This is a genomic window from Alteromonas sp. IB21, assembly GCF_016405965.1.
Lineage (GTDB): Bacteria > Pseudomonadota > Gammaproteobacteria > Enterobacterales > Alteromonadaceae > Alteromonas.
Window position 1 is genome coordinate 1 of the sequence record NZ_JAEFCD010000021.1, and the last position, 83989, is coordinate 83989.

Genomic DNA, 83989 nt, shown 5'->3' on the forward strand with positions numbered 1-83989 from the left:
ATTGTACCCACGTTTACGTGGGGTTTCGTACGTTCAAACTTTTCTTTTGCCATTTTTCTCGTTTCCTAAGTTAAAAGTCCGACCCACCAATAGACCGGACCGAACCTTCATTTAGATTAAGTTCTAGATTCAATAATAGCCTGCGCCACATTGTTCGGCGCCTCAGAATAATTGAAGAACTCCATTGAGTATGAAGCACGACCTTGTGTTTGTGAACGCAAATCAGTTGCGTAGCCAAACATTTCTGAAAGCGGCACTTTTGCACGTATTATTTTAACACCTGCTACGCCATCTTCCATACCTTCGATCATACCGCGGCGACGATTAATATCGCCAACTACATCACCCATCCAGTCTTCTGGAGTAGTTACTTCAACTTTCATCGTGGGTTCAAGCAACACCGGATTTGCTTCTGCGGCGCCTTTTTTGAAACCCATAGAGCCGGCGATCTTAAACGCCATTTCAGAAGAGTCAACATCGTGGTATGAACCGTCGAACAACGTTACCTTTACATCAAGTACCGGAAACCCTGCTAGAACACCACTTCGCATCTGCTCCTGAATTCCTTTATCGACCGCTGGGATGAACTCTTTTGGTACCACACCACCGACGATTTCGTTTACAAATTCGTAGCCTGAACCTTCTTCCTGAGGCTCAATACGTAGCCACACATGACCGAATTGGCCACGGCCGCCTGACTGACGAACAAACTTCCCTTCCACTTCAACAGATTTACGAAGGGTTTCGCGATAGGCAACCTGAGGGTTACCTACGTTACATTCAACTTTGAATTCACGCTTCATGCGGTCGACAATGATGTCAAGGTGAAGTTCACCCATACCTGAGATAATTGTCTGACCTGTCTCGTCGTCAGTCTTAACTTTAAACGACGGGTCCTCTGCTGCAAGCTTACTTAGGGCCATGCCCATTTTCTCTTGGTCAGCTTGCGACTTAGGCTCAACCGCAATTGAAATTACCGGCTCTGGGAAATCCATACGTTCAAGCGTGATAACATGATTAGGATCGCAAAGGGTATCACCGGTCGTTACATCTTTTAGGCCAATTGCCGCAGCGATGTCACCTGCGCGAACTTCTTTTAGCTCTTCACGGTCTTTTGCGTGCATCTGCACGATACGACCAAAGCGCTCACGTTTACCTTTAACCGGGTTATATACGGTATCACCGGTGTTAACAACACCTGAGTAGCAACGGAAGAAAGTTAGCGTGCCCACAAATGGGTCAGTCGCAATTTTAAATGCTAGTGCTGAAAACGGTTCGTCGTCGCTTGCATGACGCTCAGCTTCCGTCTCGTCTTTATCGTCAAGTACACCCGTAATGGCCTTAACTTCCGTTGGAGAGGGAAGATAATGAACAACAGCGTCTAATACCGCCTGAACACCTTTGTTTTTGAAGGCACTGCCACAAGTGGCAAGAACAATTTCGTTGTTCAGCGTACGCTTTCGAAGACCGAAACGAATTTCTTCCTCAGAAAGCTCTTCGCCTTCCAAGTATTTGTTCATTAGCTCATCAGATGCCTCTGCAGCCGCTTCGATCATCTCTGTGCGGTACTGTTCAGCGGTATCTAAATATTCAGCTGGAATATCTTCATAGGTAAATGTCATACCCATGTCTTCTTCATTCCAGTTGATGGCTTTCATCTTCACTAGGTCAATGACGCCATGGAAATTCTCTTCAGCGCCCATGTTGATCTGAATCGGAACACAGTTTGCGCCTAAACGCTTGTGGATTTGACCCACAACACGTTCAAAATCAGCGCCAGCCCGGTCCATCTTGTTAACGAACACAAGGCGTGGCACTTGATATTTGTCAGCCTGTCGCCAGACTGTCTCTGATTGAGGCTCTACCCCAGAAGACCCACAGAAAACAACAACTGCACCGTCTAGTACACGCAATGAACGCTCTACTTCGATAGTAAAGTCAACGTGTCCAGGGGTGTCGATGATGTTGATCCTGTGTTGATCGAACTGTTGCTCCATACCAGACCAGAAACAAGTGGTCGCAGCAGACGTGATAGTAATACCACGCTCCTGTTCTTGCTCCATCCAGTCCATAGTAGCAGCACCATCGTGCACTTCACCGATTTTGTGAGACAGTCCTGTATAAAACAGAACACGCTCTGTGGTCGTGGTTTTACCCGCGTCCACATGCGCCACGATACCAATGTTACGGTAACGCTCAATCGAGGTCTTACGAGGCATATATCTCTCTCAGTTATATTACGTTTATTACCAACGGTAATGAGCAAACGCTTTGTTTGCTTCGGCCATACGGTGTACGTCTTCACGTTTCTTAACCGCTGAACCTTTGTTGTCTGCTGCGTCTAACATCTCAGCCGCTAGGCGTTGTGCCATAGACTTTTCGCCACGTTTACGTGCAGCTTCTACCATCCAACGCATACCTAGCGCGTTACGACGAACTGGACGTACTTCAACTGGAACCTGATAAGTCGAACCACCAACACGACGAGACTTAACCTCTACTGTTGGGCGGATGTTATCAAGCGCTTCCTCGAAGATATCTAGGTGTGCTTTGCCGGTTTTTTCAGCAACAATATCAAGCGCACCGTAAACGATTCTTTCAGCGACTGACTTTTTGCCGTCGAGCATTACGACATTCATGAATTTCGCAAGCAGTTGTGAACCAAATTTTGGTTCTGGTAGGATTTTACGTTGACCTACGACTCTTCTTCTTGGCATCTTCTATTCTCCGTATGAATTCAGGGAAAACCCAAAACTCTTAAACTTCAGTTTGGCCTTACTAACGGAGAACCGTTATGACTTAGGCTTCTTCGCGCCGTACTTAGAACGGGCTTGTTTACGATCGTTTACACCTGCGCAGTCAAGGGTACCGCGAACTGTGTGATAACGAACACCTGGTAGATCTTTAACACGACCACCACGGATAAGTACTACACTGTGCTCTTGTAGGTTGTGACCTTCACCACCGATGTAAGAAGAAACTTCAAAACCGTTAGTTAGACGTACACGACATACTTTACGTAGTGCAGAGTTTGGTTTCTTAGGCGTAGTAGTATATACACGAGTACATACACCACGTCTTTGTGGACAAGCTTGTAGAGCAGCTACGTTGCTTTTTTCAACGGGCTTTCTACGCGGCTTGCGCACTAACTGGTTAACTGTTGCCATTAACTAGCTCCTGATTAAAAACTACGAAAACCCAATCACTATGATTGGGTCCATATTAATGCGATTAATTGTTTAATCGCTCTACTTTGTGAACATTGTGCTCGTCAATATTCACTGAGCGCTGATACAAAAACCGCGACCGTTTATCGAGCCGTTTAAGGCTATCCAAAATCGGGTCGCGGAATATTAAAGATCATCGCCCTGACTGTCAAGGTGTACAAAGGTTAAGCAGTTAATTTATCTGCAATCTGTCAGCCTGACATGCCAATATGTTAGGAGTACGTTAACGCACTCCTATGATCTTGCCTTATTCGGCAGTATCTTCGTCTGCACCAGCATTAAGCGCTTCAGTCAATGCCTGTTCTGCTTCAGCAGCAGAAACTGACATTTCTTCGATTTGCTCTTTGCGGCGCAGTGCGCGGCGTTCGTGGTAAGCGAAACCTGTACCCGCTGGAATTAATCGACCAACGATTACGTTTTCTTTCAGACCGCGTAGGTCATCTTCTTTACCTTGAACAGCTGCTTCAGTAAGAACACGTGTTGTTTCTTGGAACGACGCTGCTGAAATAAACGATTCGGTAGACAATGATGCTTTGGTAATACCAAGCAACTGTGTTTCGTATTGAGCAGGGATCTTACCTTGCTTCTCGATTTCACGGTTTGCTACTTTAACGTTTGATACTTCAACCTGTTCACCTTCAAGGAACTGTGTATCTCCTGGGTGCGTGATAACGCACTTGCGTAGCATCTGACGGATAACTACTTCAATGTGCTTATCGTTAATTTTTACACCCTGTAAGCGGTATACTTCTTGAACTTCGTTCACGATGTAGTTCGCTACTGCTGAAATGCCACGAAGACGTAGAATATCGTGTGGAGACTCTGGACCGTCAGCGATAACTTCACCGCGTTCCACTTTCTCACCTTCAAACACGTTAAGCTGACGCCACTTAGGAATCATCTCTTCGTATGCATCACCCTCAGCAGGCGTAATAACTAAACGCTTCTTACCTTTGGTCTCTTTACCGAAGCCGATAGTACCTGAGATTTCTGCAAGAATTGCAGGCTCTTTAGGCTTACGAGCTTCGAATAAATCAGCAACTCGTGGTAGACCACCGGTGATGTCACGTGTCTTCGAGCTTTCCTGAGGAATACGCGCTAGCACGTCACCTTCGTTAGCCACTTTGCCTTCTTTCGCTTCGATGGTTGTGAAGCTTGGAAGACGAATTTCTTGAAGACCGAATTCATCGCTTTCAAGAATTAACTTAGGCTCTTTAGAGTTTACTTTCGCAAGGTCTTTAACAACGATACGGGTTAGACCAGTAAGCTCGTCTTGCTGCATTTCGGTATTAGAGTCATCAATGTCTGCGAAGCTAATCTTAGCTGCACGTTCAGTGATGATTGGGTGACTATGCGGATCCCAGTTAGCAACAACGTCACCAGCTGCAATAGTTGCACCGTCATCCACGCTAAGAACAGCACCGTAAGGTACTTTGTAGCGCTCTTTCTCACGGCCTTGATCGTCAATAACAGTAAGTTCTGTTGAACGAGAAACGATAACCACTTTACCGTCAGAGTTACGTACGAATTTCGCGTTATGTAGCTTAAGGCTACCCGCTGTCTTAACCTGTACGCTGTTTTCAGCAGATGCTCTTGATGCTGCACCACCGATGTGGAAGGTACGCATGGTAAGCTGTGTACCTGGCTCACCGATTGACTGTGCTGCGATAACACCAACCGATTCACCGCTACCCACCATATGACCACGTGCAAGGTCACGTCCGTAACACTTCGCACATACGCCAAAGTCGTTATCACATGTGATAACCGAGCGTACTTGAATTTGGTCAACTGAGTTAGCTTCAAGCATATCCACTAATGCTTCGTCTAGTAGAACGTTACGCTCTACAAGTACTTCATTAGTACCTGGCTTAAGTACGTCTTCTGCTACAACACGACCTAGTACACGTTCGCGTAGCGGCTCAACAACATCACCACCTTCGATTAGCGGTGTCATTGTTACCCCTTCAAAGGTGCCACAGTCGTCGTTAGTGATAACCAAATCTTGTGCAACGTCTACTAGACGACGGGTTAGGTAACCCGAGTTAGCAGTCTTAAGTGCAGTATCCGCAAGACCTTTACGCGCACCGTGCGTTGAAATGAAGTACTGTAGTACGTTCAGACCTTCACGGAAGTTCGCCGTAATTGGCGTTTCGATGATTGAGCCATCTGGCTTAGCCATCAGACCACGCATACCTGCAAGCTGTCTAATCTGAGCGGCACTACCACGAGCACCGGAGTCAGCCATCATATAAACCGAGTTAAATGATGTTTGCTCTTCTTCTTCGCCATCGCGGTTAATTACGATGTCAGTCTTCAGGTTATCCATCATGGCCTTAGCAACTTTTTCGTTGGCATTTGACCAGATATCGATAACTTTGTTGTAACGCTCACCCGCGGTAACAAGACCGTTTTGGAACTGTTCCTGAATTTCGATAACTTCTGCTTCCGCCGCGTCGATAATTTCTTTCTTCGCTTCTGGAATAACCATATCGTCGATACCAACAGACGCACCCGCGATCATCGCGTAGTGGAAACCGGTATACATAATTTGGTCAGCGGCAATTACTGTGTCTTTCAGACCAAGTGTACGGTAACAAGCATTCAATAGTCTTGAAATTTGCTTCTTGCCCATCGCTTGGTTAATGATTTCAAACGGCAGACCCTTAGGAAGGATCAACGAGAAAATCGCACGACCAACCGTGGTGTCAGTTAGCGTTACTTTTTCAGTTTTGTTGCCATCTTCATCAATGTCATATTCAGTAATACGTACTTTAACGCGAGAGTGAAGCTCAGCATTACCTGTGCGGTATGCCTTTTCTGCTTCATTCGGGCTGGTAAATACCATGCCTTCGCCTAAGCCGTTTACTTTGTCACGCGTTAGGTAGTAAAGACCTAATACAACGTCCTGTGAAGGTACGATGATTGGCTCACCATTCGCAGGTGACAGAATGTTGTTCGTTGACATCATTAGCGCACGCGCTTCTAGCTGTGCTTCGATTGTCAACGGAACGTGTACCGCCATTTGGTCACCATCGAAGTCGGCGTTGTACGCCGCACACACTAGCGGGTGAAGCTGAATCGCTTTACCTTCGATTAGTGTTGGTTCGAATGCTTGGATACCCAAACGGTGAAGTGTAGGTGCACGGTTAAGTAGTACCGGGTGTTCGCGGATAACGTCGTCTAGTACGTCCCAAACCTCTGGTGCTTCGCGCTCTACAAGCTTCTTAGCTGCTTTAATTGTTGTCGCAAGACCACGTGCTTCAAGCTTACCGTAGATAAACGGCTTAAATAGCTCAAGTGCCATCTTCTTAGGAAGACCACACTGGTGAAGACGTAGCGTAGGACCAACGGTAATTACAGAACGGCCTGAGTAGTCAACACGCTTACCAAGAAGGTTTTGACGGAAACGACCTTGCTTACCTTTGATCATGTCTGCAAGCGACTTAAGTGGACGCTTGTTAGAACCGGTAATCGCACGACCACGACGTCCGTTATCTAGAAGCGCATCAACAGACTCTTGAAGCATACGCTTTTCGTTGCGTACGATAATGTCTGGAGCAGCTAGGTCTAGAAGACGCTTAAGACGGTTGTTACGGTTAATTACACGACGGTATAGGTCGTTTAGGTCAGACGTTGCAAAACGGCCGCCGTCTAGTGGTACTAGTGGACGTAAGTCTGGTGGAAGTACCGGAAGTACTGTCATGATCATCCACTCTGGCTTGTTACCAGATTGTTGGAATGATTCAAGCAACTTAAGACGCTTAGTAATTTTCTTACGCTTGGTCTCAGAGTTGATTGAAGGCAGCTCTTCACGCATAGCCGCAACGTCTGCGTCTACGTCAAGTGCTTTTAGAAGGTCGAATATCGCTTCAGCACCCATCTTCGCATCGAACTCATCACCGTGCTCTTCAAGTGCATCCAAATACTCTTCTTCGTTAAGAAGTTGGCTGCGCTCAAGCGTCGTCATACCTGGCTCTGTAACCACATATGATTCGAAATAAAGTACGCGTTCAATATCACGAAGCGTCATATCAAGCATTAAGCCGATACGAGACGGAAGTGATTTAAGGAACCAGATGTGTGCAACCGGGCTTGCTAGCTCGATGTGACCCATACGCTCACGACGTACTTTAGTCAGTGTAACTTCAACGCCACACTTCTCACAGATAACACCGCGATGCTTAAGGCGCTTATACTTACCGCAAAGACACTCATAGTCTTTAACCGGACCAAAGATACGCGCACAGAACAGACCGTCACGCTCAGGCTTGAACGTACGGTAGTTAATTGTTTCAGGCTTTTTAACTTCACCGAATGACCATGAACGGATCATGTCAGGTGAAGACAGACCGATTCGAATATTATCGAATTCTTCGGTCTTGTTTTGTTGCTTTAGAAACTTTAATAAGTCTTTCACATTACTCTCCCAGCGGAGTCAGTCTCTAGAACCCGGCGCGAGCGCCGGGCCATCTCATAACATTACGTGGCAATCGCCGTATTACTTTTCTTCAAGCTCGATGTTGATACCCAACGAGCGAATTTCTTTAAGTAGTACGTTGAATGACTCTGGCATGCCAGGTTCCATTCTATGGTCGCCATCGACGATGTTCTTGTACATCTTGGTACGGCCGTTAACGTCATCTGACTTAACAGTAAGCATTTCCTGAAGGGTATATGCTGCACCGTATGCTTCAAGTGCCCACACTTCCATCTCACCGAAGCGCTGACCACCAAACTGTGCTTTACCACCAAGAGGCTGCTGTGTAACAAGGCTGTAAGAACCCGTAGAACGCGCGTGCATCTTGTCGTCTACTAAGTGGTTCAGTTTCAGCATGTACATGTAACCAACCGTTACTGGACGCTCAAATTCGCGACCTGTACGACCGTCAAACAAAGTAATCTGACCGCTTTCTGGAATATCAGCAAGCTTCAGCATTTCTTTGATTTCAGATTCACGAGCACCATCGAATACAGGTGTTGCTACTGGCACACCCTTGCGAAGGTTTTCCGCCAAGCGACGAACTTCATGATCTGTGAAGCTATCGATGTCGACTTCCTGATGATTCTCACCAAGCTCGTACACCTTCTTCAAGAAATCACGTAGTTCAGCCAGTTCACGCTGCTCTTTAATCATGCGGTCAATCTTTACACCAAGACCGTGCGCAGCCATACCCAAGTGGGTTTCTAGGATCTGACCGATGTTCATACGAGACGGTACACCTAGCGGGTTTAGAACGATATCTACCGGCGTACCGTCAGCATCGTATGGCATGTCTTCTACAGGCTGGATTGTCGAGATAACACCTTTGTTACCGTGACGTCCCGCCATTTTATCACCCGGCTGGATGTGACGTTTAACTGCAAGGTAAACCTTAACAATCTTAAGTACGCCAGGGGCTAGGTCATCACCTTGCGTAATCTTACGACGCTTAGTTTCAAACTTCTTATCGAAGTCTGCTTTTATCTCAGCGTGTTGATCGGCAATTTGGTCTAGCTCTAGCTGTGCATCTTCGCTGTTAAGTGCAATTTCAAACCACTTTTCACGCGGTAGGCTATCAAGCTTAGCTTGGTCAACGCCAGCGCGTAATAATGCAGTCTGTGCACGGCTAAAGATACCGTCTGCAAGAATTTCGAACTCGTCGGTAAGGTCTTTCTTAACCTGACGTAGCTGCATATCTTCAATTTCGAGCGCACGCTTGTCTTTCTCTACACCATCACGGGTAAATACTTGAACATCGATAACGGTACCGTGGACAGAGTTAGGTACACGTAGCGACGTATCTTTAACGTCAGACGCTTTCTCACCGAAGATTGCACGTAGTAGTTTTTCTTCTGGCGTAAGCTGAGTTTCACCCTTAGGTGTTACTTTACCTACTAAGATGTCACCACCTTTCACTTCCGCACCGATATAAACAACACCTGATTCATCAAGTTTGCTTAGTGCAGATTCACCCACGTTCGGGATATCAGAAGAAATCTCTTCTGGCCCAAGCTTAGTATCACGGGCGATACAGCTAAGCTCTTGAATGTGGATAGTCGTGAAGCGGTCTTCTTGTGCTACACGCTCAGAAATAAGGATTGAATCCTCAAAGTTGTAACCATTCCAAGGCATGAACGCGATACGCATGTTCTGACCAAGTGCAAGGTCACCTAGGTCTGTTGAAGGACCATCAGCTAGCACGTCACCTGCAACAATCGGGTCGCCAACATTACATGTAGGCTTCTGATTGATACATGTGTTCTGGTTAGAGCGTGTGTACTTAGTCAGGTTGTAGATATCGATACCTGCTTCACCTGGAAGCATTTCATCTTCATCTACTTTAATAACGATACGGCTGGCATCTACGTAATCAACCACACCACCGCGTTTTGCAACTACAGTAACACCTGAGTCAACCGCGATAGTTTTTTCCATACCGGTACCAACTAGCGGCTTATCAGCACGTAGCGTTGGTACTGCCTGACGTTGCATGTTCGCACCCATAAGTGCACGGTTTGCGTCATCGTGCTCTAGGAATGGAATAATGCTCGCCGCAATTGAAACGATTTGCTGTGGCGAAACGTCCATGTACTTGATGTCTTCTGTAGGCATCAAAGTAGTTTCACCACGATAACGACATGGGATCAAGTCGTCTATCAATTCACCAGCTTCAGTTAACGCGATGTTAGCCTGAGCGATTGCGAATTGACCTTCTTCAATTGCAGATAAATAATCGATTTCATCTGTTACCACACCGTCAACAATGCGACGGAATGGAGTTTCTAAGAAACCAAAGTCATTGGTGCGCGCAAAGCTCGCCAATGAGTTAATTAGACCGATGTTCGGGCCTTCCGGCGTTTCGATAGGACATAGACGACCGTAGTGCGTCGGGTGTACGTCTCGAACTTCAAAGCCTGCACGTTCACGTGTAAGACCACCCGGGCCTAACGCAGAAATACGACGCTTGTGCGTTACTTCTGATAGCGGGTTGTTTTGGTCCATGAACTGAGAAAGCTGAGATGAACCGAAGAACTCTTTAACCGCTGCCGAGATAGGCTTAGCGTTAATGAGATCTTGAGGCATCACATTGTCTAGGTCGCCTAGGCTTAGGCGCTCTTTAACTGCACGCTCTACACGCACAAGACCAACGCGGAACTGGTTCTCTGCCATTTCACCGACTGAACGGATACGACGGTTACCAAGGTGATCGATATCATCCACCTCGTCTTTACCGTCACGGATCATTATTAACTGCTTCATAACAGCAATAATGTCTTCTTTATCTAATGTACCCGAACCGATAAGTTCTTCACGACCTAAACGGCGGTTGAACTTCATACGACCAACAGAAGACAGGTCATAACGTTCTTCAGAGAAGAACAAGTTATCGAACAAGGTTTCTGCTGCGTCTTTTGTCGGTGGCTCACCAGGACGCATCATGCGATAGATTTCAACTAGCGCTTCTAGGCGGTTAGTTGAAGAATCGATGCGCAATGTGTCTGAAATGTATGAACCGTGGTCTAGTTCGTTGATGTAAAGTGTTTCGAACTCTTTGATGCCAGCTTGGCTAAGTGCCGCTAGATTTTCTAACGTTAGTTCATCGTTAGCACTTACGATAACTTCGCCAGTTTCTTCATTTACATAAGTAGCAGCAAACACGCGGCCAATTAGGTATTCTGCAGGAACTTCAAGTTCTGATAGACCCGCTTTCTCAAGCGCACGAGTATGACGTGCAGAGATACGGCGACCTGATTCAACGACCACATTCCCTTCGCCGTCAATGATATCGAATTGGGCCGTTTCACCACGTAGGCGATCTGGAACCACTTCCATCATCAGCTTGTCTTTGCTGATACGCACATTAACCTTCTCGAAGAAAGTGTCTAGAATCTCTTCAGAAGACATTTCAAGCGCGCGTAAAATAATCGTTGCTGGCAACTTACGGCGACGGTCAATACGTACAAACAAGTTATCTTTCGGGTCAAACTCGAAGTCTAACCACGAACCACGGTAAGGAATTACACGCGCATTATAAAGCACTTTACCTGACGAGTGGGTTTTGCCTTTGTCGTGATCAAAGAATACACCAGGTGAACGGTGCAGCTGTGACACGATAACACGCTCTGTACCATTGATTACGAACGTACCGTTCTCAGTCATCAATGGGATCTCGCCCATGTACACTTCTTGTTCTTTAATATCTTTTACGGTACCTGGGGCAGCGTCTTTATCGAACAACACTAACCGTAGTTTTACTCTTAACGGAGCAGAGAAAGTTACGCCACGAATTTGACATTCTTTAACGTCGAAAACTGGCTCTCCCAAGCGGTAGCTTACATACTGAAGCTCTGAACTACCTGAGTAGCTTTTAATTGGAAAAACGGAACGAAATGCTGCTTCCAAACCGTATTGAGCATCTGCGTCGATCTCAATAAACTTTTTGAAAGAATCAAGCTGAATTGAAAGAAGGTATGGAATTTCCAATACCTGTGGGCGTTTGCCAAAATCCTTACGGATACGTTTCTTTTCGCTATAAGAGTAAACCATGGGTTCCTCAGCCTGCTGATTTATGACCCAACCTGCTGCAAAATGCTTTAAAACGCGTGCTATGGGCTAAAAGCTGCGTTTCAAATGGCGCACTAAGCAACAAACTTCCACAACCCTTTTTCGGGCAGATACACCAGCATACAACAAAATTTAACCAATTATTAGTTAACTTGTTGGATTTTTATGCTTTTTATGGGTATGTCCGATTGGCGCTTTTACGTAATGTAGTCAGGGTTAGAATCTACACACTATACAGCGCAAAAAGGCTGGTGGTTCAAAAAACCACCAGCCTTGCCGTCTCAGGCAATAATCTGACTAGGTCAGATTACTTGATTTCTACTTCTGCACCAGCTTCTTCAAGCTCTTTCTTAAGTGCTTCAGCTTCATCTTTGCTTACGCCTTCTTTGATAGCTTTAGGAGCAGATTCAACTACTTCTTTAGCTTCTTTAAGACCTAGGCCAGTCGCGCCGCGAACTGCTTTGATAACTGCAACTTTGTTAGCGCCGAATGAAGTCATTACAACGTCGAACTCAGTCTTTTCTTCAGCCGCTGCTGCTTCACCAGCTACAGCAGGACCAGCAACAGCAACAGCTGCAGCAGATACGTTGAATTTTTCTTCAGCCGCTTCGATAAGTTCAACCAGTTCCATTACTGGCATTTCAGCGATTGCGTTTAAGATATCTTCTTTAGTTAGAGCCATGTTCTCTAAACTCCTGGGTATAAAATGTTAAAAAAATCAATATGCCAAAAACGCCAATTACTTGGTGTCTTTGACCGCCGCCAATACGCGCACAAACTTGCCAGGAACTTCGTTGATTGTTTGAACGAATTTCCCAACTGGTGCTTTGAAGGTTGCAAGTAGTCTCGCAAGCGCTTCGTCGCGGGTAGGTAGTGCTGCAACTGCGTCCAATTTCTCTGGACCAAGAAGACCGCTACCAATTGAAAGTGCAGTAACTTTAAGCTTATCGTTAGTCTTACCGAAGTCTTTGAAAAGACGTGCCGCACCACCTGGTGCGTCGATAGAGAAACCATAGATAAGCGGACCAGTTAAGGCGCTGTCTAAGTCTGCAAATTGACTGTCGGCTAGAGCACGTTTTGCAAGAGTATTACGTACAACCTTTAGGTACACGCCTTGCTCACGAGCTTTAACACGTAGGTCAGTCAGTTCACTAACTTCCATCCCACGGTATTCAGCAACGGCTACGGATAGAGCGCGAGACGCAACATCAGAAATTTCTGCTACGATCTCTTTTTTTGCTGCTAAACCTAGTGCCACTGAGTTCACCTCTTTGTATCTGACTTTGTTTGTAGTTACCTACTCCCGCCATCAGGGTTCACAGATTGATACCAACCCTCATGGTTGATACCGCTCTACGGTGTTTGTTACCCCAGAGAGTCTGAGTCAAACCACCGTCTGCGCAGGTTGTTGTATTAAGCAGTGTGTTGATTGTGAAAGTTCTCTTACCTCTTTCACCACACCGCACCTGCGGTCTTGGACGGGAGCTGCTTATTAGCACTGCTAATTTACACAGCTCCAACCCATAACCTTTAAGAGATTTCGATGAGCCTCAGCTCAGCGAAATTAAAGACCTACAGAAGCCTTATCAAGAGCAACACCAGCACCCATTGTAGTGCTTAGGCTGATCTTCTTGATATAAGTACCTTTAGCAGAAGAAGGCTTAGCTTTCTTCAGTGCTTCAAGTAGCGCTTCAAGGTTTTCTTGAATTTGGTTCGCTTCGAACGCAATCTTACCGATGCTAGCATGGATGATACCGTTCTTATCGTTACGGTAGCGTACCTGTCCAGCTTTCGCGTTCTTAACTGCCGTTGCAACGTCAGGCGTTACTGTGCCAGTTTTAGGGTTAGGCATAAGGCCACGTGGACCTAGAATTTGACCTAGCTGACCAACAACACGCATCGCGTCTGGGCTAGCTACTACTACGTCAAAGTTCATTTCGCCTTTCTTAACAAGCTCAGCTAGGTCGTCCATACCAACGATGTCCGCACCCGCTTCTTTAGCAGCTTCAGCATTTGCACCTTGAGTGAATACTGCAACGCGAACGTCTTTACCAGTACCGTTAGGTAGTACAGTTGCACCACGAACGTTTTGGTCAGATTTCTTCGCGTCGATACCAAGGTTAACAGATACGTCAACGCTTTCTGCGAACTTAGCTGTTGCTAGTTCTTTAAGAAGCGCTACTGCTTCGTTGATGTCGTACTCTTTGCTCGAATCTACTTTTTCGCGGATCAAGCGAGCGCGTTTAGTTAATTTAGCCATTCGATTAGTCCTCTACGTTCAAGCCCATTGAGCGAGCAGAACCCGCGATAGTACGTACCGCTGCATCTAAGTCAGCCGCAGTAAGGTCTGGCTCTTTAGTTTTAGCAATCTCTTCCAACTGAGCGCGAGTAACAGTACCCACTTTTTCAGTGTTAGGACGGCCAGAACCGCTCTTGATGCCAGCTGCTTTCTTAAGCAGGTAAGACGCAGGAGGAGTCTTTGTTTCGAACGTGAAAGAGCGATCTTCGTATACAGTAATTTCTACTGGTACCGGAGCGCCTTTCTCAAGACTTTCTGTTTTCGCGTTGAAAGCCTTACAGAATTCCATGATGTTCACACCGTGCTGACCTAGTGCAGGACCAACCGGTGGACTTGGGTTAGCAGCGCCAGCTGCAACCTGAAGCTTAATAATACCGCTTACTTTTTTAGCCATTTTACATGCTCTCTTGTTTGGGTCTAACGCCTCGCAAATACAGAGATTATTTGCTCAATCGGCTTCCCGTTTCCGTTTAAAAGGGCGCGCATTATATAAGGTGACTAATTACTATGCAAGAGCTATTTAGAATAAAAAACCATCGAAAGGTCAGTATTTTTTCTTTTTGGAATAGGTCAAAGTTTTTAACGCGTTAACACGCAAACATATAGACGAAACATCAAATTTGGAGAAATATAAATGGAGTTAATCACGCAAGAAGAACTGAGCCAAGTTTCAGGTGGTGATGGCTGGGACGTTGCCTCCGGAGGCTTAACTGGTGGCGGCATTGGAGCGACTGGCGTTGGCTTTGCGGTAGCAGTCGGATTTACTGTGACCTTTCCTGTTGCTGTAGGCGCAATTGCTACAGGCGCTGCCCTAGGAGCTGCATGGGAGTATTTTACTGATGATGAATAATCCGTTAGTACTCACCGAAGAGCAAATCGACACTGTCTCTGGAGGCAATATTTCACAAGCCGCTTTTGAAGGAGGTTTGGAAGGCGCTGCTACAGGTGCAGGTATAGGTGCTGCACTTGGTGCTTATGCTGGCCCTTTCGGTGCACTTTTAGGCGGCCTTATCGGAACTGGTGTCGGTACTATTGTTGGAGCAGCCGATGCAATATCAGATTACAATGAAACGTTGGATGAGTAAGTGAAATTAACACCGTTAGCAAGGCTTTACATGGCATGTGCCATGTTGGGCCTTTTTTCTTTTAGTGCGTTTATTGCAAATAACCACCTATTACTTTTATTCCATCAAGTTTGCATTGGAATTATTTTTTGGGTTCTTTTGCTTAGGCCCAAGCTTAAAACTAGCAAACTCGACACGAAAAAAATTAAGCAGGTAGTAGTATCCACTTTTGCATTTATCACAACACTCACTATTGGAGGGGTCGTAAATCAGAGCTATAAATGGCTCGTGGTTATAGCCGCTGTCGGAGTTTCAATCTGGCTTTATACCCTTCTTGAAAAGAATCGAATAAGTTATAATGAGTAGTCGCAGTGACAGCATTTTTAATATGGTTTTTTGGGACAGGGTTAGTTAACTACGCGCTAAAAAAGTTTTGCAGAGTAGGTTTTTGGGCGTCGTGTGCTGATACCAAGAGATTTGCACAATGTTATGGCCACATTTTGCAGTATTTATTTGTTTTTACCTCGATGCTGCTAGCCATGTTGTTCGTAATTTAACGTTCAAATGAACGTACATTGCCAATCGTGCTCCTGAGTTCCAGATATAAAAAAAGACGGTCAAACCGTCTTTTTTCGAATATTTATAGAAGTCTAGCCTTTTTCTACCTGACCAAATTCTAGATCTACCGGTGTAGAACGACCGAAGATAAGTACCGATACTTTTACGCGGCTCTTTTCGTAGTCTACTTCTTCTACCACACCGTTGAAGTCTGCAAAAGGACCGTCGGTAACGCGAACCACTTCGCCTGGCTCGAACAATGTTTTTGGTCGTGGCTTATCAACATTTTCTTCAAGGCGATTTAAGATAGCATCTGCTTCTTTTTGCGTAATTGGCATAGGACGGTCAGATGTACCGCCGATGAAACCCAATACGCGAGGAACGCTTTTCACTAAGTGCCATGACTCTTCGGTCATCGCCATTTCTACCAATACATAACCCGGGTAGAACTTACGCTCTGATTTGCGCTTTTGACCTGCACGCATTTCAACAACTTCCTCTGTTGGTACTAGTACCTGACCGAAGTAGTCTTCCATGTTGTGCATTTTAATGTATTCAAGCAGCGTCTTTTTAACGCGAGCTTCGTATTGCGAATAGGCTTGAACTACGTACCATCTTTTCTTTACTGCTTCTTCTTCAGACATACGTTTATGCTCCTATTCCAGTAATAAAGCCAACTACACGAACGATGATGCCGTCTAGTCCCCATAAAATTAGTGCCATAACTAACGTCGCTGCAAGTACGATAAGCGTAGTTTGGTTCGCCTCTTGACGGGTTGGCCATACTACTTTGCGAACTTCTGTGCGAGACTCTTTAGCAAAGCTCAAGAAGGTACTACCTTTTTCGGTAGTTGCTGCGATGAAACCAGCTATACCAACTACTACTACAATCGCGATGGCACGGTATAGTACCGAAATCTCACCGTACATTGTGTTAGCGGTTACTAAACCGGCAAGCAGTGCAAAAACCACTACCCATTTGAACATGTCCAATGCATTGGACTGATTTTCCGTCTTTTCGCTCATGTTACGATCCTAGCACTACAGCGTCGTTGTTTTACGCACTCATTCAATGCGCAATTTAAAATTCTTCGTTTAAGTAAATTTGGCAGGGGTGGAGGGACTCGAACCCCCAACCATCGGTTTTGGAGACCGCTGTTCTACCAATTCGAACTACACCCCTGTGGTGCCTACATCACAAAATTTACTTACACTGCCCTTGGGAATTGTGCGTCTTTTCTAAGGAAAGTGCGGTATCGCAAGGGAGGGACGCGTATTATACTTAACCACTTTCAAGATACAAGCGGTTTATCGCTCCCAAATGCTCTTCCTATTATTTCTTACTAAATTTATTCTACCCCAATGAAACCACCGGTTTGATGCGCCCACAGCTTTGCATAAATACCATTATGAGCAATGAGTTCGGCATGCGTGCCCTGCTCTACAATATTGCCTTTATCGAGCACCAACAACCTGTCCATTTGCGCTATAGTGGATAAACGGTGCGCTATGGCAAGTACTGTTTTGCCTTCCATTACCTTGTCCAAACACGCTTGAATGGCCGCCTCAACTTCAGAATCCAGTGCAGATGTCGCTTCGTCTAGTACCAGCACTGGTGCATCTTTTAACAAAACGCGCGCAATTGCGATACGCTGGCGCTGCCCCCCAGAAAGCTTCACTCCACGCTCGCCTACATGGGCGTCATATCCTGTTCTTCCATGACTATCGGTGAGCGTCAGAATAAAGTCATGTGCTTCGGCCTGCTTAGCTGCACGGATCATGTCTTCTTCTGTAGCATCCGTGCGCCCGTAAAGAATGTTGTCACGCACCGAACGATGCATAAGCGAGGTATCTTGTGTCACCATACTGATTTTGGCGCGCAGGGTTTCTTGCCCAACTTGAGTGATATCTTGTCCATCGATAATAATGCGGCCGCTTTGGGTGTCGTAAAAACGCATAAGTAAATTAACCAAGGTCGATTTACCCGCGCCAGAACGCCCCACTAAGCCGACTTTCTCCCCTGGCTTTATGCTCAAATCCAAGTGAGAAAAGACATCGATAGGTTTATCATCAGCACCAGAGTACGAGAAGTTCACATCATCAAAGGTAATTCCCCCACCGCTTACTTTAAGTGCATTTGCCTCGGGTTTGTCTTTAACCGCGATGGGTTGAGCCAGCGTATTCATACCGTCCTGCACCGTGCCCAAGTTTTCAAACAAGCCTGATACCTCCCACATTACCCAGTGCGACATTCCGTTTAGACGAAGACATAAACTAATGGCAATGGCAATATCTCCAGGGCTTGCGATGTTTTCCATCCACAAATAAATAGATAGAGCGCCAATGGTGAAAATAAGAATGGCATTGGCCATCTCTACACAGAATTCCAACACGGTAACCAAACGCATTTGCGGGTAAACTGTCTGAAGAAAACCATCCATACTTTCTTTTGCATAATCCGCTTCACGGCGGCTATGTGAAAACAGCTTTACCGTTGTGATATTGGTATAGCTATCAACAATACGCCCCGTCATCAATGAACGCGCGTCCGCTTGTTTTTGCGATACTTCCTTTAGTTTAGGTACCAGCACTTTTAAGATGCCAATGTACACAAAGAACCACACGATAAGCGGCATGGCTAGGCGCCAGTCAGTACTGAAAATAAGCACAACCATTGAGATAAAATAAACACTTATATACACCAGTAAGTCGAGAACTTTAGTTACGGTCTCTCTCACCGATAGTGCGGTTTGCATTACCTTAGTGGCAACACGTCCGGCAAATTCATCGTGGAAAAACGTTAAGCTTTGACCCAGCAAATAGCGGTGCGCCTGCCATCTAATGCGCATTGGGTAGTTCCCCATCAACGACTGACGGGAAAATAAGGAGCGAAGCAAAATAAACAGGGGAATTAGTACAAGTACGGTAACCCCCATTCCTATAAGTGTAAACTTTTGGTCGGCTAAGAATGTCTCGCGATTTTGCTCGGAAAACCAATCGACTAGCTGTCCTAAAAAGCCAAACAATGCCACTTCTAACATGGCAACAATTGCACTAAGCAAGGAAACGGTGAGAATTACGCCCCACATGCCTTTGGTATAATACTTACAAAAAGCAACAATGCCTTGCGGTGGTTGGGTAGGTGGCGTATCTGGGAAAGGCTGGGTAAGCTTTTCAAAAAATGAAAACATGTAAAACTCGTTAGTTATTCAGTGACAGAGCACATTTACGCATGCCCCAAAATGCTGGGTCACAATTCTACACGATATAAAAACGCGTGTTGAACTTTGCGTCATGTTTTAGCGCAAAGTTCACTTAAAGTTGGTTAATACTTTGTAGAAGTAAGGGCTGATTTCCTTCTCTTTTACCGTGCTAAAAAGCCGATGACCACGCCCGTTTTAGAACACTTGGTCATGGCTGCTAAACCAAGAGAAGCTAGTAGGTGTGTCGACCGAGCAACCTAACTCGATTAGCGTAGTGCCACGGGAAGTATGCAGCAGCATAGACAAACATTATCCGTTTAATGTTACGCCTATTAGTCGGTATATCCGAGTTCTGTCAGAATGCTCTCCACTTTTTTGGCGTGCTCGGCCTGCCATTGCGCTAACGTCATAGCACCGTCTTTTTCGGCGCGCTTTTTAGCGATATCAAAGACGGTTAATGCATCGGCTTTGGGAATGACTGCAATGCCCTCTTCGTCAGCGACAATGATGTCACCTGCATGAACAGTAACACCTCCACAGTTTACAGGCTGATTCAGAGGTGAAATACACTGCTTCGCACCCGGCTTAGGTACTACACCGAGAGCAAACACGGGAAACTTGTTATCCCGTGTTTCAGCGATATCACGAATCACACCATCGATAACAAAACCTTTAATACCGCGAGCCTGCGCAATTGCACACACATTACCACCAGCGACTGCAAACTTATCATCGGCCTCTACGACGATAATATCACCCGGGTTTGCGCGATATATTGCCGCATGAAGCATTAGATGGTCCCCTGCCTCACATTTTACAGTGAAAGCGGGACCGGCTATACGCGGGATACCCTCCCATAAAGGTTTTATGGCGTAATCCATAAACTGCTCTCTTGGAAGCGCGTCTGCATATTCGCAAGGCGAGACGCTGTCAAAAGGGGTATTGTCTAATTCCATTGCCTTTCCTGTCTTTTTACTGGTGAGAAAAATCACTATAACGAAATTGGGAGCCCAAGTTGTTACAAGCTGTGTATTTTCACTATAAACACTTTTTCTGTTGGCATTGCCATGCTAAAAACAAATGTGATTATAAAAGGCGAGCAGGCGTATTAGGTTATTAACCTTTCAAGCAAATTAGAGCGCTATTGCATCGTGCCAAAAACAAATAAACGGTAGATTTCACCACTGCCGATAACATAAAAAGGAAAACTCGATATGTTACGTAGCGTTTTAAGCTTAAGTGTGGCACTGGCCTTAACAGCTTGTAGCCCACAAAACTCATCAACAGAGCAACAGACACAAAGCCCAACCACTAAAGAGGCTCAACAACAGCTTTCCTCAGGTGTCATAAAAGAGAATATGGACCTTTCTGTTGACCCAGGTGATGACTTTTTCCGCTACGTAAACGGCAAGTGGTTTGATAATTTTGAAATACCAGCAGATAAATCTAGCTATGGCGCGTCCGTTATTCTTCGTGATGAAGCGCAAGATCATGTCATGGATATCATTAAATCATCGGCAGAGGCTGATTTTAAAGCTGGGAGTGACGAGCAGAAAGTGGGTGATTTTTACCGTGCTTATATGGACATGGAGACCCGCAACGAGCTTGGCATGACGCCGCTAAAGCCTGAGCTTTCAAAAATTGATGCCATTGAAGACTATACCGACCTTGCTGAGTACTTCGCTTATGCAGCTCGTTATGGCTACGGTACACCGTTTAGCCTAACCCAATACCCTGATCTTAAGTCGCCGAAAGAATACTTAATGTACACGTGGCAGTCGGGCTTGGGCCTTCCTGAGCGCGAGTATTACTTTAAGGATGACGAAACATCACAAACCATTCGTGATTCCTACGTTAAGCATATCCAAACCATGTTTGAACTGGCGGGTTTCGAAGCGCCTAAAGAAAGTGCGGATATGCTGTTCGCACTTGAGACTAAAATTGCTCAGCTACATATGAAAAAAGAGCAGGCCCGTAACTTTGCTGCCAACTATAACAAACTGACAATTGAAGAACTTAAAGCGTTAATGCCTAAGTTCGACTGGGACGCTTATCTTACTGAAGCAGACATTAGCGACATTCCTTCGCTAGGTATTTTGCAAAAAGACTACATGCAAAACATTGATGGTGTTATTGCAGAAACCTCACTGGAAGATTGGAAGACGTTCCTTAAGTGGGGCTTGTTAAATGCTTCAGCCAGCCGCTTAAATGCCGAGCTTGATGAAGCTAACTTCAATTTCTACAGTAAAGTGCTGCGCGGTGTTGAAGAGCAACAGCCACAATGGCGTCGTGCGGTAAGCCTTTCAAATGCCCACGTTGGCGAGCTTATCGGTAAGGTCTATGTAAAACAGCACTTCCCGCCTGAAGCGAAAGACCGCATGATGGAAATGGTTAATAACCTGCTGTTAGCTTACAAAGAAAGTATCGAAAATCTTGATTGGATGACAGATGAAACTCGTGCACAAGCGCTAGACAAATTGTCTAAGTTTACCGTGAAAATTGGTTACCCAGACCAGTGGAGAGACTATTCAGCGCTGACAGTTAATGCCAGTGACCTGTTTGGAAACCTAAAGCGTTCTTCGGACGTGCTGTATGAAGAAATGCTTAAGAAACAAGGTGGCCCAGTGTGGACCCATGAATGGGGCATGACACCACAAACTGTTAATGCTTACTACAACCCTCCGCTAAACGAAATTGTATTCCCTGCGGCTATCCTTCAACCTCCGCTCTTTGACATGAACGCCGAAGATGCGGTTAACTACGGTGGTATTGGCGCGGTAATTGGTCACGAAATTGGCCATGGTTTTGATGATTCAGGGTCAACCTTCGACGGTGACGGCGTTCTGAGAAACTGGTGGACTGATGAAGATCGCGGCGAGTTTGAAGCACGCACTGCAAACTTAATTGAACAGTATAACCAGTTTGAGGTGCTGCCTGATTTGCACGTAAACGGTGAATATACCTTAGGTGAAAACATCGGCGACCTTGGCGGCATCAGCATCGCACTTAAAGCTTATCATCTGTCTCTTGATGGTGAGGAAGCGCCTGAACTAGATGGTTTCACTGGCGAACAGCGTGTATTCATTGGTTACGGCCAAGTGTGGGCCAGCAAATACCGTGAAGAAGCCTTGCGCAGCCAAGTACAAACCGATACTCATTCACCTGCCAAGTTCCGTACTAACGGTGCTGTGCGCAACGTACCAGAATTCTACGAAGCGTTTAACGTGACCGAAGAAGATGCGTTGTATTTACCACCAGAAGAACGCGTGAAAATTTGGTAATTCGCGTACATAAGCATGCATAGATAATACGACCGTTAAAGCCCCATGTTCGTCAAACTGGGGCTTTTTTTGTCGTTTTGTGAGAGATGGCATTAAGCAGCTTCAGAAGGCTAAATACGATGGTATGTTTACCAAACCGATAATGGGCTATATTAATGGGAGAGCGAAGTCAAAACCTCTAGCGCCAAATCAACTTTTTCGGCTGGCACAAAAATGTGGTCGTGATAATAAGCGGCCACCACGTTTGCGCTAATTCCCGCCTTACCCAGTGCAGTAGACATGGCTGCGGTCATTCCTACCGCTTCCAAACTTGAATGCACTTCACACGTTATACAGCAGTAATAGCCTTCAAATTGCAGGTTAGCCTGTTCGGCTGCAGCCACCGGAAGAATAAGCGTTATCCCTTCGCGTTCCTGAAACATGCCTTTAGCTGCTGAGATAAGGGTGCTGGTTAACTTGTCAGAAGGCAGGGTAATAAAAACATAATTTTCACTACTTGCCACGGGGTTTAAGTTTTTGAGTAACACACTTAAGTCGGTTTCAGCTATCACGCTACGCTCTCTTAGTTTAAGGTCATAATTTGTCTAAAGCTTTTTAGCTCTAATACGCTTACCTTTAATTTTGCCTTCTCTAAATTGTGTCATGGCTTTTTTCACGCTACGCGCTTTTACTGCGACAAAACTCATGCTGTTTTGAACCGCGATTTTACCTAGATCATCGCCAGGTATTCCCGCATCTTTGGTCAGCGCACCCACTAAATCCCCCGGGCGAAGCTTTTCTTTTTTACCTGCACTTAATGAAATACAGGTGAACTCAGGCTGAGTAATTTTGTTTTTGTGGAACCGTAAACTTTGCGCGCCTTTAAGTGGAATGTCGCTTTCCTGTAGCACTTCTATTTTTCTTAAGAAATGCTCTTCCTCTTCACTTACCAAGGTTATAGCCAAGCCTTTTGCACCCGCTCGTGCGGTGCGCCCTATTCGGTGAATATGGGTTTCAGGCTCTTCGCTCACGGTGTAATTTATAACACAGGCAACATCGTCTATATCTAATCCACGGGCTGCTACATCCGTGGCAACAAGCACTTGCAGAGAGTCGCTGGCAAACTGCATGAGCACTGACGTGCGTTGGTGCTGTTCCATATCACCCTGAAGACCTTTAGCGCTAAAACCGTCTTCGAGTAGCTCTTCAACCACCTCATTAACCTGCGTTTTACGGTTACAGAAAACAATGGCATTTTTAGGCTGATATTCCGTCAACACCGCTTTAAGCGCCTGCGTGCGGGTGTGGGGTAATACGTTGTATCCCAGCTGAGTTATTGCAGGTTTATTCTCTTGAGATTCTACTTTACAAGTTACCGGATCATGCAGGTACTGCTTTGCCACACGCTCAATTTGTTCAGTGAAGGTGGCAGAGAACAACAGAGTTTGTACCTGCTTTGGCGTTTGACCAAAAATAACGCGCAAGTCATCCTCAAAGCCCATATCTAGCATACGATCGGCTTCGTCGAGAACACGCAATTTTACGTTGCGCAAGTCTAAGCGGCGCTTTTCCACGTGGTCCATCACACGACCTGGTGTACCAACAATGATGTGGGGACTATGTTTGAGTGACTGAATCTGAGGCCCCATCGGCTGACCACCACACAAGGTTGTCACTTTGATGTTGCCAATATCTTTAGCGGCTGCACGACATTGCTGGGCGACTTGTTCAGCAAGCTCTCGAGTGGGGCAAAGCATAATCACCTGTGTAGTAAAGTCGTAAACTTCAATACGCTGAAGTGCCGGGATAACAAAACACAAAGTTTTACCACTGCCGGTCTGGGCTTGACCAATGACATCCTTACCCTGTAAGGCCTCTGGAAGTGACTGAGATTGTATGGGAGAGAGCTGATGAATGCCTTGTGAGTCTAATGCCTTTATGATGGCGGGATTTATATCTAATTGCTTTACTGTTTCAACTGTCATTAATTTGGGTTCCAAAGGTGCACTACACCATGTTCGGTATGATGAGCTATGCCGTATTCTTGGGACACCATGTCACTCCATGAAGAAAGCCGCTCATTAAATTCATCACTCATTTTCACATCGGCCGCCGCTAGCTTGAGCTTTTCTAAAACAAAAATACAGGTGTCTTTCTTAGATAGTGCTAGGTAGGCCGTTGAGATATCGTATTTACTGGAAAGTGTTATTGTCTCACATTTAAATTGATTTGGGTTACATCCAAAGTCAATTGCGCCCTGAGAACCAAAAATTGTATCGATTTCGTTATAAAATAATGCTTCAACTAATTCTTTCCAAGAATCGTAAGCCTTTACGTTAAAACCATGTTCAAGCGCAACATTATAGCGATAGTCTTCTAATAGCGTCCCTACTTTGAATGTTCGTGGTACATCTTCAAAGGTTTCGAAATAGGGTTTATTTATGCCGTAGAGACCGTGAAGGTTGCGCGACACTGGCGTGACCCAATGAAAAACGTCGTCTCTTTCTGCCGTACGGATAACAGCAAACACCAACACGTTCGATTTAGACATCGCTTCTTTAGCGATACGTTCCCACGGCGCAGACAAAATGTATTGCGGTAAGGAAACTTCTTTGAGGACGCTATTCACTAAGTCAGCGGCAATACCTTTTACCTTGCCGCGCTCATCCTTTTCAGAAAAGAGTGGAACGACGTCAGCTATCACCCAAAGGTCGCTGGCATCAGTGCGTAATTGACCCGCTAGGCTCAGAATGCCATAGGTTAGCACTATGTCGGAAAAGCTTTTTGACAGCTCAGATTTCAAATGGTTGGCTAGCAAATAAAAGCCTTCTGATCTTTTATACTCGGTTATTTGTCCGGTGAGGCGGTCTGCAAATTCAAAAGAGGCAGTGTTTTTGTCTATCGCAATGTAAACGACAGCTAATTTTTTTGACTGACTCCCTGCGTTTGGGGTGCATGGCGCGGTTCCACTGCATTCAAAAGCAACCAGAGGAGATATCCAGTAAAAGTCTCGCTCGCTATCTGCAGTTCTCATTAAACTTGAATAAATATGGGGACTACCCTGCGTTTTTTTCGGGGCTTGTATAAAGTCAACCTGCTCGTTTGATAATGCATTTTCAAGGACAGCGCGGGCATACTCGTCAATACGCTCTCGCTGCGATTGAGTAAGCACACCTTGGAAATCATGAGCGTTCGACTTATAAAGGGTAAGTGCCCTAACGGGGTTTATCCATAGGGCACTTAAGCAAAGAACCAGTAAAATTAAGCTTGAAACGCTTTTTCTAGTTTCCACTGTAATGTTTGTCCAGCAAAAAATGGAACCATATCGGTGCCATCAGCTAAGGTAACTTGTTCTGGCACCGTCCACGACGCTTTAACTAATGTCATTGTAGTTGTATTTCGCGGTAAACCATAAAAATCCGCACCATAATGGCTGGCAAAGCCTTCTAGTTTGTCTATTGCGCCTAGCTGCTCAAACACCTCTGCGTAAAGCTCAATTGCCGACCACGCACTATAACAACCCGCACAGCCACATGCATTTTCCTTTTTGTGTTTCGCGTGCGGCGCTGAATCTGTTCCTAGAAAGAACTTTTTATTGCCACTTGCCACCATATCTCGAAGCGCTTTTTGATGAGTATTGCGCTTAAGCACTGGCAAGCAGTAATTGTGAGGTCGTACTCCACCCACGAGAAGGTCGTTGCGATTTAGTAACAAATGCTGAGGCGTAATAGTAGCACCAACAAATTCGCTCGCGCCGGCAACAAAGCTTGCCGCATCTGCGGTTGTAATGTGCTCAAACACTACTTTTAGTTTCGGAAACGCCTCAACAATTGGGCCTAAATGAGTATCGATGAACACTTTTTCACGGTCGAATATATCGATGTGGTGCTCTGTCACTTCACCGTGAATTAGCAGCAACAAACCTTGTTCTTGCATAGCTTGAAATACAGGGTACAAAGCCTGAATACCTTTTACTGCCGCGTCAGAATTCGTAGTTGCGCCCGCAGGATACAATTTGCACGCGGTGACACCGGCTTGCTTAGCATCAACAATATCTTGTGGCGTAGTTTGATTGGTTAGAAACAAAGTCATCAATGGCTCAAAACTGCTGCCACTCGGTCTTGCAGCCTCAATGCGCTCCTTATACGCCATCGCCATTTCAGCATTTACCACTGGCGGCACAAGATTCGGCATCACAATAGCACGTTGAAAGCAGCGTGCAGTTGCTGGAACGGTTTCCGCTAGCATTTCGTTGTCGCGAAAATGAAGGTGCCAATCATCTGGCGTAGTAATAGTAAGCGTTTGCATGCCTTGTTTCTCTTAGTACTTGTTCAAACAAAGGGATATATTCGCGCAATAATAGCACAACTCAATACTTTTGCGCGCGGAACGAGACCGCCGCTTAGGGCTATGGGTTATTTTTTTCGTGCTCTACCCAAATTAGTTTGTTGACGTTATAGCCGGCAGCTGAGGCTGTATCTAAAAGCTGAGAACGTACATCATCATCAATTGAAGGCGTGCGGGCTAGGATCCACAGATAGTCTTTATCAGGGCCGGTAATTAACGCGTATTGATACCCTTCTTTGTCTAGCGCCATGATTACGTAGCTCGCATAAAATGGGCCAAAGAAAGAGACCTTCAGGTGCCCAATTGAAGAGGTGTCAACAAAGTACGCTTTGCCTTCTGCTTCATCCCATGCGTTTTCTTGTTTAGAAAACCCGCGATTGATCACTTTTACACCACCGTCGTCGCGCATGCTGTAGGTTGCTGTTACTTCGCTTAACCCTTCCTCGAAGCTATGATCGTACCTAGCAATCTCGTACCACTTGCCCAGGTAACGAGGAAGTTCGAATTCATCAACCGGTGTGACGTTCTCAGGTACACCAGTACACCCTAGTAAACTCGTAAGAAAAAAACCACTTACTATCGCAAAAATCAATTTCTTAAACATATGCTCTCTCTTTCTCTGTACACATTTTTATGGCAAAGAAGCGTGCCTGTTCAAAACAGGTAGCTGCTTCATTCCATAAACCGCTTACACTCAACGTTGACCTGACCAGACAAGATAAGCTCGCTGTCGTTATAAAAAATAATTTCGCCTGATCAAACTTTTATTATGCGTGCGCACATATTACAGTGCCTGACGATTAACAATGAACAGTTATTAATAACGAGTGCCATAACGTCTTGTCCACTCGATATTTTAAATAGGGAGAAGAACAAATGAATGCCCATTTTCCACACGCAAGCCGCTTAATTTACGGGTGCATGGGTCTCGGTGGAGGTTGGAATAATTCACCTGTCACAAAAGATGACATCAGCCAAGCCCGTTCCATTATCGACACTGTGTTAGACCTAGATATTAACGTTTTTGATCACGCTGACATTTATACTTTTGGAAAAGCCGAAACTGCCTTTGGTGAAGCGCTGAAAGAAGCGCCAGAATTGAAAGACAGAATGATTATCCAATCAAAATGTGCAATACGCTTTGAGGATGATTTGGGACCAAAACGGTATGACTTCTCCGCGAGCCATATTCATAGTTCAGTGGAGGGTATTCTTTCTCGCTTAGGCATAGAGCAACTCGATGTTCTATTGCTTCACCGCCCCGACCCATTAATGGTGTTGGAAGAAGTCGCGGGGACGCTACAGCTTCTGCAGCAGCAGGGAAAGATTAAGCATGTGGGCGTATCGAACATGCATGGGCACCAAATTAACTTCCTTCAATCGGCGCTTTCAACGCCTATAGTCGCCAATCAATTAGAATTGAGTTTGGGCTTTAGAGACTGGTTAGAAGACGGTATTACTACCAATAATGCTGCGAATCGCGACATTGGATACGCCCCTGGCACACTAGAATATTGTATGATGAACAATGTACAGCTGCAGGCATGGGGAAGCTTAGCTCAAGGTAAATATACAGGGGCCACGGCAGAAACAAGTAGCGATAAAGCCACGGCTGATTTGGTTGCGCAGCTTGCGGGGGAATATCAAACAACACCCGAGGCCATCGTATTGGCTTGGCTTATGCGCCATCCCGCTAATATTGCTCCAGTTTTAGGTAGTACTAACGTCGAAAGGATTAAAGCAAGTCAAAAAGCCATGAACGTTCACCTGACCCGCGAGCACTGGTATAAGCTATTTGAGGTAGCTCGTGGCCAAGAGATGCCATAACAAACAACGAGGGAAATGGTATGTTGAAAGGCTTTCATCATGTCGCTGTTATTTGTAGCGATTATCCGCGTTCAAAAGCGTTTTACACTGACGTCTTAGGTTTTTCCATTATTGATGAAAATTACCGCGAGGCTAGGGACTCGTATAAATGCGACTTGGGCTTACCAGATGGTAGCCAAATAGAGTTGTTTTCGTTTCCAGGGGCACCAAAAAGGCCGTCACGCCCCGAAGCACAAGGGCTCCGACACCTGGCATTCAAAGTAGACAATTTAGATGAGGTGATTAATCACTTAACGAATAAGCGCGTGGAATGCGAACCGGTAAGAACTGACGAATATACCGGCAAACGCTTTACGTTTTTCCAAGATCCTGACGGTTTACCCCTAGAGCTATACGAACTTTAAAAGGACGTTCTCGCGTTAAAAAGTGCCGAATAAAGGCGTGTCTTTATTCGGCTTTTTTCTTCAACGGCGTTGGTTATGTAGGCTAATCCAGCATTCTTACTTCCCGTTGCGGGAATGGAATATCGATATCATGCTGTTGAAGAGCGTTAAATATAGCTTGGTTAAGCGCATATCGCACTTCGAAATGCTTTACTGCAGGCGCCCATACCCGCACTCCAAAGTTAATACTGCTATCGCCAAAATTGTCAACGCCAATGGCCGGTGACTTTTCAGTGCTAACACCGTCGACGGTTTTAACCGCGTTTCGAATAACTTCAATAACATTGTCTACATCACTAGAGTACGCAACGCCAATCTCCAGCTCGATAAGCATATTTCCTGCAGAGTTGTGCAATATTTCGCCCACAATTAGCTTGTTGGGAATTTGAATTTGCACATTATCTTCGTCTATCAAAATGGTATAGGGCAGCATCACTTGGTCGACAACACCGGCAACCCCACGAACGCGAATGGTATCTCCCACAACAAAGGGGCGGGTAATGATGATGGTGAATCCAGCAGCATAATTTGCCAGCATTCCCTGAATGGCAAGGCCTGCCCCCAGTCCCACTGCGCCTAACGCAGCAATAAGGGGTGTAACACTAATACCAACATTGCCTAGCGCTATGATGATGACAATCCCAAGCACCACCAATTTACAGGCGCCACCAGTGAAACGACTAAGCGTGACATCTATGCTTTTGCTTACCATTAGGTTTTCAACCACATGGCCTATTTTGTTGGCAACCCACCAACCAATGAAAAATATAATAATGGCGCCTACAATTTGGAAGCTGTAGGTCACTGCAAATTCAACCAGTGTGTCGTATAGCGCTTGCGCTTGTTTTAATTCGTCCATTGAGCGTGAGTACAATTAGCGGTGATACTTGAATAGGTGAAGAGTAAACAACAATGATAAGAAAAACCAGTGCCGGAACTTAGCCCGGCACTGGTATAGGAAAAGTGGGATCTGTTGATGACAAGACTTAAAAAAGACAGCCATTAGTTCGCGTATTCGCTTGCCTCTATTTCAGCCAAACGCGCTTTTGTAGGGTTCTTGATGTAGTTATATACCAGTCCCACGAAAAGCAATGCCGCAAACCCTGTTGCTACCATAAAGCCGTATTTGGCATCACCGCCATTAGCGTCACTGACGAGGCCCATTATAAATGGCCCTGCGGCTGCACCAGCGGCAGTAAAGAACAATATAACGCCGGCTACGCTACCATGCTGATGTTTAGGAAAACAACTTATCCCTTTGGAATTAAAGGTTGGATATATGACCGACATAAAAATACCTGTCAACGGGAACAAGAATAACGCCACTTGCTTTCCACCCCACAACCCGATACCGAAACACAGCACAATAGCACCAGTAAATAGCATCAGAACGAGTGCCCAGTTGAAACGAGACATCATCCAGATCCCTACAAATCGCCCTGCAGCACGAAGAATAAAGAAAGCGGTTACCGAATATATGGCTAACGTTTGTGAGAAGCCCTCGGTATAACAATCATAAGTCGCCTTAAGTGTGGTTGCATCGCACACTAAATAACTCGGCATCCAAACGTAAATCGCACTTTCTGCGGCAACGTAGAGAAATGCGCCTATTGAAAAGCCCAGCGCATACGGATTTTTGACCAATTTCAGACTTTGCGCTATGGATACCTTTTCCTCACCGTTCCCAGTGTTTCTTGTGTAAGCGGGATATTTAACTAATAACGCGCCTACAATTAATACTGTGCAAACACCACCGGCTATGACGTAAAGCCACTGCCAAGCAACGCCTTGGTGAATGAGGTATGCAACAATTAATGGACCAATAATAGCGCCTACGCCAAAAAACGCTTCTGCGCCGTTCATGGTAGCTGTGTGCTGTTTAGTTGACGAGGATATATCACCAATCAACGCAAGGGCGCCCGTCTTAAATATCCCTACTGCTACGCCCGAAAGACTCATTAAACTTACGATTAGCATAAAGTCATTGGCAATAAGGAAGCTGTAGCAGGCTAAGCCAAAAAGCGCTAGCCCTATGATTATTGTTGGTTTTCGCCCTAACTTATCGGCTAAAAAGCCAAGAAATAGCCCTGATAAAGCAATGCCCAGCATAGGGAGTGAATGCATCAAGCTAGCTTGCGCATTAGTGACCGAAAACGCCACTTTTACTTCTTTGATTATCTCGCCTACAGAATCTGATGTCATTGCGAACATCATAAACATAAGGTACGTCAACCACCTGATAATTCTGCTACTAGAGTCATGATTAGGCATATTTTGTCTCACAAACACACTGGCGAAAAGGTTAGCTTAACCTTTCTTAAATTCATAAAAATACGTTTACTGTTGCACGTACTCATTTAGTAAAAAATAACGATTTAATAACCTTGAAAAATCAGCTTAATCGTTTAAGATAAAAGTTAACAGAATTTAAAAAGCCTGTAAACCCGATAATTCGGCTAGGCTAATTTAGCATACAAGTGCGTAACATTTTGGAGTTTTCTATGAGCTATGCTGCTGACAGTGGTGTATGTTTAGACCGAATCTTAGCATCCACCGATTTATCTGGCCTTACAAAGAAAGATGCTACTACATTTACTCGTCGATTGAAGGCGCATTTCCCTCGCCTTTTTGAAAAATATACTTATGTCTACGGTCATCAGTACGACTGCTATTTTCATTTACAAAAACTCGTCGAAATTTTAAGAGACGGTTCAAAAAATAGAAAGCCTGCACTTAAAAAACTAGACAGCCAGCGCCTAGACTCGCCGTTGTGGTATCGCGATGAAGAACAAGTCGGTATGGCCTGCTATGTTGATCTCATGGGACCGACGCTTAACGACCTGCACGGCAAAATTGAATACTTCAAAGCACTAGGTGTTACGTACGTTCATTTGATGCCATTGTATGATGCACCTAAAGGTGACAGTGACGGTGGGTATGCAGTTTCAGACTACCGAAAGGTAAACCCAACATTGGGGACGGTCAAAGATTTAGAAAAACTCGCCGACGCACTTCAAAAAGAAGGGATTAACCTTGTTCTCGATTTCGTCTTTAACCATACCTCCGATGAGCACGCTTGGGCCAAAGCAGCGCTGGATGGCGATAAACAATATCAAAATTATTACTATTTGTTTGACGACAGAACGATTCCGGACCAATACGAACATACACTTAGAGAAATATTCCCACAGGTAAGAAGAGGCAGTTTCACCTTTAATGACCAAATGGAAAAGTGGGTGTGGACTACTTTCAACAGCTTTCAGTGGGACCTGAATTACAGCAACCCTGAAGTATTTAATGCAATTACTTCAGAAATGCTATTTTTAGCGAACTTAGGTTGTGCAGCGTTACGTTTAGACGCACTGGCATTTATTTGGAAAGAGCTAGGCACAAATTGCGAAAATCAAGAAAAAGCACACGTGCTAATTCAAGCGTTTAATTGTTGTCTGCAAATTGTAGCGCCGGCTGTGGTATTTAAGTCAGAAGCTATTGTGCACCCTGATGAAGTACTTAAGTATATTGACAAAGACGAGTGTCAGCTGTCCTACAATCCACTGTTAATGGCCTTACTATGGAACTCGCTGGCAACGCGCAAAACGCGACTACTCACCAGCTCAATGAAGAAGAGTTTCGCAATATCAGATGCCTGTACTTGGGTTAACTATGTGCGTTGTCACGATGATATAGGGTGGACGTTCGACGACGCTGTGGCACATGAAATCGGGATCAACCCGTTTGATCACCGCATGTTCCTGAATCAGTTTTATACTGGCCGGTTCGACGGCAGTTTTGCAAACGGCGTACCTTTTGCTGAAAACCCGTCAAACGGCGATTGCCGAGTATGCGGGTCACTCGCCTCGCTGTGTGGCTTGGAAGGTGCACTAAAAGATAACGACGCTCATGGAATAGATGAAGCAGTAAAACGAATGTTATTGCTCTACGGCATTACCTTTAGTATCGGCGGTATTCCTTTGCTTTATTCAAGCGATGAAATTGGAAAGCTCAATGACTACAGTTATCGTAATGACGATAGCAAAAAGCACGATGACAGATGGGTAAATCGTATCGCAGTGACGAATGAAGATACCCAACTTGCACTTGGTGTAACTACACCTTCAAACCCGGCAGAAGTAGCAAGCCTGAAAGTATTCAATGGCCTACAACAAATGATAGCAATAAGAAAACAGCATGCTATTTTCGGTCAGGCCAAAACCCATATACTAGAAACAGACAACCAGCATTGTTTTGCTTTTTTGCGGGAAAATACGGAAGGGGAAAAGCTGCTTGCTATTTGTAACTTTAGTGAACACCCTCAATCACTATCCCGTAGCATTTTGGCTACACTCAAGGAGTCTGCGAGTAAAGAGCTACTTACTGGTGAAACTGTCGAGATAAACGCTTCAGCACTCGTACTCGCGCCGTTTCAGCAAATGTGGCTACTTCCTGCTTAGTTACCTTTCTGTCTGCTACACCCAACTAATTTCTAGCGTCGGCTAGCAAATTAGTTGGGGCTTGCTCAGCAAAAACTTTAAATTCTTACATGCCAATAACTTACTAGGTATCCCATAGTTTCAAAGGCAATTGAAAAAATTACCACTATACTTAAGGAAGCAGTATTTTTTTGCACGCTTTGGATTGACTACGCGCTAGGCCTTTGAAGCGGAAGGAGCGGGAAAATACATGCACTGATAAGTCTGGTTTAGTTCTTGCAAAGAAGCTTTTGCAAAATAGCCCTTGCAATATAGCTCTTGCAAAAACGTTAGCAGCACTTCTCAGAATTAAGCCCCCGGCGACATTCGAATTATGTCATATGGATATGTTTAACATGGTAACGGATAGAACAATGCAAAGTGATCGCGCTTTGGAATATATGTGCCCCTATTGCGGGGCAATTAACGATTTTCAACTCGACAGCCTTCAAGATATGTATCACGAGCAGCATGAGTCCTGCAGTTGCTGTAATAAAATACTTAGCCTCACCCCCGCGGACGGGATAGCAGGAAGTGTAAATCTTATCGTCGATGAAATTATTAACGACAACGTCATTAAGTAACCTTTTTGTTAAAGGTTACTTTGTACATTTCTAAACAAAAAGACCGCTAAATTCAGCGGTCTTTTCAATGCTTGCAACGAAATAAACTTATCGGAAAAACTCTCGTTTCAATTCACTGTCTGTAAGGAAAAGACCGCCCAAGGCAGACGTTTTTGTATATGAATTCGTATCTCGAATGCCTCGCGCCTTAACACAATAATGTGTGGCGTTTATGCTCACTGCAACATCTTCGGTATTTGTAAGCGTTTGCAATGCTATAAGCACTTGCTGAGTTAAGCGCTCTTGCACTTGCGGGCGTTGCGCAAAAAAGCCAACTAACCTATTAATTTTCGAGAGACCGATTACGGTGTCTTTCGGAATGTAAGAAACCGTCGCAGTGCCGTCAATAGTAACGAAGTGATGCTCACATGTGCTGGTTAGACTGATGTCGGAAACCTGCACTGGCTGGTCAATCTGCATCTTATTTTCGATAGCAGTAATTTTAGGAAACTTTCGATAGTCCAGCCCACTAAAAATCTCGTTAACATACATTTTAGCGATGCGCGCTGGCGTGTCACATAGACTGTCATCAGCCAGATCTAGACCAAGCGTGTCCATTACGTCTCGCATGGCGCTTTCAATTCGCTTTCGTTTCTGCTCATCTGTCAGCCCATTAGCTACCATAGGGGTTTCTAATCCTCTGGCTTCTAATGCATCTCGTACACGCTGTGCTGATTCTGAAATAGAGTGGTCAAGTGCATCGCGCACAATTACCGCTTCTTTTGCTAACATTGCTTTATCCGTTGTTACTGCTTTTTTTGAACTTCTACGCTGGGTTACTCGTAAAAGTTCGGTTATACAACAACATGACTTTTATTTAATGTTGTTGCTACCGATAGTGCTACTTACACAATAATAAAACTGCGACTGCTTAATTAAGAAGGACATCATCTTGAAATCACCTGTACTTATAACAGGCGCTAGCCAACGTCTTGGACTAGCCATGGCCGAAAGCTTACTTGAGCAAGGCCAGCATGTCGTATTGACATATCGAACACCCCGCCCGAGTATCACGATGCTTAAGGATAAAGGCGCAACAGTTCTACAGGCTGATTTTAGCACTGAGGCGGCTATTGATCGAGCAATTGATGAGATTAAGGCAATCAGTAAAACCTATCGTGCCGTGATTCATAATGCGTCTGATTGGGCGCAAGAAAAGGATAGTAACGATAAACAAAGCCTTATAGCGCGAATGATGATGATTCACGCTGTCGCACCCTACCGCATTAATCTAGCGCTCGAAAGGGCGCTACGCGAGTATGAAGGCCAAGCCGATATCATTCATATGACTGATTATATTCAAGAAACGGGCAGTGAAAAACACATGGCCTATGCAGCAAGCAAAGCTGCCTTGCACAACCTCACCTTGTCCTTTGCAAAGAAACTGTCGCCTCAGGTAAAAGTAAATAGCATAGCTCCTGCTTTACTTATGTTTAATGAAGGCGACGATGAAGCCTATAGACAGAAAGCACTTAAAAAGTCGTTACTTGAAATAGTACCAGGTGCGCAAGAAGCCGTGAAAGCAATGAATTACTTATTTGATAGTGACTATGTGACGGGACAAACGCTTCATCTCAACGGTGGGCGACATTTGAAATAAGGCATCCCCTTCGCTTCATACAACCAGCGTATACTAATGTAATAAAGTAATCGTCACCGCCAATTAATTTCATCGCCATTTGCCTTGGTCTACTGCTGAGGCATGGCTATAATCCGAACCCTATTTTAACGCTATTTGGAATTTTACTATGCACGGCAACCGTACTATGGCCCCTGAATGGCATGACATTGATGCTGTTATGTTAGCATGGCCGCATGCACAAACCGATTGGGCTCCATGGTTAGAAGAGGCGAGAGAAACCTATCTTAACGTGATTGCGGCAGTAAATCGCAATAGCGCTGGCGTGATATTGTTGTGTGCACCTGATGATGTAGACAGCCTTGTAACTCGTTTACCTGAAAACGCACAAGTACTGATCGTTCCTGCGTCATATAACGACACCTGGATGCGCGACTACGGTTTTATCACCTGTAAAGACAGTGAGGGTAATGGCTCGCCAGTAGAATTTCGTTTTAACGGTTGGGGTAATAAGTTTAATGCGTCAGAGGATAACCTCGCCAATCAACGCTATTTGGCCGCCATGTGTAAATCTGTGCTTCGCAGCAGCCCTGTTGTAGCTGAAGGTGGCGCTTTAGAAATTGACGAAGATGGCCACTTACTTAGTACTGCACAGTGCTTACTTAACCCTGAACGAAATGGCGATATGTCGTTAAGTGCCTATGAAGATGCATTTAGAGACATGCTAGGTTGTAGCAAAGTTACTATCTTGCAACACGGTCATCTAGAAGGTGATGACACCGACGGCCATATCGACACCATCGTGCGTTTTACCCCTAACAAAGGCTTAGTCATTCAGGCGTGTAACAATCGCCCTAACGATAGTCACTTTGAAGGGTTAAAAGCTCTGTGTGATGAGTGCTCGCTGGAGCTTCCTGAGCATAAACAGTTCCATTTACCGTTACCGCATATCGTAAATGATGAAGGAGATCGTCTTCCGGCATCATATGCAAACTACTTAATTTGTAACAACGCGATTTTACTGCCCGTGTATGGTGAAGAAGAAGATGCCGAGGCAATTAAAACCGTGCAAAGAGCACATCCCGATCATATTGTTGAACCAATCGATTGCAGTGTACTCGTAAGACAATACGGTAGCTTGCATTGTATTTCCATGCAGGTACCCACAAATACGTTAAAAGATTCGATTATCACCACCTTAAAAAAAGGAGTGTCAATACATGCGCCCAGCTAAGCTAAAAGTGGGTCTGGTACAACAGGCCGTTGCCGATAACGACAAAGCAACGAACTGGAATAAAAGTGCCGAACAAATTGCTAAATTAGCCGCTGAAGGCTGCGAGTGCATTCTGCTTCAAGAACTGCATAGCACCCTGTATTTTTGCCAGCAAGAAGATACTAACGCCTTCGATCTAGCTGAGCCAATTCCAGGCCCAGCAACAGACTTTTTTGGTGAGCTAGCAGAAAAGCATAACATTGTGTTGGTGACATCACTGTTCGAAAAACGCGGCTCAGGTTTATATCACAACACCGCTGTCGTGTTCGACCGCAGTAAAGAAATTGCGGGTAAATACCGTAAAATGCATATTCCTGATGACCCAGGCTTTTACGAGAAGTTTTACTTCACACCGGGCGATATGGGCTTCACGCCTATTGAAACCAGCGTAGGTAAACTTGGCGTATTGGTGTGTTGGGACCAGTGGTATCCAGAAGCGGCACGCCTAATGGCAATGGCAGGCGCAGACTTGTTGTTCTACCCTACCGCTATTGGCTGGGATTTAACTGACACAGAAGAAGAGCGTACTCGTCAGCACGGTGCATGGGAAACCATTCAGCGTTCTCACGCTGTGGCAAACTCAGTGCCGGTTATCGTCGCGAACCGCACTGGCTTTGAAGCATCGCCTGTTGAAGGTGACCCGGGCATTCAGTTCTGGGGGCAAAGCTTTGTAGCAGGTCCACAAGGCGAGATTTTGGCGAAAGCCGAGGCTGAGGGCGAAACCACCCTAACCGTTGAGCTTGATATGGAGCGCACCGAGCAAGTGAAGCGCATTTGGCCTTATTTCCGCGACCGCCGCATCGACGCTTACGACGAACTAACAAAGCGCTGGCGCGACTAACTCAAATTCTGGGGATCAGAGTACTTTTTAAGCTCAATCTAGACAGTACGCTCTCCCCCGCAAGCGCCGCCCGAACTGGTGCAGAATTTGTCGGTTCATTTTCTTGAACTCAAGCTGTCGTGGCTGAAATGTACTCTGACCCTGTAATTTGCTGTGGATTCACGCTTTAAATATAATGTTGTCGTAAAGCATAAAAACGTGACGCGAACGCTTGGGCAATAGCGTTAGCATGACGTCTTCGTCGATGTCTAAGCCCCCAGTGAATTGACCGAAGGCTGGCATCACAAATAAGCTCTCACTATTGGTAAAGCATTTGCCCGAATAGCGCCGGCGAGCAATGGTTGTGCGTTTTTTGGGGTGATAATGGCCGATAACCTGTGCACGCTGTTCACCCTCTTCAGGTTCGTGCCTAAACACCATGCCATCTAGCGCTATTTCAAAACATGGCGTACCCGGAATGCCGTCAGGTAAATCAGGATCATGGTTACCTTCCACCCACATCCACTCGTGCACTTTATTTACTAATCGACAGAGGTGCTGACGGTCTTCGACAGTCATGCGCGACATACTGTGCTTATCGTGGAAACTGTCGCCTAAGCTAATCACCCGCGTGGGCTGATAGTCATCAACAATGCTTTCTAAACGCGTTAACGTGGCGGTGGAATCTAGACTAGGCAGCGGGTTCGCAAAGCTACGTAGAAAGCTGCCTTTTTCTAAGTGAAGGTCGGACACGATAAGCCAGTCGCATACCGGCAAATAGGCTACGCCGCGCGCATCTAACAGCCACAAGTAATCTGCATATTTTGTAATAGTGATGTGGCGCTGGCTTACTTTTTCGGTCAGCCATGAATCGCTTATTGCCAAATTGTCCTCATCCTTCTAGTTATGTATTTATGTTCTTGGTATGTGGCTGCGAACTTTAATATCTCAATGGTATCAGACTATTTAGCTATTGCTTGATGGCTGCTGGCTACTGGCTACTGGCTACTGGCTACTCATGGTGCCAAGTGAAGTTTGCTTTGCAAATGCTACTGATGTGAAACCAACACCGTGACATCACCAATATTAATTAACGAGGGAACCCGAGAGCAATGCACGCACTTCATCTAGCATGGTTTCAGCTTCCGCATATAAATCGGCTTGCTCAATAATAGCCTGCGCACCCGCGCCTTTCACTTGCTCACTACGCACATCAAGCACAATAGGTATGGCCATTGGCGAGGGTTTTTCAAGATTCACCAGCGTAGCTGAATCTACATAGCGAATAAGTAAGTTGGCAAGTCGTCTTAAATCCAGCAGTTCACGCTCTGCATCAGCTCGGGCCACTTTAAGTAAAATGTGGTCGCGGTCGTGTTCTCGCAAGGTATCGTAAATAAGATCGGTAGAAAACGTTACCTGCTTCATGGTTTTTTGGCTGGCGTGATAACGCTGTTCTGTTAGGCCGCTTACCACCGCCACTTGCCTAAACGAGCGCTTGAGCATAGGTGCTTGTAGCATCCAATCTTCTAATTCATCACCTAAAATATCAGGCTGAAATAGCTGCTGCAGTTGCACTTGAGATATTGGATTTACCGATGCCACCGACAAGCCATAATCGGTCACGCTGAAGCTTAAAGGCTTGATACCCATTTTCTCCATTCGTCGAGTTAGCAACATACCTAAGGTTTGATTCGCTTTTCGTCCGTCGAAGGTGTAGTACAGCGTATAATGCGCCTGCCTGAATGGAAATTGCTCCACCAGTACCCGCTCAGGGCTAGGCAACTCAGAAAATGCCTGCTGAAGTTTAAGCCACTCTTGTACCTGTGCGGGTAAGGCTCTCCACGACTTTTGTGTCGCTAAAATTTCGCGTACACCTTCAGCTAAATAAGTTGATAGCGGCATTTGCCCACCTGCGTAGCTTGGTATTTTTGGCTCTTTGGCTTTTGCAGGCTTCGCGTGAAGCTGCATGTCGCGAATAGCTTCAAAGCGCAGCACTTCTCCCCCAAAGTAAAAGGTGTCTCCCGGCGTTAATTGCTGGGCGAAATACTCTTCTACTTCGCCGATAATCTTGCCTTGGTTTCCTCTGCGGATACGCTTTACTTTAAGTCGACCCGCTTCAACAATAGTACCTATGTTCTGCCTGTGCCGTTGAATAACACGGCGATTAGCTGGCGAGAAAGTGCCATCGTCGTTTTTTGTTAAACGCTGGTACCGCTCATAAGCATTAAGAGCACTACCGCCGTCTTGGGTAAACTGCCATAGCTTATCGAAATCATCTCTATCTAGCCCTTGATACGGCGTGGCGGTAAGTATTTCTTGGTATAAAGTATCTGGGCTATCAGCCCTACTACATAAACAGTTCAAAATGAACTGAGGAATAATATCTAGTGCGCCCGGCTGTGGACTTTCGCCATCTAGCTCACCTTTTTCAATCGCGGTGATTGCTGCTTGGCATTCCAGCGCTTCAAAGCGATTTGCGGGTACTAGTAGCGCTTCGCTAGGTTCGTCGAGCCTGTGGTTAGCCCGCCCTATTCTTTGCAGCAGCCTGCTCACGCCTTTCGGCGCGCCTACTTGAATGACTTTGTCGACGTCTCCCCAGTCGATACCAAGCTCTAGCGCCGAGGTACATACAATGGCCCGCAGCATACCGCTGGCCATCATGGCTTCGGTTTTGCGGCGCTGCTCTTTGCTCAAGCTGCCGTGATACAGCGCAATGGGCAGCGCTGCTTTATTTGCCTCCCACAGCATTTGAAATAGCAGTTCAGACTGAGCACGGGTATTAACAAAAACCAATGTGGTTTGGGCATTTTCAATAGCTTGGTAGATATCTTCGATAGCGTAGCGAGCCATAAAGCCACCAAAAGGCATGCGCGCTTTAGAGTGCAACATTTCAACTTTCGGCTTTTCACCTGCTTTCACTTTTACAATATTAGCTACAATGTCACTGCCAGCCAGCCACGCGCCCAAAGTCTCGGGAAAGGCTACGGTGGCTGACAAACCTATGCGTTTACAGTTTGGTGAGAGTACGCTTAATCGTGCGAGAGCAAGTGATAAAAAATCGCCGCGTTTATTGGCCATTAAACTATGGGTTTCGTCGATAATAACCCGTTTGAGTTTACCAAATAGCTTATCTGCATCCGCGTAGCTCAACATCAACATGAGGGATTCAGGGGTAGTGAGCAGGATATGAGGCGGCTTCTTGCGCTGACGCTGGCGCTTGTGCGAGGGCGTATCGCCAGTGCGTGTTTCGGCCGTAATTGGCAGCGCCATTTCTTCAATGGGCTGCAATAAATTACGGTGGATATCTTGCGTGAGTGCTTTTAGCGGCGAGATGTAAAGGGTATGCAGGCCGTTGAAACCACCCTTTTCTTTTCCTTTCTTTTCCTGTCTATCTGTAGCCTTTGTTTCGAGGTGTTCGTCAGTTTCTCTCGACCTAGAAAGCTGTCTCGTTTCAGATGCTTCAACTGGCACCCCATCTTCCACCATCTCAGCTAGCTCACTCATACCATATGTCTCAGCAAGCTCACTCATACCATATGTCTCAGCAAGTTCGATTAGGCTAGGCAAAAAGCCGGATAGGGTTTTGCCTGCTCCAGTTGGCGCAATCAATAATGTACAGTCATGCTGGTCTTTTTCTGTCAGCATGGTTTGCTGATAATCGCGTAATTGCCAGCCTTTTTGTTCAAACCAACGGGCAAAGACTGAAGGAAGTGGGGTCATTGATGGTTCTTGTTAATACTTTTAGCACTTATACGGCAAAACCTTAGTTAGGTTTACTCATGATCTCTTTAGTTTTTAGTGTGTGAGCGGCGTTAAGTGGTCGTTTTTGGGCCGTAAATACGTAGTAACAACAAACTTTTGTTAACGGATACGTTTGATAGTGCACCCATCAACATGGCTGAAAGCTGACGATACCGGCCTTTATTGTGAGCCTGGTGAGTTTTACATTGACCCCATGAATGAAGTAGCGACAGCGCTTGTCACACACGGCCACGCTGATCACGCAAGGGCTGGCCATAACAGTGTGTACGCAAGTTCAGAAACACTGTCTATTATGCAAACCCGCTACGGTAAAGACATGGCGATTCACCAGCACGCTGTAACGTTAGGAAAAACCATTGAGTTTAATGACGTAAAAGTCACGTTTTATCCTGCAGGCCACATTCTTGGGTCTACACAGATTCTGATTGAATATGCAGGCTACCGCGTTGTGGTTTCTGGCGATTACAAGCGCCGTCACGATCCTACCTGCCCTCCGTTTGAAGTTGTCCCTTGCGATGTTTTGATTACCGAGGCCACTTTTGGGCTTCCTGTTTTTAAGCATCCGCCCATTGAACATGAAATTGAAAAGCTGCTTCATTCGTTGCGGGTTTTTCCCGAGCGATGTCATCTAGTAGGCGCATATGCATTAGGTAAATGCCAACGGGTGATATTAGCACTGCGCGACGCGGGTTACGCCAAGCCAATTTACTTACACGGTGCGCAGCTAAAACTGTGCGATTTATACAAGCAATTGGGAATAGACTTGGGTGAGTTAATTCCAGTATCTGAGGTAACGGATAAAAAAACCTTGGCCGGTGAGATAGTCATTGCGCCGCCTTCGGCACTTGCTGACAGATGGTCACGAAGCTTACCTAATGTGCGTCCGGTTGTGGCATCTGGTTGGATGCAAATTCGCGCTCGTGCCAAGCAAAAAAATGCCGAGCTGCCACTTATTATTTCTGATCATTGCGACTGGCCCGAATTGCTGCAAACCATCGAAGAAGTAAACCCAAAAGAAGTGTGGGTGACCCACGGCAGAGAAGACGCCTTAATGTATCAGGCAGAGAAGATGGGGTTTAAAGCCAGAGCATTATCGCTAGTTGGTTATGACGAAGAAGAGCAAGGAGGCGACTAGTGGAGGCGTTCAGTAACTTACTAGAGCAACTTTATTACACTGCTGGTACCAAGGCAAAAGCGCAGCTTATCGCTGACTACATTGCCAATACGCCAGACCCCGACCGAGGCTGGGCCATCGCCGCTATGGCGGGCACGCTGCGCTTCGACTTTTTTAAGCGCAACACGGTAAAGAAGCTTGTTACCGAACACACTGACCCCGCCCTTTTCGCCATGAGCTACGATTATGTCGGTGAAGTGAGCGAAACCGTGGCCCATTTATGGCCCCACAGCGAGCCCGCGGATTTCCTTCCAAGTCTCACTGAAGTGGTTGAAACCTTTGCATCGGTGAGTAAACAAAAGGTGTCGGAAACGCTGGCCAATTATTTAACCATAATGACGCCAGCTCAGCGCTGGGCCTTATTGAAGTTAGGTACGCGAGGGCTGCGCATAGGCGTGTCGGCCCGCTCTATTAAACAAATACTAGCCGATTATGGCGATAAAGATATCAAAGAAATAGAAACACTTTGGCATGCGGTTCACCCCCCTTACGTTGACATGCTTCGATGGCTAGAAGGAAAAGCTGAAAAGCCAGATATCGAAAATGCGGTAACCTTTCACCCGGTCATGCTTTCTCACCCCATTGAAGACAGCGATATTGAGGCATTTACTGAGAACACATGGCAAATTGAAAACAAGTACGACGGCATTCGTGTACAGCTCGTTGTTAAGTCAAGTAAAGCTTTTAATGATAGGTCTATTGATAGTGATACAACCAATGAGGATGAGCCCGAAAAAGCACTCTTTTCCCGCACTGGCGATGACATCAGCCACTCATTTCCCGACTTACTTGAGTCTGTTAGCGGTAACATGGTGTTAGATGGAGAACTGCTGGTTATCCACAACGTGGAACATGGCTATGACTTATCTAGAGAATCAACCGCTCAAGGTATGACTACTGGAAATACAACGAGTGGTAAAAGCGACTCACAGGCTTGGTCCACCGCGCAGCCGGATGTGGACACCTTCAACGCGCTTCAGCAGCGCCTTAATAAGAAAAAACCAAGCAAAGCGCTACAGTCTTCCGCTCCTGTAGGGCTCATTGTGTACGACGCCTTAGTGCTTAATGGTGAGGATCTCACTGAAAAAACGTTGAAAGCTCGGCGCCAAGCCCTTGAAAAGTGGTTTAGCGAAAATAGTAACAACCGTTTGTTTCTATCAGAAACCCTTACCGCTACCTCCTCTCAAAGCCTTCGCAAGCTTCACGCTCAAGTTTGTCAAAACCGTGCTGTCGAGGGGCTAATGATAAAGCGCCTCGATAGTAAGTACATTCCCGGCAGGCCGAAGGGTAAGTGGTTTAAATGGAAGCGCGATCCACTGGTTGTTGATGCTGTGATGATGTACGCGCAGCGCGGGCATGGTAAGCGTTCTAGCTTTTATTCCGATTACACCTTTGGTGCGTGGGAAGACAACCAACTACTGCCCATTGGAAAAGCATATTCAGGCTTCACCGATGAAGAGCTTAAGAAGCTGGATAACTGGGTGAGACGCAATGCAGTGGGCCGCTTCGGGCCCGTACGGGAAGTTAAAAAAGAACTCGTATTAGAAGTGGCATTCGACGCTGTACACCCTTCATCAAGGCACAAATCTGGAGTTGCGCTTCGTTTTCCACGTATACATAGAATTCGTTGGGACAAGCCTGCCAATGAAGCTGACACCTTGGCAAATGTAAAAGCGTTAATAGAGAGTTAATACCAGCCCCCAAAAACACTTTCTTAGTCATGCAAAATCGCAGAGAATGGGAGAAGACAAATCATCGGGTTTACAGCCTGAACAAAACAATAGGAAGTCGCCATGCCTAAGGCTAGTGAAATTAAAAAGAATAACACCGTGGTATTTGACGGAAAAGCTTGCATTGTTCGCGATATTGAACGCTCTGTTCCCCAAGGCCGTGCTGGTGGCAGTATTTATCGCATGCGTATGTATGACGTGGTAACGGGTGCTAAATACGACGAAACGTTTAAAGACTCAGATACGTTGGATATGGCAGACCTCACCCGTCGCCCAGCAATGTTTTCTTATATTGACGGTGACGAGTATGTGTTTATGGATAAGGAAGACTACACCCCTTATCACTTGAACAAAGAAAGTATTGAAAACGAAGCCTTATTCATTAATGAAGAAACCGACGGTATCCAGGTTGTTATCGTAAGCGAAGTTCCCGTGGCATTAGACTTGCCAATGAGCGTTGAGCTCGAAGTCGTAGAGACAGACCCTTCTATCAAAGGTGCGTCGGCAACATCACGTACTAAACCAGCCACGCTTTCAACTGGTCTGGTAATACAGGTACCTGAATATATCAGCACCGGTGAATGGATTAAGGTCAACACTGAAGAACGCAAGTTTCAAAGCAGAGCAGATAAGCACTAGGCTCAATTAATGCAGTTAGCTCAATAGCCTGGCACTTTCAATGTCGCTGTTGCTAGTACTTAGAAATAAAAGAGGGTTCAGTTTGACGTGAACCCTCTTTTTTTAACAGTCTGACAAATAACTTATTTAGCGATATTAGCCTGTGTAGGCAGCGCGCTAAATGCGCCGTACTGGGTTACTGTATAAGCTCCGCAGCGAATGGCAAATTCAGTCGCTTCACTAACGTTTTCAAAGTTTTCTGCCCAAGCGTCGAATTCATCGGCATTTTTTACTTTAGTGGAAAGGAAATACAGGAAACCACCAATGAACGAGTCACCTGCTGCTGTGGTGTCTTTCACATCCATTTTTGGCGATGCTAGCGTGCCGCTAAACGACTTAGTAATATAGTGAATTGGCTCGCCGCCATCAGTAACCAGCACCACTTTAACGCCGCTATCTAACCACTGCTGCACTTTTGTATCGGCATTTTCTTCGCCATAAAGCTCCGCGAGCTCTTCACGGCTTGCTTTTAGTATAGACACTTTCTTCGCCGCTTCGTCTATACGCGTTGGCGCGTTGACGGTGTCATCCCAAAACGCTGGGCGATAATTGATATCCAAGCACACCATCATGCCGTTTTCCTTCGCCTTGTTTAGAATAAACTCAGTGCCAGGAATAAGCTCAGGGCCTGAAATCGAACCCGAACAGAAGTGAAGTACAGTATTTTTATCGCAATCGATTGTCGATAAATCTTGCTCTGAAATGTGCTTGTGTGCTGCATTATCGACGTAAAAGTCGAACGAGCGCTCGCCGTTTTCATCTAAATTAACAAATGCTAACGCGGTATTACCTTCTTGTGTTGTCCACACGAAATCTGTATTAACTTTATAGTGCTCAAGCATCTCTTTAAGAAACGCGCCAAAGGTATCATCGCCAACTTTCGATACCATTGCACTCTCGCCACCCAGTTGCGCTACCGCTACAGCAACGTTTGCAGGCGCACCACCCGCATAAGGTTGAAAAGGTTTCATGGCTGGTATGTTGCCATCTTTGGGCGCCGCACCTTGGCTTAACATATCAATAAGCACTTCACCTAAACATAAAATTTTCATACCGGCCTCGTTCAACAAAGTTCAAAATAGACGGTTAAATTTGTGCATAAAACACAAAGTTAACGAATCGTTAAATAATTGGGGCATAGTATTGTCGAAAGAAACAATTAAATCAACCCAATTGATTTAAAATCAGCCTAAAGAATTGTAGGATATGCTTGCGTAGTGTTAGATCATGATAAAAAACTATTTCTGAACAAAGCACTACCCTAATTCTTAAATTTGATACGCGGCTAGCTTGTTATTAAACTCTAGTCTCTCTTAATGGACAGATTGTAATTATATTGAATATTGAACCGGCTTTTCACCTGCCATCCCAAAAGACGCCTTTACTCCTCGATGCTCGCTCAACCAATGAACGGGAAATCCTAACGCTTATTCGTCAACGTGTTGCATTACCCAAGGCTGAAATCGCTCAATTAACCGGTTTGTCCGCGCAATCCGCTACGGTAATCATAAAAAAGCTAGAAGCCGATGGTTTAGTAAAACGTTTAAAGCCTATTAAAGGTGGTGTAGGTCAGCCGAAGGTTCCTTTTGGTATTGACGCTAATGGTGCATTTGGCGTTGGCCTTAAGGTTGGTCGCCGTAGCTTCGACATGACACTGCTTGACTTAAAAGGCAATGTAAAAGCAACACTTCACGAAAAGTCTGACTATCCAACGGTTAGCAATTTACTTAATTTCGCAAAGCGTGCCTTCAACGTGCTCATTAAGAATCTTGATACCGACCAACAACGCCTTGTTAGGGGTTTAGGCGTAGCTATGCCCTTCGAGATTTGGAGTTGGGCAGAGGAGGCTGGTGCTCCGAAAAATGAATTAGAAGAGTGGAGAGAATTCGATCCTCAAAGCGCCCTTGAAGACCTTCTCAACTTACCGGTATTTATTAAAAATGACGCGGGAGCGGCGTGCAGCGCCGAAATGTCTTTCGGCAATCCTAACCGTTACGAAAGCTTCTTATATATTTTCGTTGGCACCTTTTTAGGCGGTGGTCTTGTCTTGAATGGCCAGCTGATAAACGGAAAAACGGGCAATGCAGGCGCTATTGGCTCTTTACCATTTTTTAGCGGCACTTCGCAGCGCCAGTTGATTACTCAATCTTCGCTCTATTTGTTAGAACGGGCACTCGTAGACGCTGGGCAAAACGGCAAACATATTTATGAATCGCCTTCACACTGGTCATGCGACGAGGGCGTCGTTGACTATTGGCTTTCAGAAACCGCCAAGGGATTAGCATTTGCAACTCAATGCGCAATGAGCCTTTTGGATGTAGAGGGTGTAATCATAGATGGTGCTATCCCTAATGACGTAAAGAAATCGCTGGTTGAGAGAACCAAAGGGTCGATGGAGCATCTTGATATGCGCGGGCTTTCAAAGATACAAGTGAGTCCTGGCCTTGTCGGCGCAAAAGCGCAATCTATCGGCAGTGCAAACTTAGCGCTCCAAGCAAACTATTACTAATCATCTGAAAGTTCAAGACAGCGTTGGGGCGGTATACCAGTGAGAGAAAAATAAACGCGCTGGCACCGCAGTATGATTGGTCTCTTCAAATAAGAAGGAGCGAGAGAGCCTACCTAGTCACGACGTTTTTAGCCCCTTTAAGCAGCGCCTCTTTATCTATCTTATTAGGCACTTCCACACCACGTCGCGCTGCTGGCCTTGCTTCAATACTGTTCTTCCAGCGAATGAGATTATCCAAGCCTTCAATGCTAACACCTGACCATTCGTAAGTGCGCACCCAGCACCAGTTAGCCATGTCAGCAATACTATAGTCGTTGACCAAGTATTCACGGTCCTCTAGCCTGCCATCGAGCACAGTGAACAGACGTCGAACTTCGTTTTGGTATCGCTCGATAGCAACAGGGATTTTTTCTTCTAAGTACCGATAAAATACGTTGGCTTGCCCCATCATCGGGCCAATTCCACCCATCTGAAACATCAGCCACTGGATAACCTGGCTTTTACCCTTAGCATCACTTGGCAAGAACATTCCGGTCTTTTCAGCGAGATAAATCATAATGGCGCCGGACTCGAAAACAACGTGGCCATCGGCGTCTCTATCTACGATAACGGGTATACGTCCATTCGGGTTCGTGGCCAAAAACTCAGGGGTTTTCTGCTCGCCTTTCATTAAATTAACCGCATGAGCAGTGTATTCAAGACCCATCTCTTCTAACGCCACCGACGCTTTCCAGCCATTGGGCGTTGCCGCAGTATATAAATCTATCATTAGGCTTTTGCACTCGCTCTGTTACTCACCGCTTCGTACCAGCGAGCTAAATTAACATGCTCTTCGCTCATACGTATTTTTACAACTCGGGCAAAATCCATAGCGCATAACGCCGTTATGTCAGCAATAGAAAAAGCATCTCCCGCTATGTATTCTTTCACACCAAGTCGGCGCTCTAAAATATTGAGATATTTAGCCGCATTTATACCAGCTTCTTTGCCATATTCAGGAACCGGCGTCATACGGTCTTTGAAGTAGCCCGTGGTATGCTGAAAGCACATGCCTACTTGCATCATAAATGCCAGCTCTACTTGTCGCTGCCACATCGATATCGTGGCTTTTTCAACGGGAGTTGTACCCATTAACGGCGGTTCTGGCTGAAGCGCTTCAAAGTAAGTGCAAATGGCATCGGTTTCAGCAATACAGGTACCGTCATCAAGCTCTAGAATAGGAATTTTTCCCAGCGGATTTTTGGCACGCATTTCTGCACTTAAGTTTTCCCCTTTCTGAATGTCGACTTGAACATAGTCAACATCAATGCCTTTCTCGGCTAAAAACATGCGTACTCGGCGTGGATTGGGTGCGGTCTTCGTTTCGTAGATTTTCATAGTGATATGACTAGCCTCGCGAAATGACGATAGAAATAACGTTGGAATTAACGGTGTAAGTTCAGGAACAAAATCTAGATTAGTAAGGTTGTTGCGTGCTTTCAAATCACTTCGTATAGCGGTGATACTATTCAGCGCTTTTATGGTCTTACCATATCACTGCTCGTTCTCTATGCCCTTACATCGACTCGCCTTGTCATCGCGCTGTAAGCACCTTAAGACGTTTAATCTCGTTCGCAGTGAAATATCGCCTTTGGTATTCCGCCAGCGACTCACTCATCGTCTCATGTGAAAGCCCCTGCTCCATCAACCCATCTCTAAAACGTGTGTATGCTTCTACCTTTGCCTGCCACTGAGCTCGCTCTTCCCATGTTTGAGCGAAGCGCTGCGCGACTTCCGTTCCAAATTCTGCGGCTACAGCATTGAAGCGATCGTTTGCACTACTATAGGTGGTCTTGATTTCATTAATGCGATGCATATTCAACGTAGGTTGAAAAGCGTCGCGCTCAGCGGGATCACCCGCCTTCAGGGCGTCTACTATAAGCGCTTTTCTCTCTTCTTTTGAAAGCGTGTCTTCCTGAGCAATGCTCAATCTTGCTAATGCCGCTTCGTCGACTTGTGCCTCTTGACTGAATAAGTAGTGATATTCGTTGTCGGTAAAATACCTACGCCGTATGTTTTCTCTCTCATCTAACTTAAAGGTTACATCTCGTAAACTGTGCGCTGACAGGTCTACCTCTAATTCCACAGACGATAGCGCCACTTTATAATCAACGTAGCGAGAAAATAAATCTGCTGCTGTATGGGCAGACTCTTCTGTGTATTTCGTTTTAGTATGGTTCGAATAGTCAAGTTTAACCACGTGGGGGAGTTCGGAGGTTCGCTCGAATATAAAGCGGTCGAAGGTGTCCTTTGTGGAATAATCCAAGGTGAAGACTTCAAGACCCTCACCAATAAAGTCGGTCCCATGCCCAGAAACAAAAGTAGCAGCATTAGCGCCAATATCATCTTGTTGACTGGCGCTTTCTATTCCGAATTCCCTTTCACCTTGAACGTTTTCGTTTGCATTCGGGGAAGGAGCGCCCACTTCAAACGCCATAAAATCTGAGTCGATATAAAAGAAAATACTGAGACTAAGGAGAGCACACAGCCCTCCTACTATGATAAAACGCCAGCTCAACATCATTTACCTCGTTAAAGGCCTAGGCCTTTGAGTCGGTTCGCTTGACGAACAAATACGTCAACGGGGTTGGTTTCAAACCAATGTGTGATGCCGAAGCTCTGATTGACCTCATCAAGGTGATTCATCTTGTAGTTATCTTTAAGTACTTTACCTAAATGAGAACTACAGGTTGAGACCAACCCATCGTTTGGCTCTTTAAACGCGGTGCCAGTTATCGCTAAAAATGGATCAACAACATCAAATGGATTAGTGTAAGTTTTCCCGCCGCTCCACGAGAAATAATAAACACCGTTTTCAGCAAGCATTTTGCCATCGTTACGACAGTACGCCGTGGGCATCCCTTCAGGGTAACGCTGGTTGAAAGCCACTGAACCAGCAGTTGAAAGTGAATTAAGGGCGGCAATTGAGTCGGTGGGTTTGTCTCTTGGATCTGAGCCTGAAGCAATTTCGATAATATTGGCAACTGCATCAACTACAAGCCCAGTTACGCCTTCACCAACAGAGCCCTCTGAAAACGCATCACGCAATTGGTCGGCTACTTTACTTCCCCAGTTTACGCCCGCCACTGAACTTACCGAGGCGACCTTTTCAGGCGCAACACTGGCAGCATAGCGTGCCGTCGGTCCGCCATGGCTGTGACCAATAAGGTTCACTTTGTCAGCGCCGGACAATGCTAAGACTTCGTCAATATATTCTAAAAGCTGCTCGCCGCGCACTTCCGTGGAATTAGCAGGTGAGACTTCAGCGATATAAACCACGGCCCCGTTTCGGCTGAGTTTATGCGGTACTTTATAGAAATAATCGACAAATAAAATATCTTCAAACCCGAACAACCCATGTACAAGTACAATTGGGTGTTTAGTTTTTGCGTATGTGCTTGAATAAGCCTGCCCGGAAAAGCCTAAAGACAAGCAGAGCAATGTCAATATAGCCGCGAAGGTGCTTTTTCTTATTTGCTTTCGTTGTGTGTGGTTGGTTCGTGTCATAGAGTGTGCTCCATAATTATGGTAATAATCTGGTCTGTGGTCAGACCTTTGTTATAATAATGTAAACACAATGTAAAGATCAAGCTTTACTAACAAGTTTTAATAAAGCGCTCCCGCAAATACACGTCATTTCTAGCCATCCCGTCTAGATAATAGCTTGCGAATTCAGTTAGCTAGCGCTAGCTGTTGGGTATGTCTCACAATACCATTTCCATCTTTCATACAGAGCATAAGCATGATTTATAATCAGCTATTTATCTCTAGAATAGGTTTGAATAAAGTTCACGGCAAGACTCGATGTGGTTAACCACTCACCTTTTAACGGGTTTAACTTCATTCCAATTTGGTGTTTTAACGAGAATGCTTCGCCAACCCAATGCTTTAGCTCGCTCGGTTTCACAAACTTTCGCCAGTCGTGAGTACCAACGGGTAAATACCGCATGACATATTCAGCGCCCACAATTGCAATGATATAGCTTTTTAACGTTCTATTTAGTGTAGCTAAAATGAGAAGTCCGCCTGGTTTCACTAAGCTTGCACATTCCTTGATGAGTTGCTGTTGATCAGGCACGTGCTCGACTACTTCAGCATTAATTACAACGTCATACTGAAGCTCTTCGTACATCACTTCACTGGAAAGCATATGTCTATAAGTGACATCCACACCGCTCTTTTCAGCATGCCGCTTGGCAACTTCTACGCTGACTGCGCTCGCATCTATACCTGTAACATCAGCGCCTAATTTAGCTAAGGGCTCACTGATAAGGCCACCACCACTACCGATGTCAATCATTGACAAAGTTGAATAGTCCGGGGGTATATTACCTTTTCCGAAATGACTTTCTATTTGCGCCTTTATGACCTCTAATCTCGCTCGATTAAAGTCTAATGCAGTTTTGTATTTTCCTTTAGGATCCCACCATGATTCTGCAAGCGCATCAAAACGCGCTATTTCATCTTCAGAGAAATTACTTCCACCTGTTTTTTTACTTTTGTCGAGCACGATTTTTTACCTTTAAACGTAAGTACACTATTGCTTTGTGGTTGACCCTTAATACTTAGGGTCATAAGGTGAGCAGAATAGGGTTGTAGACCTGACGCGATATACTTTCTTATATCGTAACAAAGCGACATCAGTATAGAGATACGTTGTAAAAGAGGGTTCTGATTTTGGCGAACGCAAAAAATGTTTATGGTCGTCCACTGCAGTTGTGTTGCGGGAATGCGGGTTTTACTAGAGAGGGGTTTTGTTATGTCCCAGATGCAGATGTGGGCAACCACAGCGTTTGCGCCATAGTAACCGATGAATTTCTTCAGTTTTCATTACGACAAGGAAACGATCTTATTACTCCTTGGCCTAGCATGACATTTCCCGGTCTGCTTGCTGGAGACCGATGGTGTTTGTGCGCGGCTCGCTGGTTACAAGCTTATGAAGCTGGAGTGGCACCTAAAGTTCGTCTTGAAGCAACGCATGAAAAAGCGCTGGATATTATCCCGTTAGCACTATTAGAAGAATACGCAGCGGATTAGGTTATCTGCACCTTTGGGGATTGTGCAATGAGCTAGAGGGTTATAACGGTTGTGTGCCTTTTTGGTCAGTGAACTGAAGCGGTGAAAAGGGCATGTAAGATAACATGCCCTTTTTTACTGCATCAGCAGGATAACGCCAGAGAAAGCCAACTAAGTTTAAGACTACTCCAATTATTGTGGTGTACGAATTACCATAAGTCGGGTTTCAGACATATCTTCAATGGCGTAGCGAATGCCCTCGCGCCCGAGACCTGAGTCTTTCACACCGCCATACGGCATATTGTCTACGCGCCAGCTTGGTACATCGCCAATCACAACGCCACCAACCTCCAGCACGTCCCATGCTTTGTGTGCTTTATAAATATCACGGGTAAATACGCCAGCTTGAAGACCGTAACGACTATTGTTCACTTCTTTCAATGCTTCATCATAGTCATCAAATGGCACCAAGATAGACAAAGGGCCAAAGGCCTCTTCTGCACTCGCATCACAATCTTTTGGCACGTTTTCCATAACGGTGGCTTGCAGCATTGCCCCCTCTCTTGTGCCACCACATAAGATGGTGGCTCCTTTGTTTTTCGCCTCTTCAATCCAACCGTGAAGGCGTTCAGCCTCTCCTTCAGAAATCATTGGACCGATAAACGTATCTTCATCAGATGGATCGCCAGATACTAGCCCTTTCACTCTTTCTACATAGCGAGATTTAAATTCATCATATATTTTGCTGTGCACGAGAAGACGCTGAACACTAATACAGCTTTGGCCTGATTGATAATACGCGCCAATAATTACGCGGTCGATGGCGTCTTCAATATCGGCATCTTCGTCAATCACGCACGCTGCGTTACCGCCAAGCTCCAACACTACAGGTTTCTTACCCGCTTTTGCTTTAAGCGCCCAGCCCACATCGGGTGAACCTGTGAAGCTAAGCAGCTTGAGTCTTTCATCTGTGGTAAATAAATCAGCCCCATCACGGCTACAAGGCAGAATTGAAAACGCACCTTTAGGCAAGTCTGTTTCCGCTAATACTTCGCCAATAATAAGTGCACCAATTGGAGTGCGTGACGCCGGCTTAAGAACAAACGTACAGCCTGCAGCGATAGCGGGGGCTACTTTGTGGGCGGCCAGGTTGAGCGGAAAATTAAACGGCGATATAAATGAACATGGGCCAATGGGTACCTTCTTAGTCATACCCTGATAGCCCTTTGCGCGGGCTGATATTTCTAAGTTAACCGTCTCGCCATTAATACGCACTGATTCTTCCGCGGCAATTTTAAAGGTGTCAATTAGGCGACTGACTTCGCCTTTAGCATCTTTGATTGGCTTTCCCGCCTCGATGCACAACGCTTGAGCCAGTTCGTCCGCGCGCTCTGTAAAGCGCTTCACGCAGTGCTCTAATACGGCTTGTCTTTCATATGGCGCCATCGCAGCCATCGCTGGCTGGGCTTTTTCAGCGGCAGCAATGGCCTTATCGATAACATCCGCATCTGCTAACGCAACTTTGGTCGCTACCTTTTGGGTATATTTGTTGGTTACGTCCAAGTCGGTATTGGCGTAATGTGGTTCGCTTGCTAAATAATAGGGATAGCTTTCCTTTAACATTCTTGACTCCTTACCTTTGTGTTACGCTGGCTTAAAGCTTGGCGCTCAACTCTTTAATCGTATGATTCAGTGTTTTGTCATTCATGCTGTAATCAACAGGGCAATCGATAATGTGCACACCTTTTGTGTTCAAACACTTATCAACCATATGAATGAGTACGTCGGTATCATCTACCCGCCAGCCCTGCGCTCCATAACTTTGTGCATATTTCACAAAATTAGGGTTGCCATAATCTAAACCAAACTCATCAAACTGCATGTTTGCTTGTTTCCACTTAATCATTCCGTACGCATCGTCACGCAATATGATCACAACAAGATCAAGCTTGAGCCTAACGGCAGTCTCAATTTCCTGGCTATTCATCATAAAGCCACCGTCACCACAGACACTTAAAACAGGAGCATCTGGATTGACGAGTTTTGCGGCAATGGCAGAAGGCAGACCTGCCCCCATTGATGCTAGTGCATTATCTAAAAGCAGCGTATTAGGGTGGTAAGCGGGGTAGTTTCTGGCAAACCAGATTTTGTAGATGCCGTTATCTAACGTAACAATGCCGTTGTCTGGCATAACCTTTCGTATATCCCGCACTAACCGCTCGGGTAAGATAGGGAATCGGTTGTCATCTTCAGCTTCAGCGCGATGTTCGACATAGGCCTGATGCACGTCTTTATAGAAATCGAGTTTCCAACTGTCTTGCGGTGTGATTCCTTCTTTTATTTGCCAAATGCTATTAGCAATGTCACCAACCACTTCAAGCTGGGGGAAGTAAACCGGGTCTACGGCTGCCGAATCAAAATTAACGTGAATTACTTTTTTGTCGTTGTGGTGCATAAAAAACGGCGGCTTTTCTACCACATCGTGGCCCACATTAATAATAAGGTCTGCACGCTCTATCGCTCTGTGAACAAAATCACCGTCTGACAAAGCCGTGTTGCCAGCAAACCGCGAGTCACTCTCATTAAGCACACCCTTACCCATTTGCGTAGTGACGAAGGGAATGCAGGTTTTATCAACGAATTCTCTTAACATTTTTGCTGTGAGTTTACGGTTTGCCCCTGCACCAATGAGCAGCAGTGGAGATTGCGCCTCTTCTATCATGCTGATAGCTGAAGCAATCGCTTTGTATTCAGCAATAGGGCGACGGGTCACGCTAGGCTTTAACAGCTGCGCGCCAGTTTGCTCTGCCGCTATATCTTCTGGAAGCTCTATGTGAACCGCGCCGGGACGTTCTTCAGAGGCTAATCTGAACGCCTCTCTCACCGTAGAAGGAATTCTGTCTCCACTGACAACTTGGCTAGTAAACTTGGTTATCGGGCGCATCATGTCGACAATATCAATAACTTGAAAGCGACCTTGTTTGCTGGTCTTAATTGGCTTTTGTCCAGTGATCATAAGCATAGGCATAGCACCTAACTGAGCATAAGCCGCTGGAGTAACTAAATTGGTAGCTCCGGGCCCGAGGGTGGATAAGCATACGCCCACTTTTCCAGTAAGCCTGCCGTAGGTGGCGGCCATAAAACCTGCTCCCTGTTCATGTCTAGTGAGTACGAGCTTAATAGAGGAATTTCGTAGTGATTCTAGTAAGTCGAGGTTTTCTTCCCCGGGTATACCAAAGACATATTCTACGCCTTCCGCTTCTAACGCTTTTACAAATAAGTCTGACGCTTTCATGTATAGCACGCTCCTTGTAGAGGGGGTAGCTCAATAGTTTATGGTTGATTTCTACGGTACTAGTATAAAAAACGATTGGTATTATTTTGTGACAAGCTCGTCAATGATACGTTCAGAACACACCATTCACTGTGCAATGAGAGAGTGAAGGCCGCAGCAATGTCTATTGAGCTAAGTGTTTAACCATGTGACAGACAAAGTTGCGGTAAGATTTTGAAGCGAGAGTAAAGAGGCCCCGCCGGGTTAGACCGCTTGGCTGACGTATTATGTGCTCAGCCTGCACAGTGCGGTTTACAAATTTTCACTTTCCCATCTAGCCAGTTTAGCTTGAGTAGCGGCATCAACATTAGGTTTATTTTCGCCTATCCACCAGCGCTCCATAATGCGAACATTTTTTTGGTTCGCTTTGTAAAACACGTCTGCGATATCGCCGATGAAGGGAATGAAGCCCAAGCCAAAATCGATGGCCGAGTTTTTCACCATTTGCGCCACCAGTGCTTTGGGCATACCCAGAGACTTGCCTAGCCAAACGATGCGAAGTGAAACAAACAGCATAATCGCGTCACCCGCCCCCGGGATAAGACCGACAATGGAATCCAAACCTATTCTAATAGGAATAAATGGGAGCTTTATCGCTGTATCGAGTAAGTTTGCTAACTTTTGCGCTTTGAGTAATGCTTTTGGTGCTTTCATATCCACGTTAATATATCCTTTTAACCTTAATGCCTAAACCCTATGGCGTTTGTGTATTGGTGGGACGGTAAAAAGCGTGAGCCCACCTTTTCTTGGAAGCTTGAGCCCACCGCGTGAGCAATGAAGGACGCTATTTTTCTGCCCCTAGCGCTCTTGCTAACCCTGCGCGAAGACCATTATCAGACTCTACTGTCCAGCCTTGTAAATTTTCTTGCACTATGTCGAAAAGCACATCGATGTGTTCTTTGTCGCTGTTTAGCGCGGCAATGTATTCATAACGCTCTCCACCCGCTTCCATAAAGTATTCGCGGTTCTCTTCGCCAATTTCCTCGATAGTTTCAAGACAGTCTGCCGAGAAGCCAGGGCACATAACTTGAATCGATTTAACGCCCTTTTCAGGCAAAGATTTCAGGGTCTCATCTGTATACGGCTTCAACCACTCTTCTCGACCAAAACGAGATTGAAACGTTGTCATGTATTCGTCATGAGAAAGCCCAAGCTTTTCAGCAAGTAGACGTGATGTTTTGTGACATTCGCAGTGATACGGGTCACCGTTCATCAAATAGCGCTTAGGAATACCGTGATAAGACAGAATTAGCTTATCTGCTCTTCCATGGGTTTCCCAGTGGGCTTTTACTTTGTTGGCAAGCGCAGTAATGAAGTTATCGCGGTCGTGATAGTGATTCACAAAACGAAATTCAGGGAGCCAACGGCGCGAGGTAAAATCTTTGGCAATGGCATCAAAGGTTGAACCTGTTGTCGATGCACTATACTGCGGATAGAGCGGCAGGACCACAAGCTTACGTACGCCTTTGGCAAGCATTGCTTCAATGGTGTCTCCCACCGCTGGCTTACCATAACGCATGGCGAAATCGACAATAACATCATCACCGTATTTGGCTTTGCAACGTTCTGCTATAGCACTCGCCTGAGCTTTAGTGATAGCCATTAGCGGCGAACCTTCTTCGGTCCAAACGGTTGAATAGGCCTCTGCTGAACGCTTAGGACGAATATTTAAAATAATGCCGTTTAGGATAAACCACCAAATCGCCTTTGGCACTTCAACAACACGAGGATCAGAAAGAAACTCTTTTAAGTAGGGACGTAACGCCTGTTTAGTTGGTGCTTGCGGTGTTCCTAAATTTGTAACTAGCACTCCGATTTTGTCAGCTTGCCCGTGGGTGAAACCGTTATTCGACTTATATTTCATGTATTCATAGTCCGAGAAGTACTGCGCGGTATCCGTATTATACTGAATTAACGTAGATTATGATCTTTGATAACATCAAAAATATGCGATTAGGTTAATAGCTTTTGGATATTAAAAAAGCGGTACATGCTCAGAAGAATTATTCATAAACATTTACCGCTTCTGGTCGCTACCGAATAAACCGTAAAGCGAGGAGTCTGACTATTTGCTTAAGGCTGATAATAAGTCGCCGCGCCTGGGCCCACAGGCATACCTAGCAAGAACACCCAGATGTAAAAGAGTAGGGTCCAGCCTACGATAAAGACCATCGAATACGGCAACATCATTGCGATAAGCGTCCCCATACCCAAGTCTTTTTTATACCTTGCAGCCATGGCCAAGATAAGACCGAAATAACTCATCATAGGCGCAATGACATTGGTAACCGAATCACCTATACGGTACGCCGCTTGAATAACTTCCGGCGAATAGCCAATCAACATCAGCATTGGTACGAATATAGGTGCGGTAACAGCCCACTGAGCAGAAGCACTGCCTAGGGAAAGGTTAACCACACCACACATCAAGATAAACAGAACAAACACCGCTGGGCCGTCTAATCCCGCTGCTTGCAACAACGCAGCACCTTTAACCGCTAACACTGTGCCCAGGTTTGTCCATTTGAAGAACGCAACAAACTGCGCAGCAAAAAACACTAGCGTAATGTATAGGCCCATGGCTCCCATGCTCTTTGACATGGCATCGATGACGTCTTTATCATTTTTCATCGATTTTGTGACTTTACCGTACACGAAACCGGGAATAGCGAAAGTAATAAAGATGAACGCAACAATTCCTTTAAGAAATGGAGAGCCTGCTACTTCGCCGGTTTCAGGATGGCGTAAAATGCCGTTTTCTGGCACTACGGTCAACGCCAATATGGCGCATACAACAACAAATGAAATACCGGCCCAACGTAAACCTTTCTTTTCTATGTCAGTCGGCGCATCCATCGTTTGTTTGCCTAAGTCTATTGATGCTTCGCTTGGGTCGTACTTTCCTAAACGAGGCTCAACGATCTTTTCCGTTACCAATGCGCCCATGGTTGCTACCACGAAGGTACTAATAAACATGAAATACCAGTTCACTTCCGGACCAACCATATAGTCCGGGTCAATCATATGCGCTGCTGCTTCGGTGATCCCCGAAAGAAGTGGGTCGACAGTGCCAAGCAATAGATTGGCACTGTAGCCAGCAGAGACCCCAGCAAACGCTGCAGCAAGACCCGCAAGCGGATGGCGCCCAAGGGAATGGAAAATCATAGCAGCCAAGGGAATAAGAACCACATAGCCGAGCTCTGAAGCCGTGTTTGAAATAATGCCCGCGAACACGATTGCAAACGTCACGGCTCGCTTTGATGCATTCATCACCAGAGCACGCATGGCAGCTGATAACAGGCCAGAGTGTTCAGCAACAGATACACCAAGAAGCGCAACAAGTACGGTACCTAGCGGCGCAAAGCCAGTAAAGTTTGTTACAAAACCAGTGACGATACGCTGAAGCCCTTCTGCGCTCATAAGCGATATCACTTCAATCATACCGTCTGCTTCGCGACCTTTAGCACCAACAGGGCGTGGGTCGGCAACAGCAATATCGAAAAAGCCTAGGATTCCGCTTAACACCACGATAAAGAGTGAAAGTAGCGCAAATAACGTTACCGGATGGGGGAGAAGGTTGCCTAACCATTCTACCGTAGCGAGAAATCGAGAAAATAACCCGCCCTGTCCGCCGTTTTTATCGGCAGACGCTGAATTCGTGTTTTCCGTTGTCAAAATCTTCCCTCTGTCGTTTATTGACGTCTACCACATTAAGATTAGTGCTGGGAAGGCACTAACTTTATACAGAAATAGTGACGCGTTTTAATTGTAGTCGGGCAGTATTTTACCCGATTTAGTGAAAATTTGGCAGTGGTGAGGGAAAATGAGAGGTTAATGCCTTGTACAGCTTTCTTGCGGGACATATGAAAAACTAAATAAAGCTTTCATTTCATCCACTTAATTTGCTCCTTGGTCAAAGAAAAAAGCCAGTCTCATAGACTGGCTTTTTTGAACGAACGGAGGAAAGGTTAATTTCCTTTTGACTGATTCATATACTTAAAGAAATCACTATCAGGCGCAATCACCATGACATCTTGCTTACTATTGAAGCTCTTTCTATAAGCATCCATGCTGCGCAAGAAGCTGTAGAAGTCTGCATTCTTTGAATACGCTTCAGCATATATCTGCGCCGCAATTGCATCACCTTCACCGCGAAGCTGTCGAGCGTTACGCTCGGCATCAGCAAGCATTACCGTCACTTTCGCATCAATATTAGCTTTGATGACTTCAGCCTGTTCCTGACCTTCTGAACGGTGCTCGCGAGCAACGGCCGCACGCTCTGCGCGCATACGCTGGAAGATGGAGTTACTGACTTCAGTAGGCAAATTAATCTGCTTTACACGTACATCAACAATCTCAATACCCAGTTCATCAGACGATGTTGAAGCTTGTTCCATCGCTTGATTCATAAGTGCAGAGCGCTCACCAGAAACAATTTGTGCAATAGTACGCGTACCGAACTCTGAACGAAGGCCGTTATTAACTTTTTGCTTTAATAACGCTTCGGCCTGCAGCTTATTACCACCTGTTGAAAGGTAGTAGCGTGCAAAATCGTCAATGCGCCACTTCACATAAGAATCAACGATAAGGTCTTTTTTCTCGCTGGTAACGAAACGATCGGGTGAACCGTCAAGAGTTTGAATTCGCGCATCAAGTACACGCACTGAGTCGATAAACGGGAGTTTAAAATGAAGACCCGGTTCAAAGACTTTTGTATCGCCCGTGGCATCGTCTCTTTGCACTTTACCAAACTGGATAACAATAGCGCGCTCACCTTCTTTAACTGCAAACAGAGAGCCTGATGCCAGTAAGACAAGAAGAACAAATACTGCAATTAATAAATTCTTCATTATGCTTATCTCCCCTCTCTCAAGCTGTCACCACGAAGACCTGAACTCGGCGAGCTGTTTCGGCTGCGACCGTTTGCATCGGTTACCGGTGCCTGTAAGCCTTCTAATGTGCTGCGTGAACGTTCTTTAGATGTAGACTGTTGACGATCCATGATTTTATCTAGCGGCAAGTACATCATGTTGTTACCGCCCTTGCTGTCTACCATGATCTTACTCGTGCTGCTTAACACTTCTTCCATCGTCTCTATATAGATACGTTCGCGTGTTACTTGCGGCGCCTGCTCATACTGAGGTAGCAACTCTTTGAATCGTGCAACTTCACCCTGTGCTTCCAACGTCACCTGCTCTTTATAAGCTTGGGCTTCTTCATTCATTCGATTAACTTGACCACGGGCACGGGGTTCAATCTCTCTCGCGTACGCTTCTGCTTCACGAATAAAACGTTGCTCGTCTTCCTGCGCGGCAATTGCGTCATCGAAAGCATCTTTTACCTGCTCCGGTGGACGGGCATCACGGAAGTTCATATCGATAATCGACACACCCATGTTGTAAGGCTCGATAATCGCTTGAAGCTCTTCCCATACTCGCTGACGAGTGACTTCACGACCATCGGTAAGCACATCATCCATTTTTGAATGACCTACGACGTAGCGAATTGCACTATCTAGTGATTGGCTAAGGCTTTGTTCTGGGCTTTCCACTGCGAACGTCCAACGAAATGGATCAACTACGCGGAATTGCATCTCCATTTGAACGCTGACTACGTTTTCGTCTTCTGTCAGCATAGAGCCAGATGATGATTGATCGCGAATTGACTGAACGTCGACCGGGATCACAGTATCAACAAACGTTGGCGCCCAACGAAGGCCCGGCTCAACCTGCTGGTAATACTCACCAAATCGCAGTACTACACCACGCTCTGCTTCGCGAATAGTGTAAAACCCGCTGATAAACCAGATCACAACGAGCAAACCTACTAGAATACCCGCACCGATGCCGCCAAGGCTTTTACCCGAGCCACCACCGTTACCACCTGACTTTCCAAACTTACCGAATAAGTTTTTAAATACGTCGTCTAGATCGGGGGGACCTTGTTCTTTCCCCCCGCGATTTTTCCACGGGTCGTTATTATTGCCACCCGGCTCATTCCAAGCCATGCTGATACTCCATAGATTACTGTTATATTTTTGAATTCTTTATGCGCAACGCAGTGACTCGCACTGACTAGTGTCGCACAACATACTCTGATATTCCGTTTTCCAGACGCTTTTCCAACCTGTTCCAGTCAGCCGCGGGCATTCGTACATCCACTACCCAGTCTCCCTGACTGTCATATTCTTCACTAGATATGCAGTTTAGTTCATATAGTACACCGCGCAATCGACTTTGTGCGGGCGGAATTTTCAATGTGTAATTAACCATGCTTTTACCCAAACACTCGGTTAAAGCCTGGCTTAATAATTCCGTCCCTTCACCGGTCTGTGCAGAAAGCCACACTCGAACGGGCACGCCCTCGTCGTTTCTTTCTATACGGGGATTCACGTCGTCTAGTTTATCAATCTTATTACAGATTAGTAATTGTTGAATTTCTCCCGCTTCAATTTCTTCAAGCACCTTATTAACCTCATCCATGGTTTCGCGATATTTTGCATCAGCAACATCGACAACATGGAGTAGCAAGTCAGCTTCTTGAGTTTCTTGAAGCGTAGCTTTGAACGCAGCGACAAGGTCATGGGGAAGATGGCGAATGAAACCCACCGTGTCCGCTAGGATGGCAGGACCAACATCTTTCAACTCGATTTTACGCAAAGTGGGATCTAGCGTTGCAAACAACTGATCAGCAGCGTAGACGTGAGAGTCAGTAATGGTGTTAAACAAGGTAGATTTACCCGCGTTCGTATAGCCAACTAAGGATACCGTAGGAATTTCTGCTCGTTTACGAGATCGGCGACCCTGCTCTCGTTGTTTTTGCACTTTTTCCAAACGACGAAGAATGGCTTTAATACGACCGCGGAGTAAACGACGGTCCGTCTCTAACTGTGTCTCACCCGGACCGCGAAGACCTATACCACCTTTTTGACGCTCAAGGTGAGTCCATCCTCGAATAAGACGCGTTGAGATGTGTCTCAACTGAGCTAGTTCAACCTGAAGCTTACCCTCGTGGGTTCTCGCGCGTTGCGCAAAGATATCGAGAATAAGCCCCGTTCTGTCTAACACGCGGCATTTACACACAGCCTCTAAATTTCGCTCCTGAGAAGGAGAAAGAGCGTGATTGAAAATAACAACGTTGGCATCATGTGCCTTAACCGCTGCTGCTATTTCCTCTACCTTACCTGAACCGACAAAATATTTTGCAAGAGGCGCTGTACGTGAAGTTGTAATAACTTCAGCCGCATTCACCCCTGCTGAAGACACAAGTAATTCAAGCTCACTTAAGTCTTCTTTTGAGTCTTCGTCGGAAAAATTTACATGAACAAGTACAGCCTGTTCACCGGCTTCATAACGGTCAAACAAGCGCGTTACCTTTTAAATTATTCACCTTTAGTATTTTCAGAATCTCCTGCGCTAGGCATTGTTATAGCGCGTGCTGGAACAACAGTAGAAATTGCGTGCTTATAAACCATTTGGCTTACTGTGTTCTTCAGTAAAATAACGAACTGGTCGAATGATTCAACCTGTCCCTGAAGTTTAATGCCATTTACCAAATAAATTGATACTGGAATACGTTCCTTACGCAAAGCGTTCAAGAATGGGTCTTGTAAAGATTGCCCTTTAGCCATTTGATATCCTTAGTTTTTATTATTCGTGATAGAAATTTCACTACCACTGCACGTCTAATGTATACCACACTCAACCACTTAAAGTGTGACTTTCGCTGTAATTTTAGTCAAATTATCGTTAGCAAATGTGTCAAGCCAAGTCACCTGCTCCCAGCCCCTCAACCACGTGAGTTGGCGCTTGGCGAGCTGTCTCGTAGCAATTATGCCTTTTTCACGCATATCGGCATAACTCAACTGGCCATCTAGGTACTGCCACATCTGTCTATACCCTACTGAACGTATAGAAGGCAATGCTTCATGTAGATCACTACGTTCATAGAGTTTTAATACTTCTTTCTCGAACCCCTGTTCTAACATCATGTCAAAGCGCGTTGCGATACGCGAGTGCAACACTGCGCGTTCCGCGGGCGCTATGGCAAATTGTGCAATATCATAAGGGCACTTTTCACCCTCTTGCTGTTGCCAATATGTCAAGGTTTTGCCAGTAGTTCTAAACACTTCCAGTGCACGGGTTATCCGCTGTGGGTCGTTAGGGTGAATTCTCTCACCACTAATTGGATCTACACCACACAATTCGTCGTGTAATTTAGACCACCCCAAGCGTTGCGCCTGCCTTGTTATTTCGTCACGAACATTCTCATTTGACTTAGGTAGTGGCGAAATTCCATTTATCAAGGCATTAAAGTACATCATTGTACCGCCAGCCAAAATTGGCACCTTACCTCGCGCTAAAATATCTCCAATAAGTGCGTTGGTATCCCTCACAAATTGCGAAACAGAATACGTTTCTACTGGGTCAATAATATCAATGAGATGATGAGCAACACCCGCTCTTTCTTCGAGCGTTGGCTTTGCCGTGCCAATATCCATTCCCTTATAAACTAAGGCAGAATCGACGCTGATCACCTCGCTGTCGACGTGCGCAGCAATTTCAAGTGCCAAACCTGTTTTACCTGACGCCGTAGGACCCATGATAGCAATTACGGGTAATGCAGAATTTATGCCATTGGACACTTTATTCTCCCCATACATCTAGCACTTGTTTTAACGGGCGCACTTTAGCAAATTGCTCAATAATTTCCCATTGTTTAACTTCGCTTTGCTCATCCAACCAGTACCACACCTGATTCTGCATATCTTCATCAAGTACATAGGCGGGTAAAACAAGCGATGTGATTGCTCTATCCAACGCGTCACAATTCTCGTCAGGTATTGTCATTAATAAATGTTCGAACCATTTGAGCCAAGGCAAATGCCGGGTACCGGCAGGTACCTGTTGCAATCGATATTTTCCCGCGACCTTGTTAACTTCAAAGTGCGATGCGTTTAGAAGCGCAAGAAGTCGCTCGCTGACGTTATCAAGTGACACGGCAACGGGCATAAGTAAAGGCTGACTATGTTCTGCCTTTAAAAATAGCTCGCTCAGCCAGATACTGACAACATTAGTTGCCGAAAGCAGGAAAATTTCTTCATATCTCGGGTACATTCGTTGAAGTGAAGAGAGATTTACACTCTCAAGAGGCGTTCGGGCGTCGTCGACGCTTTTAATATTGTCGCTATTTGGCGTCATCAGTGCATTATAGCTAGATTGATATGCTGCACTTGGTCCCCGACTTTGACGATGACTAGGGCCACTCATTTTGCTATTCCCCCCCACTTTCGCCGCACCGAATGATGGCTGGCCGTGCGTGGTTGACGGGGAATTCAAAAATTCACCTTGTGAAGACGGTTGAGAGGGATAAGAGGCTGACTCACCAAAGGCGCGAGGGCCACCTTCGGCATGTGTTTGCAGTGGCCTTATGTAATCGTGAGCTACGTCGGTAGACATGAACCCGCCGCTTGACACGGTTTGGCTTTTTGAATCAGGTTGAGGCAGGTCGCCGGTGATTGCGTGTAATGCATCCCCTACCGTTTTGGAGATAAAATCATGCACTAAGCGGCCTTGCTGAAATCTCACTTCGTGCTTAGCGGGATGAACATTAACATCTACGTCTTTAGGATCAACGGTGAGATATACCACAAAACTTGGCTGCTCTATCACGCCCCACACCGTTTCATAAGCCTGACGAATAGCATGCATGATAAGTTTATCACGCATACCTCTCCCGTTGACAAAGCTAAACTGGCAATCGTTGCTACTGCGAAGCATAGCCTCGTTACCTAACCAAGCATCGATGTGAAGTCCTTCATACTCGGCGCCAACATGAACGGCATTTTGAATAAACTTTCGACCCACAACGGCAGCAATTCGGTTAGCTAAGCTTCCGTCTCTGTCAGCCATGAATCGTCTTGCGACCTTATCATTGTGTTTTAGGATAAAAGACACCTCAGGATGGCTTAGCGCAATGCGCTTTATCACGTCTTCTATGTGCTGAAATTCTGTTTTTTCCGTACGCAAAAACTTACGCCTTGCCGGCGTGTTGTAAAATAAATCAGCTACATCAATAGTCGTTCCAACTGGGTGGGCCGCTGGCTGTATATTCACTGCCATCTCTCTACCCTCACAGTAAGCCTGCCACGCCTCGGTTTGTGATTCAGTTCGCGAGGTCAATGTTAATCGGCTCACAGAACTGATACTGGCCAACGCCTCACCACGAAAGCCAAGAGATAAAATCTGCTCTAAATCGTCAAGGGTTGTAATTTTGCTGGTTGCATGGCGACTTAACGCCAACTGCAATTCACTTTTGACAATCCCCGAACCGTTGTCTTTTATTCGAATTCGCTTGTGGCCGCCTTTCTCAATATCCACTTCAATTTTTGTCGCCCCTGCATCAAGACTATTTTCCAACAGTTCTTTAACTACAGAAGCAGGGCGCTCTACCACTTCGCCTGCGGCAATTTGGTTGGCTAGTTGGGGAGATAAAAGCTGTATAGGCAAAGGACTACCCTATGAAATAGTTATTGAATGAGAAGCGATTTATGCGCAACGCCAGAAAAAAAGCGGAATGACTTTAAAAAGTGTGTGCTGCGCTACGTTCTCGGAATATTTAATACTTGTCCGACTCGAACAATATCGCTTGAAAGGTCATTTGCAGCTTTTATGCTGCTCACTTTAACATTATAACGCTGCGCCAGTAACGATAATGACTCACCGCTTCTTACCCTATGGGTACGATTGTACTCTCTTTCTTGAGCCCACAGTGTACCATCAGGAGGAACTTGCTTGAAGTAACGCTTAGTTGCATTGAACATCGCAGTAGCTAAACGTTCGCGATATTTAGACCAGTTTAAGTTCTTTTCTTCCTGCGGGTTAGAAATGAAACCAACTTCAACCAGAATGGATGGAATATCAGGCGCGGTTAAAACCGCAAAGCTCGCAGCTTGAGGTTTCCTCTTGTGAAGACTGGTTACCTGCTTTAATTCCTCAACAACTTTGTTACCCAAATCATGACTGGTTGCCATACTATGATCCATAGAAAGGCCCAGTATGGTTTCCGTTAAGTAACGCTCGCTTGATTTATCATTAATCACCTCGGCTGCGCCACCCAACAACTCGGAATGACGCTCGGATTTCTCCAACCATCGGCCTAACTCCGTATCAGCCCTGCGCATAGAAAGTACCCAAACAGAACCGCCTCGTGGTTGTGGCTGGCTAAAGGCATCGGCGTGAATAGAAATAAGCAGGTCCGCTTTTTTCTCTCTTGCGATTTCAGGGCGGCGGTTAGGCGATATATAGTAGTCATCGCTGCGTGTCATGATGGCTCGCATTCCGCGCTCTTTGTTTATCATGCTTTCAAGTTTTTTAGCTATGCTTAGCGTTATATGCTTTTCAAACGTGCCCGCAGGCCCTACAGAACCTGGGTCGTGCCCGCCGTGCCCTGCATCTATCGCGACAATAATGTCTCTATCGCGAACACTCGTTGAATCGTCAAGCACTACGGAACTTGCTGATGCAGATGCTGTTAACGTTGCAGCGCTTCGAGGCTCACTGTCTGGTAAGTCTACAACTAGCCTATGACCATAGGTGCCCTCTGGCGGCATAGCAAATAGAGAAGGTGTCGTATTTCTGTTTAGCTCAACAACAACCCTTGCAGACGATTTGTTCTTCGGTGTGGAATAACGCAGCTTGTTGATAAGGTTACCGCTGTTTTCAATACCCGAGAGCTTAAATGCATCGTTCGTGTCGTTGAGATCAATAACTAAACGAAGAGGGTTTTTGAGCGTGAAATAGGTAAACTCAGGTGCCGTCTTCATGTCAAAGACTACACGGGTATCGTCCGGCGACGGCCATATCCTTACTCCGTCGATATTATTTTGCGCGCCATGAGCAAACTGCACCACAAGACACAAAAGTAATACCGAAACTATACTACGCACCATAATTAGCCTTCGTATTGTTGTTATGCAGCCCTCGTAAACCTCGGAGCGACTATACTTTCTATTTGTTTCACTTGTAGCGCATATTAAACGCGCTTACATTGTTGAAGCAATTTAGCACCATGCGAACTTTTCGCTTCCAAGCTGAACTGTCTGCCCGATGGTGTAATATTTATACTAATCACTAAGTCGGGAGATGCCAAGTGTTCACCACCTTTTTCAGACCATTCAATAAGCGCAATAGCGCCTGAGCCAAAATAATCCCTGATTCCCATAAATTCGAGCTCTTCGGGATCGGCAAGGCGATACAGATCAAAGTGATAAATATTGACGTTGTCCAACTCATAAGGTTCAACCAATGTATAGGTTGGACTTTTAACGCTACCTGAATGGCCCAAAGACTGAATAAAATAACGACTGAAGGTTGTTTTCCCTGCGCCTAAATCACCGTTAAGATAGATAACAGCATCGGTAGGTAACTGACTTGAAACGGCTTGCGCCAAGTCCTTAGCAAGGTGCGCGGTATCATCCAATTCATTAGCAAAAAAAGAGGTATGCGGGTAAGACATCACAATATTCCACAGTAATCTAAGGCCGAGTAACACAGCAGATGCCTGCCCGAATAGAGCAAACCACGCCAATTAGTGGTTTATGAGTGCACGTACTGCATCAAACAAATCGCTTGCTATCATACCACGTTGACCATAGCGTTGGGCAATATCATCTCCGGCCTTTGCGTGAAGTACGACGCCATATTTTGCCGCGATGTCAGTGTCTACACCCTGGGCAAGCAGTGCGCCTAAAATTCCGCTTAAAACGTCGCCACTTCCTGCCGTGGCCATACCTGGATTACCATGACGACAAACCCAGGTTTTCTTTTCATTGTCGATTAGCGTGCCTGCCCCTTTAAGCACACAGACTGCGTGATATCGCTGAGAGCACTGTCTCGCGTAGTTAAATCGGTCGCTTTCTACATCGTCAATCGACACACCTAGTAGTCGTGCTGCCTCACCTGAATGAGGAGTGAGAATACTGTCTGACAGCGTAAATGCTGTTGATTGCTTACAAAGCAAGTTTAGCGCATCAGCGTCGATGACCACGGGCTTGTTTTGATGTTGACAATGCTTCAGTGTTATTTCAAACACATCTTCCGCCCATTCATCTTGCCCGAGACCAGGGCCTATCACTACGCACGTTGCCCACGCTAGAGCATCGTCCAAGTTGAAGTCGGTTACCATTAGTTCAGGCCTACCTGCACTAACCTGAATTACTGAAGACTCATGAGTATAAACCCGCACCATACCTGCACCGCTTCTAAGCGCCGCTTCACTTGCTAAACGAATAGCGCCCGCCGTTCCGCGGTTGCCTCCGATGCATAACAATCGGCCATATGTGCCTTTATGACTGTTAATTTCACGAGGCCCCATTCCCTTAAAGTGGTCGATATTGAGCATAGTGGCACACGCTTTCGCAAGCCCCTGAAAAGCTTTTCCAATGCCTAAATCAGCGTAAACCAACTTGCCACAAGACTGCTTTCCAGCACCCGTCACAAGGCCAGGTTTTATCCCTACAAATGTGACCGTAATATCGGCCTGCACACAGCGGCCAAGGCTTTGCCCGGTATTGGCATCTAGACCAGAAGGTACATCCACGCTCACCACAGGCGTTGATGATTCATTTACCGCATCAATAATATTAGCAAACTCATTTCGTATATAACTGTTAATGCCCGTTCCCAACAGGGCATCAATGACAACATCCGCTTTTTTCAGCCATGCAGCATCAAAATCATTAATACTTCCACCTGAATCAAGCCAACGTTGCTGCGCCTTTCCTGCATCGCCCTCTAACGTTCTTTGTGGTTCGACCGCACATAAATGAACTTGTTTACCCGCCAACTTGGCGTTAACAGCAGCGATGTAACCATCGCCAGCGTTATTCCCCTGACCAACTAGCACTAAATAGACATCAGAGTTTGGCATTAGCTCTAAACACTGCTTGAACACCACGTCACCCGCTCGCTGCATCAGGGTAAACATATCGCAACCTGATTCAGCTGCCGCTTGCGCCTCATTTTCCCTAACCTGATCGGCCCGAAATAATTTGTGTGATAAACTTGACGTTAATTGAGTATCTAGCATGAGCAAATGTCCGAAATTAGTTCTATCGACCTCGTTGAATTAACAAACAATATCAAGGCTTGGGGAGCAGCGCTAGGCTTTCAGCAAGTCGGCATCAGCGATATTGATCTAAATCAGCACGAGTCCCATTTGCAAGCATGGTTAGACAATGGGTATCACGGCGACATGACCTACATGGAAAACCATGGGATGAAGCGCGCCCGGCCGAGCGAGCTAGTGCCTGGCACCTTGCGCGTAATTAGTGTTCGTATGAACTATTTGCCTCCGGATGCATCATTTGCCAAGCACCTCAAAAATAGAGAGATAGGGTACATAAGTCGCTACGCGTTAGGGCGCGACTATCACAAGGTATTGCGTAAGCGTTTAAAGCAGCTGGGTGACAAAATTACCGCATCACTCAAGCATACTCAGTACCGTCCGTTTGTAGATTCCGCGCCAGTATTAGAACATGCTATCGCTGAAAAAGCAGGCATAGGTTGGACAGGAAAACATAGTTTAACGCTTAATAAAGAGGCGGGTTCTTGGTTCTTTTTAGGCGAGCTTTTTATCAACCTTCCCCTACCTGTTGACGCTCCTGTTGAAGAAAACTGCGGTAATTGCACTGCTTGCTTAACGATATGTCCGACTAATGCGATTGTTGCCCCATATACGGTAGATGCTCGCCGCTGCATTTCATATCTCACTATAGAATCGGACAAAGACATACCGGAAGAATTAAGGCCCATGATGGGCAATCGAATCTATGGCTGCGATGACTGTCAACTGGTTTGCCCTTGGAATCGCTATGCCAACGTGACCAATGAAGAAGACTTCCATCCTAGAGAAGTCCTCCACGGACAAAGTTTACATACCCTCTTTAGCTGGTCTGAAGAAACATTTTTATCTAATACAGAGGGCTCGCCAATAAGGCGAATAGGCTATGAAAAGTGGCAGCGCAATATTGCCGTGGCACTTGGAAACGCACCATACAACAGTGAAGTCATCGCGCTTTTACACGAGAGGCGGGGTACAGTAAGCAATTTGGTAGACCGTCATATTGATTGGGCACTTGAACAGCAGCAGCGTAAAAAAAGCGCATTGGAGAGTCAAAATAGGCAGCAGCATCGATTAATACGCGTTATAGAAAAAGGTTTGCCCCGCGACGCTTGATGCAAAAATACGCGAAAACCGTCTTTCCCCTGTTAACCCGCTGACGCCACCTTTTGATTTAATTCAGCCTGTATGCCCTTGTCGAATTCTTCTTTAGTGCCCGGCAAATATTCGGCGGCGAATGACACATTGAGCTTTACACCACGCTGTGCGAGTTGAGTGGCAATGACTGGGGGGCCGAAGTGCCACCACGGTTCTCTCTCAAGCGCATCAATAACAGAAGAAAGCTCTGCTTCAGAGCCGTCGTATTCACCCACTAGCTCGCACAATCCGTTTTCACATTTAACAGAGCTCAAGACAAAGCGCTCGTTGTTTGGAGGGAGCGAGAAAAATGTAGCAAGCGACCCCTCAGTCTCAGAATAGAAGTTATCTGACGCAGTTGGGCTTAAGCCATCTGCACCCTCACCAGAACGTGTATTAATTTGCGTTGATTCCGTGGCAGGAACACTACTGCGTTGAACACCCTCCTGCCCGTTGCCGGAAACCAATTTCGTTGCTGGTTTCATGACTTTAAGCTCGCTTGTTTCAGTGGCGCGAGAACGGTCTAACACCGAGGTTAGTCGTTCTTTCTCGGCGTTTGATTCGCTGAGTTGGTGTTGATAACTGAAGACCTTATAACCCGCTATTAATGCAAATAATATCAGCCCCACAAGCCACGTTTTCATTAAACAACCTTTATTGAAGTATGCTTACTTGTGATATTGCTTACTGAATTTATGCACTGCATCAACGAACACGCCGGCATTTTCAGGTGGAACGTCTAGGTGGATACCGTGACCTAGATTAAACACATGGCCACTACCTTCACCGTAACCTTCTAAAATTGACGCTACTTCCTGCTCAATTCGCTGCGGCTGCGCATAGAGCATCGACGGGTCCATGTTCCCCTGAAGCGCAACTTTATCGCCTATTCGCGCTCGCGCTTCTTTAATATCGATGGTCCAATCTAGGCCAACGGCATCACAGCCAGTCGCAGCGATAGATTCCAACCACATTCCGCCATTCTTCGTGAACAATGTAACCGGCACTTTTCGACCTTCATTTTCACGAGTTAGGCCGCTAACAATTCGTTCCATGTACTGCAACGAGAATTCTTTGTAGTCGCGAGGTGATAACACACCGCCCCAGGTGTCAAAGACCATAACCGACTGAGCACCCGCTGCAATTTGTGCATTTAGGTATTCCGTTACTGAGTCGGCTAATTTTTCCAACAGCGCATGAAGGATTGCTGGCTCAGCAAACGCCATTTTCTTTATTTTCGTGAAGGCTTTACTTGAACCACCTTCGATCATGTAAGTGGCAAGGGTCCAAGGGCTTCCAGAAAAGCCTATTAAAGGAACTTCACCTTTAAGCTCACGTCGAATTGTGCGAACGGCATTCATGACGTATTGCAATTCACCTTCTGGATCAGGAAGGCCAATTTTGTCAACGTCAGCTTTGCACGTGATAGGATTTTTGAAACGAGGACCTTCACCCGTTTCGAAATAAAGACCTAGCCCCATCGCATCAGGGATGGTCAAAATATCTGAAAACAGAATAGCTGCGTCCAACGGAAAACGACGCAAGGGTTGAAGCGTGACTTCACAGGCGAGCTCTGCGTTTTTACAAAGTGACATAAAGTCGCCAGCTACTGCGCGCGTTGCTTTGTACTCTGGTAGGTAGCGTCCCGCTTGTCGCATCATCCATACAGGTGTGACATCTACCGGCTGCTTAAGTAACGCACGCAAATAACGATCGTTCTTTAACGCGGGCTTATCAACACTGGGGAAATTTTGCGACATATAACTCACCTAAATAACAGAAGATAATTGAGCGCGAAAGTATACCAGCATTCTTTATGAGGTGCGCTAAAACCTGAGCTAAAAAATCGACGTTTAAACGACAATCTTATTGAAAAAGCCATACTGTCGATTATTAAAGACGAACAAACCTTGAAAAAATAACTTGCGCTAACAAAAAGGGTTTGTTATCAATATAGGCGTTAAAGAGAAGAAGCCCTCAAATGGGACCGTGCTAAACTTATTGGAACCCTGCCTCGGCAGGGTTTTTTATTTGTTGCCGATTAGAGACACTGTTTCAGCGATAAGCTGCCCTGCAATTGACACTTTCGGTGGAATAGTTGGAAGGTTATCAATGTCAAACCACTGTGCATCGTCTATTTCGTTCTCTTGGCAGCGAATTTCTCCCGCATCATATTCCGCAATAAACCCCACCATAAGTGAATGAGGAAATGGCCAAGGTTGGCTATTATAGTATCTTAAGTTTTTAACTTTTACCCCTACCTCTTCAAACACCTCTCGGTGCACCGCTTGCTCAAGACTTTCTCCACTTTCAACAAAGCCAGCTAAGGTCGAGTACATGTTAGCATCCCTATGGCGAACGCCCTTAGCTAGGAGCACTTTTTCGTTATTGTGAATTGCCACTATGATACAAGGAGATACTCGCGGGTAACTTCGATGTTGGCAGCGATGGCAATGCACAGCCATTTCCCAATCTACGCGCTCTGCTTTAGAGCCGCATTGGCCGCAAAATTGATGGGTCCGCAAAAAATGGATGTATTGCCAAGCCCTTCCGATAACCGAAAAAGCAATATCATATTCAGCAAAAAGGAGTTGTCTTAAGGACACGCGCTCCCAACCTGGCTCTTCAATATGCTCTGCCCCCAAATCAACCACAAATACTGGCAGATCGCGCTGTGCGGTTTCGTTTAGAGGAGGTAGTTGATGAATATCATTGATATATGGCGCTAAAAATGAGACTTCATTCAAATAAGCGACAGGAATAGACGCTGACGACTCTTTAATAACTAATTTTTCTCGACTGAATACCACCCACATGGCTTGTTGGGTTGTAAGTATTGTCTCGTCTAACTTAACCATCATTGCACATCACCTCTGTCTTATCATTTCGAATAGTACACTATTACTCGACACTAGTAATCGTAACGCCGACGTTTAAATCGGAACTTTTTCTGGCAAAATTTGTGTCGCAAGAGCACGGTGTTATACTGGTCATATTGTCGCTAAATGAGTAGCACACCAATATGTTGCAACAATTAGAAAGCGCTAAGTCCAAATGGGGTGGTAAGAGTCATGTGATCGACCGGTGGTTGATGGACAGACAAGCATTGTTAGTTTCTTTTTGTGAACTAGCGGGTATTAACAAGAACAGTGAGTGCCTACCCGATGCCGACGAAATAGCTAGTTTTTGCAGTGCACTACTCGATTACTTATCTGCAGGACACTTTGAGATCTTCGATATTTTGGTGGAAAACGACAAAGAAGGTCTTGATTTGAGAGACAAGCTATACCCTGAATTGTCAAAAACTACTGACGCAGCTCTCGCATTTAATGATACGTTTGCACAATCAGTAACGCTTGAGCAGGCCGCTGATTTAGACTCAGCGTTAGCGTCGCTCGGTGAAACATTAGAAGAGCGTTTCATGTTGGAAGATGAGTTGATATCTCACGTACACACAAACCAACGTGATCCAGAACTAACGCTTTAATATAACAATGAAAGTCGAGTTTACGGTTATCATCAATGAACAAAACCACACTTATTCATAAAGCACGGGCGTATTGCGAGCAGCGCGGCGCTAGATTTACACCGCTACGGGAAAAGGTGTATGAAATTCTTGTGTCAAAGCACGGGCCTATGGGCGCCTATGAGCTCCTCGACTCTTTGAAGGAAACAGAGTCGAGCGCTAAACCTGCTACCGTCTATCGCGCTCTCGACTTCCTTCTTGATTTTGGATTAATACACCGTTTGGAGTCTACAAACGCGTTCGTTGCCTGCTATCACTTTGGTTGTAATCACCCCGTTCAATTTTTAATCTGCGATAGCTGCGGCGATGTCGCTGAGATACAGTCAGAGGGGCTAAAAGACACCCTTGATAGTCAAGCTCAGCAACATGGTTTTAAAGTATCGAAACAAACTATAGAGGCTCATGGATTATGTGCCGATTGTCAAAAAACGGAAGCGCAGTCTGACTTGGAGAGTGTAAATGAATGCTGATTTTGTTAACCCGTTTATTGCAGGGCTTCTCAATGTGCTTGAAACGATGGCACAGACAAAACTAACGCCTGGAAAACCGAAGCGTAAACAAAATGACATCGCAAAGGGAGATGTTTCAGGGCTTATCGGTATGGTGGGGCCTGAAGTCAGAGGTTCGATGTCTATCACTTTTGAAGAGTCTCTGGCACTTACCATTATGGAAAGGATGGTAGGCGAGCGTCCTGAGAAACTTGATGCTGAAGTGGGTGATATGGTTGGTGAAGTGACCAACATGATTTGCGGTAATGCAAAGCGCGATCTCGCTGAACGGGGTTATGAATTTGGAATGGCAACCCCGATTGTCGTTTCCGGAAAGCAACACACAATAAGCCACCAAGTAGACGGCGCAAAAATCATCCTTCCTTTTATGTGTGATGAAGGCTTGGCATATTTGGAAATTTGTTTTGACAAATAATTTCTGGCAGTCTGAAAAAATTACACTCGACAGTTATCCAAGGGGCTTTCATCTGATTACACCTCACGTGGAAGCAGCCTTACCCAGTATCCGCCAAGTTGAAGTAGGCCTGTTACATTTATTCCTCCAGCACACCAGCGCAAGTTTAACTATTAACGAAAATGCTGACCCGACAGTACGTCAAGATATGGAAGCATTCTTCAACCATAGTGTAAAAGAAGAACTTTCTTTTTTCAGGCATACTTATGAAGGTAAAGATGATATGCCTGCACACTTAAAATCGAGTATACTAGGCTGTCAACTTATTATTCCTGTCCAACAAGGTAAGCTTGCACTTGGCACGTGGCAGGGTATCATGCTTGGTGAACACCGAGATCATGGTGGAAGACGAACAATTATTGCCACATTACAAGGGATCGCAGCCTAACCCATATTATAAATGGCATAGTTTGTGCTTGAAAAAATCACTAAGCACAACACACAATTATCATAAATCGATAATCACTCAACGTTAAACAGGATGTGACTATGAAACAACACTTTAAAATGGCAGCGCTATCTCTTGCTGTGCTTTCTTCAACCAGTGCATTTGCTCAAGATTCTTCTGAACCTGAATATAAAAGTTGGTTTGGCCTATCTGGCATGTACTACAACACTGACGATTCTCGTCCACTAGACCTTACTGAAGGCGGTGTATACGATGATGGTCGTGGCGTAGCTTTAGAATATGGTTTTCGTTTTACCCAAAGTTGGGCGGCGCGCGTTGAATTCACCGCGTTGAACTTAGATTATGTTGGCAACGACGATGAAAGCGGCGAAATGGTTGGTGTTGACGCACTTTACTTCATGCCTAACGATGCATGGTTCGTATTCGGTGGTGTTAAACGCCAGGCAGTGGGCGAGTCAACTACACTAGGTAACATCGGTGTTGGTAAACACTGGGACCTTCATGAAAGCGTTAAGCTAGTTACTGAAATCGCGGCGTACCACGACTTCGGCGAAGACTACAACGACTACAGCATCAAAGTAGGTATTGCTGTTCCGTTTGGTAAATCTACTCCATCTGCCCCTAAAGACAGCGACAATGACGGCGTTGTTGATAGCAAAGATCAGTGCCCAATGACACCAGCAGGTGTTCGTGTTGATGCAACTGGCTGTAGCGTAGACAACGATAACGACGGCGTACTAAACAGCGTAGACCAGTGCCCTAACACACCTGCAGGCACTAAAGTAGACGCTACTGGCTGTGCAATCAAAGATGCTGACAATGACGGCGTTGTTGATAGCAAAGACATGTGCCCTGATACACCAGCTGGCGTAAAAGTTGATGCTAAAGGCTGTACAGTATTTGATGAAGAGACAGTAGAAATTACGCTACGCGTACTTTTCGACAACGAAAGTGCTGTTGTTAAAATGCCAAAAGATCCAGAAATCTCAGAATTTGCTGAGTTCATGAAGCAGTATCCTTCAACAACTGCGGTAGTAGAAGGTCATACATCTGCGCCAGGTACTGAAGCATATAACATGGACCTTTCTAAGCGTCGTGCTGCTAACTTCAAAGAAGTAATGGTAGACATGTACGGTATCGAATCATCTCGTCTAGAGACAATCGGTTACGGCGAAACACAGCTTCTAGACGAAGGTAACAACGCAGAAGCACACCGTGTTAACCGTCGCATTTCAGTGACAGTTAAAGACACAGTGAAAGTAGCTGAAGAGAAATAATTCATTCTATATGAATTGAGGAAGGCGCCGAACGGCGCCTTTTTTGTCTGCAATATTTCGTGCCTGGTAATAATAGACGAGCAAGCCTTGACCCCTTAGTCGTAAGGCTATCCTACAGATATGAGAGTAGATTATCAGAGCTAACTTGACTGTCGCTTTGTCAACCCAACAATAAAATTTAAATATCGTATACGGCCTATTAGCTAACGCACATGACTTAGCCGCTTAATAAACGGGCTAATAATCGTCGGCTATGGCGGGTCCAGCGTAGTTATCGAAGCGCGAGAACTGACCTTGAAAGGTAAGACGACAGGTTCCAATCGGACCGTTACGCTGTTTACCTATGATAATCTCTGCAATGCCCTTATATTCACTATTTTCGTGATACACCTCATCACGATAAATGAACATGATCAAGTCGGCATCCTGCTCGATTGAGCCAGACTCACGAAGGTCAGAGTTAACAGGTCGTTTATCCGCACGTTGTTCTAGCGTACGGTTAAGCTGCGAAAGTGCTACCACAGGCACTTCGAGCTCTTTAGCCAGTGCTTTAAGTGAACGAGAAATCTCTGCAATTTCTAAGGTACGGTTATCACTCAGTGAAGGTACGCGCATTAGCTGTAGGTAATCCACCATGATGAGGCTGATCCCACCGCGTTCGCGAGCGAGTTTTCTTGCACGACTTCGCACATCCATAGGCGTTAGACCTGAGGAGTCATCAACAAATAAGCTGTCTTTGTCTTTCAGCATAGCCATGGTATTAGAGATGCGTGCCCAGTCTTCATCGTCGAGCTGCGCAGTACGGATTTTAGTTTGATCCACGCGACTTAATGAAGCCAACATACGCATCATGATTTGTTCTGAGGGCATCTCAAGACTGAAAACCAGTACCGGCTTCTCTTCTGCCATCATAGCGTTTTCAATCAAGTTCATAGCAAAGGTAGTTTTACCCATTGATGGACGAGCCGCCACTATGATTAGGTCTGATGGCTGCATACCGCTGGTCATTTTATCCAGGTCAGTAAAGCCTGTTGTAACCCCCGTCACCTCTTTATTGGTTTTCACCAATTCCTCAAGGCGGTCGATAGTTTTACCTAGAACAGACTCAACATCGCGAGGTCCTTCGTTCTCCCCCGTTCTGCGCTCTGCAATTTCAAACACTTTGCTTTCGGCAAGGTCCAGAATATCAGCACTGTCTCGTCCCTCCGGATTATACCCAACCTCAGCAATTTCGTGCGCCACACCAATAAGCTCACGGGTAATAGCCCGCTCGCTAATAATTTGCGCATAAGACGCAACATTGGCTGAACTCGGTGTATTTTTAGCAAGCTCGCCTAAATAAGCAAAACCACCGGCATCTTCAAGTTCGTCGTGCTTTTCTAGCTCTTCAGAAACGGTAATCAGATCGATAGGCTGACTTTTGTTAAGTAGACGGGTGATTGCGCGAAAGATAATTTGGTGCGAACGATTATAAAAATCACTATCGGTGACGCGTTCTGCAACCTTATCCCAGCTATCAGGGTCGATAAGCATGCTGCCTAGAACAGATTGCTCAGCCTCAATGCTATGAGGTGGAACCTTCAATTTCTCAACACTTTTATCGTTTTTAGACGCAGACGCCACAAGTAAAACCTATTCCAATGCACAAAAGTCAGTTAGATATTATGCGCTTTTAACGCACATCTCTCAACAAAGGAAGCAGCTCTTTTATTGCGAAAGCCTAAAAAGGCAGCAGGGCTTAAAGCGTTTTTTCTAACTTGAGAAAAGTGCCGTCAACGAGTGTGTAGGCGTGACTGTTCTCTTGAAAAATCAGTGTAGATCCAATGATAGCGCGGTTATCTGAGCACGCCAGGTCGACTTGGGTAATCTTGTCGTCACTGAAGTCTAACGACGACGGTGATGTTCGAAAAGCAGCGTAAAAATCTTCTCCCGTCATCTTTTGAGATGTGTAAACCGGCGAATCACAGAGGGCCTGATCTAGTTTTGCAGCATTTTGTTGATAGGTGACAGAGCGGCCAAGAAACTGCTCTGCTTCGGCTGCTGAATGAGCGCTAATACCCACATTATAAGCCTTAGTTACTACCCAAGTCCCTTCGTAATAAGCGGGCTCTTTAACAGCACAACCTAAGGTTAACGCGCATATCCCAAACGCGCCTATGATTAGGCTATGAAATCGCCAAAACCTTTTGACGTGTCCAACAATACTCAATCTACTCTCCAAACATAAAGCTTTTTAAAATCAGATAGTTTAACGTAGAAACCATCTATAAAGTTCACTAGAAATCACGTAGATATAGAGCTTTCGAGTATTGTTATAGTTCTGATTAAACGTTCAAACATCATCAATGAGCGACAAAAATAAAAAGCTGCCTATATGCGCAGCTTTTTAATTGTCACCACATCTTCTAATCAATAAATATGGTTTAAATTGTTTTTTTCAAGCTAAAGCTTCAATTAAACTATCTATAGCTTATTCACTTTTGATCTATTTCAATGCGCCCATGCACTGTTGAAATATCGACGTTCGCTACACCGCCGTTATAAATAAACCGTAGCCAGCTACCCGGGCCATACTTTGGCTTTTGCGACTGTTCATCACTGATATTATTTACAATATTACCGCCAGCGTGAGTCTCAATATCAAATTGTGCAGATACACCGTTTTGAAAAACAAACTCCATTGCACCGCCCACAGAATTTGCTTTCACGCTACCGTTCTTATTTAGGCCTAAACTCGCATAAGTCCTACCGTTAACCGTATTGATTTGCAGTACATCAACCGCTTGAAGTGATAAATCAATTCGGCCATTCACTGTCTCTACCGATACGTCTGGGCTATTGGAAGTGATGTCGAGTTTGCCATTTACCGACGCAAAGCTAACTGGCGTGTTACCTGAGTGTGATGCTTCAATTTCACCATTGACTGTTTCCGCCTCTAATCGACCTCTCACATTCTCAAGCACGATATCGCCATTGACGGACTCTACCTCCACTCGCTCACCGATATTTTTAAGAATTACGTCGCCGTTTACGACTTCTACGTCTACCGCTTCTGTAATACCCTCTGCAGTAAGGTCTGCATTAACTGCGGTGTAATGAAGATCGCTTGCTGAAGGGATATAGATAACAAGATCGTCGCCATCTTTTCCTTTGTTGAACCAACTCTTTGAATGACGCTCAACTTCAACGTGTATAACCACAACATCTCCCCGTCTTTCGAAGACAAATTCTTCAGTTTGGTCGCCTAGTTCACCGGTGACCCGAACCTGAGACTTATCCCATACTCGAATATCAGCTTTTCCATTAATGTGCTCAATGTCGACTTTCGGTGAAGACGATGTATCGATCGTCTTATCAACTTTTTCCCCTGCAAACGCCACTGTGGCGATACTTAGCAGCGCAGTACAGAGTAATACTTTGGCTCCAACAGGCGTATTAAACGTGTGCAAAATTGCGTTTTTCGTATTTATAATCATCTTTAAACCCTTATTAAATTTGCTGCCACTTTGGCGCGTGCACTCGCTCAATTAAGGCAATTTGCTGTTGATATACGTGGTGCAGCATTTTGATTAATGCTGAGTTATCTGGATCGTTTTTTAGCGCGGCTTTAATTACATCAGCAGCATCATCTAATTCTTTCAACTGCTCCTGCCAGTCTTGGGTAAGCGCGGGCGTACTTTGATAGCTAGCGAGCAAACTATTTACTTGCTGCTGTTGCTGCACACTCATCGCATCGATAAGGGCATAGCCGTCGCTTCGACTTTCATCAGCGTTAAACGCAAAAGGAGCAGCGAACCACAACACAGTGACCAAGCAAACGCTTGCGGCTATCGCCATCCACTGTCTCGATGTAACCGTAGATGATGAGACGTCATCATTAGATATTTGATTTTGAGCCGATGTTATACCTAGCTCTATACCGCGCCACAGATCTCGCTCGGGCTGCTTCTCTTTCGATAGCTCTGAAATATGCTGAGCAAGCTTGTCATCAAAATTACTCATCATCGACTCCCATAAAATCTTTCAATAATTGCTTAGCACGGAAAAATTGCGCTTTGCTTGAGCCCACGGCCATATTCAACATTTTGGCAATGTCTTCGTGTCGGTAACCTTCAAGTGCATGGAGCACAAAAACCATTCTCGCGCGCTCAGGAAGACGAATGATCAGTGCTTCTAAGTCCACATCGGTACTATTCTGTTCAGCAGGCATCTCGTTAATGCCACTATTTTCCAGATTAAACATGCGCTGTACCCATCCCTTCTGTTTACGCATATAGGAAATAGCAATATTCGCCGTTACGCTGTGTAACCATGTAGAAAATTGGCTTTGGCCATCGAAGTTAGCGAGCTTTTTCCACAGCTGGATAAAGACTTCTTGCGAGGCATCCTCCGCCATTCCTTTTTCGCCTGTTAGCCGATAACACAACGCGTAGACTCGCCCGATATATTTGTCGTATAGAGACCGAAACGCCTGTTTATCGCCCTCTTTAACCTTAGATATCAACTCATGTTCGCTTTTGTTACCAAACACCACATTGGCGTGTACAACACGTTGTTGTGCGTGTTCCATTCTTTTCTCTTTGTTATTTGTGGTGCTGATTAGCATTAGCACTTGTTAGTGTTATAAGGTTAGTCGTACCCTATAGTACAAAGGTTTAAATGCACAAAAATATTTTTTGGAGATGCCATGTCTACCTCGTTTTCTGTTAACGCTCTGTTTGCTGGAAAACCTCAGCCACTAGGCCCTCGTGGGGCACCGAGTAGTATTGTCAAAAGCCCCGTCGATGCGTTAACGGTGCACATGGACAGAACCGATGAAGACCAACAGGCCAACAAACGTCTTCACGGTGGACCGGAAAAAGTGCTGCATCAGTTCAACCCGACCAACTATCTAACATTAAGAAAGCATTTTCCTGAAGGCGAATTTTCGCTAGGCAGCATTGGCGAAAACATCAGTGTAGAGGGCATGGACGATGCCACCGTTTATATCGGCGATATCTGGAAATTCGGCGAAGTAGAACTACAAGTGAGTTCGCCGCGCGCGCCCTGCAGTAAAATTTCTCAGCGGTTTAATATTCCGAATTTAGACAGATTTGTGGGCGAAAGAGGTATCACTGGCTGGTATTACCGGGTTATTAAAACCGGAACCATCAATGTTGGCGACGAAGTAACACTCCTACACCGTGAAGACGATACCGTTAATGTTCACACCTTAATGCAATGCGCCCATACGAAAGCCGACAGAGCACTGGCTCAAAAGCTAGCGAAACTTGAGGCGCTTGACGATGAATGGCGCGGAAAATGCCAAAAAATTGCAGATAAGATTGCGGATAAATAGGCCATTTATCCCTAGCTTAAATTAAAAAGACGCTCGCTCACCTTCATTCAAAATAACCCAAGGCATTGCAGGGTTTAGCTGCTTCTTCATTTTCATAAGACGAAATAGCGCAGAATGTGACGTCTTATCTCCCATCATCCAGCTGGCATTTCCATAGCCCCAAGGCACTACGGCTTTACAGCCCAGGTCTTGAGCGGCAACAATGGCATCTTCTGGTGTAGTATGCACCTTGCGATACCATTTAGGCGAGGTTTCGCTAAAATAAGACGCTATAGGTAACAGGCAAACATCTATTTCCCCAAAACGGGCTTTAATATCTTTGAAGTGTGGTGAATATCCCGTATCACCCGCAAAGAACAAAGTATTTCCTTCACTCTCAAATAACCAACCGCCCCACAATGTAGCATTGTCGTCCTCGTACAAATAAGGCACCCAAATTCGGTTACTGAAATGATGGGCAGGCACGAAGTGAATAGAGGTTTTGCCTACGTTTTTGCTGGTATACCACGCCATTTCTTTAATGGTGTAGCCTCTATTAGGGAAGTGCTCTGCGAAACCTAACGGAACAAGATATTCGGGTTTTGTACCTAATTCGTCAATATCGGCTTTATTAAAATGATCATAGTGTATATGGGAATAAACCACAGCATCGATTTGTGCGAGTTTGTCTTCACCTACCTCAGCAGGTGCGTTGCGGCTGAACCCCTCCGCCAATCGAAAAGCCCAATTAACGGGCCAATCAAACTGCCCAAACACAGGGTCGATAAGTATTTGCTCGCCACTTGCGGTGTTAAGTAAAAAACTTGCATGCCCTAACCAGGTAACGGTTAAACCAGCGTGTAAGTTAACTTGCGGATTATTACCAACGAACTGACAGTTTTGCATGTCGCTTTCACACTTGATATCAGCAGACGCCGGATAGCAATCATTAGTGCACGTGACGGGATAATCACTGAAGTCGTCGTAAAGATTACTGAACCTATCCTCGTAGCCAATCCCATCGCTATAAATGACCACCGCATTGCTATCGTCAACTCTCGTTGTTCGATTAGGTGTTGCACACCCAACAAGCATGCAGGTCGATATAAAATAGATGGCAATATACTGCTTCACTTGTTTAGTCCCTTTATTTCTCGTTAAAGCTTTGCGGCGGAAGTCTACAGTCTAAACAGCAAGTTACAATTCACCACCTTTTATTTGTAACAAGAAGATAAGAAGATGTTGATGTGTGTATCTGAGTGAAGTGTCAATTAGTGACGACTTATCTATTTAAATAGTTAGTGTGAATATCGAACGAAGCGCCGAAAGCATTCTTCTCGAACTATCTCTTAATATACTGTCGCGTTACTTTTAGGCAAAAAGCGAATCGACGTAAATTTACTGACCCGTCCTAAGATAGGTTGACAGTTTTTAGGCCAGCTCCAGTAGCTGGCCTT

The 83989-nt window shown here is 45.5% G+C and carries 74 protein-coding genes and 1 tRNA gene; 22 read left to right on the forward strand and 53 right to left on the reverse strand.

Annotated features, from left to right (window positions below):
- Positions 1-116: 116 nt before the first annotated feature.
- From fusA to rplK, 9 genes are all read right to left on the reverse strand, one after another.
- Complete coding sequence (fusA, locus tag JC525_RS14050) at positions 117-2219, reverse strand: elongation factor G (protein WP_198816379.1); 2103 nt, start codon at positions 2217-2219, stop codon at positions 117-119.
- A 27-nt stretch (positions 2220-2246) separates the two neighbouring features.
- Positions 2247-2717 carry a 30S ribosomal protein S7 gene (gene rpsG / locus JC525_RS14055; RefSeq protein WP_014980519.1) on the reverse strand — a complete coding sequence of 157 codons (471 nt, stop codon included), beginning with the start codon at positions 2715-2717 and terminating at the stop codon, positions 2247-2249.
- A 75-nt stretch (positions 2718-2792) separates the two neighbouring features.
- On the reverse strand, positions 2793-3167 hold the full coding sequence (rpsL, locus tag JC525_RS14060) for a 30S ribosomal protein S12 (protein ID WP_014951037.1): 375 nt from the start codon (positions 3165-3167) through the stop codon (positions 2793-2795).
- Between the two features lie 307 nt (positions 3168-3474).
- On the reverse strand, positions 3475-7647 hold the full coding sequence (rpoC, locus tag JC525_RS14065; RefSeq protein WP_198816380.1) for a DNA-directed RNA polymerase subunit beta': 4173 nt from the start codon (positions 7645-7647) through the stop codon (positions 3475-3477).
- Positions 7648-7728: 81 nt separating this feature from the next.
- Positions 7729-11757, reverse strand: a complete 4029-nt coding sequence (gene rpoB / locus JC525_RS14070) for a DNA-directed RNA polymerase subunit beta (RefSeq protein ID WP_198816381.1) — start codon at positions 11755-11757, stop codon at positions 7729-7731.
- A gap of 325 nt (positions 11758-12082) precedes the next feature.
- The gene (gene rplL, locus JC525_RS14075; protein WP_131094759.1) at positions 12083-12457 is read right to left on the reverse strand and encodes a 50S ribosomal protein L7/L12; all 375 of its coding nucleotides are present in this window, start codon (positions 12455-12457) and stop codon (positions 12083-12085) included.
- 57 nt (positions 12458-12514) lie between these two features.
- On the reverse strand, positions 12515-13033 hold the full coding sequence (gene rplJ / locus JC525_RS14080; protein WP_198816382.1) for a 50S ribosomal protein L10: 519 nt from the start codon (positions 13031-13033) through the stop codon (positions 12515-12517).
- Between the two features lie 306 nt (positions 13034-13339).
- Positions 13340-14035 (reverse strand): 50S ribosomal protein L1, encoded by a 696-nt coding sequence (gene rplA, locus JC525_RS14085; protein WP_198816383.1) that lies wholly within the window; start codon positions 14033-14035, stop codon positions 13340-13342.
- 4 nt (positions 14036-14039) lie between these two features.
- Entirely contained in the window at positions 14040-14468 is a 429-nt protein-coding gene (rplK, locus tag JC525_RS14090; RefSeq protein WP_015068306.1) for a 50S ribosomal protein L11, read from the reverse strand.
- 240 nt (positions 14469-14708) lie between these two features.
- Between rplK and JC525_RS14095 the strand changes: the two genes are divergently transcribed.
- Positions 14709-14924 (forward strand): hypothetical protein, encoded by a 216-nt coding sequence (locus JC525_RS14095; protein WP_198816384.1) that lies wholly within the window; start codon positions 14709-14711, stop codon positions 14922-14924.
- Positions 14914-15159, forward strand: coding sequence for a hypothetical protein (locus JC525_RS14100; protein ID WP_198816385.1), 246 nt, complete (start codon positions 14914-14916; stop codon positions 15157-15159). Before JC525_RS14095 ends, JC525_RS14100 begins: the two co-directional genes overlap by 11 nt.
- A 629-nt stretch (positions 15160-15788) precedes the next feature.
- On the opposite strand, the gene nusG is transcribed toward JC525_RS14100, so the two are convergent.
- From nusG to JC525_RS14125, 5 genes are all read right to left on the reverse strand, one after another.
- The gene (gene nusG / locus JC525_RS14105) at positions 15789-16340 is read right to left on the reverse strand and encodes a transcription termination/antitermination protein NusG (protein WP_015068310.1); all 552 of its coding nucleotides are present in this window, start codon (positions 16338-16340) and stop codon (positions 15789-15791) included.
- A gap of 4 nt (positions 16341-16344) precedes the next feature.
- Positions 16345-16722, reverse strand: coding sequence for a preprotein translocase subunit SecE (gene secE, locus JC525_RS14110; RefSeq protein WP_020744440.1), 378 nt, complete (start codon positions 16720-16722; stop codon positions 16345-16347).
- Positions 16723-16802: 80 nt separating this feature from the next.
- Positions 16803-16879 (reverse strand) — tRNA-Trp (locus JC525_RS14115).
- Between the two features lie 166 nt (positions 16880-17045).
- Positions 17046-18887: an ABC transporter ATP-binding protein gene (locus tag JC525_RS14120; protein ID WP_198816386.1), complete on the reverse strand. Its 1842-nt coding sequence runs from the start codon at positions 18885-18887 to the stop codon at positions 17046-17048.
- Positions 18888-19231: 344 nt separating this feature from the next.
- Entirely contained in the window at positions 19232-19855 is a 624-nt protein-coding gene (locus JC525_RS14125) for an RraA family protein (protein WP_198816387.1), read from the reverse strand.
- 258 nt (positions 19856-20113) lie between these two features.
- Here JC525_RS14125 and JC525_RS14130 point away from each other — a divergent pair, with 258 nt between their 5' ends.
- Positions 20114-22180: a M13 family metallopeptidase gene (locus tag JC525_RS14130; protein WP_198816388.1), complete on the forward strand. Its 2067-nt coding sequence runs from the start codon at positions 20114-20116 to the stop codon at positions 22178-22180.
- 152 nt (positions 22181-22332) lie between these two features.
- On the opposite strand, the gene JC525_RS14135 is transcribed toward JC525_RS14130, so the two are convergent.
- The 5 genes from JC525_RS14135 to JC525_RS14155 form a co-directional block, all read right to left on the reverse strand.
- Complete coding sequence (locus JC525_RS14135) at positions 22333-22731, reverse strand: ACT domain-containing protein (protein ID WP_198816389.1); 399 nt, start codon at positions 22729-22731, stop codon at positions 22333-22335.
- Positions 22732-22764: 33 nt separating this feature from the next.
- Positions 22765-24144, reverse strand: coding sequence for an ATP-dependent RNA helicase DbpA (gene dbpA, locus JC525_RS14140; protein ID WP_198816390.1), 1380 nt, complete (start codon positions 24142-24144; stop codon positions 22765-22767).
- On the reverse strand, positions 24144-25451 hold the full coding sequence (locus JC525_RS14145) for a substrate-binding periplasmic protein (RefSeq protein WP_198816391.1): 1308 nt from the start codon (positions 25449-25451) through the stop codon (positions 24144-24146). Before JC525_RS14145 ends, dbpA begins: the two co-directional genes overlap by 1 nt.
- Positions 25421-26467: a dihydroorotase gene (pyrC, locus tag JC525_RS14150; RefSeq protein ID WP_198816392.1), complete on the reverse strand. Its 1047-nt coding sequence runs from the start codon at positions 26465-26467 to the stop codon at positions 25421-25423. Before pyrC ends, JC525_RS14145 begins: the two co-directional genes overlap by 31 nt.
- Positions 26468-26567: 100 nt before the next feature.
- On the reverse strand, positions 26568-27110 hold the full coding sequence (locus JC525_RS14155) for a lipocalin family protein (protein ID WP_198816393.1): 543 nt from the start codon (positions 27108-27110) through the stop codon (positions 26568-26570).
- Positions 27111-27382: 272 nt separating this feature from the next.
- Between JC525_RS14155 and JC525_RS14160 the strand changes: the two genes are divergently transcribed.
- Together JC525_RS14160 and gloA2 are read left to right on the forward strand one after the other, a co-directional pair.
- The gene (locus JC525_RS14160; protein WP_198816394.1) at positions 27383-28333 is read left to right on the forward strand and encodes an aldo/keto reductase; all 951 of its coding nucleotides are present in this window, start codon (positions 27383-27385) and stop codon (positions 28331-28333) included.
- Positions 28334-28353: 20 nt separating this feature from the next.
- Complete coding sequence (gene gloA2 / locus JC525_RS14165; RefSeq protein ID WP_198816395.1) at positions 28354-28737, forward strand: SMU1112c/YaeR family gloxylase I-like metalloprotein; 384 nt, start codon at positions 28354-28356, stop codon at positions 28735-28737.
- 82 nt (positions 28738-28819) lie between these two features.
- Here gloA2 and JC525_RS14170 read toward each other — a convergent pair whose 3' ends face one another.
- Positions 28820-29635: a mechanosensitive ion channel family protein gene (locus tag JC525_RS14170; protein WP_198816396.1), complete on the reverse strand. Its 816-nt coding sequence runs from the start codon at positions 29633-29635 to the stop codon at positions 28820-28822.
- Between the two features lie 143 nt (positions 29636-29778).
- A complete protein-coding gene (locus JC525_RS14175) occupies positions 29779-30996 on the reverse strand; it encodes an MFS transporter (protein WP_105932674.1) in 1218 nt (405 codons plus the stop codon).
- 281 nt (positions 30997-31277) lie between these two features.
- Between JC525_RS14175 and JC525_RS14180 the strand changes: the two genes are divergently transcribed.
- Together JC525_RS14180 and JC525_RS14185 are read left to right on the forward strand one after the other, a co-directional pair.
- Positions 31278-33227: an alpha-amylase family glycosyl hydrolase gene (locus JC525_RS14180; protein ID WP_198816397.1), complete on the forward strand. Its 1950-nt coding sequence runs from the start codon at positions 31278-31280 to the stop codon at positions 33225-33227.
- Positions 33228-33619: 392 nt separating this feature from the next.
- Positions 33620-33829 carry a CPXCG motif-containing cysteine-rich protein gene (locus JC525_RS14185; protein ID WP_233095211.1) on the forward strand — a complete coding sequence of 70 codons (210 nt, stop codon included), beginning with the start codon at positions 33620-33622 and terminating at the stop codon, positions 33827-33829.
- An 87-nt stretch (positions 33830-33916) separates the two neighbouring features.
- Here JC525_RS14185 and folE read toward each other — a convergent pair whose 3' ends face one another.
- Positions 33917-34600: a GTP cyclohydrolase I FolE gene (gene folE / locus JC525_RS14190; protein ID WP_198816399.1), complete on the reverse strand. Its 684-nt coding sequence runs from the start codon at positions 34598-34600 to the stop codon at positions 33917-33919.
- 160 nt (positions 34601-34760) lie between these two features.
- On the opposite strand from folE, the gene folM reads away from it, so the two are divergent.
- The 3 genes from folM to JC525_RS14205 all read left to right on the forward strand — a co-directional run bounded on the left by folM (position 34761) and on the right by JC525_RS14205 (position 37561).
- Entirely contained in the window at positions 34761-35468 is a 708-nt protein-coding gene (folM, locus tag JC525_RS14195; protein ID WP_198816400.1) for a dihydromonapterin reductase, read from the forward strand.
- Positions 35469-35616: 148 nt separating this feature from the next.
- The gene (locus tag JC525_RS14200; RefSeq protein ID WP_198816401.1) at positions 35617-36681 is read left to right on the forward strand and encodes an agmatine deiminase family protein; all 1065 of its coding nucleotides are present in this window, start codon (positions 35617-35619) and stop codon (positions 36679-36681) included.
- Positions 36668-37561, forward strand: coding sequence for a carbon-nitrogen hydrolase (locus tag JC525_RS14205; RefSeq protein ID WP_198816402.1), 894 nt, complete (start codon positions 36668-36670; stop codon positions 37559-37561). Before JC525_RS14200 ends, JC525_RS14205 begins: the two co-directional genes overlap by 14 nt.
- Before the next feature lie 159 nt (positions 37562-37720).
- Here JC525_RS14205 and pdeM read toward each other — a convergent pair whose 3' ends face one another.
- Both pdeM and JC525_RS14215 read right to left on the reverse strand, forming a co-directional pair.
- Positions 37721-38425 (reverse strand): ligase-associated DNA damage response endonuclease PdeM, encoded by a 705-nt coding sequence (gene pdeM / locus JC525_RS14210; protein ID WP_198816403.1) that lies wholly within the window; start codon positions 38423-38425, stop codon positions 37721-37723.
- 201 nt (positions 38426-38626) lie between these two features.
- Positions 38627-41260: a ligase-associated DNA damage response DEXH box helicase gene (locus tag JC525_RS14215; protein ID WP_198816404.1), complete on the reverse strand. Its 2634-nt coding sequence runs from the start codon at positions 41258-41260 to the stop codon at positions 38627-38629.
- Positions 41261-41420: 160 nt separating this feature from the next.
- Here JC525_RS14215 and JC525_RS14220 point away from each other — a divergent pair, with 160 nt between their 5' ends.
- The 3 genes from JC525_RS14220 (at position 41421) to efpL (ending at position 44845) form a co-directional block, all read left to right on the forward strand.
- Positions 41421-42437 (forward strand): ligase-associated DNA damage response exonuclease, encoded by a 1017-nt coding sequence (locus tag JC525_RS14220; RefSeq protein WP_198816405.1) that lies wholly within the window; start codon positions 41421-41423, stop codon positions 42435-42437.
- Entirely contained in the window at positions 42437-44167 is a 1731-nt protein-coding gene (locus JC525_RS14225; RefSeq protein WP_198816406.1) for a cisplatin damage response ATP-dependent DNA ligase, read from the forward strand. The genes JC525_RS14220 and JC525_RS14225 overlap by 1 nt, the downstream gene beginning before the upstream one ends.
- 102 nt (positions 44168-44269) lie before the next feature.
- Positions 44270-44845, forward strand: coding sequence for an elongation factor P-like protein EfpL (efpL, locus tag JC525_RS14230; protein WP_198816407.1), 576 nt, complete (start codon positions 44270-44272; stop codon positions 44843-44845).
- 122 nt (positions 44846-44967) lie between these two features.
- Here the strand turns inward: efpL and JC525_RS14235 are convergent, their stop codons facing one another.
- Positions 44968-45936, reverse strand: coding sequence for a carbohydrate kinase family protein (locus tag JC525_RS14235; RefSeq protein ID WP_198816408.1), 969 nt, complete (start codon positions 45934-45936; stop codon positions 44968-44970).
- Between the two features lie 284 nt (positions 45937-46220).
- Here JC525_RS14235 and JC525_RS14240 point away from each other — a divergent pair, with 284 nt between their 5' ends.
- Positions 46221-47393, forward strand: coding sequence for an ROK family transcriptional regulator (locus tag JC525_RS14240; RefSeq protein ID WP_198816409.1), 1173 nt, complete (start codon positions 46221-46223; stop codon positions 47391-47393).
- 109 nt (positions 47394-47502) lie between these two features.
- On the opposite strand, the gene JC525_RS14245 is transcribed toward JC525_RS14240, so the two are convergent.
- From JC525_RS14245 to ubiG, 5 genes are all read right to left on the reverse strand, one after another.
- Positions 47503-48162 (reverse strand): glutathione S-transferase family protein, encoded by a 660-nt coding sequence (locus JC525_RS14245; protein WP_198816410.1) that lies wholly within the window; start codon positions 48160-48162, stop codon positions 47503-47505.
- Entirely contained in the window at positions 48162-48770 is a 609-nt protein-coding gene (locus JC525_RS14250; protein WP_198816442.1) for a glutathione S-transferase family protein, read from the reverse strand. The genes JC525_RS14245 and JC525_RS14250 overlap by 1 nt, the downstream gene beginning before the upstream one ends.
- A gap of 196 nt (positions 48771-48966) precedes the next feature.
- Positions 48967-49956 (reverse strand): lipase secretion chaperone, encoded by a 990-nt coding sequence (locus JC525_RS14255; protein ID WP_198816411.1) that lies wholly within the window; start codon positions 49954-49956, stop codon positions 48967-48969.
- An 8-nt stretch (positions 49957-49964) separates the two neighbouring features.
- The gene (locus tag JC525_RS14260) at positions 49965-50939 is read right to left on the reverse strand and encodes an esterase/lipase family protein (protein WP_198816412.1); all 975 of its coding nucleotides are present in this window, start codon (positions 50937-50939) and stop codon (positions 49965-49967) included.
- Between the two features lie 250 nt (positions 50940-51189).
- Positions 51190-51942, reverse strand: coding sequence for a bifunctional 2-polyprenyl-6-hydroxyphenol methylase/3-demethylubiquinol 3-O-methyltransferase UbiG (gene ubiG, locus JC525_RS14265; RefSeq protein ID WP_198816413.1), 753 nt, complete (start codon positions 51940-51942; stop codon positions 51190-51192).
- A gap of 167 nt (positions 51943-52109) precedes the next feature.
- On the opposite strand from ubiG, the gene JC525_RS14270 reads away from it, so the two are divergent.
- Positions 52110-52469: a DUF2237 family protein gene (locus JC525_RS14270; protein WP_198816414.1), complete on the forward strand. Its 360-nt coding sequence runs from the start codon at positions 52110-52112 to the stop codon at positions 52467-52469.
- Positions 52470-52640: 171 nt separating this feature from the next.
- Here JC525_RS14270 and JC525_RS14275 read toward each other — a convergent pair whose 3' ends face one another.
- The 14 genes from JC525_RS14275 to JC525_RS14340 all read right to left on the reverse strand — a co-directional run bounded on the left by JC525_RS14275 (position 52641) and on the right by JC525_RS14340 (position 69870).
- Positions 52641-54071, reverse strand: a complete 1431-nt coding sequence (locus tag JC525_RS14275; RefSeq protein ID WP_198816415.1) for an aldehyde dehydrogenase family protein — start codon at positions 54069-54071, stop codon at positions 52641-52643.
- Positions 54072-54102: 31 nt separating this feature from the next.
- Positions 54103-55743, reverse strand: coding sequence for an acetolactate synthase large subunit (locus JC525_RS14280; RefSeq protein WP_198816416.1), 1641 nt, complete (start codon positions 55741-55743; stop codon positions 54103-54105).
- A gap of 291 nt (positions 55744-56034) precedes the next feature.
- Positions 56035-56442 (reverse strand): DUF4112 domain-containing protein, encoded by a 408-nt coding sequence (locus JC525_RS14285; RefSeq protein ID WP_198816417.1) that lies wholly within the window; start codon positions 56440-56442, stop codon positions 56035-56037.
- 124 nt (positions 56443-56566) lie between these two features.
- Complete coding sequence (gene hemH / locus JC525_RS14290) at positions 56567-57646, reverse strand: ferrochelatase (RefSeq protein WP_198816418.1); 1080 nt, start codon at positions 57644-57646, stop codon at positions 56567-56569.
- Between the two features lie 209 nt (positions 57647-57855).
- Positions 57856-59457 (reverse strand): AbgT family transporter, encoded by a 1602-nt coding sequence (locus JC525_RS14295; RefSeq protein WP_198816419.1) that lies wholly within the window; start codon positions 59455-59457, stop codon positions 57856-57858.
- 293 nt (positions 59458-59750) lie between these two features.
- Entirely contained in the window at positions 59751-60632 is an 882-nt protein-coding gene (gene hflC, locus JC525_RS14300) for a protease modulator HflC (RefSeq protein ID WP_198816420.1), read from the reverse strand.
- 5 nt (positions 60633-60637) lie between these two features.
- Positions 60638-61789 (reverse strand): FtsH protease activity modulator HflK, encoded by a 1152-nt coding sequence (hflK, locus tag JC525_RS14305; protein ID WP_198816421.1) that lies wholly within the window; start codon positions 61787-61789, stop codon positions 60638-60640.
- Positions 61790-61856: 67 nt separating this feature from the next.
- A complete protein-coding gene (gene hflX / locus JC525_RS14310; protein WP_198816422.1) occupies positions 61857-63146 on the reverse strand; it encodes a ribosome rescue GTPase HflX in 1290 nt (429 codons plus the stop codon).
- Between the two features lie 17 nt (positions 63147-63163).
- Positions 63164-63412 carry an RNA chaperone Hfq gene (hfq, locus tag JC525_RS14315; protein ID WP_014951092.1) on the reverse strand — a complete coding sequence of 83 codons (249 nt, stop codon included), beginning with the start codon at positions 63410-63412 and terminating at the stop codon, positions 63164-63166.
- Positions 63413-63490: 78 nt separating this feature from the next.
- Complete coding sequence (miaA, locus tag JC525_RS14320) at positions 63491-64384, reverse strand: tRNA (adenosine(37)-N6)-dimethylallyltransferase MiaA (RefSeq protein ID WP_233095215.1); 894 nt, start codon at positions 64382-64384, stop codon at positions 63491-63493.
- Positions 64385-64427: 43 nt separating this feature from the next.
- Positions 64428-66290 (reverse strand): DNA mismatch repair endonuclease MutL, encoded by a 1863-nt coding sequence (gene mutL, locus JC525_RS14325; protein ID WP_198816424.1) that lies wholly within the window; start codon positions 66288-66290, stop codon positions 64428-64430.
- Between the two features lie 92 nt (positions 66291-66382).
- Positions 66383-67732 carry an N-acetylmuramoyl-L-alanine amidase gene (locus tag JC525_RS14330; RefSeq protein WP_198816425.1) on the reverse strand — a complete coding sequence of 450 codons (1350 nt, stop codon included), beginning with the start codon at positions 67730-67732 and terminating at the stop codon, positions 66383-66385.
- Positions 67733-67815: 83 nt separating this feature from the next.
- The gene (gene tsaE / locus JC525_RS14335; RefSeq protein ID WP_198816426.1) at positions 67816-68298 is read right to left on the reverse strand and encodes a tRNA (adenosine(37)-N6)-threonylcarbamoyltransferase complex ATPase subunit type 1 TsaE; all 483 of its coding nucleotides are present in this window, start codon (positions 68296-68298) and stop codon (positions 67816-67818) included.
- Positions 68299-68370: 72 nt separating this feature from the next.
- Positions 68371-69870, reverse strand: coding sequence for an NAD(P)H-hydrate dehydratase (locus JC525_RS14340; RefSeq protein WP_198816427.1), 1500 nt, complete (start codon positions 69868-69870; stop codon positions 68371-68373).
- Positions 69871-69876: 6 nt separating this feature from the next.
- Between JC525_RS14340 and queG the strand changes: the two genes are divergently transcribed.
- On the forward strand, positions 69877-71019 hold the full coding sequence (gene queG / locus JC525_RS14345) for a tRNA epoxyqueuosine(34) reductase QueG (RefSeq protein WP_198816428.1): 1143 nt from the start codon (positions 69877-69879) through the stop codon (positions 71017-71019).
- A gap of 32 nt (positions 71020-71051) precedes the next feature.
- Here queG and JC525_RS14350 read toward each other — a convergent pair whose 3' ends face one another.
- The 3 genes from JC525_RS14350 to nudC form a co-directional block, all read right to left on the reverse strand.
- Entirely contained in the window at positions 71052-71684 is a 633-nt protein-coding gene (locus JC525_RS14350) for a hypothetical protein (RefSeq protein WP_198816429.1), read from the reverse strand.
- A 24-nt stretch (positions 71685-71708) separates the two neighbouring features.
- Positions 71709-72800 (reverse strand): uroporphyrinogen decarboxylase, encoded by a 1092-nt coding sequence (hemE, locus tag JC525_RS14355; RefSeq protein ID WP_198816430.1) that lies wholly within the window; start codon positions 72798-72800, stop codon positions 71709-71711.
- Between the two features lie 267 nt (positions 72801-73067).
- A complete protein-coding gene (gene nudC / locus JC525_RS14360; RefSeq protein ID WP_198816431.1) occupies positions 73068-73901 on the reverse strand; it encodes an NAD(+) diphosphatase in 834 nt (277 codons plus the stop codon).
- Positions 73902-74062: 161 nt separating this feature from the next.
- Between nudC and rsd the strand changes: the two genes are divergently transcribed.
- The 5 genes from rsd (at position 74063) to JC525_RS14385 (ending at position 77215) form a co-directional block, all read left to right on the forward strand.
- Positions 74063-74527 (forward strand): sigma D regulator, encoded by a 465-nt coding sequence (gene rsd / locus JC525_RS14365; RefSeq protein WP_198816432.1) that lies wholly within the window; start codon positions 74063-74065, stop codon positions 74525-74527.
- Positions 74528-74562: 35 nt separating this feature from the next.
- Entirely contained in the window at positions 74563-75036 is a 474-nt protein-coding gene (locus JC525_RS14370) for a transcriptional repressor (protein WP_105932637.1), read from the forward strand.
- On the forward strand, positions 75026-75490 hold the full coding sequence (locus tag JC525_RS14375) for a chemotaxis protein CheX (protein ID WP_198816433.1): 465 nt from the start codon (positions 75026-75028) through the stop codon (positions 75488-75490). The genes JC525_RS14370 and JC525_RS14375 overlap by 11 nt, the downstream gene beginning before the upstream one ends.
- Positions 75480-75917, forward strand: coding sequence for a secondary thiamine-phosphate synthase enzyme YjbQ (locus JC525_RS14380; RefSeq protein ID WP_198816434.1), 438 nt, complete (start codon positions 75480-75482; stop codon positions 75915-75917). The genes JC525_RS14375 and JC525_RS14380 overlap by 11 nt, the downstream gene beginning before the upstream one ends.
- Positions 75918-76018: 101 nt before the next feature.
- Positions 76019-77215 (forward strand): OmpA family protein, encoded by a 1197-nt coding sequence (locus tag JC525_RS14385; protein WP_198816435.1) that lies wholly within the window; start codon positions 76019-76021, stop codon positions 77213-77215.
- Between the two features lie 237 nt (positions 77216-77452).
- Here JC525_RS14385 and dnaB read toward each other — a convergent pair whose 3' ends face one another.
- The 5 genes from dnaB to JC525_RS14410 form a co-directional block, all read right to left on the reverse strand.
- On the reverse strand, positions 77453-78838 hold the full coding sequence (gene dnaB / locus JC525_RS14390; protein WP_198816436.1) for a replicative DNA helicase: 1386 nt from the start codon (positions 78836-78838) through the stop codon (positions 77453-77455).
- A 115-nt stretch (positions 78839-78953) separates the two neighbouring features.
- The gene (locus JC525_RS14395) at positions 78954-79424 is read right to left on the reverse strand and encodes a hypothetical protein (RefSeq protein WP_198816437.1); all 471 of its coding nucleotides are present in this window, start codon (positions 79422-79424) and stop codon (positions 78954-78956) included.
- Between the two features lie 265 nt (positions 79425-79689).
- Positions 79690-80691, reverse strand: coding sequence for a DUF4097 family beta strand repeat-containing protein (locus tag JC525_RS14400; RefSeq protein ID WP_198816438.1), 1002 nt, complete (start codon positions 80689-80691; stop codon positions 79690-79692).
- 13 nt (positions 80692-80704) lie between these two features.
- Entirely contained in the window at positions 80705-81217 is a 513-nt protein-coding gene (locus tag JC525_RS14405; RefSeq protein ID WP_198816439.1) for a hypothetical protein, read from the reverse strand.
- On the reverse strand, positions 81210-81785 hold the full coding sequence (locus tag JC525_RS14410) for an RNA polymerase sigma factor (protein ID WP_198816440.1): 576 nt from the start codon (positions 81783-81785) through the stop codon (positions 81210-81212). Before JC525_RS14410 ends, JC525_RS14405 begins: the two co-directional genes overlap by 8 nt.
- A gap of 117 nt (positions 81786-81902) precedes the next feature.
- On the opposite strand from JC525_RS14410, the gene JC525_RS14415 reads away from it, so the two are divergent.
- Positions 81903-82553, forward strand: coding sequence for an MOSC domain-containing protein (locus JC525_RS14415; protein ID WP_198816441.1), 651 nt, complete (start codon positions 81903-81905; stop codon positions 82551-82553).
- Positions 82554-82574: 21 nt separating this feature from the next.
- Here JC525_RS14415 and JC525_RS14420 read toward each other — a convergent pair whose 3' ends face one another.
- Positions 82575-83627 carry an MBL fold metallo-hydrolase gene (locus JC525_RS14420; RefSeq protein ID WP_198816443.1) on the reverse strand — a complete coding sequence of 351 codons (1053 nt, stop codon included), beginning with the start codon at positions 83625-83627 and terminating at the stop codon, positions 82575-82577.
- Positions 83628-83989 lie beyond the last annotated feature (362 nt).

Bases quoted from the DNA above. Each gene is read 5' to 3' on its own strand.
- JC525_RS14205 (WP_198816402.1), top strand. From the start codon at position 36,668: ATGCGCCCAGCTAAGCTAAAAGTGGGTCTGGTACAACAGGCCGTTGCC.
- JC525_RS14330 (WP_198816425.1), bottom strand. From the start codon at position 67,732: ATGGTGCGTAGTATAGTTTCGGTATTACTTTTGTGTCTTGTGGTGCAG.
- JC525_RS14420 (WP_198816443.1), bottom strand. From the start codon at position 83,627: ATGCTTGTTGGGTGTGCAACACCTAATCGAACAACGAGAGTTGACGAT.
- hemH (WP_198816418.1), bottom strand. From the start codon at position 57,646: ATGAAATATAAGTCGAATAACGGTTTCACCCACGGGCAAGCTGACAAA.
- folE (WP_198816399.1), bottom strand. From the start codon at position 34,600: ATGTTAGCAAAAGAAGCGGTAATTGTGCGCGATGCACTTGACCACTCT.
- tsaE (WP_198816426.1), bottom strand. From the start codon at position 68,298: ATGTCTTACCCGCATACCTCTTTTTTTGCTAATGAATTGGATGATACC.
- JC525_RS14125 (WP_198816387.1), bottom strand. From the start codon at position 19,855: ATGGAATTAGACAATACCCCTTTTGACAGCGTCTCGCCTTGCGAATAT.
- JC525_RS14245 (WP_198816410.1), bottom strand. From the start codon at position 48,162: ATGATAGATTTATATACTGCGGCAACGCCCAATGGCTGGAAAGCGTCG.
- hflK (WP_198816421.1), bottom strand. From the start codon at position 61,789: ATGGCTTGGAATGAGCCGGGTGGCAATAATAACGACCCGTGGAAAAAT.
- hflC (WP_198816420.1), bottom strand. From the start codon at position 60,632: ATGAAGAATTTATTAATTGCAGTATTTGTTCTTCTTGTCTTACTGGCA.
- JC525_RS14155 (WP_198816393.1), bottom strand. From the start codon at position 27,110: ATGTTTAAGAAATTGATTTTTGCGATAGTAAGTGGTTTTTTTCTTACG.
- JC525_RS14175 (WP_105932674.1), bottom strand. From the start codon at position 30,996: ATGTTTATGATGTTCGCAATGACATCAGATTCTGTAGGCGAGATAATC.
- JC525_RS14215 (WP_198816404.1), bottom strand. From the start codon at position 41,260: ATGACCCCACTTCCTTCAGTCTTTGCCCGTTGGTTTGAACAAAAAGGC.
- nusG (WP_015068310.1), bottom strand. From the start codon at position 16,340: ATGTCTGAAGAAGAAGCAGTAAAGAAAAGATGGTACGTAGTTCAAGCC.
- JC525_RS14415 (WP_198816441.1), top strand. From the start codon at position 81,903: ATGTCTACCTCGTTTTCTGTTAACGCTCTGTTTGCTGGAAAACCTCAG.
- pyrC (WP_198816392.1), bottom strand. From the start codon at position 26,467: ATGCAAACGCTTACTATTACTACGCCAGATGATTGGCACCTTCATTTT.
- rplL (WP_131094759.1), bottom strand. From the start codon at position 12,457: ATGGCTCTAACTAAAGAAGATATCTTAAACGCAATCGCTGAAATGCCA.
- JC525_RS14400 (WP_198816438.1), bottom strand. From the start codon at position 80,691: ATGATTATAAATACGAAAAACGCAATTTTGCACACGTTTAATACGCCT.
- rpsL (WP_014951037.1), bottom strand. From the start codon at position 3,167: ATGGCAACAGTTAACCAGTTAGTGCGCAAGCCGCGTAGAAAGCCCGTT.
- JC525_RS14255 (WP_198816411.1), bottom strand. From the start codon at position 49,956: ATGATGTTGAGCTGGCGTTTTATCATAGTAGGAGGGCTGTGTGCTCTC.
- efpL (WP_198816407.1), top strand. From the start codon at position 44,270: ATGCCTAAGGCTAGTGAAATTAAAAAGAATAACACCGTGGTATTTGAC.
- JC525_RS14100 (WP_198816385.1), top strand. From the start codon at position 14,914: ATGATGAATAATCCGTTAGTACTCACCGAAGAGCAAATCGACACTGTC.
- JC525_RS14410 (WP_198816440.1), bottom strand. From the start codon at position 81,785: ATGGAACACGCACAACAACGTGTTGTACACGCCAATGTGGTGTTTGGT.
- miaA (WP_233095215.1), bottom strand. From the start codon at position 64,384: ATGGGTCCTACGGCGTCAGGTAAAACAGGTTTGGCACTTGAAATTGCT.
- JC525_RS14235 (WP_198816408.1), bottom strand. From the start codon at position 45,936: ATGAAAATTTTATGTTTAGGTGAAGTGCTTATTGATATGTTAAGCCAA.
- JC525_RS14160 (WP_198816394.1), top strand. From the start codon at position 27,383: ATGAATGCCCATTTTCCACACGCAAGCCGCTTAATTTACGGGTGCATG.
- JC525_RS14350 (WP_198816429.1), bottom strand. From the start codon at position 71,684: ATGAAAACGTGGCTTGTGGGGCTGATATTATTTGCATTAATAGCGGGT.
- JC525_RS14370 (WP_105932637.1), top strand. From the start codon at position 74,563: ATGAACAAAACCACACTTATTCATAAAGCACGGGCGTATTGCGAGCAG.
- JC525_RS14405 (WP_198816439.1), bottom strand. From the start codon at position 81,217: ATGAGTAATTTTGATGACAAGCTTGCTCAGCATATTTCAGAGCTATCG.
- queG (WP_198816428.1), top strand. From the start codon at position 69,877: ATGTCCGAAATTAGTTCTATCGACCTCGTTGAATTAACAAACAATATC.
- JC525_RS14130 (WP_198816388.1), top strand. From the start codon at position 20,114: ATGTTACGTAGCGTTTTAAGCTTAAGTGTGGCACTGGCCTTAACAGCT.
- JC525_RS14275 (WP_198816415.1), bottom strand. From the start codon at position 54,071: ATGTTAAAGGAAAGCTATCCCTATTATTTAGCAAGCGAACCACATTAC.
- JC525_RS14095 (WP_198816384.1), top strand. From the start codon at position 14,709: ATGGAGTTAATCACGCAAGAAGAACTGAGCCAAGTTTCAGGTGGTGAT.
- nudC (WP_198816431.1), bottom strand. From the start codon at position 73,901: ATGATGGTTAAGTTAGACGAGACAATACTTACAACCCAACAAGCCATG.
- JC525_RS14375 (WP_198816433.1), top strand. From the start codon at position 75,026: ATGAATGCTGATTTTGTTAACCCGTTTATTGCAGGGCTTCTCAATGTG.
- rplK (WP_015068306.1), bottom strand. From the start codon at position 14,468: ATGGCTAAAAAAGTAAGCGGTATTATTAAGCTTCAGGTTGCAGCTGGC.
- rpoB (WP_198816381.1), bottom strand. From the start codon at position 11,757: ATGGTTTACTCTTATAGCGAAAAGAAACGTATCCGTAAGGATTTTGGC.
- JC525_RS14200 (WP_198816401.1), top strand. From the start codon at position 35,617: ATGCACGGCAACCGTACTATGGCCCCTGAATGGCATGACATTGATGCT.
- JC525_RS14170 (WP_198816396.1), bottom strand. From the start codon at position 29,635: ATGGACGAATTAAAACAAGCGCAAGCGCTATACGACACACTGGTTGAA.
- JC525_RS14185 (WP_233095211.1), top strand. From the start codon at position 33,620: ATGCAAAGTGATCGCGCTTTGGAATATATGTGCCCCTATTGCGGGGCA.
- JC525_RS14280 (WP_198816416.1), bottom strand. From the start codon at position 55,743: ATGAAAGCGTCAGACTTATTTGTAAAAGCGTTAGAAGCGGAAGGCGTA.
- JC525_RS14260 (WP_198816412.1), bottom strand. From the start codon at position 50,939: ATGACACGAACCAACCACACACAACGAAAGCAAATAAGAAAAAGCACC.
- JC525_RS14180 (WP_198816397.1), top strand. From the start codon at position 31,278: ATGAGCTATGCTGCTGACAGTGGTGTATGTTTAGACCGAATCTTAGCA.
- rsd (WP_198816432.1), top strand. From the start codon at position 74,063: ATGTTGCAACAATTAGAAAGCGCTAAGTCCAAATGGGGTGGTAAGAGT.
- hemE (WP_198816430.1), bottom strand. From the start codon at position 72,800: ATGTCGCAAAATTTCCCCAGTGTTGATAAGCCCGCGTTAAAGAACGAT.
- JC525_RS14385 (WP_198816435.1), top strand. From the start codon at position 76,019: ATGAAACAACACTTTAAAATGGCAGCGCTATCTCTTGCTGTGCTTTCT.
- hfq (WP_014951092.1), bottom strand. From the start codon at position 63,412: ATGGCTAAAGGGCAATCTTTACAAGACCCATTCTTGAACGCTTTGCGT.
- JC525_RS14120 (WP_198816386.1), bottom strand. From the start codon at position 18,887: ATGTTTTCATTTTTTGAAAAGCTTACCCAGCCTTTCCCAGATACGCCA.
- dbpA (WP_198816390.1), bottom strand. From the start codon at position 24,144: ATGACAGTTGAAACAGTAAAGCAATTAGATATAAATCCCGCCATCATA.
- secE (WP_020744440.1), bottom strand. From the start codon at position 16,722: ATGAGCGAAAAGACGGAAAATCAGTCCAATGCATTGGACATGTTCAAA.
- gloA2 (WP_198816395.1), top strand. From the start codon at position 28,354: ATGTTGAAAGGCTTTCATCATGTCGCTGTTATTTGTAGCGATTATCCG.
- JC525_RS14250 (WP_198816442.1), bottom strand. From the start codon at position 48,770: ATGAAAATCTACGAAACGAAGACCGCACCCAATCCACGCCGAGTACGC.
- rpsG (WP_014980519.1), bottom strand. From the start codon at position 2,717: ATGCCAAGAAGAAGAGTCGTAGGTCAACGTAAAATCCTACCAGAACCA.
- fusA (WP_198816379.1), bottom strand. From the start codon at position 2,219: ATGCCTCGTAAGACCTCGATTGAGCGTTACCGTAACATTGGTATCGTG.
- rplA (WP_198816383.1), bottom strand. From the start codon at position 14,035: ATGGCTAAATTAACTAAACGCGCTCGCTTGATCCGCGAAAAAGTAGAT.
- JC525_RS14340 (WP_198816427.1), bottom strand. From the start codon at position 69,870: ATGCTAGATACTCAATTAACGTCAAGTTTATCACACAAATTATTTCGG.